Source organism: Pseudomonas sp. KK18, assembly GCF_037094675.1.
Classification (GTDB): domain Bacteria; phylum Pseudomonadota; class Gammaproteobacteria; order Pseudomonadales; family Pseudomonadaceae; genus Aquipseudomonas.
Genome location: NZ_CP146605.1, coordinates 4389989 through 4502905 on the forward strand (window position 1 = coordinate 4389989; position 112917 = coordinate 4502905).

111 protein-coding genes and 1 tRNA gene (2 of these 112 only partly in view) are annotated in these 112917 nt (G+C 61.2%); 53 read left to right on the forward strand and 59 right to left on the reverse strand.

Annotated features, from left to right (window positions below; all coding sequences use genetic code 11):
• Together V6607_RS19870 and V6607_RS19875 are read left to right on the forward strand one after the other, a co-directional pair.
• Positions 1-366, forward strand: partial view of an AAA family ATPase gene (locus V6607_RS19870; RefSeq protein WP_134326896.1) — the 3' portion only. Its footprint begins 3273 nt before the window's first position; the window shows 366 of its 3639 coding nt (coding positions 3274-3639); its start codon lies off the left edge, out of view; the stop codon is at positions 364-366.
• Positions 363-956 carry a glutathione S-transferase gene (locus V6607_RS19875; protein ID WP_134326897.1) on the forward strand — a complete coding sequence of 198 codons (594 nt, stop codon included), beginning with the start codon at positions 363-365 and terminating at the stop codon, positions 954-956. Before V6607_RS19870 ends, V6607_RS19875 begins: the two co-directional genes overlap by 4 nt.
• Before the next feature lie 131 nt (positions 957-1087).
• Here V6607_RS19875 and V6607_RS19880 read toward each other — a convergent pair whose 3' ends face one another.
• The 5 genes from V6607_RS19880 to V6607_RS19900 all read right to left on the reverse strand — a co-directional run bounded on the left by V6607_RS19880 (position 1088) and on the right by V6607_RS19900 (position 6432).
• Positions 1088-1267 (reverse strand): hypothetical protein, encoded by a 180-nt coding sequence (locus V6607_RS19880; RefSeq protein WP_003211212.1) that lies wholly within the window; start codon positions 1265-1267, stop codon positions 1088-1090.
• 156 nt (positions 1268-1423) lie between these two features.
• On the reverse strand, positions 1424-2599 hold the full coding sequence (locus tag V6607_RS19885; RefSeq protein ID WP_134326898.1) for a lactonase family protein: 1176 nt from the start codon (positions 2597-2599) through the stop codon (positions 1424-1426).
• Positions 2586-2882, reverse strand: coding sequence for a DUF5629 family protein (locus V6607_RS19890; protein WP_003211207.1), 297 nt, complete (start codon positions 2880-2882; stop codon positions 2586-2588). The genes V6607_RS19885 and V6607_RS19890 overlap by 14 nt, the downstream gene beginning before the upstream one ends.
• 118 nt (positions 2883-3000) lie before the next feature.
• Positions 3001-5376 (reverse strand): RND family transporter, encoded by a 2376-nt coding sequence (locus V6607_RS19895; protein ID WP_003211205.1) that lies wholly within the window; start codon positions 5374-5376, stop codon positions 3001-3003.
• A 15-nt stretch (positions 5377-5391) separates the two neighbouring features.
• The gene (locus V6607_RS19900; protein ID WP_003211203.1) at positions 5392-6432 is read right to left on the reverse strand and encodes a YCF48-related protein; all 1041 of its coding nucleotides are present in this window, start codon (positions 6430-6432) and stop codon (positions 5392-5394) included.
• Positions 6433-6859: 427 nt separating this feature from the next.
• Between V6607_RS19900 and V6607_RS19905 the strand changes: the two genes are divergently transcribed.
• Entirely contained in the window at positions 6860-7975 is a 1116-nt protein-coding gene (locus tag V6607_RS19905; RefSeq protein ID WP_134326899.1) for a Gfo/Idh/MocA family oxidoreductase, read from the forward strand.
• A 102-nt stretch (positions 7976-8077) separates the two neighbouring features.
• Here the strand turns inward: V6607_RS19905 and V6607_RS19910 are convergent, their stop codons facing one another.
• The 5 genes from V6607_RS19910 to V6607_RS19930 all read right to left on the reverse strand — a co-directional run bounded on the left by V6607_RS19910 (position 8078) and on the right by V6607_RS19930 (position 15334).
• Positions 8078-11191 (reverse strand): efflux RND transporter permease subunit, encoded by a 3114-nt coding sequence (locus tag V6607_RS19910; RefSeq protein ID WP_134326900.1) that lies wholly within the window; start codon positions 11189-11191, stop codon positions 8078-8080.
• Positions 11188-12459, reverse strand: coding sequence for an efflux RND transporter periplasmic adaptor subunit (locus tag V6607_RS19915; protein WP_134326901.1), 1272 nt, complete (start codon positions 12457-12459; stop codon positions 11188-11190). The genes V6607_RS19910 and V6607_RS19915 overlap by 4 nt, the downstream gene beginning before the upstream one ends.
• Positions 12452-13690: a TolC family protein gene (locus V6607_RS19920; protein WP_134326902.1), complete on the reverse strand. Its 1239-nt coding sequence runs from the start codon at positions 13688-13690 to the stop codon at positions 12452-12454. Before V6607_RS19920 ends, V6607_RS19915 begins: the two co-directional genes overlap by 8 nt.
• Before the next feature lie 96 nt (positions 13691-13786).
• Positions 13787-14131, reverse strand: coding sequence for a hypothetical protein (locus V6607_RS19925; protein ID WP_134326903.1), 345 nt, complete (start codon positions 14129-14131; stop codon positions 13787-13789).
• A gap of 297 nt (positions 14132-14428) precedes the next feature.
• Entirely contained in the window at positions 14429-15334 is a 906-nt protein-coding gene (locus V6607_RS19930) for a hypothetical protein (protein ID WP_003219728.1), read from the reverse strand.
• 368 nt (positions 15335-15702) lie between these two features.
• Between V6607_RS19930 and V6607_RS19935 the strand changes: the two genes are divergently transcribed.
• Both V6607_RS19935 and V6607_RS19940 read left to right on the forward strand, forming a co-directional pair.
• Positions 15703-16386: a response regulator transcription factor gene (locus V6607_RS19935; RefSeq protein ID WP_003219726.1), complete on the forward strand. Its 684-nt coding sequence runs from the start codon at positions 15703-15705 to the stop codon at positions 16384-16386.
• A complete protein-coding gene (locus V6607_RS19940; protein WP_008435962.1) occupies positions 16364-17761 on the forward strand; it encodes a HAMP domain-containing sensor histidine kinase in 1398 nt (465 codons plus the stop codon). Before V6607_RS19935 ends, V6607_RS19940 begins: the two co-directional genes overlap by 23 nt.
• A gap of 126 nt (positions 17762-17887) precedes the next feature.
• Here V6607_RS19940 and V6607_RS19945 read toward each other — a convergent pair whose 3' ends face one another.
• The 3 genes from V6607_RS19945 to V6607_RS19955 are packed head-to-tail and all read right to left on the reverse strand — an operon-like array spanning position 17888 to position 20152.
• The gene (locus tag V6607_RS19945; protein ID WP_008435964.1) at positions 17888-18304 is read right to left on the reverse strand and encodes an SRPBCC family protein; all 417 of its coding nucleotides are present in this window, start codon (positions 18302-18304) and stop codon (positions 17888-17890) included.
• Positions 18305-18333: 29 nt separating this feature from the next.
• The gene (locus V6607_RS19950; protein ID WP_134326904.1) at positions 18334-19131 is read right to left on the reverse strand and encodes an SDR family oxidoreductase; all 798 of its coding nucleotides are present in this window, start codon (positions 19129-19131) and stop codon (positions 18334-18336) included.
• A 16-nt stretch (positions 19132-19147) separates the two neighbouring features.
• Positions 19148-20152 carry an aldo/keto reductase gene (locus V6607_RS19955; RefSeq protein WP_003219721.1) on the reverse strand — a complete coding sequence of 335 codons (1005 nt, stop codon included), beginning with the start codon at positions 20150-20152 and terminating at the stop codon, positions 19148-19150.
• Positions 20153-20270: 118 nt separating this feature from the next.
• Here V6607_RS19955 and V6607_RS19960 point away from each other — a divergent pair, with 118 nt between their 5' ends.
• Positions 20271-21212, forward strand: coding sequence for a LysR substrate-binding domain-containing protein (locus V6607_RS19960; RefSeq protein WP_134326905.1), 942 nt, complete (start codon positions 20271-20273; stop codon positions 21210-21212).
• 72 nt (positions 21213-21284) lie between these two features.
• On the opposite strand, the gene V6607_RS19965 is transcribed toward V6607_RS19960, so the two are convergent.
• From V6607_RS19965 to V6607_RS19985, 5 genes are all read right to left on the reverse strand, one after another.
• Complete coding sequence (locus V6607_RS19965; RefSeq protein ID WP_080673247.1) at positions 21285-21494, reverse strand: YXWGXW repeat-containing protein; 210 nt, start codon at positions 21492-21494, stop codon at positions 21285-21287.
• A gap of 237 nt (positions 21495-21731) precedes the next feature.
• Positions 21732-22208 carry a periplasmic heavy metal sensor gene (locus tag V6607_RS19970; RefSeq protein WP_134326906.1) on the reverse strand — a complete coding sequence of 159 codons (477 nt, stop codon included), beginning with the start codon at positions 22206-22208 and terminating at the stop codon, positions 21732-21734.
• Positions 22205-22636: a hypothetical protein gene (locus V6607_RS19975; protein WP_003219715.1), complete on the reverse strand. Its 432-nt coding sequence runs from the start codon at positions 22634-22636 to the stop codon at positions 22205-22207. Before V6607_RS19975 ends, V6607_RS19970 begins: the two co-directional genes overlap by 4 nt.
• A complete protein-coding gene (locus tag V6607_RS19980; RefSeq protein ID WP_134326907.1) occupies positions 22633-23214 on the reverse strand; it encodes an RNA polymerase sigma factor in 582 nt (193 codons plus the stop codon). Before V6607_RS19980 ends, V6607_RS19975 begins: the two co-directional genes overlap by 4 nt.
• Positions 23215-23261: 47 nt before the next feature.
• Positions 23262-23582 carry a YXWGXW repeat-containing protein gene (locus tag V6607_RS19985; protein WP_003219711.1) on the reverse strand — a complete coding sequence of 107 codons (321 nt, stop codon included), beginning with the start codon at positions 23580-23582 and terminating at the stop codon, positions 23262-23264.
• A 270-nt stretch (positions 23583-23852) separates the two neighbouring features.
• Here V6607_RS19985 and V6607_RS19990 point away from each other — a divergent pair, with 270 nt between their 5' ends.
• Entirely contained in the window at positions 23853-23996 is a 144-nt protein-coding gene (locus tag V6607_RS19990; protein WP_166742173.1) for a hypothetical protein, read from the forward strand.
• 4 nt (positions 23997-24000) lie between these two features.
• On the opposite strand, the gene V6607_RS19995 is transcribed toward V6607_RS19990, so the two are convergent.
• Positions 24001-24249 (reverse strand): DUF1652 domain-containing protein, encoded by a 249-nt coding sequence (locus tag V6607_RS19995; RefSeq protein ID WP_008435982.1) that lies wholly within the window; start codon positions 24247-24249, stop codon positions 24001-24003.
• A gap of 244 nt (positions 24250-24493) precedes the next feature.
• Between V6607_RS19995 and V6607_RS20000 the strand changes: the two genes are divergently transcribed.
• Positions 24494-25438, forward strand: a complete 945-nt coding sequence (locus V6607_RS20000) for a sensor domain-containing diguanylate cyclase (RefSeq protein ID WP_134326908.1) — start codon at positions 24494-24496, stop codon at positions 25436-25438.
• Between the two features lie 287 nt (positions 25439-25725).
• Here the strand turns inward: V6607_RS20000 and V6607_RS20005 are convergent, their stop codons facing one another.
• The 4 genes from V6607_RS20005 to V6607_RS20020 form a co-directional block, all read right to left on the reverse strand.
• A complete protein-coding gene (locus V6607_RS20005; protein WP_134326909.1) occupies positions 25726-25986 on the reverse strand; it encodes a hypothetical protein in 261 nt (86 codons plus the stop codon).
• A 4-nt stretch (positions 25987-25990) separates the two neighbouring features.
• Complete coding sequence (locus V6607_RS20010; RefSeq protein ID WP_003219700.1) at positions 25991-26437, reverse strand: GNAT family N-acetyltransferase; 447 nt, start codon at positions 26435-26437, stop codon at positions 25991-25993.
• A 91-nt stretch (positions 26438-26528) separates the two neighbouring features.
• Positions 26529-27428, reverse strand: coding sequence for an AraC family transcriptional regulator (locus V6607_RS20015; RefSeq protein WP_134326910.1), 900 nt, complete (start codon positions 27426-27428; stop codon positions 26529-26531).
• A 36-nt stretch (positions 27429-27464) separates the two neighbouring features.
• On the reverse strand, positions 27465-28160 hold the full coding sequence (locus V6607_RS20020; RefSeq protein WP_102369405.1) for a fumarylacetoacetate hydrolase family protein: 696 nt from the start codon (positions 28158-28160) through the stop codon (positions 27465-27467).
• 172 nt (positions 28161-28332) lie between these two features.
• Here V6607_RS20020 and V6607_RS20025 point away from each other — a divergent pair, with 172 nt between their 5' ends.
• Positions 28333-28884, forward strand: a complete 552-nt coding sequence (locus V6607_RS20025) for a DUF4262 domain-containing protein (RefSeq protein ID WP_003219697.1) — start codon at positions 28333-28335, stop codon at positions 28882-28884.
• 3 nt (positions 28885-28887) lie between these two features.
• Here the strand turns inward: V6607_RS20025 and V6607_RS20030 are convergent, their stop codons facing one another.
• Complete coding sequence (locus tag V6607_RS20030; RefSeq protein ID WP_023658946.1) at positions 28888-29217, reverse strand: hypothetical protein; 330 nt, start codon at positions 29215-29217, stop codon at positions 28888-28890.
• A gap of 213 nt (positions 29218-29430) precedes the next feature.
• Here V6607_RS20030 and V6607_RS20035 point away from each other — a divergent pair, with 213 nt between their 5' ends.
• Complete coding sequence (locus V6607_RS20035) at positions 29431-29976, forward strand: hypothetical protein (protein ID WP_003219695.1); 546 nt, start codon at positions 29431-29433, stop codon at positions 29974-29976.
• Between the two features lie 62 nt (positions 29977-30038).
• On the opposite strand, the gene V6607_RS20040 is transcribed toward V6607_RS20035, so the two are convergent.
• The 4 genes from V6607_RS20040 to V6607_RS20055 all read right to left on the reverse strand — a co-directional run bounded on the left by V6607_RS20040 (position 30039) and on the right by V6607_RS20055 (position 34967).
• Positions 30039-30677: a hypothetical protein gene (locus tag V6607_RS20040; protein ID WP_134326911.1), complete on the reverse strand. Its 639-nt coding sequence runs from the start codon at positions 30675-30677 to the stop codon at positions 30039-30041.
• A 224-nt stretch (positions 30678-30901) separates the two neighbouring features.
• The gene (locus tag V6607_RS20045; RefSeq protein ID WP_134326912.1) at positions 30902-33391 is read right to left on the reverse strand and encodes a TonB-dependent siderophore receptor; all 2490 of its coding nucleotides are present in this window, start codon (positions 33389-33391) and stop codon (positions 30902-30904) included.
• Between the two features lie 89 nt (positions 33392-33480).
• The gene (locus V6607_RS20050; RefSeq protein WP_134326913.1) at positions 33481-34425 is read right to left on the reverse strand and encodes a FecR family protein; all 945 of its coding nucleotides are present in this window, start codon (positions 34423-34425) and stop codon (positions 33481-33483) included.
• Positions 34422-34967, reverse strand: coding sequence for a sigma-70 family RNA polymerase sigma factor (locus V6607_RS20055; RefSeq protein WP_003219688.1), 546 nt, complete (start codon positions 34965-34967; stop codon positions 34422-34424). The genes V6607_RS20050 and V6607_RS20055 overlap by 4 nt, the downstream gene beginning before the upstream one ends.
• 174 nt (positions 34968-35141) lie before the next feature.
• Between V6607_RS20055 and V6607_RS20060 the strand changes: the two genes are divergently transcribed.
• Positions 35142-35453: a hypothetical protein gene (locus V6607_RS20060; protein ID WP_102605590.1), complete on the forward strand. Its 312-nt coding sequence runs from the start codon at positions 35142-35144 to the stop codon at positions 35451-35453.
• Positions 35454-35504: 51 nt separating this feature from the next.
• Here V6607_RS20060 and V6607_RS20065 read toward each other — a convergent pair whose 3' ends face one another.
• Positions 35505-37652, reverse strand: coding sequence for a TonB-dependent receptor (locus V6607_RS20065; RefSeq protein WP_134326914.1), 2148 nt, complete (start codon positions 37650-37652; stop codon positions 35505-35507).
• A 216-nt stretch (positions 37653-37868) separates the two neighbouring features.
• Between V6607_RS20065 and V6607_RS20070 the strand changes: the two genes are divergently transcribed.
• Genes V6607_RS20070 through V6607_RS20080 form a run of 3 tightly spaced genes read left to right on the forward strand, consistent with a single transcriptional unit; the run spans position 37869 to position 39252 of the window.
• Positions 37869-38027: a hypothetical protein gene (locus V6607_RS20070; RefSeq protein ID WP_003219684.1), complete on the forward strand. Its 159-nt coding sequence runs from the start codon at positions 37869-37871 to the stop codon at positions 38025-38027.
• Positions 38028-38031: 4 nt separating this feature from the next.
• Positions 38032-38670 (forward strand): XRE family transcriptional regulator, encoded by a 639-nt coding sequence (locus V6607_RS20075; protein WP_008436005.1) that lies wholly within the window; start codon positions 38032-38034, stop codon positions 38668-38670.
• 60 nt (positions 38671-38730) lie between these two features.
• On the forward strand, positions 38731-39252 hold the full coding sequence (locus V6607_RS20080; RefSeq protein ID WP_043225000.1) for a hypothetical protein: 522 nt from the start codon (positions 38731-38733) through the stop codon (positions 39250-39252).
• 262 nt (positions 39253-39514) lie between these two features.
• On the opposite strand, the gene V6607_RS20085 is transcribed toward V6607_RS20080, so the two are convergent.
• Together V6607_RS20085 and V6607_RS20090 are read right to left on the reverse strand one after the other, a co-directional pair.
• Positions 39515-40843, reverse strand: a complete 1329-nt coding sequence (locus V6607_RS20085) for an LLM class flavin-dependent oxidoreductase (RefSeq protein WP_134326915.1) — start codon at positions 40841-40843, stop codon at positions 39515-39517.
• Between the two features lie 74 nt (positions 40844-40917).
• Entirely contained in the window at positions 40918-41442 is a 525-nt protein-coding gene (locus V6607_RS20090; protein ID WP_003219677.1) for a MarR family winged helix-turn-helix transcriptional regulator, read from the reverse strand.
• Positions 41443-41562: 120 nt separating this feature from the next.
• On the opposite strand from V6607_RS20090, the gene V6607_RS20095 reads away from it, so the two are divergent.
• Positions 41563-42363, forward strand: coding sequence for an SDR family oxidoreductase (locus V6607_RS20095; RefSeq protein ID WP_102369415.1), 801 nt, complete (start codon positions 41563-41565; stop codon positions 42361-42363).
• A gap of 14 nt (positions 42364-42377) precedes the next feature.
• Here the strand turns inward: V6607_RS20095 and V6607_RS20100 are convergent, their stop codons facing one another.
• Positions 42378-42632, reverse strand: a complete 255-nt coding sequence (locus V6607_RS20100) for a hypothetical protein (protein WP_003219674.1) — start codon at positions 42630-42632, stop codon at positions 42378-42380.
• Positions 42633-42718: 86 nt separating this feature from the next.
• Entirely contained in the window at positions 42719-43024 is a 306-nt protein-coding gene (locus V6607_RS20105; RefSeq protein ID WP_003219672.1) for a putative quinol monooxygenase, read from the reverse strand.
• A 152-nt stretch (positions 43025-43176) separates the two neighbouring features.
• Between V6607_RS20105 and V6607_RS20110 the strand changes: the two genes are divergently transcribed.
• A complete protein-coding gene (locus V6607_RS20110) occupies positions 43177-44892 on the forward strand; it encodes an amidase (protein WP_134326916.1) in 1716 nt (571 codons plus the stop codon).
• Here the strand turns inward: V6607_RS20110 and V6607_RS20115 are convergent.
• The 3 genes from V6607_RS20115 to V6607_RS20125 all read right to left on the reverse strand — a co-directional run bounded on the left by V6607_RS20115 (position 44883) and on the right by V6607_RS20125 (position 48714).
• Positions 44883-45158 (reverse strand): hypothetical protein, encoded by a 276-nt coding sequence (locus tag V6607_RS20115; protein WP_003219667.1) that lies wholly within the window; start codon positions 45156-45158, stop codon positions 44883-44885. The genes V6607_RS20110 and V6607_RS20115 overlap by 10 nt on opposite strands.
• Before the next feature lie 139 nt (positions 45159-45297).
• Positions 45298-47448 (reverse strand): phospholipase C, phosphocholine-specific, encoded by a 2151-nt coding sequence (locus tag V6607_RS20120; protein ID WP_134326917.1) that lies wholly within the window; start codon positions 47446-47448, stop codon positions 45298-45300.
• A 54-nt stretch (positions 47449-47502) separates the two neighbouring features.
• Positions 47503-48714: a DNA-binding transcriptional regulator gene (locus V6607_RS20125; protein ID WP_134326918.1), complete on the reverse strand. Its 1212-nt coding sequence runs from the start codon at positions 48712-48714 to the stop codon at positions 47503-47505.
• A 153-nt stretch (positions 48715-48867) separates the two neighbouring features.
• Here V6607_RS20125 and xylA point away from each other — a divergent pair, with 153 nt between their 5' ends.
• The 4 genes from xylA (at position 48868) to V6607_RS20145 (ending at position 54008) form a co-directional block, all read left to right on the forward strand.
• A complete protein-coding gene (gene xylA / locus V6607_RS20130) occupies positions 48868-50184 on the forward strand; it encodes a xylose isomerase (protein WP_102369419.1) in 1317 nt (438 codons plus the stop codon).
• A gap of 57 nt (positions 50185-50241) precedes the next feature.
• Complete coding sequence (gene xylF / locus V6607_RS20135; RefSeq protein WP_003219660.1) at positions 50242-51243, forward strand: D-xylose ABC transporter substrate-binding protein; 1002 nt, start codon at positions 50242-50244, stop codon at positions 51241-51243.
• Positions 51244-51311: 68 nt separating this feature from the next.
• Entirely contained in the window at positions 51312-52871 is a 1560-nt protein-coding gene (gene xylG / locus V6607_RS20140) for a D-xylose ABC transporter ATP-binding protein (protein ID WP_134326919.1), read from the forward strand.
• The gene (locus V6607_RS20145) at positions 52872-54008 is read left to right on the forward strand and encodes a sugar ABC transporter permease (RefSeq protein WP_003219656.1); all 1137 of its coding nucleotides are present in this window, start codon (positions 52872-52874) and stop codon (positions 54006-54008) included. It begins immediately after the preceding gene.
• Positions 54009-54320: 312 nt separating this feature from the next.
• Here V6607_RS20145 and V6607_RS20150 read toward each other — a convergent pair whose 3' ends face one another.
• The 5 genes from V6607_RS20150 to V6607_RS20170 form a co-directional block, all read right to left on the reverse strand.
• Entirely contained in the window at positions 54321-55907 is a 1587-nt protein-coding gene (locus tag V6607_RS20150) for a GMC family oxidoreductase N-terminal domain-containing protein (RefSeq protein WP_134326920.1), read from the reverse strand.
• Between the two features lie 49 nt (positions 55908-55956).
• Complete coding sequence (locus V6607_RS20155) at positions 55957-56838, reverse strand: sugar phosphate isomerase/epimerase family protein (protein ID WP_134326921.1); 882 nt, start codon at positions 56836-56838, stop codon at positions 55957-55959.
• Positions 56822-57862: a glycoside hydrolase family 3 N-terminal domain-containing protein gene (locus V6607_RS20160; protein WP_134326922.1), complete on the reverse strand. Its 1041-nt coding sequence runs from the start codon at positions 57860-57862 to the stop codon at positions 56822-56824. The genes V6607_RS20155 and V6607_RS20160 overlap by 17 nt, the downstream gene beginning before the upstream one ends.
• Positions 57849-58880: a glycoside hydrolase family 3 N-terminal domain-containing protein gene (locus V6607_RS20165; RefSeq protein WP_177009789.1), complete on the reverse strand. Its 1032-nt coding sequence runs from the start codon at positions 58878-58880 to the stop codon at positions 57849-57851. Before V6607_RS20165 ends, V6607_RS20160 begins: the two co-directional genes overlap by 14 nt.
• Before the next feature lie 64 nt (positions 58881-58944).
• Entirely contained in the window at positions 58945-60111 is a 1167-nt protein-coding gene (locus V6607_RS20170; protein WP_134326924.1) for a Gfo/Idh/MocA family oxidoreductase, read from the reverse strand.
• Positions 60112-60550: 439 nt separating this feature from the next.
• On the opposite strand from V6607_RS20170, the gene V6607_RS20175 reads away from it, so the two are divergent.
• Positions 60551-61417 carry a helix-turn-helix transcriptional regulator gene (locus V6607_RS20175; RefSeq protein ID WP_032899479.1) on the forward strand — a complete coding sequence of 289 codons (867 nt, stop codon included), beginning with the start codon at positions 60551-60553 and terminating at the stop codon, positions 61415-61417.
• On the opposite strand, the gene V6607_RS20180 is transcribed toward V6607_RS20175, so the two are convergent.
• Positions 61408-62499: a thiamine pyrophosphate-dependent enzyme gene (locus V6607_RS20180; RefSeq protein ID WP_134326925.1), complete on the reverse strand. Its 1092-nt coding sequence runs from the start codon at positions 62497-62499 to the stop codon at positions 61408-61410. The two genes, V6607_RS20175 and V6607_RS20180, sit on opposite strands and share 10 nt — an antisense overlap.
• Before the next feature lie 759 nt (positions 62500-63258).
• Here V6607_RS20180 and V6607_RS20185 point away from each other — a divergent pair.
• The 4 genes from V6607_RS20185 (at position 63259) to V6607_RS20200 (ending at position 67357) form a co-directional block, all read left to right on the forward strand.
• Positions 63259-64419: an extracellular solute-binding protein gene (locus V6607_RS20185; protein ID WP_008430158.1), complete on the forward strand. Its 1161-nt coding sequence runs from the start codon at positions 63259-63261 to the stop codon at positions 64417-64419.
• 109 nt (positions 64420-64528) lie between these two features.
• Positions 64529-65464, forward strand: a complete 936-nt coding sequence (locus V6607_RS20190) for an ABC transporter permease (RefSeq protein ID WP_008430156.1) — start codon at positions 64529-64531, stop codon at positions 65462-65464.
• Positions 65465-65492: 28 nt separating this feature from the next.
• On the forward strand, positions 65493-66284 hold the full coding sequence (locus V6607_RS20195) for an ABC transporter permease (RefSeq protein WP_008430153.1): 792 nt from the start codon (positions 65493-65495) through the stop codon (positions 66282-66284).
• Positions 66285-66289: 5 nt separating this feature from the next.
• Entirely contained in the window at positions 66290-67357 is a 1068-nt protein-coding gene (locus V6607_RS20200; protein WP_008430152.1) for an ABC transporter ATP-binding protein, read from the forward strand.
• 922 nt (positions 67358-68279) lie between these two features.
• Here V6607_RS20200 and hisD read toward each other — a convergent pair.
• A complete protein-coding gene (gene hisD, locus V6607_RS20205; protein WP_008431521.1) occupies positions 68280-69563 on the reverse strand; it encodes a histidinol dehydrogenase in 1284 nt (427 codons plus the stop codon).
• A gap of 288 nt (positions 69564-69851) precedes the next feature.
• Between hisD and V6607_RS20210 the strand changes: the two genes are divergently transcribed.
• The 3 genes from V6607_RS20210 to V6607_RS20220 are packed head-to-tail and all read left to right on the forward strand — an operon-like array spanning position 69852 to position 73983.
• On the forward strand, positions 69852-70571 hold the full coding sequence (locus V6607_RS20210) for a ThuA domain-containing protein (RefSeq protein ID WP_032898774.1): 720 nt from the start codon (positions 69852-69854) through the stop codon (positions 70569-70571).
• Positions 70568-72355: a thiamine pyrophosphate-binding protein gene (locus V6607_RS20215; RefSeq protein WP_102604522.1), complete on the forward strand. Its 1788-nt coding sequence runs from the start codon at positions 70568-70570 to the stop codon at positions 72353-72355. The genes V6607_RS20210 and V6607_RS20215 overlap by 4 nt, the downstream gene beginning before the upstream one ends.
• Before the next feature lie 17 nt (positions 72356-72372).
• Complete coding sequence (locus V6607_RS20220) at positions 72373-73983, forward strand: GMC family oxidoreductase (protein WP_134326927.1); 1611 nt, start codon at positions 72373-72375, stop codon at positions 73981-73983.
• A gap of 108 nt (positions 73984-74091) precedes the next feature.
• On the opposite strand, the gene V6607_RS20225 is transcribed toward V6607_RS20220, so the two are convergent.
• Positions 74092-75177 (reverse strand): LacI family DNA-binding transcriptional regulator, encoded by a 1086-nt coding sequence (locus tag V6607_RS20225; RefSeq protein WP_238544206.1) that lies wholly within the window; start codon positions 75175-75177, stop codon positions 74092-74094.
• Positions 75178-75244: 67 nt separating this feature from the next.
• Positions 75245-76372, reverse strand: a complete 1128-nt coding sequence (locus tag V6607_RS20230; RefSeq protein ID WP_050550296.1) for an MFS transporter — start codon at positions 76370-76372, stop codon at positions 75245-75247.
• Between the two features lie 240 nt (positions 76373-76612).
• On the opposite strand from V6607_RS20230, the gene V6607_RS20235 reads away from it, so the two are divergent.
• The gene (locus V6607_RS20235; protein WP_008431532.1) at positions 76613-77878 is read left to right on the forward strand and encodes an MFS transporter; all 1266 of its coding nucleotides are present in this window, start codon (positions 76613-76615) and stop codon (positions 77876-77878) included.
• A 15-nt stretch (positions 77879-77893) separates the two neighbouring features.
• On the opposite strand, the gene V6607_RS20240 is transcribed toward V6607_RS20235, so the two are convergent.
• Positions 77894-78643 (reverse strand): hypothetical protein, encoded by a 750-nt coding sequence (locus V6607_RS20240; RefSeq protein WP_032898777.1) that lies wholly within the window; start codon positions 78641-78643, stop codon positions 77894-77896.
• A 191-nt stretch (positions 78644-78834) separates the two neighbouring features.
• On the opposite strand from V6607_RS20240, the gene V6607_RS20245 reads away from it, so the two are divergent.
• Positions 78835-79395 (forward strand): fasciclin domain-containing protein, encoded by a 561-nt coding sequence (locus V6607_RS20245; RefSeq protein ID WP_003219652.1) that lies wholly within the window; start codon positions 78835-78837, stop codon positions 79393-79395.
• Between the two features lie 56 nt (positions 79396-79451).
• Here V6607_RS20245 and V6607_RS20250 read toward each other — a convergent pair whose 3' ends face one another.
• Together V6607_RS20250 and V6607_RS20255 are read right to left on the reverse strand one after the other, a co-directional pair.
• Positions 79452-79649 carry a hypothetical protein gene (locus V6607_RS20250; protein ID WP_023658951.1) on the reverse strand — a complete coding sequence of 66 codons (198 nt, stop codon included), beginning with the start codon at positions 79647-79649 and terminating at the stop codon, positions 79452-79454.
• 98 nt (positions 79650-79747) lie between these two features.
• On the reverse strand, positions 79748-80068 hold the full coding sequence (locus tag V6607_RS20255) for a hypothetical protein (protein ID WP_134326928.1): 321 nt from the start codon (positions 80066-80068) through the stop codon (positions 79748-79750).
• Positions 80069-80247: 179 nt separating this feature from the next.
• Between V6607_RS20255 and V6607_RS20260 the strand changes: the two genes are divergently transcribed.
• The 4 genes from V6607_RS20260 (at position 80248) to V6607_RS20275 (ending at position 83462) form a co-directional block, all read left to right on the forward strand.
• Positions 80248-80550, forward strand: a complete 303-nt coding sequence (locus V6607_RS20260; RefSeq protein WP_003219649.1) for a metalloregulator ArsR/SmtB family transcription factor — start codon at positions 80248-80250, stop codon at positions 80548-80550.
• A gap of 62 nt (positions 80551-80612) precedes the next feature.
• Positions 80613-81605, forward strand: a complete 993-nt coding sequence (locus V6607_RS20265) for a zinc-dependent alcohol dehydrogenase family protein (RefSeq protein WP_087693044.1) — start codon at positions 80613-80615, stop codon at positions 81603-81605.
• Positions 81606-81645: 40 nt separating this feature from the next.
• Positions 81646-81903 (forward strand): hypothetical protein, encoded by a 258-nt coding sequence (locus V6607_RS20270; protein ID WP_102604527.1) that lies wholly within the window; start codon positions 81646-81648, stop codon positions 81901-81903.
• 230 nt (positions 81904-82133) lie between these two features.
• The gene (locus tag V6607_RS20275) at positions 82134-83462 is read left to right on the forward strand and encodes an OprD family porin (RefSeq protein WP_003219643.1); all 1329 of its coding nucleotides are present in this window, start codon (positions 82134-82136) and stop codon (positions 83460-83462) included.
• Positions 83463-83589: 127 nt separating this feature from the next.
• On the opposite strand, the gene V6607_RS20280 is transcribed toward V6607_RS20275, so the two are convergent.
• On the reverse strand, positions 83590-84048 hold the full coding sequence (locus tag V6607_RS20280) for an Hsp20 family protein (protein ID WP_003219642.1): 459 nt from the start codon (positions 84046-84048) through the stop codon (positions 83590-83592).
• Positions 84049-84410: 362 nt separating this feature from the next.
• Between V6607_RS20280 and V6607_RS20285 the strand changes: the two genes are divergently transcribed.
• Entirely contained in the window at positions 84411-85322 is a 912-nt protein-coding gene (locus tag V6607_RS20285) for a bifunctional GNAT family N-acetyltransferase/nucleoside diphosphate kinase regulator (protein WP_008431545.1), read from the forward strand.
• A 247-nt stretch (positions 85323-85569) separates the two neighbouring features.
• Here the strand turns inward: V6607_RS20285 and V6607_RS20290 are convergent.
• Positions 85570-85660 (reverse strand) — tRNA-Ser (locus V6607_RS20290).
• A gap of 152 nt (positions 85661-85812) precedes the next feature.
• Here V6607_RS20290 and V6607_RS20295 point away from each other — a divergent pair.
• The 7 genes from V6607_RS20295 to V6607_RS20325 all read left to right on the forward strand — a co-directional run bounded on the left by V6607_RS20295 (position 85813) and on the right by V6607_RS20325 (position 90025).
• On the forward strand, positions 85813-86484 hold the full coding sequence (locus V6607_RS20295) for a Bax inhibitor-1/YccA family protein (RefSeq protein WP_003219636.1): 672 nt from the start codon (positions 85813-85815) through the stop codon (positions 86482-86484).
• An 89-nt stretch (positions 86485-86573) separates the two neighbouring features.
• The gene (gene tusD / locus V6607_RS20300) at positions 86574-86966 is read left to right on the forward strand and encodes a sulfurtransferase complex subunit TusD (RefSeq protein WP_003219632.1); all 393 of its coding nucleotides are present in this window, start codon (positions 86574-86576) and stop codon (positions 86964-86966) included.
• A 1-nt stretch (position 86967) separates the two neighbouring features.
• The gene (gene tusC / locus V6607_RS20305) at positions 86968-87318 is read left to right on the forward strand and encodes a sulfurtransferase complex subunit TusC (RefSeq protein WP_008431550.1); all 351 of its coding nucleotides are present in this window, start codon (positions 86968-86970) and stop codon (positions 87316-87318) included.
• A complete protein-coding gene (gene tusB, locus V6607_RS20310) occupies positions 87318-87611 on the forward strand; it encodes a sulfurtransferase complex subunit TusB (RefSeq protein ID WP_003219628.1) in 294 nt (97 codons plus the stop codon). The genes tusC and tusB overlap by 1 nt, the downstream gene beginning before the upstream one ends.
• Positions 87608-87943 carry a TusE/DsrC/DsvC family sulfur relay protein gene (locus V6607_RS20315; RefSeq protein ID WP_008431552.1) on the forward strand — a complete coding sequence of 112 codons (336 nt, stop codon included), beginning with the start codon at positions 87608-87610 and terminating at the stop codon, positions 87941-87943. The genes tusB and V6607_RS20315 overlap by 4 nt, the downstream gene beginning before the upstream one ends.
• Positions 87940-88941 (forward strand): glycosyl transferase family protein, encoded by a 1002-nt coding sequence (locus V6607_RS20320; protein WP_102369435.1) that lies wholly within the window; start codon positions 87940-87942, stop codon positions 88939-88941. Before V6607_RS20315 ends, V6607_RS20320 begins: the two co-directional genes overlap by 4 nt.
• A gap of 88 nt (positions 88942-89029) precedes the next feature.
• The gene (locus tag V6607_RS20325; protein ID WP_134326930.1) at positions 89030-90025 is read left to right on the forward strand and encodes a glutathione S-transferase family protein; all 996 of its coding nucleotides are present in this window, start codon (positions 89030-89032) and stop codon (positions 90023-90025) included.
• 181 nt (positions 90026-90206) lie between these two features.
• On the opposite strand, the gene cysG is transcribed toward V6607_RS20325, so the two are convergent.
• Genes cysG through ftsK form a run of 6 tightly spaced genes read right to left on the reverse strand, consistent with a single transcriptional unit; the run spans position 90207 to position 97712 of the window.
• The gene (gene cysG / locus V6607_RS20330; RefSeq protein WP_134326931.1) at positions 90207-91601 is read right to left on the reverse strand and encodes a siroheme synthase CysG; all 1395 of its coding nucleotides are present in this window, start codon (positions 91599-91601) and stop codon (positions 90207-90209) included.
• Positions 91602-92882, reverse strand: a complete 1281-nt coding sequence (serS, locus tag V6607_RS20335) for a serine--tRNA ligase (RefSeq protein WP_003219618.1) — start codon at positions 92880-92882, stop codon at positions 91602-91604.
• A 16-nt stretch (positions 92883-92898) separates the two neighbouring features.
• Positions 92899-93273 carry a fluoride efflux transporter CrcB gene (gene crcB / locus V6607_RS20340; protein ID WP_008431560.1) on the reverse strand — a complete coding sequence of 125 codons (375 nt, stop codon included), beginning with the start codon at positions 93271-93273 and terminating at the stop codon, positions 92899-92901.
• Positions 93273-94595 carry a replication-associated recombination protein A gene (locus V6607_RS20345; RefSeq protein WP_003219616.1) on the reverse strand — a complete coding sequence of 441 codons (1323 nt, stop codon included), beginning with the start codon at positions 94593-94595 and terminating at the stop codon, positions 93273-93275. Before V6607_RS20345 ends, crcB begins: the two co-directional genes overlap by 1 nt.
• A gap of 27 nt (positions 94596-94622) precedes the next feature.
• Positions 94623-95246, reverse strand: coding sequence for an outer membrane lipoprotein chaperone LolA (lolA, locus tag V6607_RS20350; RefSeq protein ID WP_003219615.1), 624 nt, complete (start codon positions 95244-95246; stop codon positions 94623-94625).
• Between the two features lie 57 nt (positions 95247-95303).
• Positions 95304-97712, reverse strand: coding sequence for a DNA translocase FtsK (gene ftsK / locus V6607_RS20355; protein WP_003219614.1), 2409 nt, complete (start codon positions 97710-97712; stop codon positions 95304-95306).
• 487 nt (positions 97713-98199) lie between these two features.
• Here ftsK and aat point away from each other — a divergent pair, with 487 nt between their 5' ends.
• The 3 genes from aat to infA all read left to right on the forward strand — a co-directional run bounded on the left by aat (position 98200) and on the right by infA (position 99962).
• On the forward strand, positions 98200-98880 hold the full coding sequence (aat, locus tag V6607_RS20360; RefSeq protein ID WP_003219611.1) for a leucyl/phenylalanyl-tRNA--protein transferase: 681 nt from the start codon (positions 98200-98202) through the stop codon (positions 98878-98880).
• Between the two features lie 55 nt (positions 98881-98935).
• Positions 98936-99643 carry an arginyltransferase gene (locus V6607_RS20365; protein WP_003219609.1) on the forward strand — a complete coding sequence of 236 codons (708 nt, stop codon included), beginning with the start codon at positions 98936-98938 and terminating at the stop codon, positions 99641-99643.
• A gap of 100 nt (positions 99644-99743) precedes the next feature.
• Positions 99744-99962, forward strand: a complete 219-nt coding sequence (infA, locus tag V6607_RS20370; protein WP_002553999.1) for a translation initiation factor IF-1 — start codon at positions 99744-99746, stop codon at positions 99960-99962.
• A gap of 236 nt (positions 99963-100198) precedes the next feature.
• Here the strand turns inward: infA and clpA are convergent, their stop codons facing one another.
• On the reverse strand, positions 100199-102469 hold the full coding sequence (gene clpA / locus V6607_RS20375) for an ATP-dependent Clp protease ATP-binding subunit ClpA (protein WP_003219606.1): 2271 nt from the start codon (positions 102467-102469) through the stop codon (positions 100199-100201).
• Positions 102470-102498: 29 nt separating this feature from the next.
• Positions 102499-102867: an ATP-dependent Clp protease adapter ClpS gene (gene clpS, locus V6607_RS20380; protein ID WP_003219604.1), complete on the reverse strand. Its 369-nt coding sequence runs from the start codon at positions 102865-102867 to the stop codon at positions 102499-102501.
• Positions 102868-103091: 224 nt separating this feature from the next.
• Between clpS and cspD the strand changes: the two genes are divergently transcribed.
• Positions 103092-103352 (forward strand): cold shock domain-containing protein CspD, encoded by a 261-nt coding sequence (cspD, locus tag V6607_RS20385; RefSeq protein WP_166742174.1) that lies wholly within the window; start codon positions 103092-103094, stop codon positions 103350-103352.
• Positions 103353-103421: 69 nt separating this feature from the next.
• Here cspD and icd read toward each other — a convergent pair whose 3' ends face one another.
• Positions 103422-104678, reverse strand: coding sequence for an NADP-dependent isocitrate dehydrogenase (icd, locus tag V6607_RS20390; RefSeq protein ID WP_003219599.1), 1257 nt, complete (start codon positions 104676-104678; stop codon positions 103422-103424).
• A gap of 494 nt (positions 104679-105172) precedes the next feature.
• Here icd and V6607_RS20395 point away from each other — a divergent pair, with 494 nt between their 5' ends.
• From V6607_RS20395 to V6607_RS20425, 7 genes are all read left to right on the forward strand, one after another.
• Complete coding sequence (locus V6607_RS20395) at positions 105173-107398, forward strand: NADP-dependent isocitrate dehydrogenase (RefSeq protein ID WP_134326932.1); 2226 nt, start codon at positions 105173-105175, stop codon at positions 107396-107398.
• A 228-nt stretch (positions 107399-107626) separates the two neighbouring features.
• A complete protein-coding gene (locus tag V6607_RS20400) occupies positions 107627-108073 on the forward strand; it encodes an NUDIX hydrolase (RefSeq protein WP_008431568.1) in 447 nt (148 codons plus the stop codon).
• A gap of 59 nt (positions 108074-108132) precedes the next feature.
• A complete protein-coding gene (mnmA, locus tag V6607_RS20405; RefSeq protein ID WP_003219588.1) occupies positions 108133-109257 on the forward strand; it encodes a tRNA 2-thiouridine(34) synthase MnmA in 1125 nt (374 codons plus the stop codon).
• Positions 109254-109877 (forward strand): high frequency lysogenization protein HflD, encoded by a 624-nt coding sequence (hflD, locus tag V6607_RS20410; RefSeq protein ID WP_003219586.1) that lies wholly within the window; start codon positions 109254-109256, stop codon positions 109875-109877. Before mnmA ends, hflD begins: the two co-directional genes overlap by 4 nt.
• A 124-nt stretch (positions 109878-110001) precedes the next feature.
• Positions 110002-111372 (forward strand): adenylosuccinate lyase, encoded by a 1371-nt coding sequence (purB, locus tag V6607_RS20415; RefSeq protein WP_003219584.1) that lies wholly within the window; start codon positions 110002-110004, stop codon positions 111370-111372.
• Positions 111373-111456: 84 nt separating this feature from the next.
• Positions 111457-112623 (forward strand): cupin domain-containing protein, encoded by a 1167-nt coding sequence (locus V6607_RS20420; RefSeq protein WP_003219582.1) that lies wholly within the window; start codon positions 111457-111459, stop codon positions 112621-112623.
• Positions 112616-112917, forward strand: partial view of a GNAT family N-acetyltransferase gene (locus V6607_RS20425; RefSeq protein WP_003219580.1) — the 5' portion only. The gene runs 121 nt beyond the window's last position; only the first 302 of its 423 coding nucleotides appear in the window; its start codon is at positions 112616-112618; the stop codon falls past the right edge of the window. The genes V6607_RS20420 and V6607_RS20425 overlap by 8 nt, the downstream gene beginning before the upstream one ends.

Sequence of the window (112917 nt, forward strand, 5' to 3'; positions counted from 1 at the left end):
TACCGCCTCAAGCGCGGCGGCAGCATGCTCGGCCTGCTGGTACTCGACACGGAGATGGGCGACGAACTGCGTTCGGTGCACTCGTTGTCCGGCGGCGAGACGTTCCTGGTGTCGCTGGCCCTGGCCTTGGGCCTGGCGTCGATGGCGTCGAGCACGTTGAAGATCGAGTCGCTGTTTATCGACGAAGGCTTCGGCAGTCTCGACCCCGAGTCGCTGCAACTGGCGATGGACGCCCTCGACGGCTTGCAGGCCCAGGGCCGCAAGGTCGCGGTGATTTCCCATGTGCAGGAAATGCACGAGCGGATTCCGGTGCAGATTCAGGTCAAGCGCCAGGGCAATGGCTTGAGCACCCTGGAGGTCAAGTGAGCGAGGCCGTGTTGTATTCGTTCCGCCGTTGCCCCTATGCAATGCGGGCGCGGATGGCCCTGCGGTATTCAGGGGTGGCGGTGCAGATCATCGAGGTCAGCCTCAAGGCCAAGCCGGCGGAGATGCTGGCGTTGTCACCCAAAGGCACGGTGCCGGTGCTGAGCGTGGATGGCCGGGTGATCGATGAAAGCCTGGCGATCATGCGCTGGGCACTGGCACAGAACGATCCTGAGGGTTGGTTGCTTGGGGATGATCGGGCGACGCAGGCGCTGATTGAAGAGAATGATCAGGGCTTCAAACATCAATTGAATCGATACAAGTATGCCGAGCGCTATCCGGAGTATCCGATGGAGCATTATCGGGCCGAGGGTGAGGTATTTTTGATGAAGCTGGAGGGGTTGCTGGCGGAGCGGGAGTATTTGCTGGCCGGGCATTTGAGCCTGGCGGATGTGGCACTTGCACCGTTTGTGCGGCAGTTTGCCCATGTGGATCGGGAGTGGTTTGGCCAGGCGCCCTATCCGCGATTGCAGGGCTGGTTGCAACGCTTCCTGGAATCGCCGTTGTTCATCGCCGTGATGGCAAAAACCTGAGACTGTCGCAGGACAAAATGTGGGAGCGGGCTTGCTCGCGAAGGCGGTGTATCAGTCAGCCCATGTATAGACTGACCCGGCGCTTTCGCGAGCAAGCCCGCTCCCACATTTGATCTTCATCAGCTTCAAGATCAGTTCTGGATTTTGTGGTCCAGCGCTGCATAGAAGTTGGCGCTTTGTTGCAGGTATTTCTGGGTGTAGGCGCTGGTGCTGGTTTTTTTGCTGCTGATTTCAACACTGGCGCTGGCTGGCAACGCTACGGTGGCGGAAACAGCGGAAGCGGCGATGATCGAGAAAAGATTGAAGTTCATGTCGGTAACCCTTGTGTTCGGTTGGCTTGGTGGCCTGTGTTGGCCTTGGAACCAAACTTACGCCCGAGGGGTTAGCCTTAGAAATTCATTGAAACACTAGCCGCTATTAATAGTATTAATACAACAAGTCAGGCCCCGCACTGCGGGGCCTGTGGCTTATTGCCGCACCAGGAACTTGAGGTCGCTGGGGGCATCAATCGCCAGTTTCTGCACGGTTTTGCCCAAAAGACCGGTCTTGGGATCGCGCTCGACGACCACAATCTCGTTGCTCTTCTGGTTGGCGATCAGCAGGAACTTGCCGCTGGGGTCCAGGGCGAACTCCCGGGGATGGTCACCTTCCACCGATCGGCGCTGGATCTCTTTGAGCTGCGCAGTGGCCGAATCGATGGCAAACACCAGCATCTGGTTGGCGGTGCCACGGTTGCTCACGTAGAGGAACTTGCCGTCGCTTGAGGTGTGCAGTGCAGCACCGGCCTTGTCGGACACCGGCTGGCCATCCGCGAAGTTGACCAGTTGCTTCTGGGTCAGCTTGCCATCGTTGTAGTCGAACACCGCCACTTGCGCGCTCATCTCGGTGGTCAGCCACGCGTGCTTGCCGTCTGCGGTGAACAGCAGGTGCCGCGGGCCGCTGCCCGGTGGCAATTGCACAAACGCAGGGTCGGCCGGGGTCAGCGGCAGTTCATGGTTGGCCTTGGGGTCGTAGTGGTAGGCAAAGATCTTGTCCGCCCCCAGGTCCTGGACAAACACGTATTTGCCGTCCGGCGAAGACACCACCGAATGCACGTGGTTGGACGCCTGACGCTCCGGGTTGACCCGGCTGGCCGGGTGCCCGCTCAACTGCACCGGCGGCGACAGCTTGCCCTGGGCATCTACCGGCAACACCGCGAGGCTTCCTCCCGGATCTTCCAGCACCGAATAGTTGGCCACGAACAGATAGCGCCCATCACTGGCCAGGCTGGAATGGGTCGGCTCGTTGCCCAGGCTCTGCACCTGGTTGATCAGGGTCAGTTGATGGTTCTTCGGGTCGATGCTGTAGCTGCTGACGCGCCCCACCGGGTCTTTTTGGCCCGGGCCGTTTTCGTTGACCACAAACAGGTGCTTCTGGTCCTTGGACAGGGTCAGCCACGACGGGTTGGCCGCCTTGGCGGCGAGCACCGGCTGGCCGTTGAACTGCCCGGTACGGCTGTCGAACTGCAAGCGGTAGATACCTTCACTGGTGCCGGCGGTGTAGCTGCCCACCAGCAACTCATAGGTGTCCACCGGCGCAGCCTGGACCGACATTGCGCCTACGCTGCCGGCCATCAGCAGGGGCCAGAATTTACGCATCATCATCCGCTTCATCCTCGTCATTATTGTTGCCGGTGACGCCGCTCATGCAGACCAGGCGGTGTTCGCCCTTGTCATCGGTAAGTGTCCAGCTTTGCAGGGTTTGATCAAAGGTCGCCGCCTTGACTTGCTCCAGGGTGAAACTCCAGCGCTTCTCGACGCGACCGTCCATGCAGATGATCGATAACGTCTGGTCATCCAGGCTGAAATCGAAGCTGTGCAGGCCATCGATTTCGACCATCTGGCAGTCTTCAAAAGCGTCGGGCAAGGTAGCGGTGTCGGCAGTCATAACCATCAATCATCAAGAGGAAAGACCTCATGATAGGTCAAATCGTTGCATCGGCCTAAGCCCGCGCAATGCAAAACGCCGTGGCACAGGCCACGGCGTTTTGGCAAACAGCGTTGGATCAGTGGGCGAACAGCGAATTGCCCTTCTGCCCCGCCAGCTTCTCGGGCTTGATCAGGAAGCGTGCCAGCGCCGGCAGCAGCCACAGCGCGCCGAACATGTTCCACAGCAGCATGAAGGTCAGCATCAGCCCCATGTCGGCCTGGAACTTGATGGCCGAGAAGATCCAGGTGCATACGCCGATTGCCAGGCACAGGCCGGTGAACAGCACGGCTTTACCGGTGGACTTGAGCGTCTGGTAATAGGCTTCCTGCAACGGCAGGCCGGCCCGCAGGAAACTCTCCAGGCGGCTGTAGATGTAGATGCCGTAGTCCACGCCAATCCCCACCCCCAGCGCCACCACCGGCAAGGTCGCGACCTTGACACCGATGCCCATGAACGCCATCAGCGCGTTGCCCAGCACCGAGGTCAGCACCAGCGGCAGCACGATGCACAGGGTCGCCGCCCACGAGCGGAAGGTGATCATGCACATGGTGGCCACGCACAGGTACACCAGGATCAGGATGGTCAGCTCGGACTCCTTGATCACCTCGTTGGTGGCCGCCTCGATCCCGGCGTTACCGGCGGCGAGGATGAATTCCAGGCCGTCCTTGTTGTTCTCTTTCGCGAAGTCCTGCACTGCATGCACCGCGCGGTCGAGGGTTTCGGCCTTGTGGTCGTTGAGAAACACCAGCACCGGCGCCAGCGAACAGTTGTTGTTATACAGGCCATCGGCACGGGCAATGGAGTTGTTCAGCACGTCCGGGTTGCGCGACAGGGTTTCCCATTTCAGGTTGCCCTCGTTCATGCCCTTGATCATCTGCTTGGACACGGTCACCAGCGAGATGGCCGACTGCACGCCTTCGGTGTTCTGCATCTTCCACATCAACTGGTCGATGGGCGCCATGGCTTCATACCGCGAGCAGCCTTCGGGCGGAGTCTTGACCATCACCACCAGCACGTCGGAGCTGGTGGAGTAGTTGTTGATGATGAAATTGTTGTCCTTGTTGTATCGCGAGTCCGGGCGCAGTTCCGGTGCACCCTGGTCGAGGTCACCGATCTTCAGGTTCTGGCTGTACCAGAGGCCGCCACCAAAGGCGATCAGCGCCAGGGCAATCGACACCGGCGCGACCTTGGGGCTGGCGAACTTCGACAGCAGGCGCCAGAACGGGTGTTCGCGGTGCGCATCCTTCTTGCTCTTGGCGATGGCGCGTTTGCTGATGCCGACATAGGAGATCGCCACCGGCAGCAGGATCAGGTTGGTGAACACGATGACCGCCACACCCACCGAAGCACCGATTGCCAGCTCGCGGATCACGCCGATATCGATGATCAACAGGGTGATAAAACCGACCGCATCGGCGAGGATCGCGATCATGCCCGGCAGGAACAGCTGGCGGAAGGTACGCCGGGCCGCGGTCAGGGCGTTGTCGGCATCACTGGATTGCAGGGCGATGCCGTTGATCTTCTGTACGCCGTGGGAAATACCGATGGCGAAGATCAGGAACGGCACGAGCATCGAGTAGGGATCCAGCCCGAAACCCAGGGCATGCATCAGCCCGAGCTGCCAGATCACCGCCACCAGCGTGGTGCTCAACACCGCGACGGTACTGCGCAGGCAGTTGGTAAACCACAGCAGCAGCACCAGGGTGATGACGAAGGCGATACCGAAGAACATCACCACCATCACCAGGCCGTCGATCAGGTCGCCGACCTTCTTGGCAAAACCGACAATGTGGATCTTGACGTTGGGGTTCTGCGCTTCGAACTTGTCGCGGATCTTGTCTTCGAGCTCATGGGAGAACTTACGGTAGTCCAGGGCCAGCAGCTTGCCCTGGTCCTGTGGGTCCGGATAGGACTCCAGCAGCGGAATGTCGACGATGCTCGACTTGAAGTCGTTGGCCACCAACCGTCCGACCTGCCCGGACTTCAGCACGTTGTTGCGCAACTGGTCGAGGCTTTCCGGCGAGCCGTTGTAGCTCTGCGGGATCACTTCACCGCCGGCAAAGCCTTCTTCGGTAACTTCGGTCCAGCGCACGCTGGGGCTCCACAGGGACTTGAGGCCGGAGCGGTCGACGCCGGAGATGTAGAACACCTCGTCGTTGATCTGGCGCAGGGTCTCCATGTACTCCTTCGTGAAGATGTCACCGTCCTTGGCCTCCACCGAAATGCGCACCGTGTTGCCCAGGTTCGCCAGGTCGTTGCGGTGCTCCATCATCCTCTCGATGAAGGGGTGCTGGAGGGGGATCATTTTTTCAAAGCTGGTGGACGGGCGAATCAACGTCGCCTGCCAGAACAGGAAAATACTCACCAGCAGGCAGATCGTGATGACTGCCGGGCGGTTATTGAAAATCAGGCGCTCGAGAAACGTGGCCTTGTCGTTGTGATGACTGCTCATTGTGTCCCCGCCTTCTTATTGTTTTGTCGGCTCGGCGCCGGTTGGACTGGCCACGCGAACGCCGCCCTGCCCCGCCAGAATCAAGTTGCCGTTGCCCGCCGCGGTGACCGCCGACAGCGAAATGCGGTCCGGGCGATTGAATACGCTGAAGGTCAGGCCGTCGTCGTGGCTGACCACCACGCTGCCACCGTTGCCCACCACCACGATGGAACCGTCGTCCAGCAGGGTCGCCCCCGACAAACCGAATTCCAGCGCGCCACGAGTGGCGTTCAGCTCCACCGGCTCCCAGGTGCTGCCAAAATCCGTGGAGCGGAACAGGTTGCCACGCAGGCCGTAGGCCAACAGCGTCTGCGCCTGGGCGGTGCCGATCACGCCGAACAGCGAGCCCTCGTAGGGGCCTTCGAGTTTTTCCCAGGTTTGCCCCTCGTCATGGGAGCGGAACATGCTGCCCTGCTCACCGACGATAAACAGCCCGGCATCTTTCACCTGGGCGATGGCGTTGAGGTGGTATTGGTCTTCGTTGTCGAGGCGGTCGCTGACGTCGTCCCAGGTCTTGCCCCCGTCGGTGGTTTCGATCAGCGCACCGTAGGCACCCACGGCAAAGCCGTTGCTGGCGTCCTTGAACCAGACGTCGAGCAGCGGTGCTTCGCGCTTGAGGTCCTGGAATTGTTGGGTCCAGGTAACGCCGCCGTCGGTGGTGGCGAGGATCTGTGCGTCATGGCCCACCGCCCAGCCGTGTTGGTCGTCGGCGAAAAATACGGCGGTCAGCAGTTGCCGGGTGGGGACTTTGGCTTGAGTCCAGGTGGCGCCCTGGTCGTCGGAATAGAGGATGTGCCCGCGATCACCGACCGCGACCAGGCGCTTGCCTGCGTGGACCACGTCGATCATCAGGCTTTTGGCGGCCTTGGGGGAGTCAATGGCGAACACCGCGGCGGCGGTGGTTTCTGTGGCGGCATGGGCCGGTGTCGACAACGCGACAACCCCCAGCAACGAGAGCGCTGTGGCCAGCAATGCGACCCTGCGCGTGGCCTTCGGGCGGAAAAACACCACACCCATGACAGGCTCACTCATAGACCTTTCTCCCATTTATTATTGTTAGGTCGTCTTGCCGCGGGGAGCCCTGAAACCTGCAATCTAGAGCGCCTTGGGCAAGCTGGGCCATCCTAGCGGGCTTTGGAATCGTCTGACAATCGGCGCTACGTTATGTTTTGTTAACTGGAGGGGTTTGGGTCGGTGCTGAATGTAGTGCTATCAGCGGCGGTGATCCGTGGAGGGGGGCTGTTGGGGTGAGGGGGCTTGCTTCCGCTGGAGTGCGCAGCGCTCCTACGCTTTTTGGGGCCGCTGCGCAGCCCAGCGGGAGCAAGCTCCCTCGCCACGGGTGAGGTGTGGGCCTTGGAATGAATTTTTATTCTATGTGTTGAGTTTTGGGAATATTTATTCCATAAATAGGCTTCTCAATACAATAATTCGAAGGAACCCGGCTATGCGCGAACTCGGAATCGGCCTGATTGGTACAGGCTTTATGGGGCGTGCCCACGCCTTGGCGTTCAATAATGCGCGGGCGGTGTTCGAGCTGCCGGTGAAGCTCACGCTGGCCGCCCTGGCCGATGCCGATACCGAGCGCGCAATACGCTGCGCCAATGACTGGGGGTTTGCCCAGGCCCATGGCGACTGGCAGCAGTTGATTGACGATCCCAAGGTGGATGTTGTCGCCATCACTACTCCCAACCATTTGCACTACCCCATGGCCATGGCTGCACTGGCGGCAGGCAAGGCGGTGTATTGCGAGAAGCCGCTGGCGGTGAGCCTGGAGCAGGCGGCCGCGATGCGTGATGCGGCGAGCAAGGCCGGGGTGGTGACGCGGGTGGGTTACAACTATCAGCACAACCCGATGATTGGTTTGGCCCGGCAGTTGATCGCCCGCGGTGAGTTGGGGGAAATCATCAGTTTTCAGGGGGAATTCAGCGAGGATTTCATGGCGGATTCGGCGTCGCCGTGGTCGTGGCGCTGTGAGGTGGGACATGCCGGCGGTGCGTTGGCGGATCTGGGCAGCCATTTACTGTCCATGGCGCGCTATTTGGTGGGGGATGTGGTGAGTGTGTGTGCCGATACGCAAACGGTGCACGGGCAGCGGCCTGCCACCGCCGGGAGTGAGACGCTGCGGGAGATTGCGGTGGATGACCAGGTGCATGCGTTGTTGCGGTTTGCCAATGGGGCACGGGGGACGGTGAGCAGTAGCTGGCTGAAGCATGGGTATAAGAATCACCTGAGCTTTGAGATCAGTGGCACGCGGGGCACGTTGTCGTTTGATCAGGAACGGTTGAATGAATTGCAGCTGTTTCGGGTTGGGCAGGAGGGGTTTCAGCGGGTGTTGGCGGGGCCTTCGTTGCCAGGGTATGCGGCGTTCAGTCCGGCGCCGGGGCATCAGTTGGGGTACAACGAGTTGAAGACGCTGGAGGTGCATGAGTTGGTGATGGCGTTGGCCGGCAAGGGCAGTGACGGGACGGATTTTGCGGCGGCTTGGGAGATTGAGCGGTTGGCCACGGCGATTCGGGTGGCGGCCAAGGAGGAGCGGTGGGTCAGGCTGAATGAGGTCTAAATGTGGGAGCGGGCTTGCTCGCGAACGCGGTGGGTCAGCCACGGCATCTGGCGACTGACACACCGCTTTCGCGAGCAAGCCCGCTCCCACATTTGATTGTCGTTAGCTTTTGGATTTGCGCATTAGCCTATATGCCGCCGGGATGACGAAGAGGGAGAGCAAGGGCGCTGTGAGCATGCCGCCAATCATGGGCGCGGCAATCCGGCTCATGACTTCGCTGCCGGTGCCGCCGCCTAAAAGGATCGGCAGCAAGCCGGCGATGATTACGGCCACGGTCATCGCCTTGGGCCGCACGCGTAATACGGCACCTTCGGTGATGGCTTCCAGCAGGGCCTGGTCCCCTCCTCCCTGGCGTTCGGCCCAGGCGTTTTTCAAATACAGCAGCATGATCACGCCAAACTCCGCCGACACCCCCGCCAACGCGATAAATCCAACACCCGTCGCCACCGACAGGTTGAAGCCCAGCCAGTACAGCAACCACACCCCACCCGTCAGCGCGAACGGCAACGTGGCGAGGATCAGCAGCGCCTCATCCACCCGCCGGAACGTCAGGTACAGCAGCACGAAGATGATCAGCAAAGTCGCCGGCACCACCAGTTTCAGGCGTTCATTGGCCCGCTCCAGGAACTCGAACTGCCCCGAGTAGCTGAGGCTCATGCCCGGTTGCAGTTGCACGTTCTGGTTGATCGCTTCACGCAAGTCCTTCACCACCGACGCCAGGTCGCGGTCGCGCACGTCGATGTACACCCAGCCGGAAGGCCGGGCGTTTTCGCTCTTGAGCATCGGCGGGCCTTCGCTGACCTTGATCCTGGCCACGGTGCCCAGGGTGATCTGGCTGCCCGACGGCGTATAGATCGGCAGGTTGCTCAACGCGCTCACCGAGTCGCGCCATTCTTTCGGGTAGCGCAGGTTGATGGGAAACCGCGCCAAGCCTTCGACGGTCTCGCCGATGTTTTCCCCGCCAATCGCCCCGGAGACAATGGACTGCACATCGGTGATGTTCAGGCCATAACGCGCGGCGGCCGGGCGGTCGATATCCACGTCGATGTAGCGCCCGCCCGTCAGGCGTTCCGCCAGCGCCGAGCTGACGCCGGGCACCGTCTTGGCAACCTTTTCCACGGCCTGGGTCACGGCGTCGATGTCCATCAGGCTGGAACCCGCGACCTTGACGCCGATCGGGCTTTTGACCCCGGTGGCGAGCATGTCGATGCGGTTGCGGATCGGCGGAATCCAGATGTTGGTCAGCCCCGGCACCTGCACCACCCGGTCGAGTTCCTTCACCAGTTTTTCCGGGGTCATGCCCGGCCGCCATTGGTCTCGCGGCTTGAACTCGATGGTGGTTTCGAACATTTCCAGCGGCGCCGGGTCGGTGGCGGTTTCCGCGCGGCCGGCCTTGCCAAACACGTGGGCGACTTCCGGCACGCTCTTGATCAAGCGGTCTGTACGTTGCAGCAATGCGCCGGCAGTTTGCGTCGACAAACCAGGCAACGCCGACGGCATATACAACAGGTCACCCTCATCCAGCGGCGGCAGGAATTCACCGCCCAGGTGCGACACCGGCCATAGCGCACTGGCGACCATCAGCAGCGCGACCAGCATGGTCATGCGCGGCCAGCGCAACACCGCGCCGAGGGCCGGTTGGTAGAGTTTGATCAGGCCGCGATTCAGCGGGTTGCGTTGCTCATCGGGAATACGCCCGCGAATCCAGTAGCCCATCAGCACCGGGATCAGGGTCACCGACAACCCCGCCGCAGCGGCCATGGCATAGGTCTTGGTGTAGGCCAGCGGCCCGAACAAGCGGCCTTCCTGGGCTTGCAGGGTGAACACCGGGATAAACGACAAGGTGATGATCAGCAGGCAGAAAAACAACGCCGGCCCCACCTCCACTGCTGCATCGGTGATGACCTTCCAATGCGCCTCCCCCTTCAATTCCTGGTTCGGATGCGCGTGGTGCCAGGCTTCGATTTTCTTGTGGGCATTCTCGATCATCACCACCGCGCCATCGACCATCGCGCCGATGGCAATCGCAATCCCGCCCAGGGACATGATGTTCGCGTTGATGCCCTGGAAGCGCATGACGATAAAGGCAATCAACACCCCCACCGGCAACGAAATGATCGCCACCAGCGAGGAGCGCAGGTGCCACAGGAAGATCCCGCACACCAGCGCCACCACCAGGAACTCTTCGAGCAGCTTGTGGCTGAGGTTGTCCACGGCGCGATCGATGAGTTTGCTGCGATCGTAGGTGGTGACGATTTCCACCCCGGGCGGCAGGCTGGTTTGCAGTTGCTCCAGCTTGGTCTTGACCGCCGCGATGGCCTCGCGGGCGTTCTTGCCGCTGCGCAGGATCACCACGCCGCCCACCGCCTCGCCTTCGCCATCCAGTTCACTGATGCCCCGGCGCATGTCCGGGCCCAGCTGGATCGTCGCCACATCCCCAAGGGTCACCGGCACGTTGTGGGTGTCGAGCCGCAGGGGAATGCCGCGAAAGTCCTCCAGGGTTTTCAGGTAGCCGGACGCACGCACCATGTATTCCGACTCACCCATGTTCAGCACCGAACCGCCGGTTTCCTGGTTGGCCTTGCCGATGGCTTCCACCACCTGGGCCTGGGTGATGCCGCGACTGGCCAGGGCCAGCGGGTCGATCTGCACCTGGTACTGCTTGACCTGGCCGCCGATGGTCGCCACTTCGGCGACATTGGGCAGGGTCTTGAGCTCGAACTTGAGGAACCAGTCCTGCAACGAGCGCAGTTGCGCCAAGTCGTGTTTTCCGGTGCGGTCCACCAGCGCGTACTGGTAGATCCAGCCGACACCGGTGGCATCCGGGCCCAGCGCCGGCTTGGCCGATGCCGGCAAACGCGCCTGCAACTGGCTCAGGTATTCCAGCACCCGCGAGCGCGCCCAATACAGGTCGGTGCCTTCGTCGAACAGCACGTAAACATAGCTGTCGCCGAAGAACGAAAAGCCACGCACGGTCTTCGCCCCCGGCACCGAGAGCATGGTGGTGGTCATCGGGTAAGTGACCTGGTTCTCGACAATCTGCGGGGCCTGGCCCGGGTACGGCGTGCGGATGATCACCTGCACATCCGACAGGTCCGGCAAGGCGTCCACCGGGGTGTTCTGGATCGACCACAAACCCCAGGCCGTCACGAATAAAGTCGCCAACAACACCAAAAAGCGGTTGGCCACCGACCAGCGAATCAACAGGGCGATCATGGCCGGGCTCCCGGTTGCATGCTCATGCCGTCCATGGCCCCCTCATCTGAAAAACCGCCGGACGATTGAGTGGTAATTCCCTTCAAACTTGCTTCGGAGTCCAGCAGAAATTGACCGGAGGCCACCACCTGCTGGCCTTCCTGCAGGCCGGCGAGGATGACGGTGTTGTCCTGATTTTCTGCACCTACCTGGACTTCTGCCGGGCGATATCGCCCGCCCTCCTCGGCCACCATCACCAGCACGCGTTTGCCGGTGCGAATCAACGCCTCGCTCGGCAGCAACAGCACCGATTGGCCGCTGGATTGGGCCAGGCGCACCTGGGCGGTCATACCGGGGCGCAACATACCGTCAGGGTTGGGCAGTTCGACCCGAACCTGCACGGTGCGGCTGTCCATGGCAGTTGCCGGCAGAATCGCGGCGACGGTGCCTTTGACGACTTGTCCCGGCAACCCGACAAAACGGCTCTCGACCGTTTGCCCAACGGCCAGCGCGGCGCCCTGGGCTTCAGGCACGGCGACCTGCAGCCACACGGTGCCCAGGCCATTGACCCGCGCCAGGGTTTGACCCGCCGCGACGGTCATGCCTTCGCGTACGTCGAGGGTTTGCAACGCGCCGCCCAGCGGGGTGGTGATGGTCATCACCGATTGCACCCGGCCGCTGCGCTCCATCTGCGTGATCAACCCGGCAGGCATTCCGCTCAAGCGCAGACGCTGGCGGGCGGCAGCCAACAAACCTGGATCGCTGTGTCGCAGAGCAAGGAACTCTTCCTGCGCGGCGGCCCATTCGGGCACCAGAATGTCCGCCAGGGGCGCCTGGGCCTTGAGCACATCCCCCGGCGCACGAGCGTAAACCCGCTCGACAAATCCCGCAGCGCGCGCCTGCACCACCGCCACATCGCGGTCGTTGAAGGCGAGGATTCCCGACAGCTCAAGACTCGACGCCAGCACCCCACGGCTGACGCTCGCCAGGCGCACGCCGATGTTCTGGGTCAGGCTGGGGTCGATCTGAATCGCCGCACTCTCCTCGGCGCCACCGGCGTAGCGCGGCACCAGTTGCATGTCCATGAAGGGCGACTTGCCCGGCTTGTCGAATTTTTGCTGCGGGTACATCGGGTCGTACCAGTACAGCGCCTTTTTCTCGTCCGGCGCCTGCATCGTCCCGGCCGTGACCGGCTGTGCCTCGCGCATCTGCGCCAGCCAATAGCCGCCACCCAGACCCAGCAGCAGGACGCCGCCCAACAGGGCCATATTCACGATTCGGTTATTCATTGGCGGGTTCCCCGTAAGCAAAATACAGCTGGGCGCCGGTCAGGGCACGCTGCTCAATGGCGTCAATCTGTTTGAAGCGCGCCTCGACCCACTCGCGGCGGGCGCTGACCGCGCTCATCAGGTCGCCCTTGCCCGCGCGATACCCCGCCAGGCTCAGCGACAATTTCTCCTCGGCCAGCGGCACCAGGCTGTCCTGGCTGCGCTGCACGGCGCGGTCCAGGCGCTGGTAGTTGGCCAGGTCGTCTTCGAGTTCCTGGGTATGTTCACGCGTCTTGGCTTCGCGTTCGGCGTCCAGTTGGTCGAGTTCGGCCTGCTTGGCGGCGATACCGGGGTTTTGTCGGCGACCGGGGAAGATCGGCAAATCGAAGGTGAATTGCAGGCTGACCATGTCGCCGTACTCACGGCCTCGGTGCTGGTAGTCCACTTCCCAACTCCAGTCCGAGGTCTTTTGCGCCTTGGCCTCGTTCAGCCGGGCTTCGGCCTCGCGGGTGCGCGGTGCAAAGGCTTGCAGAACCGGGTGCTGGTGCAGGTTGTGGGTGAAGCCGGTGGTGTCGATTTTCCAGTTCGGCAATTGCCCGCTGGGAGCTTCACTGGCGGCCGGGCCGATCCAGCGCTTGAGGGCCGCCCGGGCCTGGGCGCGTTGCTGGATCAGCTCATCCTCGCGCTCGGCCAGGTCAGCCGCTTCCTGCTTCGGGATCACGACGTCGGAAGGCTGCCCGCGACCGCCGGCCAGTTGCGCACGCACGGTGTCTTGCAGCAGGCGATTTTGCTGATAGAAGTCCTTGAACAGCGCCTCTTTACGCTCCACCGCATAGGCGCGAATCCACGCCTGGGCGGTGGCCTGACGCACATTCAAGCGCTCGATCCGGCCTTCGGCGGCAGCCGTGTCCACGCTGGCCGACGCCAACTCAACCCGTGCCTTGCGCTTGTCGCGGCTGGGCACTTGTTGCTGGATGCCGATCATTTGTTCGGTCATGTCATCGCCATACAGCGTGCCGCGATTGGGCCCGCCAATGGGGAAATTCTGCAGGCCGACGACCAGTTTCGGGTCCGGCAGTTCGCCGGCCGGAATCGCCGCCTGGGTCGCGGCCTGCAATTTGGAGGATTCAGCCGTCAGCGACGGCGCGTTGTTTTGCGCCAGGCGCAAGGCCTCATCCAGGGTCAGCGCAGACGCCAGCGTCGGCCACGCCAGCACGCCCATCACCAGGGCACGCACGCATAGGAAATTCATCTTGAAGTGTCCTGTTCTGTTGCGCTGCGCACCGCTTTACGCGGCCCACAGCAAGGCCGTCCCGGTTCAGGGACGAGTCTTCAGGTGCAACAGGATTCAGCTACGGGGCGGGCGCCAGACGCCGGACGGCGTACGGTCGGGAATGAAGTCGGAAGAGACGCTGACGACCAGCGCATTGGAGGCAGTTACCGGGGCCTTGAGCACCGGCATCGACAATTGCAGCATGCCGCCGGTCTTGCACTCCTGGCCGGGCTTGCAGCTTTTGCTGTGATCGGCGGCTGCGCCGTCCCGGCAACAGTCAGGGGCCATGTCGCTCATCATCTGCATGTCGGACATCTGCATCGGGCACGGCTCGGTGCTCGACGGCACACCCGCCATCCCGGTCAGGGGAAGCGCAAGACTCAACATCAGCACCAGGAAAAAACGCAGATAGCGGCTCATGGGACGGGAGCTTAGCCAAAAGGCGGTTAAGCAACAATTAACAAAATCCGGAGATTTCGCCTTCGCCCGGAATGCAGCAACGACACAAAACAAAATGTGGGAGCGGGCTTGCTCGCGAAAGCGGTGTATCAGCCAATCCATATGTGACTGATACACCGCTTTCGCGAGCAAGCCCGCTCCCACATGGGGACCGAGCAAGCCTGAGGATCAGTGCATGAAGATCGCGATCAGGATAATGACCGGGATAGGCACACCGAGGAAAAACAGCAGTAATGAGCGCATGACGTTCTCCTTGAATTAACGAACGGAAGTGGTGTGGGGAGTGGTTTCCAGATACACCACGGCATCCCGGCGACGACCACCAAAGGTTGCAGCGAGGCTGGCAAAAAACGCACCGATCAACAGCGCCACGAAGGTCCACAGCGACGTGTAGGCAGCCACTTTTGCAGCCGTGTCGGCAGCCTGCTTGGCTTTCAACTTGGCGTCATCCAGAGCTTTTTGAGCCTGGCCATAGACCTGGTCAACACGCGCCTCGGCATCGGCCTGGCTGAGGTTGGTCCGCTGGCTGATCAACTGTGCAAGGTACGCACGGTCTTCAGGTGCCAGCTGACCATTGTTGCTCACGGTACGAGCGAAGATGCGAGCGACCACACCATGCACCGCGTCATCACTGACGGCGGCCGGGCGATCATCACGGAACAGGCTGTCGACGTAGTAGCCAAAGTCTTCGCCCTTGGAGGCAGCGCCAGCCACCTGGCTCATGCCACTGACGGCACCCGAGGCCACACTGGCACCGGCCTTCACACCACCGCTGACCACACTGCTGACCGAACCGACGATCAGCACCGCCGTCACCAATGTCGCCACGGCCCAGGCCAGGAAGCCATGGGCGGTGTCGCGAAAGTACACCTCATCGCCGTGCATATTGGCCCATTTCACCCGCAGGCGACCGGCGATGTAACCGCCCATCCCCGACGCGATGATTTGCGTAACCGCCAGCCAGACAATGGTAGAAATGCCAAGCCCTTTGGCGCTGATGCCACTGTCGGCCCACGGCGACACCGCCGAAAAGCCCAGGCCGAAGCCCAGCAGTACCAGAATCAAGGACAGCGCAGCCGCGGCAGCGGCCCCGGCAAAGATCGCGCCCCAGGAAACCCCGGAGAGCGTGCTCGACTCTTGCAGCGTGGATGAGGATGTAATCATTGTTGTTTTGCTCCAGGCATGAAAAATAGTGTTACAAGTCTCAAAAGGGACAGTGCAGGCGACGTGCCAGAAGCTCGAAAATTAAAACTTCATATATTTCAACAGCTTAATTAAGTTGAACTAATTTGAACCATGCAACTTGCAAGAAATGGCCCGGAGCGGCGGGCGTATTGCATTCCTCGTAGGAAATAACCCGTACGCCCCCCATGGCATGCAAAAAATCCTACACACACAGCGTTCGTTCAGATTCAGCGGGTTATGGTGAATTGTGTCGTTTGTGCCTACATAAATTTTTATTTAGGAAGCGGGCTATCATTTCTTGGCAAAATGCCCGCACTTCAGTGTGAATCGCTCACCAGGTAATCCTTATGACCCGCATTTTGACCATCGAGGACGACGCCGTAACGGCCCGCGAGATCGTTGCCGAGCTGAGTAGCCATGGACTGGACGTAGACTGGGTAGACAATGGCCGCGAAGGCCTGGTCCGTGCCGTCAGCGGTGATTACGACCTGATCACCCTCGACCGCATGCTCCCGGAACTGGATGGCCTGGCCATCGTCACCACCCTGCGCACCATCGGCGTATCCACGCCGATCCTGATGATCAGCGCCCTCTCCGATGTGGATGAACGGGTACGTGGCCTGCGGGCCGGTGGTGATGACTACCTGACCAAACCGTTCGCCTCCGACGAAATGGCCGCCCGCGTCGAAGTGCTGCTGCGGCGCAAAAGCACGGTCAAGGAGTTCGAAACTGCCTTGCGCGTGGCGGATCTGGAACTGAACCTGATCAGCCGTGAAGCCAGCCGTGCCGAACAGCCCCTGAGCCTGTTGCCGACCGAATACAAACTGCTGGAATTCCTGATGCGCAACACCGGGCAAATCCTCTCGCGGATGATGATCTTCGAGGAAGTCTGGGGTTATCACTTCGACCCGGGCACCAACCTGATCGACGTGCACATCGGTCGCCTGCGCAAAAAAATCGACCCGCCGGGCCTCACGCCGCTGATCCGCACGGTACGAGGTTCCGGGTATGTCATTGCTGAACCCCTCTAAAGGCTGGCGCTCTTCCAGCAGCCGGCTGCTGGCGCTCTACAGTTCGTTGTTCGTGGCCTGGAGCTGCATCCTCATGGGCGTGCTGTACTACGAGGTGTCCGGTTACCTGGGCGACCTCTCGCGCCACTCCCTGATGCAGCGCCAGCACCTGTTCCAGCGGTTTGACGGCGAAGAGCTGGTGGAAGCCCTGACCACCAGCATGACCTTCGACATGAAGGGCGTTGACGCCTACGGCCTGTTCGACAATCAGTTCAACCCCATCAGCGGCCCGATCCGCGTGATACCGCCCGACCTGCCAATGGACGGGCACATCCACGCCCTGGCCAACTGCATCGACTCCGACGACCCGAAACTGCCGCGCGACAGCTGCGACGCCGTGGCCACCCACACCGAAGACGGCCGCTGGCTGATCCTGGTGCGGGCCAACGGCTCGCTGTTCGGCGTGACGCGGATCATCCTGCACGCCTTGCTGTGGGGGATCACCCTGACGATCATTCCCGGCGCGGCCGGCTGGCACCTGCTCAGGCGGCGCCCGTTGCGGCGGATTCGCGGGATCCAGGCGAGTGCCGAAGCCATCGTGGCCGGCGACCTGACCCACCGTTTGCCATTGTCCGACCGACGCGACGAACTGGACATGCTGGCAGCCATCGTCAACGCGATGCTCGACCGTATCGAGAAGCTGATGAACGAGGTCAAGGGCGTGTGCGACAACATCGCCCACGACCTGCGCACCCCGCTCACACGCCTGCGGGCGCAGCTGTACCGAATCCAGCAACAGGCTGATGAAGACGCGCCCCACGCCCTGCAACTGGACGCGGCCATCGCCGAGACCGACACCTTGATGGCGCGTTTTCGCGGCCTGCTGCGGATTTCCGAACTGGAAGACCATCAGCGCCGCTCGGGCTTCCTGGTGCTTGATCCCCTGCCCTTGCTGCAGGAACTCCACGACTTCTACCTGCCCCTGGCAGAAGAAGGCGAGATGGAATTGCTGCTGCAAGTGCCGGACTCATTGCCCTGGATCACTGGTGACCGCGCGCTGCTGTTCGAAGCCCTGGCCAACCTGCTGAGCAACTCGATCAAGTTCACCCCGCCGGGCGGCGAAGTGATTTTGCGCGGCGTGAACGATGCCGGCAGCACCCGCATTGAAGTCCTCGACTCCGGCCCCGGGATTCCCGCAGCTGAACGTGCGGCAGTGTTCCAGCGGTTTTACCGGGTGGACGAAGGCAATCAACAGCAAGGCGGGTTTGGCTTGGGGCTGTCGATTGTGGCCGCGATCATCAACCTGCACGGTTTCAAACTGGAAGTCGGCAGCAGCGAACGAGGCGGCGCGAAGCTGATCCTCGAATGCCGCCAACAACTGATGCCCGAAGCCTGAAGCCTGAAGAACACCACAAAACCAATGTGGGAGCGGGCTTGCTCGCGAATGCGGAGTGTCAGTCAACCCATCTGGCACTGATCCACCGCATTCGCGAGCAAGCCCGCTCCCACATTTGATCTTCATTCAGCCCGGAAAATTACCGCGCAACGCATCCAGCCCGCCGCTGTAGACACCGGTAAACAACTCCTCCACCGCCGCATCCGTCACACCGGCCACCGGGGTAAACACACCCGACCAGGTGACCTTGGCGGTGCTGTCCGTCAACGCCTCAACCTTCAACGTCGCCAAATACTCACTCACCGGAAACGGCGACTCGCTGATGGAGTAGCTGTAAGTACGCGCCGCGTTATCAAAGCGTTGCAGCCGCTCCACCACCACACCACCATCCGCCGTTTGCAGATGACGCACGCGCCCGCCTTCACTCGGCTCGCTCTTGACGATAAAGGGCAGCCAGTCCGGCAGCGAATTGAAGCCGCCGACCAATTGCCAAACCTGTTCGGCCGAAACCGGGATTTCAATAACAGCAGATGCTTTTGCCACGATTAACACTCCAAACCATTCAAGAAAAATCAGATCGCCATGCTGTCGACAACACCGCCGTCGACCCGCAACGCGGCACCGGTGGTGGCAGAGGACAACGGTGAAGCAATGTACGCCACCAGATTCGCCACTTCATCCACATTCGCTGCGCGCTGGATGATCGACGTCGGCCGCGCATTGCGCACAAACACATCCGCCTCGTCCCGCGCACTGCGCCCGGACTTGGCCACGGCGTCCTTGAGCATGTGCTCCAGGCCATCGGTAAAGGTCGGCCCCGGCAGGATCGCATTGACCGTCACCCCGGTGCCCGCCAGGCGTTTGGCCAAGCCATGGGACACCGCCAGGTTGGCGCTTTTGGTCACGCCGTAATTGATCATGTCAGCCGGCGTTGCCACCCCGGATTCCGACGACACAAAGATCACCCGGCCCCAGCCCTGCTCGACCATGCCCGGCGTGTAATGCCGCGACAAACGCACACCGGAGATCACGTTGACCTCGTAGAAACGCGTCCACTCGCTGTCGGGGGCGTCGAAGAAATCGACGTCGTTGAAGATCCCGAGGTTGTTCACCAGGATGTCGGCGCGCGGCTCGGCGGCGAACAGCTTTTCAGCGCCCTCGGCCGTACCGAGGTCCGCCACCAGCCCACGCAGATCCGCGCCGGGCACGGCCTGGCGAATGGTCGCCAGCGCCTCGTCGACCTTGCCCGATTCACGCCCGATCAACACCACCGTAGCGCCGGATTGCGCCAGCGCCTGGCTGATGCCCAGGCCTATGCCGGCGGTGCTGCCACTGACGATTGCGACTTTGCCACTGATATCAATTTTCATGTTCGCGTTCCTGTGGTTAGAGCGGCAACGGTGCACGGGCCGAAATCAATCGGGCCTCGCGCAGGGCCTGCCAAAAGGCTGCGGGAATCTTCTCTGACAACGCCGCGACGTCTTCAGCAATGCGCCCCGGACGACTGGCACCCGGAATCACTGCGGCCACTGCCGGGTGAGCCAGGGAGAATTGCAGTGCAGCGGCTTTCACACTCACGCCATGGGCCGCGGCAATCGCCTTGATCTGCTCGACCTTGCTGATGATCGCCGGGCTGGCTTTCTGGTACTCAAAATGTGCGCCGCCCGCCAGGATCCCGGAGCTGTAAGGGCCACCGACCACGATCTCGACGTTCTGCGCCTGGGCTGCATCCATCAAGCGCTGCAAGGCGCGTTCATGGTCGAGCAAGGTGTAGCGACCGGCAAGCAGGAAACCGTCGGGCTGGGCTTCGGCCAGGTCCAGGGTCAACTCGCAAGGCTCGACCCGATTGACGCCCAGGCCCCAGGCCTTGATCACGCCTTCTTCACGCAGGCGGGTCAGCACCTTGAAAGCACCGGTGCGCGCCTGATTGAAGTAGTCCAGCCATTGATCGCCGTAGAAATCCTGGGCGATGTCGTGAATCCACACGATGTCGAGGCGGTCGGTTTGCAGGCGGTTGAGGCTGTCTTCGATGGAGCGCAGGGTGGCATCGGCGCTGTAGTCGTTGACCATCTTGTTCGGCCGGCCATGTTCAAACACGCCGCTTTTCTCGCCAAGGTCGCGGGCGCTTTCTTCCACTTCATCCAGGATCACCCGGCCGACCTTGGTGCTGAGCACGTAGTCGTCACGGTTGTACTTGGACAGGGCCTGGCCCAGGCGGATTTCCGAGAGGCCCGAGCCGTAGAACGGGGCGGTGTCGAAGTAACGCACGCCCTGGTTCCAGGCTGCTTCGACGGTGGCTTGCGCCTCCTCTTCAGGAATCGCACGGAACATGTTGCCCAAGGGGGCGGTGCCAAAACCCAGCACGCCGGGCAGTTTGTCTTTCAAGCTCATGGGGTAAATCCTCAAGATTGTTCAAGGTCGCTGTGTTGACCGTTGAGCAGATCGTAGATTGCAGAGATCGGACCGTCCAAGACATACTGCGACCAACTTGAGTCCCTTAAGGTCTGACATGATCGACTTCCGCCAATTGCGCTACTTCGTTGTAGTCGCTGAAGAAGAACACGTGGGGCGTGCTGCCGAACGGTTGCACATCTCCCAATCGCCCCTGAGCCGGCAGATTGCCCAATTGGAAGAACGCTTGGGCCTGACCCTGTTCGAGCGCAGCCAACAGCGCATCCGCCTGACCCGCGACGGCCAGACGTTCCTCGCCGAAACCAAGGCGCTGCTGACCCACGCCAACCGCCTGGAGTCATTGGGCCGGCGATTGGGTAAAGGCGAAGAAGGCGGACTGTGCATCGGCTACATCGAAAACGCCATGCACGCGGGGGTGCTGCCCAACGGCCTGAAGGTACTGCGTGACGCGCGGCCCAACGTGCATATCGCCCTGTACAACCTGCCCTCCATCGAGCAACTGGAAGGCCTGCGCCAACGCAGCCTGGATATCGCTCTGGTGGGTGAACCACCGGCGGTGGATGACCCGGACCTGATTGCATTGCAAGTGCTGGACGATCCGATGCTGCTGGCGCTGCCCGAGCAGCATCCGCTGGCCAGCGTCAGCGAGTTGCTGCCTGAGCATCTGGCCGAGCAACAATGGATTGGCGTGCAGCGCAAAGCGGGTGCAAACCCGGCGGATGACTTTGTCGCGGCGTGCATTCGGGCAGGGTTTACCCCGCAGATTCCGATGGAAGCCAGCGAGCCGTTTACCGCGTTGGGATTGGTGGCGTCGGGGTTGGGTGTGGCGATGGTGCAGAAGGGTCTGAACCGCAATGCACCGCCAGGCGTTGTGCTGCGAGAACTGCCGTGGCTGACCTACACCACGCCGCTGTGGGCGGCGTGGCATCGGATCAACTTGCGGCCGCTGGTGGAGACGTTCAGGAAAGTCCTGACGGAGCCCCTATCACCTGTGGGAGCCGGGCTTGCCCGCGATGCAGGCACCTCGGTCTGTCAGTAAGACCGCGGTGATGCCATCGCAGGCAAGCCAGCTCCCACAGGGTTTCGGTGTCGCAGTTGAACGTGTGGTGGATCAGTACCGCCAATGCCCCGGCACCCATAACCACTGCCCGTTCCCCCAGCGATAGTGCCCCCGCACCCACTGATACCCTGGCGCCGGCGCCACCGGCACCACCTCGACCAAAGGCGGCGGACGCCGCGGATGAACAGGCTCGACAATACAACCGGACAACGCAGCCGCCATCAACGTGGCGGCCAGCGTAGCTTTGAATAGGCGGGACATGGCACGGTTCCCCAATGAGATTGGCCTTCGCCTGAGTGGCGGGCCTACCCGGGTTAAACGCCGCCACCCGGGAAAATCCGTCGCCCGTCTCGGTTATTAATGCTCGTTCCCACGCTCTGCGTGGGAACGCATCCCGTGACGCTCCGCGTCACCACTGCGCAAGACTTGAACCTTGCATCGCCAACTGGACGCAGAGCGTCCGGGGCGGCATTCCCACGCAGAGCGTGGGAACGATCATCAGTGGCTCTTGGCGACCTTGCCCTTCGCCTGGCCCTTCATATACAACGCCTCCACCAACCGCTGGCGCTCATCCCGGGGCAAGGTGCTGGCGAACTGCGCCAGGGTGTTGTCCACCAGCGCCCTGAGCGCCATGTCCGCCTCCCGGGCCTTGCCCAAATCCGTCACCAACGCCGCACGGTCCAGCGTCGGCGCCTCCAGTTGCTTGATCACGTCCAGCCGCGCCTCGCGCCCGGCAAGTACCAGCGGCTGGCTGTCGGCGCGGTTCTGGCGCAACAACTGGCGCAGTTCCTTGCGCCGTTCCGGCGGCAGCTTGACCATCGCCTGGCGCAGGCCATGCTGGTTAACCACGGCCTCGGCGGGCTTGGTGTTCGCCAACCAATGGTACAAGCCACCGCCGACACCGCCGATCAAAAACACGTTGAACAACACCGACACAACCAGCAGCGGCTTCAGGTACTTGGGTGACGGGGTCATTGCTCGCTTTCCTCGGCGTTGACGGTGAAGACGACTTCGGCGTCGCCCTGGTCGAAGACACTCGGCAGTACTTCAGGGCCAAGCATGGGCAACGGCACGCTCAACGACGCCACCAGGATTCCGGCGGCGACCCCGGCGATGCCCACGCCAACAAAACCGGCCGGCGACAGCCAGCCGGCGTAGCGCGCCCAGAAGGACTGGCGCTGGGGAAACGATTGGCGAATCTGCCGCGCCAGCGCCGGGTCGACGGGTGCCAGTTGATAGCCGTCCAGCTGGCCGTCGAGCCATCGCGCCTGATGCAGCACCTCAAGGAGGCTGGCATCGCCTGCGTCCAGCAGGGCCTGGGCCTCGGCCTGTTCGGCGCGCGGCCAACGGTGCAAGTGGCCGCCGTAAGCCTCGGCCAATTGGGCAAATCGTTCAGGCGTCATGGTTTTCCCCTTCCTGGGCGGGCGGGCCCGGGTGTGTCGTCAAGGTAACTGCGCAGGTTGCGCCGGGCCCGTGACAGCAAGCTCTCCAGTGCCTCGACGCTGATGTTCATCAGCGCCGCGGCGTCGATATTCGACAGCTCTTGGTAATACTGCAACACAATCGCTTCACGCTGGCGATCAGGCAGCGACGCCAACGCCGCCGCCATGCGCTCACTGCGGGCGGCCGCTTCCAGCTGTTCATCGGGCGCAGGCGCTGTGTCGACCACCTCGCTCATCGCCTCCTCATCGTGCAGCGGGCGCTCCTTGCGCCGACGCAAATGGTCGTGGCACAGGTTGAGTGCCACGCGGTGCAGCCAGGTGTCGAAACGCGCTTCGCCACTGCGCCAGCTTGCAGCCTGGCGCCAGATACGCAGGAAGCTTTCCTGGGCCACGTCCCTGGCCTCGTCGGCATCCCCGAGGATCCGACTGGCGAGCGCGAGCAAACGCGGCAGTTTGCGCGTCACCATTTCGTTGATGGCCGCCGGTTCGTTGTTACCGATGCGGGCCAACAGCTCAACGTCCGGATCAGTGTCTTTCAATAGGGCAAGTCTCGGTCCGGTGGCTAAGGGTCAGGTTGACGGAATGCTCAGCGGATCCAGTGCCCTTCTCTCCAGTACCAGTTGGGGCCGCGCGATTCCCAGTGGCCAGGTTCCCAACGGGCGTTGCGCATCACCGGCTGCCAGTGGCCCGGTACCCAGGCATAACCGCGCCCTTCGTAGCGCCAGTGCCCGCGATCCCACACATAGCCAGGGCGTTCGACGGGAACGGCCTCGACGCGCATCGGCGGTGGCGCTTCGCGGATGATCACTTCGGTCTGGGCAAACGTCGGCGTGCTGACCAGGGCGGCCAGTGCCAGCGGGATCAACAGGGCATAACGTAATTTGGCCAGCGGTCGTGCAAGTCTCATGACAACTCCTTCATCGGCGATCGCCAGTGATCGCAGTTGTAGGGTTGAACGGCAGGTGTCCGAAAATCCGTCGCAACAAAAAGAACTTTTTATCGCGACCGCTCAGGACGGCAGGCAGGGCCAGTATTGCCCAGGGTTTGCGGGGAGTTGATGAAATTGTTGAAAGGCCGCGACGGATTTATCCGTATGGCCGCGTTCAAGGGTTAACCGTTGGTAATCGACAGGCGCGTTCTGTTGGTTGGCGACGTCCATCACCTTGAGGAAATCACCATGTCTCGTCGAATTTCACTGCTGGTTGCCGCCGTCCTGCTCATGAACCTTGGCGGCTGCGTGTTCCTGCCGGGGCACCGCGAGCATTGCTGCTGGCGCGGTTACGGGGTAGTGACTACCCCGACGGCACAAGCGATCTCCTGATCCGCTAACTGACCGCTGCAAAACCCCTGCGCCCGGCCTTGATCTCGGTGCGCAGTTCGCCAATCAGGTTTGAGATGGAACGGATGCTGTCCAGACCCTGGGGCGACACACGGGGCAGCAGCAGGTCGACGCGCCCGGAGGCCGGGTCGAAGATGTTGATGCGCAGCGAACCGTCGCTGTTCAATGAGCAGTCACAGGCGAGGGGCAGGAAGCCCGACTCCATGATGTGGCGAAACTCGGCGATCGAAATCATGCGGGCACCCTTCCCTGTACGGGGCTCGGAGGACGTGATCCGTCTAGGGTAGATGAGCTTTTTCAAACTGCCCGGGAATTAATGCAAAAGTGATACTTGGTGCGCATTTCGGCTAAAACCGCTGGCCGGCTGACGCCAAAAAAACCACACCGACACCCTCTTATCCGATGCCGCGCGAAGGGCTTGCTTCCTGGCGATGATGGCAAGATGCTCTGGTTTTTTTCCGACACCGAGAGCACTCCGCATGAGCATCGAACCTTTGATCGAACCCGACAGTGCTGTGTACAAGACGTTGCTGGAATCGACCAAGGCCATCCCCTGGCGTATCGACTGGGCAACCATGACTTTCAGCTACATCGGCCCGCAGATCGAGGCGCTGCTGGGCTGGACGCCGCAGAGCTGGGCCACCGTCGATGACTGGGTGGAACGCATGCACCCGGACGACCGCGAGTATGTGGTCAACTTCTGCGTCTCCCAGTCCCGGGCCGGGGTCGATCATGAAGCCGATTACCGGGCGCTGACCGCCAGCGGTGAGTACGTGTGGATTCGCGACGTGGTGCACGTGGAGCGCAAGGACGGCGAGGTGCAGGCGCTGATCGGCTTCATGTTCGACATCAGCGAGCGCAAGAAGACCGAAGAACACCTGATTCGCCTGCAAAAACAGCTGGAGGAGTATTCGTTTCAGGACGGCCTCACCGGCATCGCCAACCGGCGCATGTTCGATACCGTGCTGGCGCGGGAGTGGACCAGCGCCCAGCGCAGCCAATTGCCGCTGTCGCTGATCCTGTTGGATATCGACTATTTCAAGCAGTACAACGACCTCTACGGGCATATCAAGGGCGACGAATGCCTGCGCCAGGTGGCACGCACGCTGTCGCAGGCGGCCAACCGGCCACGGGACTTCATTGCGCGCATCGGCGGTGAGGAATTTGTGTGGTTGCTGCCGGAAACCGATGCCGAGTCGGCACGGCGCGTGGCCGAACGCTGCCTGCACTTGATCCGCCAGCAGCAGATCGCGCATGAGCACTCGGCGGTGTCAGACCTGCTGACACTGAGCCTGGGCGTAGGCACTTGCACGGTAACGCCGGGCAGCGCGGCGCTGGCCTTTGTCGAGGCCGTCGACAAGTTGCTGTACCAGGCCAAGCGCAATGGCCGGATGCGTGCAGAGTTTGCCAACGTGGCGGATTGACACAAAAGCCAAATCGCGGACAAAAAAAATCCCAAGTAGCTGATGGAAACTTGGGATTTAAAAATGCATAAACCGTGGGAGGTGAACGCCCGGCTATATTACCCAGCGGGAAAACTTGTAACAAGATAATTTTCAACCTTTCGTCGGATTAAAACAGCGCTAAGTCATTCAATAACCACACTTTTTTAATGGATCCGATTATTGGAAATGCCACTTTTTGGTGCAATAACAGCGCATCGTTAAACAAACTTCGCTGTTTAATTCCTCGATAAAAATAAGGCTATTGATTAGAAGTGCGTGGGCTTCTTCAAGTCGTGCTGATACAGGTGTTTGCACGGATCCACCAATACAAGTTCGTCCTGGGGCGTGGCGCGCGAAACACTCGCCGCCTGGCGGCATAACGCCAGGCGCTCCGCCGCCTCTTCCCGCTGCCGGTCGACCTGGGCATTGAGCCGAACGAAATAGGTCCCCAACAACACCGCGACACATAGAACGCCGACGCCAAAATAGCGCAAGGCGTTGGATTGAGGGGGTTCCAGCTCACTCATACACTCATTGCACCTTGTGTTTCTGATAGCGAACATCGTCGCCCTCGGCCGTGTCGACCACTGCCCAGCCAAGCCGCTGGTAAAAACCGTTGGCACGGATCTGATCCCGCCCATCCGTGATCAGGAAGAGCGTGTCGTGGTGCTCGAACAGCGCGGCCTCGGCCACTGCCATCAATTGGCGGCCCAACCCAAGGTTCTCGTGAGACGGCAATACAAACAGGGCGAACACCTCGCCTTCGGCAAGATCAACCATTGCAAACGCGACAGGCCTGCCGTCCAGTTCGGCAAGCCATACGCAAGGCGCCTCGCGCATGCTGTCGGCGACGACTTGCGGGGTAATGCCCAGCTCAGCCATCTGCTCGCGGCTTAAGTGGTTCTGCACCACGGCGGTGCGAATGTCGAAAATGGCATTGATATCGCCCGGAGTTGCCAACCGTATAACCGAACCCATGTGCACCGCCTCCCGATGAGACGCTCAATTGTATGTAAATTGAAACACATCGGTTGTGGTGGATTTGTAAAACAGTCAGCCGGATTGCGCGTTAATCCTGCTCACGCCGCCTGAACTGCCCCGGCGCCAGCCCGTGGGCCTTGCGGAAACACCGGGAAAAATACGCCTCGTCGGTAAACCCGCAACGGTGCGCAATCGCGCCGATCATCTGCGGGCTGTTGAGCAGCAGCGTGCGCGCCAGTTGCATGCGCCGGTCGAGCACCAACTGGGAGAAGGGTTTGCCGGTTTCCTTGCGCAACAGGTGGGTCAGGTAGTTGGGCGACAGGAACGCCGCCGCCGCGGCATCCGTCAGGTTCAGCGACGGCTCGTGCAAATGCTCGCGGATGTAGCCTTGCACCCGGGCCAGGGCATCCTTGCGCCCACGCCGGGTGGCGTTGTTGGCGGCGAAGGCCTGGAGCGGTTCGGCGTACTGTTCGCACACCAGCCCGATCAACTGGAACAGGTAACCCTTGAGCCGCTCCCGGGCGCCGAAGCTGCGGTGGGCGTCCAGGGTGCGCATGTGTTCCAGCCAGGTTTTGACTTCTTCGAAGGCCGCGTCGTCGAGGATGAAGTCCAACTGCTCCTGGAAGCGGAACGGCGACAGCTCCGGCGCCTGGCCGATGGGGATGTCTTCCAGGTCCAGCGGGTCGCAGGTCAGTTGCGGCAGGAAAAAACCCTGGCTGAAATTGATCAGCATGAAGTCGCCGTCGTCGGGATGGGGAATCACGTGCAGGCGATGGGGCAGGATAAAGGCCAGGGCCTTTTTCGGGAACGGGCGCACCGCACCGCCGATGTGCTGCACGGTGTCGCCACCCAGGTTGATCTGGATCTGGAAATATTCGTGGCGATGGGGACTGGTCAGCGCCGCCCTGCCCCGCTTGTCGCGGATGTAGAAGTCGGAGCGGTCGCTGCGTTGTTCCATGCCATAGGTGGTGATGCGGGTGCCGGGCATACGTACTTCTCGGAGGGCCTGGGCACCACTGTAGCGTCAACCCTGGCCGAGGGTGAAGCTCAGCTCCGCCAGGCCGTCGATCCCGGCGGTCACCACATCGCCCGGTTGCAAGGCGCCGACGCCCGCCGGGGTGCCGGTAAAGATCAAGTCGCCGGCTTTCAGCGCCACGGATTTGGACGCGTGGCTGATCACCTCACTGACCGACCAGATCTGGTCTGCCAGATCGCCCACTTGACGTTGCTCGCCATTCACCTTGAGCCAGATTCGCCCAGTGCCCGGGTGGCCGACGGCACTCACCGGCCGCAGCGGAGTGCAAGGTGCCGACTCATCAAAGGCCTTGGCCCATTCCCACGGCCGCGACAGCTTTTTCGCCTGGGCCTGGAGGTCGCGGCGGGTCAGGTCGATGCCCAAGCCGTAACCCCAGATATGCGCAAACGCATCTTCCGGGGCGATGTCCACGCCGCCCTTGCCGATGGCCACCACCAACTCGACTTCATGGTGCAGATCGGCGGTCAGCGGCGGATAGGCGATCACGCCCTCGGCGGGCACCACGGCATCAGCTGGCTTCATGAAAAAGAACGGCGGCTCGCGGTCGGGGTCGTGGCCCATTTCGCGGGCATGTTCGCTGTAGTTGCGCCCGACACAGAACACCCGGCGCAGCGGGAAGCGGGCGTCGTCGCCGTGGATGGCGAGGGACGGGGTTTCGTTGGGAGTGATGACGTAGCGGGTCATGGCATGTGCCTCTTCGGTTACCTGGGGCCAGTATGCGGACGGGCTCCGGGGCGAAGTTGGACAGGCTTACGCAGATTTTGTACTGGGCGGTGCATCGGTCACTTTGCCGAGCGAACCCAACACTGCTAGCCTCATCGCGCTTTCAACCCCTGATCCCGCAGAAAGGACTCTGATGAACATCATTCGCGCCGTCGCCCTCTTCGCCGCCTCATTGTTCTCGATGAACACTTCAGCCAAGGCCCCGCTTCCGGGATTCCAGTTGCCCAAGGCAGATTCGGAATATGACGAGAAGGTGTTGGCGGATATCAAGAAGATCGGCTGGCACCATGTGCATGTGCGGGCTGAAGACGGTGAGCCTTCGTTCGCCTACTCCCTGGGGTTCTACGCCAACTTCGGCCAACCGGAAATCATCGTATTCGGGCTGCCCCCGCAGATTGCCCAGCAGTTGCTGAACATCGCCGCGATCCGCTTTGCCGGTGCAAAAGCCGCCTATGAAACCTACAAGCCCTATGACGATATTGCCGAAGGCATGCGCATCGCCTTCATTCCTGTAGACCGCAGGCACTACCGCGAGTACCTCGGTTATGCCGGCTGGTTCTACGCCTCGATCAAAGCTGATTTCCCTGCGTTGCAAATGGTCTGGCCGGACAAACAAGGGCGCTTTCCGTGGGAGCCCAACTACGACCAGTCGTTCTCAAGGCTCCAATTGCTGCTGGATAAATAAGGGTTATTTACGCGCCAGCTTGTAGCGCAAACAGTCCTGATAAAAACTCTGGCGAATCACCTCGGGCTTGACCCGCGAACGGCTGTCGTAGGTCTGTTCGGTGATGCCCATGGCCATCATGTGCATCCAGGGTTTCTTGAACTGGTAGGTCTTCAGCTTCTGCCGCGCGGCGTACAGCGAGACGCCCGACAGCTTCAATTCCTGGGCCCGGGCGGCGGTGCCAGCCCCCCAACTGCACATGTACTTGTCGTTGTCCCGCAGCTCCCGTGCCTCAACCGAAACCGCCCCACCCGCCAGGGAACAGGCGATCAGCATGATTCCAACATTGCGCATTTGCATCCCGCCTAACCACCTGAAAATAAAAGTGATTTTGGCGAGGATTTTGTTACAAAGGGGCCAGCAAATTGCCTTATCGGTGAATTTTCCGACCTGAAACCGAACCGAGTAACAGCGTTGCCATTCAGGCATTTTGCCACTATTGGTTGCCGATGGCCCATTGCCTGACGATAATCGCGGCGCTCTCCCACACTCACGCAAGGAAACGCCGTGAAAAAGCTTCTACTGTTGACCCCATTGCTCGCGCTGCTGTTGCAAGGCTGCGGCGTCACCATGACGCAATACGAGCCGAACTTCGATAACGTCCAGGTCCTCAAGCAGGCAGCGCCGCTGCAACCCGTCAGCAATGCCCAGGTGACGGCCGCGTCGGGCGAAGGCTCGTTGTCTGTACGTGCCAACCCGATCCGCTCGCCCAGTGGCAGCATCCCGGCGCATATCCAGGCTGCAATCACCCAGGAACTGCAACTGGCAGGCCTGCTGAACCCGCAAGCAGAACGTCATCTGCAAGTGCTGGTGGTGAAGAATTCGCTGTCGGCAGGCATGGGCTCCGGCAACGGCACCCTGGCCGCGCGGTTTACCCTGCTCAAGGGCAATGACGTGGTGTACGACGCGACCAAGGAAGTGAATCACACCTGGCCCAGTTCGTTCTTCGGGTTCATTGCGATCCCGAATGCCGCCAACGCCTACAACCCGATGGTGCGGGATTTGCTCAAGTCGCTGTACAGCGACCCGTTGTTCATCAAGGCGCTTAAGTAAGGCCTGGGCTGCGAGGATCGGCCACCCTGCCCTCGCAGCTGTTTCAAACGTTCAGTTACGTGTCACGCCCGTGGCACGCCGGCATCCAGCGCCGAATACTTCAGGTTATTACCGTCGACCATTTGCTTGAGCAGGGCATTGACCTGGCGGGTGAAGGTATCGGTCACCGCGTCTTTCGGCGTATTGGCCATCAACGGGATGAACCAGATGCCCATCCAGGTATTGATCGAGTCGTGGTTGGTGCCGGTGCTCAGCGCCTGGCCTTGTGCGTCCACCGATTCCAGCTTCATGGTGTACTGATCAGTCCCCAGCGCCGGAATGATGGTGAAGGTAAAGCCGCTGATAAAGGCCAATACCAGTTGGCCGCCACCCGGTGGATGGTTGTAGACCTTCAGGCGCAGGCTGTAATCGCCTGGCTGCTTCTGGAATTCATCCAGGGTCACGCGACCAAACAGGCCGGAGTCAGTCAGGACTTTCTGCAGCTGTGGCTTGAGCATGTCACGCGCTTGTGGGACTTCGGCCGCGGCGGCATTTGTCGGCTCGCCCTGGTAGAACTTGAAGTCTACGTAGACGTTCGGTTTGTTGGCGTAGCTGGCCTTCGATGGCAGCGTGACGGGTGCCACTTCGTCTTTCGTGAAGCTGGCGCAGCCGCCCATCGACAACGTGATCAGGGCCAACCCCAGCATTTTTCCAATGTGCATTACGACTTCCTTAGTGAATGGAGCGTCTCCATGGCCGGAGTTGCTGGGGGCGGATGATAAAGAGTGGGTGGGAATGTTAAAAGGCCATCTTCCATAAAATACTGACGATCACTGTAGGAGCGAGCTTGCTCGCGAAAATCGTTAACGATAACGCAGCGTGCCTGGCTTAGCGCGCTGCTCTCAGGTTCTTCGCGAGCAAGCTCGCTCCTACAGTAGGTGGGTGTTTACCACTGGTAGGTCGCACTGGCCTGCACGGTACGCTGTGAGCCATACCAGCACCACGAGTAGGAATAGCAGGACGCGACGTACTCTTTATTCGCCAGGTTGGTGGCGTTTACCGCCAGGCGCAGGTTGTCACCCTGACGATTGATGTGCGGGATGTCGTAGTGCACCGCTGCATCGAACAAGGTGTAGCCCGGCACCTTCAGGGTGTTGGCGGTATCGCCCCAGGAAGAACCGACATAGCGCGCACCGGCGCCTACGCCGAAGCCCTTCAGCGTGCCGTCGTGCAGGGTGTAATCCGCCCAGGCCGACGCGGTATGACGCGGCACCGCGTAGGTGGTGGTGCCTTCGGCCGCAATGGCCGGGCCGACACCGATGTCGCTGATGGGCGCATAACGCACGGTGTTGTTGGATTTGCTGATGCGGTTATCCAGGTAGGCATAGGCCGCAGTGATATCCAGGTTGTCGTTCAGGCTGGCCTTGCCTTCCAGTTCAAACCCGCGGGATTGCACTTCACCGTCCTGAATCTGGCAGCGGGAGCCGTTGCACAGGTGGGAAGCGTCCGGGTCCAGCGTCGGTACGTTGGTCTGGCGGAGGTCGAAAATGGCAGCCGTGATGAAGCTGTTGCTGCCCGGCGGCTGGTACTTGATGCCGATTTCCGTCTGCTTGCCCTCGGTCGGCTGGAACGTCGAACCGCCGTAGCCCGTGCCGGATTGCGGCTGGAAGGATTCCGAGTAGCTGACATACGGCGCCAGGCCGTTATCGAACAGGTAGACCAGGCCCAGGCGGCCGGTGAAGGCCTTGCTGTCCTGGGACGACTTGGTCTTTTTCTGGGTGGTCATCGCCAGGGTACTGTTGTCGGTGCTGGCCCAGTCATAACGCCCGCCCATCAACAGCACCCATTTGTCCCACTTCATCTGCTCTTGCAGGTACACCCCCGTTTGCTCGCTGCGCGAGGTGGCGTCGCTGGTGTACGCCGGCACCGGCACTGCCGCACCGTAGACCGGGTCGAAAATATCCAGCGTAGGCCCTGCCGTGTACACGCCGCTGCCCGACTTGGTGTCGGTGCTGGTGTTCTGGTAATCGGCGCCCATCAGCACGGTGTGCTGCAACGGCCCGGTGTCGAATTTGGCCTGCAACTGGTTGTCGAGGGCATAGGCGTCGATATTCACGTCGCTGGCGATGGTCGAGCGGCGGATGGTGCGGTAATCGCTCTCCAGGTAGTTGCTGTAGAGGCTGCGGTATTGCCCTTCGCTGCGCAGGTAGCGCGCATTCTGGCGCACGGTCCAGACATCGTTGAAGTGATGCTCGAAGGCGTAGCCGATGGAGTAATACTCGCGGTCACTCTTCTCGAAGCTTTTTTCGCCGTCGTAGAAATCCACGTCGATCTTGCGCCCCGTCGGGCTGTGCAGCACCGAGCCCCAGGCTGGCATCGAGCCGTAGGACGCGCCCTTGGGGTCTTTCTGGAAATGCCCGAGCAAGGTCAGCGAAGTGTTGTCGTCCGGGCGCCAGGTGAAGGCGGTGGACAGGGATTGACGCCGGGTTTCGGTGTGGTCGATCTGCCCGTCGGCATCGTCGAACAGGCCGGCAACGCGGTAGGAATAAACGCCTTGGTCGTCCAGCGGGCCACTCAAGTCAAAGGTCGTGCGCTTCTTGTTGAAGGTCCCGTACTCGACGCCGACTTCATGGAACGGCGTGTCCAGCGGGCGTTTGCTGACCATGTTGATCACGCCGCTGGGGGTGCCCTGCCCGTACAGCACCGACGCGGGCCCGCGCAGCACTTCGACGCGCTCCAGGTCGAAGGCGTCTTTTTGCGGCAAGGCATCCCGGCTCGACGGCATGCGCAGGCCGTCGAGGTAGGTCGCCGGGGTGAAGCCACGGATGGTCAACTGGTCGAGACGCGAGGCGGTGGAGCCACGGGTTTCCGGGATCACGGCAGCGCTGTAGCGCAGGATCTGGTTGAGGCTCTCGGCGTTCTGCGCGCGCATCTGGTCCTTGGTGACCACGGAGATCGACTGCGGGGTTTCGATCAGTGCGGTGTCGGTCTTGGTGCCCGACAGGCTGCGGGTGGCCACGTAGCCAGACACCGGGCCGGTGGGGCTTTCCGACTGGTACGCGCCGCTGATGGTGGTGGCCTGCAACTCCATGGCGCCATCGGTGTGCGGGATGGCTTCGAGACGGTAGCGGTCGTCGGCGATCTTCAGGGCTTGCAGGCCGCTGCCGGCCAACACTTGGGCCAGGGCGGCGTCGGTATTGTATTGCCCGTTCAGGCCATTGCTGCGTTTGCCGCGGGTCAGGCTCGAATCAAAGGCCAATACCAGGCCCGCCTGTTCGGCGAGGCTGTTGAGGGCCTGGCTCAGGTCACCGGCGGGAATGGAGAACGCAGCGCTTTCAGCCGCGTAGGACGCTTGAACGGTCAGCAGGGGTACGGCGGCAAACGCCATCGCCACTGAAAGGGTCAATGGCTGTAAAGGACGAGCAAGGCGCGACATGAGAAGTCCTGGGAAATGGGGGTTCTATTAGTCATGACGGCCATGTCGGAAAATCGGGTATGAATGAGAGCAGTTTTTATTCAGACTTTTTACCGAGGCTTGATCACCACCACCAAATCGGTGAAGTACTCGACCTTGATCGGCAGGTTATCCGCCAGCGACGCCAGGGCCGCGCCGGTGTCGTCGAGCTTGAATACCCCGGACACGCGCATCCCTTGCAGCGCCTGCGGATCAAAGCGCACCAGCCCATGGCGGTAACCGGCGAGGGTTTGCAGGACCTCGCTCAGGGGTTGGTCGTCGACCTTGAGCAAACCACGGGTCCAGGCGTCCGGGTCGGCGTTGCCGATGGGTTGTGGGGTGCCGGCACGGCCGTCCTGGAGCGTGGACTTCTGCCCCGCCGGCACTTTCACGTCGCCCGCAACGGTGCCTTTGACGGCCACGGTGGACTCGATCACGGTGACCACGGTCGCGCCATCCTCGGCCTTGCGCACCAGGAACCGCGTGCCCAACGCCGTGGCCGTGCCCTGGTCGGTGTGCACCACGAACGGCCGTTGCGCGTCCTTGGCCACCTCGACCCACATCTCGCCCTGCAACAGTTCGATCACCCGTTGGTGGCCGTCAAACTTCACGTCCAGTGCCGAGTTGCTGTTGAGCTGTACCTGGCTGCCATCGGTCAGTGCCACCTGGCGCCGTTCGCCCACGCTGGTGCGTTGGTCGGCCATCCACACCGGCAGGCGCTCAATCCCGGCCCAGCCGCACAGCAACACACCCAACAGCGCGACGGCCTGGGTGCTACGGGCGGCAAACCTTGTTTTCTGTGGGGCAAATGCACGGTTCAGGGCCATGCGCGCCGGGGCGGCGGGCAACTCGTCGAGGCTGCCCCACAGGCTGCGCATGCGCTCGATGGCGACGGCATGCCGTGGATCGGCCTGGCACCATTTCTCGAAGGCCGCGCGGTCGGCCTCGGTCACGTGGTCGTCGTGCAACAACGTCAGCCAGCGGGCGGCTTCACTGATGATCTGCTCGGAACTCACGACAGCGGGTCCGCCCCGTGCAGGGTGTGATAGCAATGCACCAACGCACTGGAGATGTAGTTCTTCACGGTGCTGGAAGACACCTGCAGTTGTTCGGCGATTTCGCTGTAGGTCAGCCCGTCGAGGCGACTGAGCAGGAATGCCTCGCGGGCCTTGGCGGGCAGGCCGATGAGCATTTCGGCAATGCGTTCCAGGGCCTGCAGTGCCACATGAATCGCCGCCGGGTCCGGCATCCCGGCATCTTCGCTCTGGATCGCCAGGGCTTCCATGTAGGCCTTTTCGATGCGCCGCCGACGCGCACCATCGATCATCAAGCGCCCCGCCGTGGTGGCCAGGAAGGCGCGGGGTTCCTTGATGGTATGGGGGTCGGCCAGCAGCAGGATGCGGATAAACGCGTCGTGGGCCAGGTCGGCGGCATGTTGCGAGCAGCCGAGTTTCTTGCGCAGCCAACCGTGCAACCAGGAATGATGGTCGCTGTAGAGGGTGGTGATGGTCTGCTGGCGACGGGCTATATCACCATCAGCTACAGGAAAGTCATGCATGCGCAAAAATTTCTCAAACAAGAAAGATTACCAATTGCGCGAACGATGACAGTAAAACGAAGGGGGAGCAAGGATGGAGTGATGGGTTGCAACGAATCTGCGACTTGCTGTGCCCACCTTGAAAGCGACCAGTGCGCACGCGACACTTCTGCGACTCATACAAGGACATCACGCATGACAACCTTCGCCAACACGGTCTCCACCCGCGAGGCCTATCAACTGCTCAAGGACGTGGCATTAGAGGTTCGAACGCTGAAACCCGTCAGCTCCAGCGACGAGCAAATGGTTGTCGACATCGACGGCTGGCAGGTCACGCTGTCAACCTGCGGGACGGCTCTGGAGTGCTGCCTGCGCTGTATTGCACCGGATAACAGGCAAGGTTCACTGGACACCTGGCAACGTTACGGCACCAATCCGCTCGATCTGATGAGCCTGTGGGAGCGAACGCAGCTGCAGCGCCTGGTGCATGCAGCCTTCGTTCGCTGAACGTGCGCTTTGCCCGCAATCACCCACTGCCAACATCAAACACTTTACGGATTAACGCCAGCTCCAGGAAACCCCGGTGTATACCCCCATGCCATCCCCCGGCGTCGACCGCGCCACGTCCAGCCCCTTGTCGTCATAACCCGGCGTGACCGTGTTCGCGTAACGCCGGTTGGTCAGGTTGCGCAGGTCGACCCAGGCTTGCCAGTCGTGCTTCGGCGCGTCGTACCCGAGCGTCGCGCCGAGCAGTGTGTAGGCCGCCGCGTAGTAGGAGTTGGCGTAGTCCACCGCGACCCGCGATGAATGTTCGCCATTGAGGCTGGTGTAGAAACCGCTCGGGTGGCTGTAGCGCAATTGCGCCTGGTAGTAGTGCCTGGGGATGCCGGGCAAGGTGTTGTCGCCGAAGCGGTCGTCGTTGCGGTAGTGGAAGTCGCTGTAGGTGTAGGCCTGGCGCAGGGCGAGCTGGCCCGTGCGGCCACCGTCCCACAGCGGGCTGATCAGGCTCAGCTCCAGGCCTTGGTGCACGGTTGGGCTGGCGTTGGATTCGGCGATTATTGCGGACGTGGTGGACGTCGCGGCCTGGGTTTCGACGCTGAGCAGTTCGTGGCGCACCTCGGAGCGGTACAGCGCCAGGTCCCACTGACCGAACCACGCTTCACCGCGACCGCCGACTTCCAGGGTGGTGGCGGTCTGGTTTTTCAGCTTCACCCCTTCACGTTGCAAACCACTGGCCGGGCCGCTGCCCACGGGGAAGTACTTGTTGGAACCCCAGATCATCGACCACGCATGGGGCGGTTCCACCGAGCGACTCAGGTTGCCGTACACCTGCAATTGGGGGCTGAAGTCGTAGCGCAGGCCAACCCTGGGCGCGTAATCCCAATCGTGCTGGCTGACGGGTGTGTGGGTCTGCGGGTAGCTGACTTCGGTTTCACGACGGGTGTAGATCGCCGCCAGCCCGGTGGTCAGCCACAGGTCCGGCAGCAGTTCCAGGTCGTTGCCGATATGCAGCACGGTGTCCGAACCCAGGTAGCTGTAGTCGCGGGTCTTGGTGCCGGGTGTGTAGCCCGCCGTATTGCCGGTGGGGATCCGCACGAATTCCGAGCCGCCGTTGTTCGGCATCGCCTGGGTGGTGCGCAGGCCGAGGGTGGTCTTGCTGTCACGCCCGAACAATGTGTCCTGGCGGATGTAATTCAGGGTGCCGCTGACGTCGGTGTAGGCAACCTTGAGACGGTTGGTGCCCTCGCGCAGGTCCATCGGATAATCGTGATACGCCAGCCCGACCTCGACCCGGGCGTTGTCGTCCAGGTGCAGAGTGGTTTTGTTGGCGATCCAGGTCGAGCCCGGTTGCGTGCGTTTCGAGTCTCGCGCCACGTTGAGGCTGGCGGCGGCGCGCGGGTCGTGGCTGATCTGGTCGCGGGTCAGTTTGCCGGGGGAATCGTTGTCGGTTTCGCGGTAGCGAAAGTAGAAGCGGGTTTCCAGGTCGGGGTTGAAGCGGTAGCCGAAGTTGGCCGCGATGCCCTTGCCGCTGCCGGCGCTGTGGTTCTGGAAACCGTCGTATTGCGAGTCGGTGAGGCTGATGTAGTAGTCGGCATCCCCCAGCACCTGGCCCGAGCTGATCTCTCGCTGGCCGTAGCCATGGCTGCCGGCTTCGTAGCGTACTTGCAGCCTGGGCGCGTCGTAGCCGGTGTGGGTCACGTAATTGACTGCCCCACCCAGGGCCAATGCGCCCTGGTCAAAACCGTTGGCGCCACGCAGCACTTCAACGCGGCTGAGCCACAACGGGTCCTTGAGTTCGTAGGGCGTGCCACCCGGGCCGGTCAGTGGCAGGCCGTCGAAGGTTTCATACAGGCCGGAGGCGTGGGCGCCCGGGCCCCGGTTGATACCCGAGCCACGGATCGAAAGCTTGACCCCTTCGTTGTTTGCCGCCTTGGCATAAACACCGGCCTGGTACTTGAACACGTCCTCGTTGGTGCTCACCCGTCCCTGATCGACGCTGCCCATGTCGATGTAGTTGGTGGCGCCGGGCACGCTCTTGAGCTGGGCCTGGGCCAGTTCGTCGGCGCTGAGTTCGGCGCTGCTGACTTCGACGGGTGCCAGTTGCAATGTGTCGTCGGCCTGGGAAACCGGGCTGAAGCTCAGGGCGGCGCCAAAGCCCAGCAAGGGCCAGGCTTTTCGGGAGGTGAACGGAAACGCGGGGGGCATGGGGGTAAATCCTTGGAATTCGTTTTTGCGACGGGCTCGGTCCGGCACAAGGTCTGTGGTGGGAAGCCCGTGAAGCGCGGCGGGTCACCATTGATGAACGCGCAGGCACCCATCGACGTTAAGTCCAAAATAGAATTACCAAATGCAAACTCAGTATTTATGGAAATAAGCGGCACCGATTACTGTAGAGCCATTGAGTCCCCAGAGATTTACGTCATGCAAACATCCGCCACCGTCATCGATTTCACCCTCCACCGCAAACGCCGCCAGGCTCGCGCAGCGGCTGAACTGATGTGGGCGATGTATGCGGCACGGGCCGGGGTCGCGCTGTTTACCGCACACGTCACCACGTCCAGCGATACCCGCCGGGCGTGAGGCGATGAATTTCCTGCACGCGATACCCGAAGTGCCCGACCTCCCCACCAAACCCAAGGACTGCAACAGCGGCGACGATGACGCCATCGGTCAGTGCGTGGCGCAGAACCTGCAGCGCCTGCGCAGCAAACGCTACCTGTCGCTGGATGCCCTGGCGCGCAACTGCGGCGTAAGCCGGGCGATGCTTGCGCAGATCGAGTCCGGGCGCAGCGTGCCGTCGATCAAGGTGTTGTGCAAGATCGCCAAAGGCTTGAAAGTGTCGGTGGCGGCGTTCCTGGAGAACCGTGCGTTCGAAGGGGTTGAACTGCTGCCGGCGCAACAAAGCAAACGCCTGGTGAGCGCCGATGGCAGCTTCATCAGCCGGGCGCTGTTTCCCTACGATATGGCGCGCCAGTCGGAGTTCTACGAGATACGCCTGAAGGCCCTCGGCGAGGAGATTTCAGAAGGTCACGGGCCCGGCATCCAGGAAAACCTGGTGGTGGCCCAGGGCGTGCTGGAAGTCAGCGTCAACGAGGAACGCTACCTGCTATCCACCGGTGATTCGATCCTGTTCTACGCCGACCAGCCCCACCGCTACCGCAACCCCGCAGACAGTGAGGCGGTGGCGTTCCTGGTGATCACCTACCCGGAACGCCTGGACTGAAACGCAAAAAGCCCCGGCACTCGCCGGGGCTTTTTGATTTCACGCCAAACCAATCAGCAGGTGCAGCACATCATCGGCATGCCGTTGCAGCTCATCATCATCGGCATGGCGCAGTCGTTCATCATCTTCATCATCAGCATGCAGCAGTTGTTCATCATGTCCATGCTCATGCCAGGCATCGGCATCATCTTGCAGGTCATGCAGTCGGCTTCCATCTTGCATTCCATGACGCACTTCATCATCGGCATAGGCATGCCCATCGGCATCATCATCGGCATGTTCATGGTCGACATGCTGTTCATCATCGCCATGCCGTCTTCAGACATGCACATCATCGACATGTTGGCGCACTGCATCATCATCGGCATGCCGCAGTTCATCATCATCGCCATCATTTCGGCGTTGTTCTTGAACATCGCCATGTCCATGCCCGCGGCCGGCTTCATGGTGCACATCATGGCCTCGTCGGTCATCTTGCAGGTCATGGTTGCCATCATCATCGGCATGCCCATCATCGGCATCATCGGCATCGCGTTGTTCATTGGCATCTGCATGGCGTTCATCATCTTCGAAACTCCGTAATCGACAGGAAATGAGTAAGTTCTGGGGCCGATTCTAGAGAGGCCGCACAACGGCGCAAGACGCTGGCCCAGCAGCAGGAATAGACGCTGCATGGGGATTTCCCGGGGCGCGGCAGCGGATAATTCCGCGATGACAGATGCTTTGGTGTGATCACGCCGGCCGGCTCCGCTATCAGGGCCAAACCGGCGCGATGGATATGCGATTGGGGAATGGCCCCCAATCAGAAGGAAATAAACGATCTAACCACGGTAGAAATACCCGCTCATTCGGCGAAGAAGCGGTTCGCCGGACGCGGCAGTCCGAGGTTTTCCCGCAGGGTAGAGCCTTCGTACTCGCGCCGGAAGATCCCGCGCCCCTGCAACTCGGGCACCACCCTGGCCACAAAGTCATCGAGCCCGCCCGGCAGCCACGGGAACATGATGTTGAAGCCATCGCTGCCCTCTTCTTCCAGCCACTGCTGCATCTCATCGGCAATACTGTGGGCGGTGCCGACAAACGAGAGACCTGCATAACCGCCAAGACGCTGGGCCAATTGGCGCACCGTCAACTGTTCGCGATCAGCCAGCGCCAGTACCCGTTCGCGGGAGCTCTGGCTGGCGTTGGTTTGGGGAATCGCCGGGAGGTATTGGTCGGGATCAAACTTCGTCGCGTCGGTACCCAGCGCGATCGACAGCGAGGCAATCGCACTTTCGTAATGCACCAGGCTGTCGAGATGCGCACGAATCCGCCGCGCATCTTCCAGCGTATCGCCGACCACCACAAACGCCCCGGGCAAGATCTTCAGATGGTCGGGATGCCGCCCCACCGCCAGCATCCGGCGCTTGATATCGGCATAGAATTTACGCCCTTCCTCGAGCGTGCCGGGCGCCACGAAGATCACCTCGGCGGTTTCTGCCGCCAATTGCCGGCCGGGCTCCGAGGCGCCGGCCTGCACGATCACCGGCCAGCCCTGCACCGGGCGGGCAATGTGCAGCGGGCCGCGCACATTGAGGTAGCGGCCCTGGTGATTGAGGGTGTGCAGTTTGTCGGGGTCGAAGTACACACCGCTGTCGGCATCGCGGATGAAGGCATCATCGGCCCAACTGTCCCAGAGCCCGGTGACCACATCGTAGAACTCCCGCGCACGGGCGTAGCGCTCGTCGTGGGCATAGGCCTGCTCCAGGCCGAAATTCTGCGCCGCATCCGGGTTGGCAGTGGTGACGATATTCCAGCCGGCGCGGCCGTGGCTCAGGTGATCCAGGGACGCGAAGCGCCGGGCAATGTGGAACGGTTCGTCGTAGGTGGTCGAGGCCGTGGCTACCAGGCCGATGTGCTCGGTGGCCTGGCTCAGGGCCGACAATAAGGTGAACGGTTCGAAGGAGGTGGCGGTGTGGCTGCGCTTCAACGCGTCGATGGGCATGTTGAGCAGGGCCAGGTGGTCGGCCATGAAGAACGCATCGAAACGCGCTTTCTCCAGGGTCTGGGCAAACTGCTTGAGGTGCGTGAAGTTGAAGTTGGCGTCACGGTAAGCGCCGGGATAGCGCCAGGCGCCGGTGTGGATGCTGACCGGACGCATGAACGCGCCCAGCTTCAGTTGGCGTTGAGTGGTCATGGAAAGCCCCTGATCGAGAGGGGCCCAGCATCGGATGGGCGAACGGCGTCTGTCTAATAACCAAAGGATCTGGCTTATGCCTGCGCGGATCGGCTGTTGTAGTCCGCCAGAAATTCTTCGGAGGCGACATGGTCTGCCATGCCGCGCAGCTGCGCGGCCGAATCATGCCCCAGCACCTCCTCTACCCGGTTATTGGCGGCCGCCCAGTACACCAGCGCCTCACTGAACAGCGCTTCGCCCTTGGGCGTGAGCACGCAGCGTTTGGTGCGCTTGTCCAGGGCATCCGGGCGCAGCTCGACAATCCCGTCGCGCACCAGCGGCTTCATCGCATGGGTCAGCGCCGACATCAGGATCGCCAGGCGTCCGGCCAGCTCCTGCAACGTCGGCCCTGCCTGCTCATCCACCGCCGCCCACCGGGCGATTTCACCCAGCAAGCCGACCTGCGTAGCCTTCAGGCCAATCGGCGCCAGCGCTTCGTCATACAGTTGGCCCAGCCGCCGGGCGGCACGGCGCAGTGCGTTGTTGGTGCACGCCACGTCCCCCAGCAGGCTCAAAAGGTCGGCACGGGCATCAGGCTTGTCAGTCTTGTGTGTTGGCATTTTCAGATCCTCCATGCCGGTAGAATGATTGAGTACTAAACCATTGACAAGGACAAACGCCAAGCCTATAACTTGAGCCCTCAACAATATTGGTTGAGTACTCATCTATTGGAGCCGTTCATGTCGATCCCTGCTTCCACAAAAATTGCCCTGATCACGGGTGCTTCTTCAGGTATTGGCGCTGTGTATGCCGACCGATTGGCAGCCCGTGGCTACGACTTGATCCTGGTCGCCCGTCGTGAAGACCGCCTCGAAGCCCTGGCGGCGAAGATCACTCAAGCCTACGGGCGCCAGGTCCAGACCATCGGCGCGGACCTGGTAAACCCCGCGGACCTGGCCCGTGTTGAAAGCCTGCTCGCCGGCAACCCGGCGATCCAGGTGCTGGTGAATAACGCCGGCCTGGCCCGCCTGCATCCGCTGGCTCAATCCTCGGTCGAGGATTCCACGACCCAGATCGCCCTGAACATCACCGCCCTCACCCGCCTGACCCACGCGGCGCTGCCGGGCATGCTGGTGCGCAATGAAGGTTTGATCATCAACGTGGCATCGGTGTTGGGCGTGCACTCGCTGCCGGTCAGCTCGGTGTACAGCGGCACCAAGAGCTATGTCCTGGCATTCAGCCGTGGCTTGCAATCGGAACTGGCGGAAACCGGGGTGAAGGTGCAGATCGTGTTGCCGGCAGCCACCGCTACCGAGATCTGGGACGCGTCGGGCATTCCGCTTTCCGCCCTGGAACAGGAGTCGGTCATGACCACCGAAAACCTGGTGGACGCGGCACTGGCCGGGCTGGATCAGGGTGAGACGATCACCTGGCCGTCGGTGGCCGATGGTTCGTTGTGGGAGACCTATGATGCGGCGCGTGGTGCGTTGTTTGCGGCCACGCAAACAGGCAAGCCGGCGCCCCGGTATGGGATCGTCTGAGGCGCCAGCCGGCTTTATTGAATACCGATGGAAATACGCCGCACAGTCTGCTCCTCACGGGGCAGGCTGATGTCGCCTTCGTAGGTGCACTCGCGGCCGGTGCAGCTGTTTTCCACGGTCACCGGCGCAAGGCTTTTGACCGGAAAGCGCGGTTTGGGCTCAGCCTGCGGCGTGAGCGGTACAGCGCTGAGGACAGGTGCCTCGTAGGTCAGGTCCAGGCTGGACGCATGGGCCTGGGTGGCCAGAACGGCGAGCAGTGCGCTCGCCATGACAGTCCTTGTAAACAACATCGAAATCTTTCCGGGCAGCAAAAAATGAAGGGGCAATGATAACCCCTTGAGCTGCCGGGTTGAAGTCAACGTGCCTGGACGGCAGGTTCCAGCACCAATACGTTGGAGGGGCCCGCACGGAATGTCGGGTTGTGCTTCGCGGCTTCCAGCATGTGCGGCGCTGCGTGGTGATCCTTGAGCGCCGCCTTTGAAGCCCACGTCTCGATCAACACAAAACTGTCGCTGTTGCCCTCGACCGGATGCAGGTCGTACTGGATGCAACCGGCTTCGGCCCGGACCAGCGGAGCGAGCCCGGCAAAGGCCGCCAACTGGTCCGCACCCCGGCCAGGCTGGGTATTGATGATGACGACAAGCCGCACTTCATCGGACATAAACAGCACCGTTATCGATAAGGAAATTGAGGCGCCACAGTAAGGGATGCCATTCTCTGGCGCTATGAAAAATCTATCAGTAAGCTACTTTCACTGATTGGATTGAGTCAGCACTCAAGCCCTCCCCCTTTTCTGCACCCGGCGATAACCACGTGATCGAAGTAACCGAAGTTTCCATTGCCCAGCTGCGCACCGCGCTCGAATCCGGCCAGACCACGGCGGTTGAACTGGTCGAGGCTTACCTCGCCAGGATCGACGCCTACGACGCCCCCACGACTGCCACCGCGCTCAACGCGGTGGTGGTGCGCAACCCGCAAGCGCTGGAGGAAGCCCGGGCATCCGACGCACGCCGGGCCAGCGGCACAACCCTGGGCCCGCTCGACGGCATTCCCTACACGGCCAAAGACAGCTACCTGGTCAAGGGCCTCACCGCCGCTTCCGGCAGCCCGGCTTTCGCGAACCTGGTTGCCTACCGCGATGCGTTCACCATCGAGCGACTGCGGGCAACAGGCGCCATTTGCCTGGGCAAGACCAACATGCCGCCGATGGCCAACGGCGGCATGCAGCGCGGCGTATATGGCCGGGCCGAGAGCCCGTACAACGCCGACTACCTCACCGCACCGTTCGCCTCGGGCTCCTCCAACGGCGCCGGCACGGCCACTGCGGCGAGCTTCGCGGCGTTTGGCCTGGCGGAAGAGACCTGGTCCAGCGGGCGCGGCCCGGCGTCCAACAATGGCCTGTGTGCCTACACCCCGTCCCGTGGCGTGATCTCGGTGCGCGGCAACTGGCCGCTGACCCCGACCATGGACGTGGTCGTGCCTTACGCCCGGACCATGGCCGACCTGCTTGAAGTGCTCGACGTCGTGGTCGCAGAAGACCCCGACACACGCGGCGACCTGTGGCGGATGCAACCCTGGGTGCCAATCCCCGGCGTCGCCTCGGTACGCCCGCAGTCCTACGCAGACCTGGCCGCGACCGGCGATGCACTCGCCGGCAAACGCTTCGGCGTGCCGCGCATGTACATCAACGCCGACCCCGAGGCAGGCACCAGCGACGCCCCGGGAATCGGCGGCCCTACTGGCCAGCCAATCAAAACCCGGGCCTCGGTGATCGAGCTCTGGGAAGCTGCGCGCAAGGCACTTGAAGCCGCCGGCGCAGAAGTGGTCGAGGTGGATTTCCCGCTGGTCTCCAATTGCGAAGGCGACCGCCCGGGCGCACCGAAAGTGTTTACCCGAGGCCTGGTCTCCAAGGAATTCCTCCACGATGAATTGTGGGAACTGTCGGCCTGGGCGTTCGATGATTTCCTGCGGGCCAACGGCGACCCTGCGCTGAACCGCCTGGCGGATGTCGACGGCCCGAAGATCTTCCCCCACGACCCCGGCACCCTGCCCAACCGCGAAGACGACCTGGCCGCCGGCATGGACGAATACGTGCGCATGGCCGAGCGCGGCATCACGCCGTGGGACAGGATCAGCACCGTGCCCGACGGCCTGCGCGGCCTGGAACAGACACGACGCATCGACCTTGAAGACTGGATGGATAACCTGGGGCTGGATGCGGTGATTTTTCCGACAGTCGCCGACGTAGGTCCGGCGGATGCGGATGTGAATCCCGCGTCGGCGGATATCGCCTGGAGCAACGGAGTGTGGGTCGCCAACGGCAACCTCGCCATCCGCCATTTGGGCGTGCCGACAGTGACGGTGCCCATGGGCGTCATGGCCGACATCGGCATGCCGGTGGGGCTGACATTTGCTGGCCGGGCGTATGACGATTCGGCGCTGCTGCGATTGGCATCGGCCTATGAGTCGACGGGCAGCAAGCGCCTGGTGCCGCCGTGCACGCCGGCGCTGGTGGCTCGTCAGGACTGATTGATTTCGCTGCTGATCTTGCGCATCAACCGATCGGCTTCCGACCCGGGTTCAAATCGAAAGCCACGCATCTCGTCGAGGAGCAGGCAATCGCTGATGGCCTCCCAAAGTTGCTCCTGGGTCGGCTTGTTGCGCAACAGTATGTATGAAAGCAGCAGGCGTTCGAGGGGAACGCCCCGAATACAGGCCGTTTCAATGATTGCCAGCAGGATAAAGCGCAGTCGAACTTCCCGCTCCGTGGGCCAAACCGTTTTTCGCTTACCCAATGCCGGGCCTCAGTGTCAGGAAAAGCGTGAGGCTATGGCCCAGACGGGTGGCGTTTCAAGCGCTGCAAGGGGAGAAAGCCCTGCTCCTACACAAAACAGGGAAAAAGCCCACGAAATCACCCCGCAGATCAACAGCCTTTCACACACGCTTGCCCATCAACGGATCACTGATGCTATGCGCCCCCGTCTCGATTCGCCCCGCCACCCGCCGCACCCAACCATGCTCGTCGCGTAGCTTGAAGTCATACCAGCCTCCATTGGGCTGGCAGGAGAACGTGCGCTGCACACGACCGCCGCCCGCAATCTCGAGCGGCCACGGCCCCTGCTTGGTGTAAGGGCAACGCTCGATGGTGATTGAGGCCGCACGCTTGCCGGGGTTGACCAGGGTCAGCAGTAAGGTGTCGCCGTGATACGCCAGGGATAACTCCGGCTCGCGACGCTGCAGGTGCCCCTTGAACGAACGGTGGAACCCATTCGGCCCCAACAGCCAGAGCTTGTAGGCGCCCGCGACTTGCCAGGTGTCACTGAGGTGTTTGCCGGCTTCCACCGTGTAGCGGCGCGGTACCTCGTCCAGGTGCAGGCGGTCGTAGACGTGGAAGACCACGCCCTGTTCGCCATTGTTGAAGAAGTCCAGGCTCACCGAACTGGCGCGACGGTCAACCGAGCCTTCAACGTTCAACTGGTACGGCAGCGCCCGGGATGGCCGCGCCATTCGCGCCTGGAACGGCGCCTGTTGCTGGCCCACCGTCGGCAGGGCAACCTGGGGCAGTTGCTCCTGGCGTTGACGCAGGGAGTCGGCGGCCTGGCGGCTGATGGTGTGCAGCGGCGGCAGGGTCTCGGTGTTGGGGTTGACGAAGTTGAAGGCCGAGGTGAGGTCGCCGCACACCGCCCGGCGCCAGGCGCTGATATTGGGTTCGCGCACGTGGAAACGCTTCTCCAGAAATTGCAGCACGGAGGTGTGATCAAACGCCTGGGAATTGACCCAGCCACCACGGCTCCACGGCGACAGCACCAGCATTGGCACTCGCGGCCCGGGCCCGTACACCCCGCCGTCCGGCGCGGGTTGCTGGCTAGAGCCGGGCGGTGCCGGGTGGGTGAAGATCTCGCTGTCGAACTTCACCGTGGACTTTCCGGCAAAGCTGCCATCCAGGCGCTTGGACGGGGCTGACGGCGACGGCACGTGGTCGAAGAAACCGTCGTTTTCATCGTAGTTGACCAGCAGCACCGTCTTGCTCCACACGTCCGGGTTGGCGGTCAGTGCCTTGAGGATTTCCTGGGTGAACCAGCCACCCTGCACCGGGCTCGAAGGCCCGGGGTGTTCGGAGTAATCGGCCGGCGCCACCAGCCAGCTCACCTGTGGCAGGCGCCCGTCGTTCACGTCCTTGCGAAAGCCCTGGATGATCGCTTCCAGGTCGCTGCCGCTGACCGCCGGCAGGGTGTTGCCATTGCCTTTGTACAACGGCACGCGGGCGTTCAATTGATCGCTGTAGGGCACAAAATCCTTGAAGTCTTTCGGTGGCACGGCGGGGTTGCCGGCCGCGACGCTGGCCGCACGAAACTGGCGAAACCCGGCCAAGGGGTTGTCGCCAAAGTTATCCGGCAGGTACTGGTAAACCTTCCAGCTCACACCCGCTTCTTCCAGGCGCTCGGGATAGGTTTTCCAGGTGTAGCCCACGCCCACCGCTCCGGGGCCGTCCCATTCGTTGACCACCGCCGCCACATTTGCACCGGTCGGGCCGTTGGTGCCGGTCCAGTGGAACAGCCGATTGGGATTGGTACCTGCGTGTACCGAACAGTGGTAGGCGTCGCACAGGGTAAAGGTGTTGGCCAGGGCGAACTGGAACGGCACTTCCTGCTCACGGTAGTAACCCATCGAGGTGGGTGTCTTGAACGTTGGCCAGGCGTTCATCCGGCCGCTGCTCCAGGCGGCGTGCTCGTCGACCCAGGAATGCGGCGTGCCGCTGACCCGCTGCGCGTTGCCACGGGAGCTGTCCAGGTGATAGGGCAGGATCCGCCGCCCAACGCCCTGCTGCTCCCACACCCGGTGCCCGCCCGGCAGTGGAATGGTGAAGCGGTCACTGAACCCGCGCACACCCGGCAAGGTGCCGAAGTAGTGATCGAAGGAGCGGTTTTCCTGCATCAGGATCACCACATGTTCGACGTCCATCAGGGTGCCGGTGCGGTTGTTGGCGGGGATCGCCAGGGCCTGGCGAATGGAATCGGGCAACAGGGTGTAGGCGGATCCGATGGCAGCTGCTTGCAACAACGTTCTGCGTGTAAGAGTCGGCATAAGACGATTCAATCCCTTGAAGTTCTGGAGCGAGGCTCAGGACAAAATAGGGACTCAAGGCGACAAAGAAATGACATCGCTCGAATCGCGCTCGACCTGCCCCACCTGGTACTCCCTCGGCGTACACCCGAACTCGCGCTTGAACACCGTGTGCAGGTACTGCGCGGATTTGAACCCGCAGTCATAGGCAATATCCGCAATCGCGGCCCTGGTATTTTCCAGGCTGGAAACCGCAGCCGCGAGTTTGAAGCGCAGGATTTCATCGTGGACGCTGCGGTTCAGTTCGCTGCGAAAATGCGCTTCCAGGGACGACCGCGACACGCCGACGTAGTTGGCGACCTGGGCGGTCTTGATGCCCTGGCAGGCGTACTGGCGAATGAAATGCAGCGCTTGCATCACGTAGGGATGGCCGAGGGGTTGGTGCAGGCTTGAGGTCTGCACGTTGACCGCTTCCGGCGGCACCAGGATCTGGCTGCCTGCCGAAGGCATACCGTGCAGCATCTGGTGCAGCAGGCGCGCAGCGGTGCGGCCCATTTTTTCAGTGCCCTGGATCACCGAGCTCAGCGGCACGCGGGTCAGGGTGCGGGTCAAGGGGTCGTTGTCGATGCCGATCAGTGCCACTTGCTCCGGCACCGGGATGCCGGCAGTGAGGCAGGCCTGCAGCAACTGGCGGGCACGGGCGTCGCTGACCGCGATGATGCCGATGGGTTTGGGCAGGCTGTGCAACCAGGCAATTTGTTGCTCCACCGCCGAGTCCCACAGCGGCGCGCTGGTGCCGAGCCCGCGATACACCTCCACCGGCAAGCCATCGCGCTCCAGCAGGCGGCGGAAGGCTTTTTCGCGCTCCTGGGCCCAACGGTTGATATCGGCTTCAGGCAGGCTGAAACAGGCAAAGCGCGTCAGCCCGGCTTCGATCAGGTGTTCATAGGCCAGCTTGATCAGGGCGAAATTGTCGGTGGCCACGTACGGAGTATTCCGTGGGTAAGCCCGCTCATCCTCATAAGACCCGCCCACCGCCACCACCGGCACATGCACACCCGCCAACGCGGGGCCCATCGCCGGGTCGTCGAAGTCGGCAATGATCCCGTCGCCATGCCAGCGCTCGATACCCTTGAGCCGGCAGACGAAGTCCTCTTCCAGGAACAGATCCCACGACACCCGCGTACTGCTCAGGTAGTTGCCGATCCCGGTGATGATGCCGCGATCGTAGATCTTGTTGCCATTGAACAGCAGGGCAATCCGGTGCACAGGCGGGACAGTTTTCACAGGGGCGGCTCCATGCGATATGTCGAGCCACTATGCGCGTAAAACCACTCAAAATCGAACCCCGCTCTGGTGATTTTCATAATCGGTTGGCCGGGGGCCGTTGCTAGTATCGAGGCAAGGTTAACGTGCACTCATAACAACAAGGATCTGGCGATGCCCTACTTTCCTGCGGTCGAAAAAATCCTCTATGAAGGCCCCGATAGCGACTCTCCCCTGGCCTTCCGGCACTACGATGCAAACAAGCTGATCCTCGGCAAACCGATGCGCGAGCACCTGCGGATGGCCGCGTGTTACTGGCACAACTTCGTCTGGCCCGGCAGTGACATGTTCGGCTCCGGCACCTTCCAGCGGCCCTGGCAGCAACCAGGGGAAGCCCTGCAAGTGGCACGCGGCAAGGCCGAAGCGGCGTTCGAGTTTTTCTCCAAGCTGGGCATCGACTACTACAGCTTCCACGACACCGACGTGGCTCCCGAAGGCGCAAGCCTGGCGGAGTACCGCGACAACTTTGCGCGGATGGTCGACCAGCTCGAAGGCCATCAGGAACAGACCGGTATCCGGCTGCTGTGGGGCACTGCCAACTGCTTCAGCAACCCGCGCTTTGCCGCCGGCGCCGCCAGTAACCCGAACCCGGAAGTGTTTGCCTATGCGGCGGCCCAGGTGTTCAGCGCGATGAATGCCACCCACCGTCTCAAGGGCTCCAGCTATGTGTTGTGGGGCGGCCGCGAAGGCTACGAGACCCTACTCAATACCGACCTCAAGCGCGAGCGCGAGCAACTCGGGCGGTTCATGCGCATGGTGGTCGAACACAAATACAAGATCGGCTTCACCGGCGAGCTGTTTATCGAGCCCAAGCCACAGGAGCCCACCAAGCACCAATACGACTACGACAGCGCCACCGTGTTTGGCTTCCTGCATCAGTTCGGCCTGGAGAAAGAGATCAAGGTCAACATCGAGGCCAACCACGCCACCCTCGCCGGCCACAGTTTTCACCATGAGATCGCCACCGCCGCATCCCTGGGGATTTTCGGCAGCATCGACGCCAACCGCGGCGACCCGCAGAACGGCTGGGACACCGACCAGTTCCCCAACAGCGTCGAGGAGCTGACCCTGGTCACCTACGAGGTACTCAAGGCCGGTGGCTTCAAGGGAGGTGGCTACAACTTCGACTCCAAGGTACGCCGCCAAAGCCTCGACGAAGTGGACCTGTTCCATGGCCACGTGGCCGCAATGGACGTGCTGGCGCTGTCCCTGGAACGCGCCGCCGCCATGGTGCAGAACGACGCCCTCGAACAGTTCAAGGCCCAGCGGTATGCCGGCTGGGACCAATCCTTCGGGCGTGCCGTGCTTGGCGGCGACTTCAGCCTGGCGTCGCTGGCCGAGCATGCCTTCAGCCACCATCTGAACCCACAAGCCGTGAGTGGCCGCCAGGAGATGCTCGAAGGCGTAGTGAATCGCTTTATCTACCCATGACCGCTACGCTCCAGGTCCAGCAGTGCGTCTAAACAACAATAAAAGGGACTCACCATCATGAAACACCTGAAAACTGTCTTGCTCACCAGCGTTCTGGCACTGCTTTCCAACTCGGTCATGGCTGACGCGGCCCACCCGAAAATCGGTTTTTCCATCGACGACCTGCGCCTTGAACGCTGGGCCCGCGACCGCGATTATTTCACCGCCGCCGCCGAGCAGTTGGGGGCCAAGGTCTATGTGCAATCGGCGGACGCCAACGAACAGCGGCAGATCTCGCAGATCGAAAACCTGATCTCCCGGGGCGTCGACGTGATTGTGATCGTGCCGTTCAATGCCACGGTGCTGAACAACGTGGTGGCCGAGGCCAAGAAAGCCGGAGTGAAGGTGCTGTCCTACGACCGGCTGATTTTGAATGCCGATATCGACGCCTACATCTCCTTCGATAACGAAAAGGTCGGCGAGATGCAGGCCCAGGGCGTGTTGAACGCGCAGCCTAAAGGCAATTACTTCCTGCTGGGCGGCGCACCTACCGACAACAACGCGAAGATCCTGCGCCAGGGCCAGATGAAGGTGCTGCAGCCTTCGATCGACAAGGGCGACATCAAGATTGTCGGCCAGCAATGGGTCAAGGAGTGGAACCCCACCGAAGCCCTGAGCATTGTCGAAAACGCCCTGACCGCCAACAGCAACAAGATCGACGGCATCGTCGCCTCCAACGACGCCACCGCCGGCGGCGCGATCCAGGCCCTGGCGGCACAAAAACTCGCGGGCAAGGTGCCGGTCTCGGGCCAGGATGCCGACCTGGCCGCGATCAAGCGCGTGATCGCCGGCACCCAGACCATGACCGTCTACAAGCCCCTGAAGCTGCTGGCGTCCGAGGCGGCCAAGCTCTCGGTGCAACTGGTGCGTGACGAGAAACCGGCCTACAACTCGCAGTACGACAACGGCAGCAAGCAGGTGTCGAGCATCCTGCTCAAGCCGACCGCGTTGACCAAGGACAACGTCAACGTGCTGGAAGAAGACGGGTTCTACACCAAAGCGCAAATCGCCGGGCAGTAAGCGTACGGCTCACTGCAGGGGCGGTTTGAGGCCGCTCCTGCCTTTTCGCTGTGGAATGAGTGCCCGCCATGTCCGACTACCTGCTGGAAATGAACAACATCGTCAAGACCTTCGGCGGCGTCAAAGCCCTGAATGGCATCGACATCAAGGTAAAACCCGGGGAATGCGTAGGGTTGTGCGGCGAGAACGGCGCCGGCAAATCGACCCTGATGAAAGTGCTGTCGGCGGTGTATCCCCATGGCACCTGGGACGGTGAAATCCTTTGGGACGGCCAGCCGTTGCGCGCCCACTCCATCGCCGAAACCGAAGCCTGCGGCATCGTGATCATCCACCAGGAACTGACCCTGGTACCCGACCTCTCGGTGGCCGAAAACATCTTCATGGGCCACGAGCTGACACTGCCCGGCGGGCGCATGAACTACCCCGCCATGATGCACCGTGCCGAAGCCCTGATGCGCGAGCTGAAAGTGCCGGACATGAACGTCGCCCTGCCCGTTTCGCAATACGGCGGCGGCTACCAGCAACTGGTGGAAATCGCCAAGGCCCTGAACAAGCAGGCGCGCCTGCTGATCCTCGACGAACCCTCCTCGGCGCTGACCCGCTCGGAAATCGAGGTGCTGCTGGACATCATCCGTGGGCTCAAGGCCAAGGGCGTCGCCTGCGTGTACATCTCCCACAAGCTCGATGAGGTCTCGGCCATCTGCGACACCATCGCGGTGATCCGCGACGGCAAACACATCGCGACCACGGCCATGGCCGAGATGGACGTGTCGCGCATCATCACGCAGATGGTCGGCCGTGAGATGAGCAACCTCTACCCCACCGAACCCCATGCGGTCGGCGAGGTGCTGTTCGAGGCGCGCAACGTCACCTGCTACGACGTCGACAACCCGGGCCGCAAGCGGGTGGACAATGTTTCGTTCAGCCTGCGCCGTGGCGAAATCCTCGGCATCGCCGGGCTGGTGGGCGCCGGCCGCACGGAACTGGTGTCGGCGCTGTTCGGCAGCTACCCCGGGCGCTACCAAGGCGAGGTGTGGCTGGATGGCAAGCCCATTGATACACGCACGCCGCTGAAGTCGATTCGCGCCGGGCTGTGCATGGTCCCGGAAGACCGCAAGCGCCAGGGCATCGTCCCGGACCTGGGCGTTGGGCAAAACATCACCCTGGCGGTGCTGGACCGTTTCTCGCACCTGACGCGCATCGATGCCGAGGCGGAACTGGGCAGCGTCGAGCAGGAAATCAAGCGCATGCACCTGAAGACGGCGAACCCGTTCCTGCCGATCACCAGCCTGTCCGGCGGCAACCAGCAGAAGGCCGTACTGGCCAAGATGCTCCTGACCAAACCCCGGGTGCTGATCCTCGACGAACCGACCCGTGGCGTGGACGTGGGCGCCAAATATGAGATCTACAAATTGATGGGTGCGCTGGCGGCCGAAGGCGTGTCGATCATCATGGTGTCCTCGGAGCTGGCCGAGGTGCTGGGGGTCTCCGACCGGGTGCTGGTGATCGGCGAGGGCCAGTTGCGCGGCGACTTTATCAACCAGGGCCTGACCCAGGAACAGGTGCTCGCCGCCGCCCTCAGCCAACCGAACGGGCATGACAATAATAATGATCGGAAGTCCGCGTAAATGAACCAGGTCAAACAGCTCTTCACCCGCTACAAAATGCTCGCCCTGTTGATCGCCGTGGTGCTGATCTGGGTGTTTTTCAGCTGGCAGACCGAAGGCGGTTTCCTGACCCCGCGCAACCTGTCGAACCTGCTGCGGCAGATGTCCATTACCGGCATCCTGGCCTGCGGCATGGTGCTGGTGATCATCAGCGGCGAGATCGACCTGTCGGTGGGCTCGATGCTCGGTTTGCTCGGCGGCGTCGCGGCGATCCTGGATGTGGTTTATCACATTCCCCTGCCGCTGAACCTGGCCATCGTCGCCCTCTGTGGCTTGCTGATTGGCCTGGGCAACGGCTACATGACCGCGTACCTGCGCATCCCCTCCTTCATCGTCGGCCTGGGCGGCATGCTCGCGTTTCGCGGGGTGCTGCTGGGCATTACCGGCGGCACTACGATTGCACCGGTTTCGCCACAACTGGTGTACATCGGCCAGGGTTACCTGCCGACGGTGGTCGGGGTGATTCTCGGCGTGCTGCTGTTCGGGCTGGCGATATTCCTGACCTGGCGCCAACGCCACAACCGCGCCCTGCACGGCTTGGCGCTGCCGTCGATGCTGCGCGACAGCGTGCGCGTGGTGTTGATCGGTTTCGTGCTGGCCGGCTTCGTCTACACCCTCAACAGCTACGACGGCATTCCCGTGCCGGTGCTGCTTCTGCTGGTGCTGCTGGGGGTGTTCAGTTACGTCACCAGCCAGACCGTCTTTGGCCGGCGCATCTACTCGGTGGGCAGCAACATGGAAGCCACGCGCCTGTCGGGGATCAACGTGCAGGCGGTCAAACTGTGGATCTTCGGGATCATGGGCGTGATGTGCGCCCTCGCCGGGCTGGTCAACACCGCGCGCCTGGCGGCGGGTTCACCTTCGGCGGGCAACATGGGCGAACTGGATGCTATCGCGGCGTGCTTTATCGGCGGTACTTCAATGCGCGGCGGTTCGGGCACGGTGTACGGCGCCCTGCTCGGCGCACTGGTGATCAGCAGCCTGGACAACGGCATGTCGATGCTCGACGTGGACAGCTACTGGCAGATGATCGTCAAGGGCAGCATCCTGGTGCTGGCGGTGTGGGTGGATGTGAGTACACGGACGGGGCGTCGCTGAGGTTGGGGCAATGGCATGGAGCTTGCTCTTGACCAGCAGGCGGCCGATATCGGCCTCGACTTGAGCAGAAACGACCCACGAGGCACATGCCATGCACAGTTTGTTCTTTGCAACCGCTCAGATGATCAACGGCCGCGTACAGTCCGTTGATTCCATGGACAAACATCCGGACCCTAGGGCAATGCCCCTTGAACTGCAGGCAAAGCTTGGCATCGCCCTTGGGCTGCTGGCCCTCGGCAGCTGTTTCGCGCTGTGGTTGATCGGCGCCTGAGCCTGCCCCAAAAAGAGGCTGGTGTTACCGCTCGGGCAACTCTATCGGGCGGTCCGGATCATGTCGGCAGCTTTTTCGCCGATCATGATGCACACCGAGTTGGGGTTGCCTGAAATCAGGGTCGGCATGATCGACGCATCGGCCACCCGCAGCCCTTCGATGCCATGCACCTTGAGGTCCGGCCCCACCACCGCCCGCTCATCCACACCCATGCGACAGGTGCCGGATGGATGCAGTGCGGCGTGGGCTTCCTCGTGACAGAACTGCTTCATCGCTTCGCGCGAGCGCACGGTGGGTTCCGGCACATGCCGACGAGCCACGTAGGGTTTGAAGGCCGCCTGGGCCATGATCTGTTCGCCCACCAGGCAACCGTCCACCAGGCTTTCAATGTCGTACGGATCGGAAAAGTAGTTGGGCACGATGCGCGGCGGGGACATCGGGTCGGCGGAGTAAAGCTCCACATAGCCCCTGGACCTTGGCCGTATCTGCCCCAGGTTCAACGTGCAGCCATTGCCGCCGGGCACCGAATCCACACCCTCTTCGATGCCCGCGCCCACCACCATGAAATACTGGATATCCGGGTGCACCGCCGTCTTGTCGCCCCACCAGAACGCCCCGCCTTCAATCAGGTTGGACGCCGCCGGGCCTTGCCGGAACAACGCGTACTGCAACCCCGCCATAAGCTTCCACCACGGTTTTTTGTACTTGTCGTAGCTGTGGGGGCCGGTCAGCTCATACACCAGTGAAATTTCGATATGGTCCTGCAGGTTCTGCCCCACACCGGGCAAATCCTGAACCACTTTGATCCCGTGTTTTTCCAGTTGCTCAGCGGGCCCGATCCCCGACAACATCAGCAACCGGGGTGAGTTGATGGCGCCGCAGGACAGAATGATTTCCTTGTCGGCGTGCATCACCTGGCGCACGCCCTTCTCCAGGTATTCGATGCCGACGGCCTTGTTGCCCTGCATCAGGATACGCAGCACCCGGCAGCCGGTCTTCACCGTAAGGTTCTTGCGCGACTTGGCCGGCGCCAGGTAGGCCACGGCGGCACTGCTGCGAAAGCCGTTTTTGGCGGTGATCTGGTACAGCCCGCAGCCCTCGGGCTGGCCTGAGTTGAAGTCTTCGTTATAGGGCAATCCAAACTGCTGGCAGGCCCGCAGCCAGACTTTGGTCAAGGGGTGGATATTGATCGGGTCCGACACCCCCAACGGCCCGCCGACACCGTGCACCTCGTTGCAGAACCGCTCGTTGTCCTCGGCCTTTTTGAAGTACGGCAACACGTCTTTATACGACCACCCGGCGGCGCCCTGTTCGGCCCAACCGTCGTAGTCGGCGGGTACGCCACGGATATAAATCATCGCATTCACCGAGCTGCCGCCCCCGAGCACGCTGGCCTGGACCATGGTCGGCGTTTCGCTGCGGTGCTGGTCCTCGGTCGGCTCCCACGCATAACGCTTGAGCAGAGGGCCCTGGGCGGTCTTGTAGTAGGCGCCGGGAATATGGATGTAAGGGCTGCGATCCCGCGGGCCTTCCTCGAACAGCACCACCGACGCTCCCGCATCCTCACTCAGGCGCGATGCGACTGTGCAGCCCGTGGAGCCGCCCCCGATTACGATGAAATCCACCATGACAACCTCAGATCTTTTTAGTATTCAGCCAGTGTCGAAACGCGCGTTATCAACCGACCAGGCCGGTTAACAGCGTCTTCAATTGTTGGGCGACGGCGTAGCTGTTTTGCTGCTGCTGTTTTTTGCAGAACAACTCACAACTCCACCACCCGGCGTAACCGGTGGCCTTTACCGCGGCGGTCCACTCGACCAGGTCGAGCACGCCGCTGCCGGTGGGCACATCACGCAGCACTTCCTCATTCGGGATACCGCCTTCGAAGGCCAGTGAGTCGCAGACATGCACGCCGTAGATCACGTCCTTGTCGAGCCGGGCGACGTCCGCAGGGGTCACGCCGCTGGTAAAGCAATGCCAATAGTCGATCACCATCTTCACGTTGCTGCGCCCGGTGCGCTCAATCAGCTGCAGTTGGTGATCCAGGGTGTTGAGCGGCGTCCAGGACAAGGCTTCGAGGTAGAGCAGCAGACCGTATTGCCGGGCCACATCGGCCAACTCCGCCAGGTTGCTTGCCGTGCGGGCGTACTGTTCGGCCTGATCCAGGCCCAGCAAGCCTGAGTAATGCAGGCTCTTGCCGGTCGCCTGAAAATCAATCACCGCCTGTACATTGATCGGACCGGTGAGGACTTGCACGCCTTTGGCGCCCACCAGATTGGCCAGCTCAAATAGCCGCCGGGCTTCCTTGAACAGGTCCTCGCGCTCGGCGCCCTGGCGTTCGATATCCCGCAGGTAGCCGATGCCGGTGACGGGCACATGCTTGAGCAGTGTTTGAAGCTCCGACTCGGTATAGCCGGCCTGCAGATACGCTTCCAGCTTGCCGCTGTTGATCTCCAGCGCGTCAAAACCCAGCGTCCGGGCGATGTCGATATCCATCGCCAGGGTCGAGTGTTTCGCAACGGTGGAATGCAGGGCGAGGACGTTATTTTGGGTTGCCATATGGCGCTCCTACGGTTGAACAGCGATCAGCCAAGGCACCAACGGCCAACGCCGCGGCGTCCAGCCGTGCCTGGGGCAAGAGGCCCTCGGCGACGGCGGCGACAATCGCCCGAACGATCTGCGGCACGTGGGGCATAGCCTTTGCGGAAATCAGTAATAAGTCGGCCCCGGCATTCAGCGCGGCCACTGCGACCTCGCCGAGGGACATCTGGCCGATGATTGAGCGGTGATCGAGGTCGATGGTCATGACCAGCCCCTTGAAGCCCAACTCCTGGCGCAACACGCCGATCAATTCAGGCGACACCGAGGCTGCCGTGGGCGGTGTGCACGCAGCGAATATCGCCGGGCCCATCATCACCGCATCGGCGCCAGCGTCGATCCCGGCCTGAAACCCGGGCCAGAAGGCCCGCAGTTGCTGCATGGACTCGCTGACCACCGCCGTTTCAGTCGACGGCTGCTGAAACAGCACCGGGTGCCCGGGGAAGTGCTTCAGGGTGCTGGCCATCCCGGCCCGCCGCACGCCGCGCACATACGCACCGACCATCGCCGCCGTCTGGTGGACATCGCCCGACAGCGTGCGCCCCGCCAGCCACACATTACGGCCGCCGACCACATCCGCCGTCGGCGACAGCAGCAGGTTGACCCCGGTCGCCCGCGCGGCGGTGGCGACCTTGAAGCACGCCTGTTCCAGCGCCGCACAATCCATCGCCCGGGCCACATCGGGCTCCGGCAGCGCCGGGGTCACCCCTTGCAAGCGGTGCACGGCGGAGATGTCGGCATCGGCTGCCAGCAGCAGCGGCCCACCCAGTTCGGTGGCCGTGCCGGTAAAACGCTGCCAGATGTCCAGGGTTTCGGTTTGCAGGCGGCTGGCGCTCATTTTTCCGCTGACGTATTCCTCTCCGGTCTCGCCAAACAACAGGCTGCGCCCGCCATTGCCGAGGAACCGACGCACGTCATCCGTCATCTGCACGTCCAGCAATACCGGGAACAGCACGCCGTAGGCCTTGCGGTCATTCGCGCTCATGGCTGGTTTCCTGGGTGGCGATTGCCAGTTGACGAACCTTGGCAGCGGCGTCCAACAGAACCTGGCGGTCCAGGGTGCCTTCGTGGACGGCGGCGACAATCGCCTCGGCGATGCTGTCCAGGCCTGACTCGCTGGACACCAGCAACAGGTGCGCACCGGCCACCAGGGAGGCTACGGCGGTATCGGGGATGGTGTTGCCGCGCAGGATCGACACGGCGTCCAGGTCATCGGAAATGATCAGGCCTTCGAAGCCGAGGGTGTCACGCAGTACGCCGATGACCTTCGACGAGGTGGACGCCGACTGCTGCGCATCAATCGCAGGAAACACCGCCGGGCCAGGCATGACGGCTTTTACGCCGGTGGCGATGACCTGCTTGAACACTTCAAGATTGTCATGCAGCAATTCCAGCGGCCCCGGCACGGTGGCTTCGGCAATCGCCGGATCGTGCTCGGTGACGTAGTGCCCGGGGAAGTGCTTGGCAGTGGCGATCACTCCCGCGCGCTGCACCCCGCGGATAAACGCGCAGGACACTCGGCTGACTTCCACTGGATCCGCGCCCAGGTGCCGGTTGTGCAGCCATGGATTGACGCCGGTGACCACGTCCACGATGGGCGCCAGGAACAGATTCACACCCAGCCCGCGGGCCGCGGCGGCCATCTCGAAGCAACGTTGCTCGAGGTCCTCGGCGCCGAGGTCCTGGAGCTGCGCCCGGGTAGCGACCGCCGGGACCAGTTGGTGCAGGCGTTCGATTCCGCCGAGTTCCTGGTCTACCGCGATCAGCACCGCAGAGCCCGCCAGCGCCGTGGCTTCCTTGACGATACTGATGAAATCGGCTTTGGACTCGGCCGCCTTGCGCGCCGGGCTCATGCCTCGGCCCACGTATTCATCCCGGGTTTCCCCAAGCAACAGGGATACACCACCACGGCTCAGGTAACGGCGCACATTGTCGTCCAGGTGCAAATCCCCGAATGCGGGAAGCAGTACCGAATACGCGGCGCGATGCAGTTCGCTTGACATTGTTTTTCCTCAACAGCGTTTGGGTGAGTCGTTGGATGCGCAGCGGTGCCACGCATGAAATCAATTACCGCGGGAAAGGCACCCAGGCCCGCTGCTGGTGGGATTCGAGGCTGGCCTGGGACAACAACACCCCGCGCACGCCTTCGTGAATATCCGGCAACGGGACGCTGGTCGCTGTGCGCCATTGCGCCCCGGCGTCCAGGGCCTCGGCGAAGTCGGCGTACAGCACGGCCAGCGCTTCCAGATAACCTTCGGTATTGCCCGCCGGCAAGCTGGTGAACGTCAGCGTCTGCGGCCTGTTGTCGGACTGGCCTCGCCGATAGATGCGGTCTGCACCGTCAGTGGGCGTGAACAACAGGGTTTCCGGTGACTCCTGGCACCACTCGAGCGAAGCCAGGCTGCCGACGACCTTGAAGCGCAAGCCGTTGCGATGCCCGGGCGCGGCGAAACTGGCCCACAACAATCCATCCACGCCGCCGTCGAATTCCAGTTGCACCACGCAGGTATCGTCCAGGCCCCAACCCGGCACCACGCTGGTCAACTTGGCGTTGAGCTGGGTGCAGCGCTGCCCGGACAGAAACTCCAACAGGTTGAAGGCGTGGGTGCCGACGTCTCCCAGCGCGCCGGTGGGGCCGGCCTTTTGCGGGTCACCGCGCCACGCCAGGCTATTGCTCAAGCCGGACACGCCGGGGGCCAGCCACTCCAGCAGGTATTCGACGTACAGGAAGCGCAGCTCACCCAGCTCGCCGGCCTGGATTCGACTGCGGGCGTCCCTGACCATCGGGTAGCCCTGGTAGGTGTAGGTCAGCGCAAAAAATGTCCCGTGGCGCTCGGCAAGGTTCGCCAGCTCCCGGGCTTCGTCAGGGTGGTTGACCAGGGGCTTGTCGCAGATCACCGGGATGCCCGCCTCCAGGAACAACCGGCACGGTTCGAAGTGCAAGTGGTTGGGCGTCACGATAATCACCGCCTCGATCGGGTCGGGGCGGCGAGACTCGGCGGCCGCCATGTCCTCGAACGACAAGTAGATACGTTCGGGTTCAATAGTGAGCGCTGCGCCCGCCTCGCGGCATTTATCCGCGTCGGCAGAGAAAGCGCCGGCAACGATATCGAAGCGATTACACAGGCGCATCGCGGCGCGGTGGTAACTGGCGAAGTAAGCGCCCTGCCCGCCGCCGACCATGCCGACCTTGAGTCGCCTCTTTCCGGGAATGTCGCCGGTCAACCTTGCCATCGTCCAATCCTCCGCAAAAAGCATTGGCCCGAGTATCAAGGGTGACCGGTGTTTCCACCATTTCGCACCCTTGGCGATACCTGACGCGGACTGAAGCACTCCTGCGCAGCACGGGGTGTTACCCGTCGCTATCGAATGTGTTACTGGGCGGACCGCCACCGTCACGATTGACCCGTGAAAACCACAACGCACTGGCGCCGAACCTTCAGCAAAAGCGCTTACAATCTGACGCATTCAGTTATGCTCAAACTTCATGTTTTAACTTAAACAAACGGCATGAAAGATGCTTTGGTAATGATCGGAAGTTTCAAACGCTTAAACGGTTATTACGGTTATGCCCAAGGTTATTCGATAACTGCGCTATAACTTTAATAACTGGCGCCTTAACCCAGCCAAGTACATCGAGATAATAATGCCCAGCCGCCCGGACTCATCGCCCCTGTCATTAGCCGCCGCCACCTCCCACCCCGAGCGACAGCAGGCGCGCAGCGACTTGCAGGCCAATGTGCAAAAGAACCTGAGCACGCTCGTGGAGTCCTGCCGGTCGGTGGCCGACATGTGCCGCAAAGTTGATGTGAACCGCCAGCAGTTCAACAAGTACCTGGTGGGCCAGCACGTGCCGTCGCAGAAGATTCTGCAAAAGATCGGCCGCTATTTCATGATGGAAGCCGAAGACCTCTTCCGCCCACCCGCCGAGTTCAAGAAGTTCTATGAAGGCTATGAAAACGAACTGCCCACCGGCTTGCGGGCTTCGGAGCAGTTCAATCATTTCCTGCCGCTGGCCAAGCAGTCGGCTGACGTGCTCGAAGACTATCTGGGGGTGTATTACCGCTACCACAATTCATCTATCTACAAGGGCCGGATCCTGCGTTCGGTCACCTGCCTGTACCGCGCCGACTCGATGGTGCAGTACGTCACCGTCGAGCGCTTTCCACTGCGCGATGGCAGCGGCAAGATCGGTTATTCATTCACCTACCACGGGTTCTGCCTGCTGCTGGGCGATCGCCTGTTCATGGTGGATTTCGAAGGCAAGCAACGTAACGAAATGACGTTCTCGATCCTGACGCCGCAGCATCGTCGGCCGATCCGTTTTCTCTATGGGTTGGTGACGGGTGTGGCGTCGTCCTCGTTCCGCCAGCCTTTCTCCACGCGCATGGCGCTGGGACTGGTGGACAAGGGCAAGATCCGCAAGCACCACTTGCGCAATGCAACGGTGCTGTTGCCCAGCGACCAGTCGATCCCGCTGGACGTACGTGAATACATGACCGGCGACAACGCCACCATTGTCTGGGGCGGTCAGGACTGAAGGACCTGCAGGGGCTGGCGTGCCGTCATCATTTCAACCAGCGACGGGCCCTTGCTGTTGAGGGCTTTGACGAGGGTCGCGTTGAGTTGTGACGCGTGTTCCACGCGCCAGGCTTCAAGGCCGAAGTTTCGGGCGATGCCAGCGAAGTCCGGGGCATAGGGTTTACCATCCGGCAGGTTGAATTCACCGGCCCGGTGTTGCTCGATGGGCGGCGTCTGTACGTCGCCCAGGGCTTCGTCACCGCTGCTGTTGAAGACCAGGAACACCACCGGAATGCTGTGCATCACGCACACGGCCATCTCTTGCATCGACTGCAGGAAATCCCGGCTGCCCACGGCACAGACCACCTGGCGGGCGGGCATGGCGAGCTTGGCGCCGATCGCTGCCGGGACGGCCCAGCCGAGGGTGGCGGGGTTGCCGGCGCACAAGTGCCTGCCGGGGTAATGCACCGGGAACATTTTGCGGGCCATGGGCTGGGTGGGGCCGCTACCGATGACGAGAATGGCGTCGTTTTCCAGCACGGAGGATGAAGCGCGGCCTTCGCGCAGTACGCTGATTTTACGCGGGGTGGGTTGGGGTTCTGCACGCAGGGTGGCGGGTGGCAGGCTGGCGTTGGTGCAGGCGCCTTGGAGGGCGTCGTCAATGGACAGGCTGACAGGGCCGGGATGGGCGCTCAGCATGGTGTCGAAGGCTTGGCGCAGGGCTTGGGGTAGCTGTTGTAGTGTCGAAACCGTCGCGTGATCTTTCATGACGTTGGCGGCTATCGTTTCGGGCTGGGCGTTACTGATGACCAGCAGCGCGCAGGCGTCCTGGTGCGCGGTGGCGAGGGCTCCCAGGGCTGAGGGGATGCCCAGGGGGCCCGTGAGTACGACGGCCATGGGGCGACCGCACGCACGGTAGTAGCCGTCGGCGAGGTGCACGGCGCTGTGGGCCTGGATGACGTGGATAAAGGGGATGTCGGTGCCCGGGGTCAGCAGCGCTTCCACCAGGGCCCGGGCGCCGTCGCCCGGGGGCCCGGCTACGTAGTCGACACTGTTGGCCTTGAGTGCCTTGGCGATGATTTGGCCACCTGTGAATTTCACTCGATACTCCAGCGAATGCGCGGCGTCTGGGCCGGGATCAGGCTTGGAGTATTCGCCTGGTGCGGGGTGGGCTCAATTTCGCACCTTGGGTAAAAGAGACGCAGATTGACGCAGATATTGGGGCTCACTACAGCACAGCGGCCTGCAGGCCGGCTTGAGTGTTAGAAGCCAAATCAAAAGCTAAAGCGGGCACGGTCAAATGTGGGAGCTGACTTGCCAGCGATGGCATCGCCCAGGTGTGTCTGATGTACCGAGTTGTCTGCATCGCAGGCAAGCCAGCGCCTACAGAAAAGCCGCTCTGCTTCTGCTCTGGTTTCTAACCCGCAGGTCGGCTTTCAGGCCGCCGTGCTCTTGCTACGGATCCCCCCAGAAACCCCTGGCCCCCCACGTGCGCCGCTTAGGTCACTCCAATGCGTCAGAGTGCGTCGCTTTTAACCCCCCTGCGAAATTGAGCCCCCCGCCTCCCCGCTCAATACTCAACCCATGAAAACAACAAGCCGAGCCTATCAAGCGCTGGGCGCACCGCTTCAGGCCCGCAACACCCTGCAGCCCGGAATAAGCGTGCGTCGCCCCGCCAAGGAAGAGTCAATCGGAACAGTGGAGGCCTTACCACCCTCCCCAGCAGCATGGAATCAATGCTGGCCATAACACTGCCGATCCAACTGACTGCATACAAAAGGACGCACCTGGCATCGACACCAGGCCCATGCCTTGCAGGTCGCTCAACATTTGCACCCACCACCCAGGCAGGAACTCGAAATGAAAAAAGAAATAGAGACGGGTTATGGTTTGACCGGCATTGACTTCAATTCCCTCAGTTTGAAACGACGCTCGTTCCTGCTGGGCGCTGCCGCCTCTGCCGCAGGCTTGTACCTCGGCTCGTTCGTGCCCAGCGCATTTGCCGCCACCACCGGGCACCTGGAAATCCTCGGCTGGGAAGGCGAAACCGGCGACGCCGAACTCGCCGACTGGCGCAAGCAACGCAACGTTACCGTGCGCTCCAGTTATGCCAGCAACCAGGACGACATCACCGCCCGGCTGGCAGGCTCCGATCCAGTGCAGCTCGACCTGACCATGTACGCCCTGGGCTACGAAAAGATCTATCAGGAAATGGGCCTGCTCAAGGCCATCGACACCACGAAGATCCCCAACTATTCCGCCGACAATACCCTCGCGCTGTTCTACAAGGGCAGCCGTTGGTACTGGGACGGCAAGCAATGGGGCATCCCGTTGCTGTGGGGGATGAACACCATCATCTACAACCCCAAGAACGTCAAAAAGCCCACCCAATACACCGACCTGCTGGACCCCAAGCTCAAGGGCAAGTTGACCTTTGTCGATGACGGCACCTCGAACTGGTCGCTGATCGCGACCATCGCCGGCTACGGCGACAAGTACCCCAACCTGACCCGCGCCGAATTCAACGACGCCTTTGAAAAACTCAAGCCGTACCGTGATCAATGCCGCGTGTTCGCGGCCTCGTCGGGTGACGCGGTATCGCTGCTGGTATCGGGTGAAGTGGACGCGGTGTTCTCGGCCTCCGCCAACACCCCGAGCGAAACCATCAAGCGTGGCGTGACCACTGCCCTGTCGGTGCCCAGCGAAGGCGCAGCGCTGTGGTGCGATGCGTTGTTCATCCCGAAAACCGCCAAGGATATTCCCCTGGCCCTGGAGTTCATCAACAAGACCCTGGAGCCCGATACCCAGGCCAAGATGGCAACCACGATGTTCTCCGGCGTGGTCAACCCCAAGGCCGTGCCGCTGCTGCCCGAGGACCTGAGAAACACCTTTGACTACGCGAACCTCGACAGCTTCTTCGAGAAATCCAAACTCTATGGCCAACCGCCCCTGAGCTCCGAAAAGTATGTGACCTATGCGGAATGGATCGATCAGTGGGCGAACTTCAAAGGCTCGTTCTAGAGCGCTTGGCACGCCGGCGCTGGCAACCTTGGGGTGGGTGTTCATCAACACGCGCCCCACGGGTCAACGCGCCCTGACTCTCGAATAAAAACGCAAAGGCAACCTCATCATGACCGTAGTCAACAACACCGAGTCCATGCCCCTGGACGACGGCGATTCAAGGGTCGGTAAACACGTGAAGATGGATAAGAGAACCCTCAGCGGGTATTGGCTGGCGTCGCCGCCGTTGCTGTTTCTGGTGGTGTTCTTTCTGGTTCCGTCGGCACTGTTGCTGATTGCCAGTTTCTGGACCGCCAAGACCTTCAGCATGGAGCCCGCCGCCACCCTGGCCAACTATGCCAAGGCCCTGAGCGCCAGCGGGTTTTATGACTCGCTGTGGATCGCCCTGCAAAACGGCTTCTGGACCGCCCTGCTCTCCACCGTGATCAGTGCGCCGGTGGCCTATTACATCGTGTACCGCACACGCTCCAACGCCGTGTTGTACCTGGCGTTGGTGTCGTGGTTTTCCAGTTACCTGGTACGGGTCTACGCATGGCGCTCGATCCTGGGCACCAACGGCGTGATCAACTCCACCCTGCTGCACTTCGGCCTGATCGACCAGCCGCTGGAGTGGCTGGTGTTCAGCAAGTTCGCCGTGGTGCTGACCCTGGTGCACATCATGCTGCCTTTCACTCTGTTGCTGCTGGTGTCGGGCCTGCGGGACATCAAGAAGGACTACCTGGAGGCCGCTGCCGACCTGGGCGCCGGCGGTGTCACCATTCTGTGGCGGGTGATCATGCCGATGGCCCACAAGAGCATCGTCAGCTCCTTCATGTTCACCTTCGTGCTGGCCGCCAGCGACTACGTCACCCCGCAACTGCTGGGCGGCCGGGATGCGATGACCACCGGGCTGGTGATCGCCAACCAGTTCCGCTCGGTAGGTAACTGGCCACTCGGTGCGGCGATGGCTTATCTGCTGTTGATCGTGTTCATGCTGGTGTACGCGTTGCTGCTGGGGGTGTTGCGCGCAGCCAACCTGGCACCCGGCAAGCGTTACCACGACTGACTGCCGCTCATAAAAAAGGTAACTCGCCATGATCCGGTTATTCACTTACGTCTACATGTTGTTCCTCTACGCGCCCATCGCGATTATCGCGCTGTTCAGCTTTCACTCGTCCGCCTCGCTGTCGTTCCCGTTCGAGGGTTTTTCCACGCGCTGGTACGAGGCGCTGTTCAGCAGTTCGGACTTCATGACAGCCCTGACCAACAGTGCGATCGTCGCCGCCGGTTCGGCGATTCTCACCACGCTGCTGGGCACGTTCTCGGCCCTGGCGCTGATGCGCATGAAAGGCCGGGTAAAAGCGGTGTTCGCGTTCATGAACTTCGCCCCCATCGCCTTGCCCGGTTTGTTTTTGGGGATTGCACTGGTGATTTTCTTCTCACTGGTCGGCCTGCCCCGCTCGCTGCTGACGGTGATCATCGGCCACACCCTGTTCACCTTTCCGTTCTTCGTGGAGTCGGTGCGCTCACGGCTGGAGTATTTCGACCTGTCGTTCGAGGAGGCCGCGCGTGACCTCGGCGCCTCGCCCCTCAAAGCGTTCTGGCTGGTGACGCTGCCGATCATCGGGCCAACCATTGCCGGCGCCGCGATCCTCGCGGTGGCGCTGTCGATGGATGAATTCCTGATCACCGTGTTCGTCACCGGCAGCGACACCACGCTGCCCCTCATGATTCTTTCGATGATGCGCCGCGCCGTCAGCCCCACCATCAATGCCGCCTCGGTATTCATGCTGGTGGTGACCATCGCCATCATCGCCATTGCCGGCCTGGTCATGACCTTGCGTCGTCGCCGCCTCGAACTTGAACGTGCTGAAACTGCAGAGTAATCACCATGACCAACAGTATTGAACTGACCGGGATTTCCAAGAGCTACGGCAACCTCACTGCCCTGGGCAAAGTCGACCTCACGGTAAAACGCAACGAGATCCTGACCCTGCTCGGCCCCAGTGGCTGCGGCAAGACCACCCTGATGCGGATCATTGCTGGCTTCGAAGAGCCCACCACCGGCAAAGTGGTGATCGACGGCAAGGACTCCACCGCCCTGGCGCCTGAACACCGCCCGGTGAATATGGTGTTCCAGAAGTACGCGCTGTTCCCGCACCTGGACGTGTTCGACAACGTGGCCTTCGGGTTGCGTTTGAAGAAGAAGCCCAAGGATGAGATCAAGCGTGAAGTGAACAAGGCGCTGGAACTGGTGCAACTGGAAAGCTTCAAGAGCCGCTGGATCTCCGAGCTCAGTGGCGGGCAGGCGCAACGTGTGGCCCTGGCCCGCGCACTGGTGAATCGCCCGGCGGTGTTGCTGCTGGACGAGCCGCTGGCGGCCCTGGACCTGAAGATTCGCCATCACATGCTTAACGAGATCAAGCGCATCCACGAAGAGACTTCCACCACGTTTGTGTATGTGACTCACGACCAGGACGAAGCGATGATCTTGTCGGACCGTGTGGTACTGCTGAACAAGGGTGGCATCGAGCAGATCGGCGGGCCGCAGGAAATGTATTGGTCGCCGCGCACGTTGTTTGCCGCCAGGTTTTTCGGCGATACCAATATCGTCAACGGCACGTATGGGCTCGGTGGCGTGGTCGAGTTGCCGTTTGGGCGTTATGCCCACACCGCTAAAAGCGGCGTGGGTGCAGGGCCGGTGAATGTGTCGATCCGGCCTGAAACCATCGGCCTTGAGCCGGCTCTGGGCGCCGCACTGGCCGACGGTGCGTTTGCCGGGAAGGTCAAGGACACTTCGTTTATCGGTAATCGGGTGATCTACCGCGTGGAGGTGGCCGGTGGCACGCTTGATCTCAAATGCCAGCAACTACCGACTCCCGGCAGCCACGCACTGCCGCCGGGTACGAACGTGGCGTTGACCTGCAAACCGGAAAGCTTTGTGGTGATTCCGGTCTGAAGGGGTTGAACATGGGGCCTGGCTGAAGCAGCCGAGGTTCATTTTTACGCTGGATCATGCGCTCTTTCACGGGAGGCTGGTCTGGCGTTTTTTTTGCCCGGGGGGAAGAGAGTAATGGTCGGTTTTATTGAGCGGGAAGTGGGCCCTCCGGTAAGTCTAGATTTACCGGGGGCCCGTGCCGGGCTGACCATCTCATTAGGGCTCTGCCCCGCCTGTCGGCGCCTCGCCTAGGCTCGGCGTTCCCTCACTCCGGCACCGCGAAGCGGGCCGCCGCGAAGCGGGCCGCCGCGAAGCGGGCCATCCATGGCCCGTCGCGGGTAAACCGGCGTCCTGCCGGTTTACCCGCTGCGCAATACCTGCGTTCGGCCTCGGGCTTATTGGGGCAGTCAGATCAAGATGAAGATCAAAAGCACGGCGGCCTGAGAGCCGACCTGAGTGTTAAAAGCAAAGGCAAGATCCAGAGCGAAAGCAGAGCTGCTTTTCTGTAGGAGCTGGCTTGCCGGCGATGCAGACACCTCGGTGCATCAGACACACCCAGTTGATGCTATCGCCGGCAAGCCAGCTCCTACAGTGGACCGTGCCCGCTTTAGCTTTTGATTTTGCTTCTAAACACTCAAGCCGGCCGGTAGGCCGCTGTGCTGTTGATCTGCTTTTGATCTTGGGCGCCCCGTTAAACCACGCTGGCCGAACGCAGGCTTTGGAGCGTGGGTAACCCGGCAGGACGCCGGGTTAGCCGTCCTGGGCCAAGGATGGCCCATGACGGCGGCCCACGGTCCAAAGCCGGAGTGAGGGCACTCCGAGCCTAGGCGAGGAGCCGAGTGGTGGGGCAAGAGCGTTTTGCTTACTTTTGCGCTCTTCAAAAGTGAGCCGCTGTAAGAGCGGAACCAATAGAGGCCGTTACCCAAACAACGGATATGTACCCTCAACCGTGCTTCTTGTAACGACGAATCCGAATATCCGCCTGCTCCTTGTGCCCCGCAAACCCTTCCATCCCGCAAAGCCGCGAGCAGTATTCCCCTACCAACACCGAAGCCTCATCCGTCAGCACCCGCTGATACGTGCACGTCTTGATAAACTTGCCGACCCACAGCCCGCCGGTGTACCGCGCAGTCCCGGTGGTAGGCAATGTGTGGTTGGTCCCAATCACTTTGTCGCCATAGGAAACGTTGGTGCGCTCACCGAGGAACAACGCGCCGTAATTGGTCATGTGCTCCAGGAAATACAACGGATCGCGGGTCATCACCTGCACGTGCTCGGAGGCGATGCGATCGGCTTCCTGCACCAGCTCGTCGACGCTGTCGCACAGGATGATTTCGCCATAGTCGCGCCAGGCGACAGAAGCAACCGGTGCGGTGGACAGGATCGCCAACTGCCGCTCGATCTCCGCCGGCAGGGTTTGCGCCAACTCCGCACTGTTCGTCAAAAACACCGCAGGCGAATTAACCCCATGCTCCGCCTGCCCCAACAAATCGGCAGCGATGATTTCAACATCGCTGCTGTCATCAGCAATCACCAGTGTCTCTGTAGGCCCGGCAATCAAGTCGATACCAATCTTGCCGAACAACTGACGCTTGGCCTCGGCCACATACGCATTACCCGGCCCAACGATCATATCCACCGGCTTGAACGTATCGGTGCCCAACGCAAACGCAGCAATCGCCTGCACCCCGCCCACGCAATAGATCTCATCGGCACCCGCCAAATACATCGCCGTCACAATGGCCGGATGAGGCTTGCCATCAAACGGCGGCGCGGCCGCAACAACGCGCTTCACCCCGGCCACCTTGGCCGTCAGCACGCTCATATGCGCCGACGCCAGCAACGGGTACTTGCCGCCCGGAATGTAGCAAGCCACCGAGTTCACCGGAATATTGCGATGCCCAAGGATCACGCCAGGCAAGGTCTCGACTTCCACATCGTGCATCGAGGCTTTTTGCACCTCGGCGAAGCGCCGGACCTGGGCCTGGGCAAAGGTGATATCGCCGATTTCCTGCTCGGACAGGCTCGCCACGCAGGCGGCAATTTCTTCGTCGCTCAGCCGGAAAGATACAGGCGACCACTGATCAAACTGCTTCGAGTATTCACGTACGGCCGCATCGCCGTTACGGGCGACGTTGGCGATGATGCGCTCAACGGTATCGCGGACTTGGGCGGCAATCTCGGCTTGGGCTTCGACCGGTTTAGGCGTTTTCAGGTAACGAATCATCAGTGGCTCCAGGTGGTTCTTGAGGGCACGCGACATGCCCCCGGCATTGGCAACCATCTTTTCCTACCCCCCTGCCCCGGGCAATTTCGCAGCCTCCCTATTGGTGACGCAACCTGACGCAACACAGACGCAGTGTTGAAGCACTGCGGCGGGCTGCTGACGTTATTCGTATAACCCCCGATGAAAAACATGTAAGCCCCATTGACTTAGGGATTCGGAGTGATAGGTTAAATAAGCGGTTATACGTATAACCTAACAATCACACCCAACGTAAAGAGGTGATCAACCGTGAGTCGAGTCTTGTATCTATTCGGTGGCTGGCCCGGCCATTTCCCCTACGAAATTGCGGCATGGGCGCGCACCGTTTTCCAGGAACTGGATTTCGAGGTCGAAGAGTCCACCGACATCTTCACACTGGACAGGGACTTGACCGGTTATGACCTGATCGTGATCGGCTGGAACAACGCCGTCACTACCGAGACGCTCACCGCGTCCCAGGAAAACCGCCTGCTGGAAGCGATCGAAAGCGGCACCGGCCTGGTGGGTTGGCACGGCGCAGGCGCGGCGTTTCGCGCCAGCCTCAAATATCACTGGGTGCTCGGCGGCTCATTCCTCGAACACCCGATGGGCGAAGGCTTTCCCCACCCGTACCAGGTCAACGTCATCGACCACAGCCACGAGGTGACCCAGGGCGTCGAGGATTTCGAGGTACGGTCCGAGCAGTACTACATGCAGGTCGACCCGAACATTCATGTGCTGGCTGAAACCACCTTCGACGGCAACCCCTTCCCCTGGCTCAACGGCCATCGCAGCCCGGTGGCCTGGGTGCGCCAGTGGGGCCAGGGCCGGGTGTTCTATCACTCCATCGGGCACGACACCAGCAACCTCGCCGACCCGAATATCCGCCGCCTGACCAAGCAAGGCCTGAACTGGGCGACACGCGGGCGTGCAGCCAGTACCGCCGAGGCAACCCCCTCCGTTTCATCAACCCAAGGAGTCCTGTCATGACTAAATTGACCGGCAGCCAGATCGTGGCTCAAACCCTGAAAAACTATGGCGTCGAATACGTCGCCGGTATTCCCGGCCACGGTATCTGGACCCTGACCGACGCCTTCCTCGAAGAAGACTCCAAGCTCAAGTTCATCCAGGTGTTCCATGAGCAGAGCGCGGTGCACCTCGCCGATGGTTACTACCGGGTGAGCGGCAAGCCGATGGCGGCAGTGACGTCCATCGGTGCCGGCGCCGCCAACACGGTAATCGGCATGGCCACCGCGTTTACCGACTCCACCAGCCTGATGCTGATCACCGGCGGGCCACCCACCCACATGCGTGGCCATGGCTTGCTGCAGGAGCTGGAGCGCTACACCGACAACGACTTCCCGAAAATCGCCGAGGCCGTGACCAAGCGTCATTGGGTGGCGACCCGTGTTGAAGAGTTGCCGTTCATGATGCACCGCGCCTGGAGCGCAATGGTCACCGGACGCCCCGGGCCGGTGCACCTGGAAATCCCGATGGATGTGCAGGCCGAGGCCGCTGAAGTGACCCTGCATGCCCTCGAAGAGCGCACCCCGATCGGCAAATGCTTCCCGGACCCGGCAGCCACCGCACGCGCAGTGGAAGAGCTGAAACTGAGCAAGCGCCCGGTGCTGGTGATCGGCGGCGGCGTGATTACCGGCGAAGCCAGCGCGGAATTGTTCGCCCTGGCCGAAGCCTGGAAGATCCCGGTGGTCACCACCTGGAACGGCAAGAGCGGCTTCCCGGAAGATCACCCGTTGTTCGCCGGCAGTGTCGGCCAGACCGGCACCCTGTGCGGCAATAAAGTCGCGTCCACCGCAGACGTGATCATCGCCGTGGGCTGCCGTTTCACCGACTGGTCGTCGTCCAGCTACGCCAAGGGCGTGACCTTCGCGATCCCGCCTTCGAAGCTGATCCACATCGACATCGACCCGCATGAAATCGGCAAGAACTACCCGGTGACCGTGGGCATTTGTGCCGACGCCAAATACGCCCTCGCCGCCATTGTCGAAAGCCTGAAAGGCGAGACGGTTGAACGCGAAGAGTACCTGAGCGACCTGCGCGGTTATCAGGAAGAATGGGAAACCAAACTGGCGGGCCGTCGTGACTCCGATCGCTTTCCGTTCACCTCGCAACGCCCCCTCGGCGCGCTGCGCAAAGTGTTCCCGCGGGACACCATCGTGGTGGTTGGCTCGGGCAACACCCAGGGCGCGGTAAAGCAGACCTTCCCGGTCTATACGCCACGTACCCACCTGACCTCCGGCGGCTTCTCGTCCATGGGCTGGGCCGTACCTGCGGCCATCGGTGCGAAGCTGGCGGCGCCTGACCAGCCGGTGGTGTGCATCCTCGGGGATGGCGATTTCCTGATGACCTCCCAGGAAATTGCGATCTGCGTGACCAACAATATCCCTGTGGTGTTCCTGATCCAGAACAACGCCGGCTACATGTCGATTCGCGGTGGCCAGCGCAAGCAGACCAGCCGCCATATCGGCACTGAATTCAACCACCCGGACGGCACGCCCTACAGCCCGGACTTCAAGGCGGTGGGCGAAGCCTTCGGCCTCAAATCCTACCGTGTGGAGCGCCCGGAAGACCTTGAGCCTATCCTGCAGGAAGCGCTGGATTTGAATGTGCCGGTGCTGATCGAAGTACCCACCGACCGCGATGCGGCTGGCCCTTGGGTGCCCGGCTGGTGGGACTTCCCGATTCCGGAATACATCACCGACGAACGCCAGGATGAGTACTGGCAAATCCGTAATTCCGAACAACACCTGTAACTGCCGGAGCGGCTCACATGAGTGATGCATTGATTTCGCATCATGCAGAGCTGAATCCACAACCGGGGGCGCCGCGCGAACCGCGCGCCCTCGACGTGGTGACACCTGATGCAGATGGCACGATCAACTGTGACGTGGTGATTATCGGCTCGGGCATGGGCGGTTCGACCTTCGCCCATGCCCTGCGTGACAGCGCGCTGGATATTGTGATCGTCGAACGAGGGGATTTCCTGCCCCGGGAAATCCAGAACTGGAGCGCTGAAGCGGTGTTCGGCCAAGGACGCTATCGCAATGCCGAACCGTGGCTGGACCAGGCCAACCAAGCATTTTCGCCGGGGGTGTTTTATTACGTCGGCGGCAACACCAAATTCTACGGCGCCATGCTGCCACGGTTTCGCGAGGCGGACTTTGGCGAGATCCAGCATGCCGAGGGCGTGTCGCCTGCGTGGCCCGTCAGCTACGCCGAGTTTGAACCCTGGTACGCCGAAGCGGAAAAGCTCTACCGCGTGCATGGCCAGGCCGGCATTGACCCAAGCGAACCCTGGCGTTCAGGACCCTTCCCGCAACCGGCACTCAAGCACGACCCGGCCCTGGTTGCGCTGGAGCAAAGCATGCAGCGTGCCGGACTCAAGCCGTTCGTGATGCCGGCGGCGGTGGACTATGGCGATGGCGGCGATTGCGTATTGTGCTCAACCTGCGATGGCTATCCGTGCCTGGTGGAGGCCAAGGCCGACGCTGAAGTTTCTGCGCTCAGGCCCGCCCTGCGCAGTGGCAGCATTCGGCTGATGACTCGCACCACGATCCGGCAGCTGAACACCGATAACGATGGCAAAACCGTGACTCAAGCGCGGGGTCTGTTCGATGGACGCGAGGTGACACTGCGTGCCAAACGCTTCGTGCTGGCGTGCGGCGCAGTCAACAGCGCGGCATTGCTGTTCAAGTCTGCGAACGCTCAACATCCTCATGGCCTGGGCAATAGCTCTGGGCAGTTGGGGCGTAACTACATGGTGCACAACAGCACCTTCATGCTGGCGGTGGACCCGCGACGCAAGAACAACGTGACCTTCCAGAAAACCCTGGCCATCAACGACTGGTACAGCGCCAGCCCGCACAACGCATTCCCCTTGGGTAACGTGCAGATGCTGGGGAAAATCCGCGAGCCGATGATCAGTGCCATGCGGCCCTGGCTGCCGAAATTCGCTTCACGCTATATCACTGACCACAGCGTAGACCTGTACCTGACCTCGGAAGATCTGCCGACCCAGGACAACCGCGTCACCTACGACACACAGCGCGGTGCGATCAAGGTTCACTGGACGCCGAACAACCTCAAGGCCCATGAAGGACTGGTGAGCAAGGCCACCCAAACCATGCGTGATGCAGGGTATCCGCTGATCCTCAAGGCGCGCATGGGCATCGCGACGAACTCCCACCAGTGCGGCACTGCCGTGATGGGCAAGGACCCAACCACCAGCGTGCTGGACCTGAACTGCAAGCTGCATGACCTGGAGAATGTATGGGTGGTGGACAGCTCGTTCTTCCCGTCGTCGGCGGCGGTTAATCCGGCACTGACCATCGCGGCGAATGCCCTCAGAGTAGCGGCACACTTCAAGGGGCAGCCCGGGTAAAGGTGGGAGCTGGCTTGCCTGCGATGCAGTCGACTCGGTCTGTCAGTGGTATTGAGTCGATGCCATCGCAGGCAAGCCAGCTCCTACAGCGATCCCTTACCAACGGGATCAGGCGTCTGCCTGCTGGATACTGCGGGTCGAGGTACGCACCACCAGCTTGGTGGCGAAAATCTTCTGCTCGGGCGCCAGCGGCGCATCAGCCGGGGCATTCAATTGCTCGGTCAGCATGCGTGCGGCGTACACGCCCTTCTCCACCATGGGTTGGGCAATGGTGGTCAAACCGAGTTGCACCGCCTCGGGAATATCGTCGAAGCCGATCACCGAAAGCGTCTGCGGCACTTGGCGACTGAGGGCGTGGGCGGTTTTCATGCAGGCAATCGCCATCACATCCGAGCACGCCACCACTGCCGTGACGTCGTTGGAGGTCAGCAATGTGAACGCTGCAGCCTGGCCGGACGTGGAATCCAGCCCACCGGCCTCGATCACGCTCAGGTCTTCAAACGCCAGGCCCGCGGCGGTGGCCGCCTCCACGTAACCGGTGAGGCGTTCGCGGACAATCCGCTCACTGGCACTTTTGAAGCGTTGCAGGTCAATCGGGCCGCGGTAACCATCCGGGTTGAGGCGGTCAATGATGACGCCGATCTTGCGGTGGCCCAGGTCCAGCAGATGCTGCATTTGCGTGCGAGCCGCACCGCGATCGTCGATGCCGACAAAAAACGAATTCTCGACCAGCGGCGAGTCGATCACCACGAACGGAATACTGTGCTTCACCACCGCCAGCACCGCCGGGTGATCATCGGGCAGGGTCGAGATAATCAGGCCATCCACCAGCCCGCGCAGGGCCAGGCTGCCGTGGCTCGCCGCCGGGCCCCGGCCCACCAGGCGGTTGTTGTTGAGCGGAAACAGTGTCAGTGCGACATTTTCCAACTCGCCCACTTCACTGATGCCGCGCAGCATGGCGATGGTGCACGGGTCGGCAAAGGCCAGGGACAACTTGTCCATCATCATCAACCCGATGGCGCCGATCTTGCCCGAGCGCAGGCTGCGGCCCAGCACATTGGGGCCCGGGTAGCCCAATGAAGCGGCCACCTCGAGGATATGCTCGCGCTGGGCCGGGGACAGTTTGGAAGGTCGGTTGTAGGCGTAAGACACCGCAGGCTGGGACACCCCTGCCGCCAGTGCTACGTCTTTCATTGAAACGGCCATCGCTTGCTTCCCAATCCTTTTGAAACCTCATGCGAGGTCATGAAAAAACAGGCGCTCAGTGTACCCGCTGAGGGGAAACCTTCGGAACCAGTCGTGTGGCACTGAACATGATTGCGACCATCAGCGAGGCAACCGCCAGCAGCGCCCAGGATAGATTCGTCGCGTGGGCGAACAAGCCGATCACCGCCGGGCCCATCAGGATACCCAGATAACCGAGGCTGGTGGCAGCGGCAATCGCCAGTTCCCCCGGCATGGTCTTTTGCGCGCCCGCCAGCGACAGGTACACCGGCGCGATATTGGCCAAACCGATGCCGATGACCGCAAACCCCACCAGGTTCACCTGCCAGTTCGTCGCGAGCACCACAGTGAGAAAGCCCAGGATTACAATCAGGCCACCGCCCACCAGTACCAGCCGGGCGCCGAGCCTGAGCAGAATCCGGTCGCCACTCAAGCGCCCCAACGCCATCATCACGGCGAAGCAGGCGTAGCCCAGGCCTGCAATGGAAGGCTCGACATCACGCACCTGGGTCAGGAACACCGCGCTCCAGTCGAGAATCGCACCTTCGGCCAGGAACGCGAACAGGCACAGCACCCCCAGCACCAGGACTTTACGCGTGGGCCGCACAAAGATCGGGCTGCCCTCTTCGCCGCTGCGCCCGAGCATCTGGCGCCCGTAACTCAGGACAAACGCAGCCAGTGCCGCCATCACCGCGCTGCTGGCCAGCAACGGCGTGGCGCCCAGCCAGAGCAGCGCGGTGATCCCCGCCGCACTGACAATCGTGCCCAGGCTGAACAAGCCATGAAAACCCGACATCAAGGACCGCCCGGTCGCACGCTCAACCATCACGCCCTGTACGTTCATCGTCACATCCACTGCGCCGCACCCTGCACCGAACACGGTCAGGGCAAACATCAAGCCCAAGAATGAATGTGTGGTCGCCAGCAGAGGCAGCGTCAGAAACACCAGGGCGATGCCGATGTGCATGGTAAAGCGGCAACCTTTGCGGGCGTTCAGGATGCCCGCCAGCGGCATCATCACCAGTGAGCCCAGGCCCAGGCACAGCAACAGGATGCCCAATGCGCCGTCGTCCACCCCGGCCCGGCTGCGCGCATAGGGAACCAGCGGCGCCCAGGCGCCCATGCACAGGCCGGACAGCAGAAACGTCAAGCGGTAGGCCGACATATGCGGCGTGGAGCACGGCAATAACAACTCTTGAGACGACACGGAAACCCCAATACCTGGACAGTTGGAGTTATACGTATAACTTAAAACTCAAGCGCCAGCCACTGCCTTGTTACTGTTACATATTCTGGATTGATAAAGCATTGACAGCCCACAGGGTGCAGGTTTTACTTCCGCAAGGTTATTCGTATAACCCAAAATTGCATAACCACCCCACAAAAACAAAAGGGACCATGCAGCGTGATAAGCACTTTCCAGAAAACCCCGATCCCCCCGCGTATTCGCAAGGCACGTATCGCCACCTTTCTCGGCTTCATGATGATCGGCGCCATGATGTACATCTGGTCCACCGGTGTAAGCGTGTTCAGGACCCAGCTTGGCCTGACGGGAGAACTCGGGGACTCGAGTTTCGGCCTGATTGCCCTCGGGGTCGGTGTCGGTTCCGCAGCCGGTGCGCTGCTGGTCGGGCGGCTGCTGGACACCTTCGGCGCCAAGCCGGTAATTACCCTTGGCGCCCTCGCCTATCCCCTTTCGATTATCCCGCTGGGCTTCGTCAACGGTTTCTGGTTTGCGCTGTGTTTCGGCTCTGTGCTGGGGCTGTTGCGCGGCGCCCTGGATACCGCCTTGAATGCCCACGGCGTGCAGGTTGAACGGTTTTATCGACGCTCGATCATGTCCGGCTTCCATGCCTTCTATTCCCTGGGCGGCTTCCTGCTGGGCATGGCATGCAGTTGGCTGACCCGGTTCTACACCGACAGCGTGCTGGTGCCTTACACCGTACTGGGCCTGGCGATGTTCATTCTGGGCTGTGTGTTCAGCCGATGGTTGCTGGGCAAGCATGATGTGCCCGACGCCCAGCTCGACGACTGGCAAGCCGGCACCCAGTCCCGGGACGAAACCGGCAAGGGCCCTTCGGCCAAGACGCTGCTGGTGATGATCGCTCTCGGCACCTTGCTGCTGGGCAGCATGATGGGCGAAAACGCAATTGCCGACTGGGGCCAGGAATACATTCGCCGGGAGTTCGCGACCACCACCTCGACCGCAGGCATGGCGGTCTCACTGTTCGTCGGTGCGTCATTCGTGGGGCGTCTTTTTGGCGACCGCCTGGCCGCTGCGTTCGGTAATGCGCAGGTGGTGTTTGGATGCGGTACGTTGTGCGTCCTCGGCATGATCACCACGATATTGGGCGGTACGGCCGTGACCGGCGTTGTCGGCTTCGCGTTGTTTGGCCTCGGCCTTTCGTGCATCGCACCGTTGATGATCTCAGCCGCCGGGCGCCGGGACCCGGCACATGCCGGGCGCAATATCGGCATCGTCAACTGCATCGGATTTTCCGGGATGCTGGTGGGCCCCGCCGTCATCACCGTCATCGTCAGCCACTTCGGCCTGAGCAAGCTGATGTTCTTCCCGCTGGTGATGCTCGGTTTGCTCGCGACGTTCGGCCCACTACTGATGCGCGCGCCGAAGAAAACCGTTGCCCGCGGCAAAGCGCAAACCGAGGTGTGAGGGAGGCACGCATCGTCACTGCACCGGCAGGAAATTCATCAGCAGCAAGCTTTGCGCGTAGTTGAGGCCGATGCGCCGGTAGCGTTCGTCGAGCATCTGGGTCAACAGGTCGAGGCGCGCGACGATCTTGCCGAACTCCACGGCAAAGCTGAGGTTGCTGCCCGCCTCCGAGATCTCGTTGGAGAACAGCAACAGCGAGCCATTGGCATCCTGGCGCTGACTGAGCAGCCAGGTGGCCTTCTCGATATTGCGCGCGGCATTGCTGACGAACTGCGGGTTGATCGAGTCCGTTATATAAAACTCGGTGCGCCCGCCGTGTGCCGTCACCAGCATGCTGCCGATCGCGTAGATGAAGGCGCCTACCCGGTCGCCGCGAAACTCCGGGCTCAGGGAATAGCTCAGCGCCGCCAGGTCGCGACGATCCCCCAGGGCAGGCAGCGGTTGGCGAAGTTCGATGGCCTGGCGGATTTGCCGGGCGGCGGTCACCGCGTCGGTGTAACCCGATTGACGCCACTGGTTGGGGTTGCGCAGGTAGAGCTTGCTCATCAGCAGATACAGGCTTTGCAGGTTGTCGCGCATGCTCAGGGTGGCCATGCGATCAACGCTGGTCTGGAAGAACTCGTCGGGCTTGCCGTTGCTGAACTGCGTGGCAATATCGCGCCCCTGCTGCTGGCTGCAACCATTGGCGCAAAGCATCAAAACCGCAGCCAGCCACAGCGGCTGACGCATCCATCGGGTGATAAAAACAGGTAACGTGCGATCCATCGGCACCAGGTCTGGGTCTGCTGTCCACGCCGGAAATTAGTGTGGTCGGGACAGAGATAGATCGGAAGAACGGGAAAAAGTGCAGTGAGGGCGGCAAACCAATAATTTTTCCAGAGGTGCATCCACTTTGATCCTTGGTACGTAGATTCAATACCCTCACCCGGAGGGCACAAGCACCAAGGAGATACATCATGCACGCCATCTACAAAAAAATTGCTGCCGTTGCCTGCTTTACGATCCTCTCCGTCACCACATCCCTAAGTTTTGCCGCCGACACCGTAATGGTGGGCGGCGCGGCGATGTATCCGACGAAAACCATCGTCGAAAACGCAGTCAACTCAAAGGACCACACCACTCTGGTGGCGGCGGTCAAGGCAGCCGGACTGGTGGATACCCTTAACAGCAAAGGCCCGTTCACCGTATTCGCACCGACCAACGAAGCTTTCGCCAAGCTCCCCGCAGGCACCGTGGATACGCTTGTGAAACCTGAGCACAAAGCCGATCTCACAAAAATCCTGACCTATCACGTGGTGGCTGGCACTCATACCTCTGCACAACTGATGGCCGACGCCAAGAAGAACGGCGGTACCGTGATGTTGAAAACCGTGCAGGGTGAGTCGCTGACGATCAAGCTGCATGACGGCAAATTGTGGGTGGTGGATGCCAAGGGGGGCAAGGCCAGCATCAGCATTGCGGATGTGATGCAGTCCAATGGCGTGATTCATGTGGTTGATTCGGTGCTGATGCCGTAATCGTCGCTTGACACCGAAAAGCCCGACGCAGTGTGCGTCGGGCTGATTCGGATGCTTCAGTTGTCGGGGTGTTCACTCGCGACAGAATCAGCCGCATCCACATCCGACATATCCTCTTCCAGAGGGGCATCATCGTCCGGTGGTAGAGGCGCTTCAGGTTGATCGCGCCGAGGATCATGCCCGGTTTCATTGTCTGTACCGCGCGTTACGCCTTGCTGGGATACATTCCCTGGGGCCTTCTCGTTAATTTCCATGCTGGCTCTCCGTTCTAGCGCGGGATGTCCGTGCTTGAACATGAGAAACGGTGCGGTGTCGCGAGTGCCGGACGATGGACGAACGGTGGGGATCAATTTCATAACGGCCCTAACGCTCCGAGAGACTCTATCCACCGCAGGATCGCGGGTTTCTCTGCTGGTTTTTCGCCAATGCAACACACCTCGGGGTCGGTGAGAGAACACCAGACAGACACCGGGTCTCCCACTCGCAAACCATTCGAGGCTTTACGAAGCGCCGTCGTTGACCAAGCGTCAACCGTCTCGTTGAGAGACTTGTGAAAGTGCTGCCCATTGACGCTATAGCTGAAGCTCATGAACTGGCGTCCGGCCCACGATGCCTCACGCCCGACGAAGGTTACGTAGCCAGGCACCACTTGCCCCGCGTCCATGGCACTCATGAGTTCTCTCCTGAAAACAGCCCGGAAACACGTTTGTTTTTTGTGCTTTTACACTGTTATAGCTCAGAGGCCCGCAGCGCGACAGGTCCTTGGTCGCCGCCTCCGGTGAGGCCTGAAACTGACTACCCATTATGTCTGACATACATTGACATATCGATAATTCTCGATATGATCGCGCCATGGACTTACTCGAAATATTCAAAGCCCTCTCAAACCAGACACGCCTCGAAATCCTGAAAGGTTTGAAGGACCCCGAGAAGAACTTCCCTGCACAAGATGAAGGGGACGTTCACACGGTGGGCGTGTGCGTCAGCAGTATTCAGGAAGGCATCGGGCTCTCGCAGTCGACGGTGTCCGGTTACCTGGCAACGCTGCAACGGGTGGGCCTGGTCGAAGTCAGGCGCATCGGCCAGTGGACTTACTACAAGCGCAATGAAGCCACCATCCGCAGGCTTGCCGAGATAATAGGGAAAGATTTGTAGTTTTTTTACCACAGAATATCGAGATTTCGCGATATCCCTTTTTGTCGAAACGAGGAAATGCAATGAAGGCGTTGATACTCAAGTCATTTGGCGGCCCGGAATCATTCGAACTTCGCGACGTTCCCAAGCCCGTTCCGCACACGGGGCAAGTCCTGGTCCGCGTACACGCAACCTCCATCAACCCGCTGGATTACCAGGTCCGACGTGGCGACTACGCTGACCTGGTGCCGCTACCGGCGATTACCGGGCATGACGTATCGGGGGTCGTTGAGGAAGTCGGGCCGGGGGTTACGTCCTTCGCGCCAGGCGACGAAGTCTGGTACACCCCGCAAATATTTGACGGACCCGGCAGCTATGCCGAATACCACGTGGCGGCCGAAGGCATTATCGGGAAGAAGCCCCCTGCCCTGAGTCACCTTGAAGCGGCAAGCCTGAGCCTGGTCGGCGGCACCGCCTGGGAAGCGCTGGTGGTGCGTGCAGCCCTCAGGGTGGGAGAAAGCATCCTGGTGCACGGCGGCGCGGGCGGCGTCGGCCATGTGGCGATCCAACTGGCGAAAGCCATTGGCGCCCAGGTGTTCACCACCGTACGCGACGTCAATGTCGAGTTCGCGCGAAGCCTGGGCGCGGACGTAATCATCGACTACGAAAAGGAAGATTACGTCGACGCCATCCTGCGGGAAACGGGTGGCCGTGGCGTTGATGTGGTGTTCGATACCATCGGCGGCACCACATTGTCCCGTAGCCCGGACGCGCTTGCGCAACTGGGTCGCGTGGTCACGATTGTGGACACGGCGCACCCCCAGAACCTCGTCCAGGCCTGGGGCAGGAACGCGAGTTATCACTTCGTTTTCACACGACAGAACCGCGGCAAGCTGGATGAAATGAGCGCACTGATCGCCAACGGTCAACTGCGGCCACACGTTGGCGCGGTCTATTCCCTTGCCGACATCCCGCTCGCCCATTCCCGCCTGGAAAGCCCCAACAACGGCATTCAAGGGAAAATCGCGATTGCCGTGTTTGCCGGCTTACAGGAGGATTGGCGCAACGGTGCCTGAGCTGATCGCACTGAACCACTTTTTTGGAGAGCACGGGTAAATGGCAGAACTGATGGAAAGGCTCGACGGCCCAAGGACCGCACAGCAGGAACTGTTCTACGACCTCGAAGATGCGACGGCCGTTATCGCCTGGTCGGTCAATCAATTGGCCACTATCGCCGGGGTCGCCAAATCACCCGACGAAGCAGTCGCCCTGATGAAGATGGGTGCACTGCTCGCGGCTCAGCAGGAAAAGCTCAGCGGGTACGCGGATGAGGTGAAGGCCGGAAGGATTGTGCGAGGAGAGGATCACTCGTGATAAATACGCTACGCACCCAACAGCCTTTCACATCCCTTTCACACTCGAGCGCTTATCGTCACTCCAGCTCCTAAGTGAACACCTTTAAGCCCGCACTCCCCATCGCGGGCTTTTCTTTGCCTGGAATTTGGTAAAAGGGATATCAAAACCTTCATCCAGTTTCATTTGTTGATGGCCTGGGCTGTCGCCTTAATGCTCCCACACGAACTCGTGCACAGGAGCAAAATATAATGAAAAAACGTCAACCGTTACTTCAGCTCAATACCTTGGCCGTGGCGCTGGCATTTGCCTTGCCGGCCATGAGCTATGCCAGCGATCAGTCCGACTCCAAGGGCTTTGTCGCCGACAGCAGCTTGAATATCCTCAACCGCAACCTGTTCTGGAACCAGAACGGCAACGGCGCCCACACCCGTGACTGGAGCCAGGCGCTGATGGCGACCTACAGCTCGGGCTTCACTCAAGGCACCATTGGCATCGGCATTGATGCGTTTGCCGACCTGGCGTTGCGCATCGACGGGGACACCGACCGCGCCGGTGGCCCGAACATACCGTCCGACGCCAATGGCAATCCGGATCATGGCTTCGCGAAGGCCGGTGGTGACGTCAAGTTCCGTATTTCCAATACCACGCTCAAGGTCGGCGACCTGCAGCCTACGTCACCGGTGTTCGCCACCGCCGATAACTACCTGATGCCACAGACCGCAACAGGCTTCCAGATCGACAGCCATGAAATCACCGGCCTGAACCTGGAGGCCGGCCATTACACCTCCGGTACCGGTACCACCACCACCTCGCGCAGCGGCGACATTCTCGCCAGCTATGCGGGCGTGGAAGCGTCGTCGGCCAGCTTCGCGGGGGGCAAATACCAGTTCAGCAAGGAATTCACCGCGTCGCTGTACGGAGCACACCTGGAAGACGTGTGGAATCAGTACTACGTCAACCTGAACCTTGTTCATCCACTGACCGATGACCAATCCGTCGCGCTGGACTTCAACCTCTATCGCACACTGGACGACGGCAGCGCCAAGGCCGGGACCATCGACACCACCGCAGCCTCGCTGGCGGCTGCCTACACCCTGGGTGCACAGACCTTCACCCTGGCCGGGCAGAAAGTGCATGGTGACGAGCCGTTCGACTACGTCGGCTTTGGGGAGACCAATGCCGGCGTCGGTGCCGGGCGCTACGGCAACTCGATCAACCTGGCTGACTCGGTGCAATACTCCGACTTCAACGGCCCGGGCGAGCGGTCCTGGCAGATGCGCTATGACCTGGACATGGGAGCCTTTGGCGCCCCCGGCCTGAGCTTCATGGCCCGCCATATTCGCGGTGCTGGCATCGACGGTACGCATACCCCCGGCAATTCGGCCTACACCGGGTTCTATGGCGCCAACGACCAGGAACACGAAACCGACGCCGAAGTGAAATACGTCGTGCAGAGTGGCCCGGCCAAGAAGCTGTCCTTCCGCCTGAGGGAAGCCTGGCACGATGGTGATGCATCCACCGGGGGGCATCTGGTGCAGACACGCCTGATTACCGAGTACCCGTTGAATATCTTCTAAACAGGCGGGAGTGCCCGGTTGATGGATCTACCGGGTACTCTGCGTAGCCAATTATTGATCGGTAGGCGTTTTGATTCCACACACAAAAAAAGGCGCTACCAAGAGCGCCTTTTTTGTTACCGCTGACTTATTGCAAACTAACCTGACGCAGTTCGGGCTCTTTCCCGCTACCAATCGTGATGCGCTTGGGCTTGGCCTCTTCAGGAACCACGCGCAGCAAGTCGATGCTTAACAGCCCGTTGTTCATCGAAGCACCGCGCACCTCGATATGATCTGCCAGCCGGAACGACAGCCGAAATGCTCGTTGCGCGATGCCCTGGTGCAGATAAGTGACTGCTTTCTCGGTTTCGCGCTTGTCGCCAACGACTGTCAAAACGCCCTTCTCGACCTGTATATCCAGATCCGCTTCAGTAAGCCCAGCGACAGCAATGACAATGCGATATTCGTCATCACCGTGCTTTTCCACATTGTGAGGCGGATAAGTGTTCGGAGCCTCGCTGCGAAGCGCCGACTCAAACAGGTCATTGAAGCGATCGAAGCCCACGGATTGACGGAACAAAGGGGCCAACGAAAGGGTAGTAGCCATCTCAAAATCTCCTGATTAAATCCAAGTGATTAAGTGCGCGACCCGCATTCGGCGTCGCGTGATAAAAATTTATGTTCGCCGGAAAAATTTTCAAGAGGGCAGATAAAAATTTTTACATTTGAGTACCAGCCGGGAACGGCTTGCTCGGTTGGATAGACAGGCCGCCCTCAGGCTGCGATACGTAGTCAGCCCACCTTTCTCTTGAGTGCTTGCCTGGGTCGGGTTCAGCAAGCGGTGGCTTCTTGGAACTCTCTGGCATGTTCGCCATTACTCGCGGCATGTCTTAAAATATCCGGTTGCCGAAGAACCGCCATGACATATCCATGAAGGGCTTCAATCCTTTACAAATAAGTGTGGTCAAGATGAACAAGCCTTTCATTTCGCTGTGCCCTGAAATTACGCGGGCGCACGCGCTGACGTTGGTGGATTGGTTAGAGGATGAACGCATCACCTGCTATCTGAGCGATTCGCGTCATGTCTCCCGCTCCATTGAGCAAGTCATTGATCGGACTCAGTTGCCGATCCTGACTCATCTATTCAACCAGGGCGGCAGATTCTTTATGGCCTATGACCGGCATGACGCCCCGGTGGGCTTTGTCCGTCTCATCAAGACCGGCTCAAATTGCGAGATTGTCCTGGTCATCGGAGACAGCGACAAATGGGGCCGGAACCTGGGCGCCAGCACGATCCGCGAAGGCATGAAACTGGCCTTCCTCGACATGCGGGCCGAGAAGCTCATCGCCAAGATTCACCCGGACAACTCGCGCTCGCTGAAAGCCTTTCTGCGCAGCGGCTTTATGCTGGAGAGCGAAACGCCGACATTGACGTCATTTTCCATGACGGCGGCGAGCTATTTCCAGTTCTTGCGCGAAGGCGCCGGTGGCGACTCCACCAGGATCTACATCACTGAAATCGACAAGGCCAGGCTCGAGGATCTGATCGCGTTCGAGCAAGGCCCGGCGGTTGTTGAACTCGAACATGAGCTTGAGCGGGCCATTGTCGTCAAGCCGCAGCAGGTGGCGTGCAATGTCATCACGATGAACTCCAGGGCCTTGCTGCAACTGGACGATGAAGAGTTCGAAGTGGCCTTGGTCTACCCTGAAGACGCGGACAGCAACGCAGCAAAGCATTCCGTGTATTCCGACATAGGCACCGCCATCCTTGGCTATCAGGAGGGAGACGCCATCGACTGGCGAATTGCTGACCGGACCCGCCGGATTGAGATCAAGAAAGTGCTTTACCAGCCGGAGGCAGCGGGCGACTTCCACCTGTAATTGCGCCTTTTCTCAGTCACGAATCACGCCAGTCAGCGCGCCCGGCTTGGGTGCCTGACTTCTCCGGCGTGAACTGATAACCGAGACGGTTATCGGCGCGTGGGTGAAATAGTGAACCCTACCCGTTGACGCCCACTTTTTGCAGAGTTGCGAAAACTGCCTGAAATGATGCGGAAACGATTGGAGGTGTATTCCTGAACCCAAGAAACGCAAAAGCCCCGCAATAGCGGGGCTCTTGAGTAAATCTTGGCGGGAAACCAGGGATTCGAACCCTGGAGACGCTATTAACGTCCGCCGGTTTTCAAGACCGGTGCATTCAACCACTCTGCCAATTTCCCTTGTGCAACACAGGATTAGCGTAGCTCATCCTGCCTCAGCGGGCGCCATAATACCCGAATGAAACACACTGTCAAACTCTCGCCATAGCTTGTTACAGAGCGTCTGTTATGATCCTTGCGACTGAATGTTTCAAAACTGAAGGAGTGTCGCCATGCGCGAACAAAATTACGCAGTGAATGGAAACGCGCAGGCTGAGCAGCTAGAAGTTAGCCGCGTCCTGCGCAATACGTACGGCTTGCTCGCTCTCACCCTCGCGTTCAGCGGCGTGATGGCCTTCGTAGCCCAGCAAATGCGCGTCGGCTACCCGAATATCTTCGTCGTGCTGATCGGCTTCTACGGTCTGTTCTTCCTGACCAACAAGCTGCGCGACTCGGCCTGGGGCCTGGTGTCGGCGTTTGCCCTGACCGGTTTCATGGGCTTTATCCTCGGCCCGATCCTTAACCGTTACCTCGGCATGGCCGGCGGCGCGGAAGTGGTCAGCTCGGCATTTGCCATGACTGCCCTGGTATTTGGCGGCCTGTCGGCTTACGTGCTGATCTCCCGCAAGGACATGAGCTTCCTGGGTGGTTTCATCACCGCCGGTTTCTTCGTGTTGCTGGCTGCGGTACTGGCAGGCATGTTCTTCCAGATCAGCGGCCTGCAACTGGCGATCAGCGCAGGTTTCGTGCTGTTCTCCTCGGCCTGCATCCTGTTCCAGACCAGCGCAATCATCCAGGGTGGCGAGCGTAACTACATCATGGCCACCATCAGCCTGTATGTATCGATCTACAACCTGTTTATCAGCCTGTTGCAGATCTTCGGCATCATGGGCCGCGACGACTGATCGCAGCCGCACGCAAAAAGCCCGCTTCGGCGGGCTTTTTGTTGCCTGCGGCTTTATCATTGCCACAGGTTTTGCCTTCAGAGTGTTCCATGAAGTTCGCGATTGCGCTTTTTTCCGCCGCCCATGCGCCCTCCTCGCGCCGTGCCTTGCTGTTCGCCCAGGCGGCGCTGGCGGGTGGGCATGAGATTGTGCGGCTGTTTTTTTATCAGGATGGCGTCTACAGCGCGTCCACTAACATTGTTGCGCCGCAGGATGAGCAGGATATCGCCCGTCAGTGGCGCGAGTTTGTCAGCGAGCATCAGCTCGATGGCGTGGTGTGCATCGCCGCGGCCCTGCGCCGTGGCGTGCTGAATGCCGAAGAGGCCACCCGTTATCAGCGCAGCGCGGTGAACCTGGACGCGCCTTGGGCATTGTCCGGGCTTGGGCAGTTGCATGACGCCGCCCAGTCCGCTGACCGCTTGATCTGCTTCGGAGGGCCGTGACATGTCGAAATCCTTGCTGGTGATCAGCCGACAGGCGCCGTGGTCCGGCCCCAGCGCCCGTGAAGCGCTGGATATCGTATTGGCTGGCGGCGCGTTTGATTTGCCGATTGGCCTGTTGTTTCTGGATGACGGCGTGTTTCAACTGGCCGCGAGCCAGGACGCCAGGGCCGTGCAACAGAAAGACCTGAGCGCCAACCTCCAGGCCCTGGAATTATTTGGCGTCGAAGAGGTGTTTGCCTGCAGCCATAGCCTCGGCGTGCGCGGGCTGGCCACCTCCGGCAACGCACAGCCGCTGAGCAGTGAACAAATTTCACAGATGATTGACCGTTACGACCAGGTGATTACCCTCTGATGTCGACCTTGCATGTGGTATCCCACTCGCCTTTTACCGACAGCCGGCTGGACAGCTGCCTGCGCCTCTGTGGCACCCAGGATGCGATCCTGCTGTGCGGCGACGGCGCCTACGCCCTGCAACCCGCCAGCGCGCCTTGCCAGGCCCTGCAGGCCAGGGGCGTGAAAGTGTTTGTACTGGCCGAAGACAGCCAGGCGCGTAACCTCGCCGTGCCTGAATGGGCCGGCAGTGTCGATTACCCGGCGTTCGTCCAGCTGTCGATCGACTATGACAAGGTCAACACCTGGCTATGAACACTTTGACCGTAGGTGAACGCACCCTCGAACTGGACAAGGACGGCTACCTCGTCGACCTGACCGAGTGGTCCAGCGACGTGGCCAACGCCCTCGCCACTACCGAAGCGCTGGAGCTGACCCCGGAACACTGGGAAATCCTCGAACTGCTGCGCGGCTTTTATACCGAATTCCAGCTGTCGCCCGCCACCCGCCCGCTGATCAAGTACACCGCCTTGAAGCTGGGCCCGGAAAAGGGCAACAGCCTGCACCTCAACCGACTGTTCAAAGGCACTCCCGCCAAACTCGCCGCCAAGCTGGCGGGCCTGCCCAGGCCGACGAATTGCTTATGACTGATTTTGCCCCGTTGATCACTGAAACCCCTGCTGAGCACCCGTTCGCGCCGTTCGTGCGCATCCTCGGCAAAGGCAAGCGCGGCGCCCGCAACCTCACCCGTGAGGAAGCCCGGGAAGCCATGGGCATGTTGCTGGACGAGAAGGTCGAAGACACCCAGCTCGGCGCCTTCCTCATGCTGCTGCGGCACAAGGAAGAAAGCCCGGAAGAACTCGCAGGCTTCACCGAAGCCGTGCGCGAGCGCCTGAATGCACCGTCGCTCAATGTGGATGTCGACTGGCCGACCTACGCCGGTAAAAAACGCCACCTGCCGTGGTACCTGCTGGCAGCCAAGTGCCTGGCACAGAACGGCGTGCGTATCCTGATGCACGGCGGCGGCGCGCATACGGCAGGCCGGCTCTACACCGAGCAGTTGCTGGATGGCTTGCAGATTCCGTTGTGCCGCAATTGGCAACAGGTGGAAGCGGCCCTTGAACAGGGCAACCTGGCGTTTATTCCCCTGGGGGACTGGGCGCCGCAACTGCAGCGCATGATCGACCTGCGCAACACCCTGGGCCTGCGCTCGCCGATCCATTCACTGGCGCGCATCCTCAACCCGTTGAGCGCCCGCTGCGGCCTGCAAAGCATCTTCCACCCGGGCTACCAGGGCGTACACCGCGATGCCAGCGGCCTGCTTGGCGACAACAGCATCGTGATCAAGGGCGACGGCGGCGAGATCGAGATCAACCCGGACACCATCAGCCACCTGTACGGCACTACCGGCGGCGAAAGCTGGGATGAAGAGTGGCCCGCCCTCTCCGCCCAGCGCCACGTCAAGCCTGCGGCCCTGGAGCCCGAGCATTTGAAGGCGCTATGGCGCGGTGAGGTGCAGGACAGCTACCCGCAACTGGCACTGATCGCCACCATGGCCCTGGCCTTGCGCGGCCTCGGCCACCCGCGGGAACAGGCGTTCGAACTGGCCCAACAGTACTGGGATGCCCGGGACAAATCGATTTAGTCGATCATTAACCCCCAGCCTTTGCGCTTTTTGTTCGAACTCAGACCTTTAGACTGCACTCCAACGCTTATTAGCCAAGGAGTCAGTCATGGGTTTGCTGATCGAAGGACGCTGGCATGACCAGTGGTACGAAAGTAGCGCAGACGGAGCCTTCCAACGGGAGCAGGCGCAACGCCGCAACTGGGTGACCGCCGATGGTGAACCCGGCCCGACCGGCGAAGGCGGTTTCGCGGCTGAAGCCGGTCGTTACCATTTATACGTATCCCTCGCCTGCCCCTGGGCGCACCGCACATTGATCCTGCGCAAGCTCAAAGGCTTGGAAAGCCTGATCGACGTGTCGGTGGTCAGCTGGCTGATGCTGGAAAACGGCTGGACCTTCGACAAGGCCCATGGCTCCAGCGGCGACAAGCTTGACGACTTCACCTTCATGCACCAACGCTACACCGCCGACACCGCCAGCTACACCGGGCGGGTCACAGTGCCGGTGTTGTGGGACAACAAGCTCAAGCGGATTGTCAGCAATGAGTCGGCGGAGATTATTCGCATGTTCAACAGTGCGTTTAATGAACTGACCGGCAATCAACTGGATTTCTATCCCGAAGCCCAGCGCTCGACCATTGATGCACTGAACGATCGAATTTATCCCGCCGTGAACAACGGTGTGTACCGCGCAGGCTTTGCCACGTCACAAAAGGCTTATGAGGCCGCATTTGATGATGTGTTTGCCGAACTGGATCACCTTGAGCAGCACTTGGGTGAGCATCGTTACCTGGCGGGAGAATACCTGACTGAAGCCGATGTAAGGCTTTTCACCACGGCGATCCGGTTTGATGCGGTGTACTACAGCCACTTCAAATGCAACCTGCGGCGAATTGCGGATTATCCGAACCTGTCGAACTGGCTAAGGGAGTTGTATCAGTGGCCGGGGATTGCCGAGACGGTGGATTTTGCTCACATCAAGGGGCATTACTACGCCAGTCACCGCACGATTAATCCGACGGGGATTGTGCCGAAGGGGCCGTTGCAGACGTTTGAGGCGGAGCATGACCGCGCGAGACTGAGCGGAAAAGGCATCTTGAGCTGACAAACCCTGTGGCGAGGGAGCTTGCTCCCGCTGGGCTGCGCAGCGGCCCCAAAATCCTGGGAGCGCTTCGCACTCCAGCGGGAGCAAGCTCCCTCGCCACAGCAAGCTCCCTCCCCACAGCAAGCTCCCTCCCCACAGCAAGCTCCCTCGCCACAGAGACGGTCTCGCCACAGGAGACGTGTCAGACTTGCGACTGAGCGCCTTCAAACCACTTCAGCTTCTCACGCAACTGCACCACTTCTCCCACAATCACCAGTGTCGGCGCATGAACCTCATGCTCCGCCACCATGCGTGGCAGGTCAGCCAGGGTGCCGGTAAACACCCGCTGGTTGGACGTGGTGCCCTGCTGGATCAACGCCGCCGGCGTATCCGCCGAACGACCATGCTTGATCAGCTGTTCGCAGATGATCGGCAACCCGATCAAGCCCATGTAGAACACCAGGGTCTGCGAAGGGCCCACCAGCTCACTCCACGGCAGGTCCGAAGTCCCGTCCTTCAAGTGCCCGGTAATGAAGCGAACCGATTGCGCATAGTCGCGGTGGGTCAGCGGAATACCGGCATACGCCGCGCAACCACTGGCCGCGGTAATACCCGGCACCACCTGGAACGGGATGCCATGGGCCGCCAGCTCTTCGATCTCTTCACCGCCACGCCCAAAGATGAACGGATCGCCACCCTTGAGCCGCAGCACGCGCTTGCCTTGCCTGGCCAGGTCCACCAGTTGCTGGTTGATCTGGTCCTGCGGCACCGCATGGTCTGCGCGCCGCTTGCCGACATACACCCGCTCGGCATCGCGACGGCACAATTCAAGAATCGCCGGCGCCACCAGGCGGTCGTACAGCACCACGTCGGCCTGTTGCATCAAGCGCAAGGCGCGGAACGTCAGCAGGTCCGGATCACCCGGGCCTGCGCCCACCAGGTAGACTTCGCCCGGTGCGTGCGGCGGCGCGCCGTTGATTTTCTCCACCAGCAGACGCTCGGCTTCATCGCCCTGCCCGGCCAGTTGCCGATCAGCAATCGGGCCCTGGAAGACATCTTCCCAGAACGCGCGACGTTGCTGCACATCCGGGAACAAGCCTTTGACCTGGCTGCGAAACCGCGCCGCCAGCCCGGCCAACTGGCCGTAAGTCGACGGAATCCAGGTTTCCAGCTTGGCGCGGATCAGCCGTGCCAGCACCGGCGCATCGCCGCCGCTGGACACTGCGATCACCAACGGCGAACGGTCGACAATCGCCGGGAAGATCACGCTGCACAAGGCCGGCGCATCCACCACATTGACCGGTACGCAACGACGCCGGGCATCGCTGGACACTTGCGCGTTCAGCGGCTCGTCGTCGGTCGCCGCGATGATCAGGGTGCAACCGTCGAGGTCGGCCTCCTGATAACCACGCAAAATCAGTTCACCGCCACTGCCCTGCACCAGTTCACGCAACTGGTCTTCAATCTGGGGAGCAACCACCCGCAACAACGCGCCGGCGTCGGCCAGCAGCCGGGATTTGCGCAAGGCAATCTCCCCGCCACCGACGACCAACACACGACTGCCGCGCAGGTTATGAAACAGCGGCAGAAATTCCATTTAGCCGATGACCTCAACGCCCGCCATGTACGGCTTGAGCACTTCAGGTACGCGGATCGAACCGTCAGCCTGCTGGTAGTTTTCCAGCACGGCCACCAGGGTACGGCCTACTGCCAGGCCCGAACCGTTGAGGGTGTGGACCAGCTCGGGCTTGCCGGTTTCCGGGTTACGGAAACGCGCCTGCATGCGACGGGCCTGGAAATCACCGCAGTTGGAGCACGACGAAATCTCGCGGTATTTGTCCTGGCTCGGCACCCACACTTCCAGGTCGTAAGTCTTCACGGCGCTGAAACCCATGTCGCCGGTGCACAGGGCCAGAACGCGGTACGGCAGCTCCAGCAATTGCAGGACGCGTTCGGCGTTGGCGGTCAGGCCTTCCAGCGCTTCCATGGAAGTCGACGGCTCGACAACCTGCACCATCTCGACCTTGTCGAACTGGTGCTGGCGAATCATGCCGCGGGTGTCGCGGCCCGATGCACCGGCTTCGCTGCGAAAGCATGGCGAGTGGGCGACAAACTTGATCGGCAGTTGCTTGGCGTCGAGGATTTCCCCGGCCACGATATTGGTCAGCGACACTTCGGCGGTCGGGATCAGGTACAAGTCGGCTTCGCCATCGCGGCTGATCTTGAACAGGTCTTCCTCGAATTTCGGCAGCTGGCTGGTGCCCATCAGCGCCGGAGCCTGGACCAGGTACGGGGTGTAAGCCTCTTCGTAGCCGTGCTCGCCGGTGTGCAGGTTGATCATGAACTGCGCCAGGGCGCGGTGCATGCGTGCAATCGGGCCACGCAGCAAGGCAAAGCGCGCACCGGACATTTTGGCCGCTGTCTCGAAGTCCAGGCCACCGGTCAATTCGCCCAGGGCGACGTGGTCCTTGATCTCGAAATCGAAGGCTTTTGGCGTGCCCCAGCGACGGACTTCGACGTTGCCGTCTTCGTCTTCGCCGATTGGCACGGATTCGTGCGGCAGGTTCGGGATGCCCAGCAGGATCGAGTCCAGTTCGGTCTGGATAACGTCCAGCTCGACTTTGCCGGAAGCCAACTCGCCAGCCATACGCTCGACGTCCGCCATCAACGGCGCGATGTCTTCGCCGCGCTGCTTGGCCTGACCGATGGATTTGGAACGCGCATTACGCTCAGCCTGCAGTGCTTCGGTGCGGGTCTGGACGGTCTTGCGCTGTTCTTCCAGCGCTTCGATGCGCGCAACATCCAAGGCAAAGCCACGGGATGCCAGGCGGTCCGCTACGTCCTGAAGGTTGCTACGTAACAGTTTGGAATCGAGCATGTCGGTCTCTCGTTTATCAAAGTTTGGTCAAGGACAGGCCAGCCCAAGTGGCGAGCAGCCCGCCGAACACGCTGATGGCCAGGTACCCGAAGGCGACCGGTGCCTGCCCGCTTTCCAGCAGGCGTAGCGTGTCCAGTGAAAAGGATGAAAAGGTCGTCAGACCGCCTACAAAACCGACAATCAAGCCGGCACGAATCTCAATCGGCACTTCCGGGCGAAGCAGAAACCATCCGTACAACAAGCCGATGATCAAACAGCCCACCAGGTTGACCGCCAGGGTCGCCGCATAAAAATGCTTCGGCCAATTGGCGCTGACCCAGGTGCTGGTGGCGAAACGCAATAATGTACCAGCGATGCCGGCTACGGACACGGCAAGAATCGTTCTGAGCACTACTTTCTCCGCTGTTTCGGACTGAGCCGGTCAAGTTGGGCAAGGTGATTGAGCTTTTCGCCGATCTTCAGCTCCAGGCCGCGGGGCACCGGCTGGTAAAACGGCTGCGGCTCAAGGTCATCCGGGAAGTAATCTTCGCCAGCCGCATAGGCGTCCGGTTCATCGTGGGCGTAGCGGTACTCATCGCCGTAGCCGAGTTGCTTCATCAGCTTGGTCGGCGCATTGCGCAGGTGCAGCGGCACTTCCAGGGAACCATGCTCGGCGGCAGCACGCAGGGCGGACTTGAAGCCCATGTACACCGCGTTGCTCTTCGGTGCGCAGGCCAGATAGGTGATGGCCTGGGCCACCGCCAACTCGCCTTCCGGGCTGCCCAGACGTTCCTGCACTTCCCAGGCGGCCAGGCACAGGCTCAGCGCACGCGGGTCGGCATTGCCGATGTCTTCGCTGGCCATGCGCACCACGCGCCGGGCCAGGTACAACGGGTCGCAACCGCCGTCGATCATCCGCGCAAACCAGTACAGCGCGCCGTCGGGGTTGGAGCCGCGCACAGATTTGTGCAGCGCGGAAATCTGGTCGTAGAACGCTTCGCCGCCCTTGTCGAAACGCCGGCGGGTGTCGCCCAACAGGCTCTGCAGCAAGTCGACGCCGATTTCGCTGCCATCCTCGGCCAGGTCGGAAGCGTTTTCCAGCAGATTGAGAAAACGTCGACCGTCGCCATCCGCAGCAGTCAGCAGGATCTTGAAGCCTTCCTCACTGACACTCAACTGGCGCTTGCCCAGGCCCTTGTCTTCGTTCAGCGCACGCTGCAAGAGCTTCTGCATCGCGGCTTCATCGAGGCTCTTGAGCACATAGACACGCGCCCGGGACAGCAAGGCATTGTTCAGTTCAAAAGACGGGTTTTCGGTGGTGGCACCAATAAAGATCAGCGTGCCGTCTTCGACATACGGCAAGAACGCATCCTGCTGCGACTTGTTGAAGCGATGCACTTCGTCGACGAACAGGATGGTGCGCTTGCCGTACTGCCCGGCCTGCTGCTTGGCGACTTCCACCGCCTGGCGGATCTCCTTGACCCCGGCCAGCACCGCCGAGACCGTCTCGAAGTGTGCATCCGAGACTTTTGCCAGGAGCCGCGCCAGGGTGGTTTTACCCACGCCCGGCGGCCCCCAGAAAATCATCGAGTGCAGCGCACCCTGCTCAAGGGCCTCGCGCAAAGGCTTGCCGCGGGCGAGCAGGTGTTCCTGCCCGACGTACTCGTCCAGGTTGGTCGAGCGCAGGCGCGCCGCCAGAGGCTGAGCAATCGGGTCACTTCGAAACAGGTCCATGGGCAGCGTTTGAAACCTCTGGGCAGTTTATTCCTGGATCACGTCGGCACCCTTCGGGATGTCGAACTTGAACTTGGATGCCGGTACCGGCTGGTTGGCCTTGACCCCGGAGAACAGGATATCGGTGCGCTGGCCGACGCTGTCAATCAGACGCATGTTGTTGATCACGCCGTTGCCAAACGACAGGGACAGCGTGTCAAAGAGCGTGTCCTTGGATTTCGGCTTAAGGGTGAATTCAATCACGTTGCTGGTCTGCTTGGAGGTAATGTCGAAGCTGTCGTTGATCTTCGACACATCGCCCGACAGCAACAGCGCTGGCGTCTGGTTCAGGCGCGGGTCGAGCTTCTTGATGGTCGCCTGCTCCAGGTCCGGGTCCCACAGGGTGACTTTTTGGCCGTCAGAGACGATGGTCTGCTCGGCCTTGCCTTCTGTGTGCCAGTAGAACAGCCCTGGACGCTGTACAGCCATCTCGCCGGCGGTTTCCTGCAACTGGGTGCCACCGGCATCCAGCGTGAGCTGGGAGAAGCGCGCGGTCAGGGTCTGGGATTTGTCCAACAGGTTTTTCAGGCTCGCGACGGAAGCCGGGTCAGCATGAGCCGAAACAGCAGTCAGGGCCAATGCAGGCAACAACAGCATGCGGATAAGACGCATGGGAGTCCTCTTAGATTCGGTTGCAAGGCGTGCCGCGTGTTGCCACGCGGCACGTAATCAGTCACGCATCTGCGCTGGCGCAATCACTTCGCGCGAGCCGTTGGTGTTCATCGAGGTGACCACGCCGGCCATTTCCATGGCTTCGATCATGCGGGCAGCGCGGTTGTAGCCAATCTTCAGCTTGCGCTGTACGGCGGAGATCGAGGCGCGGCGGCTTTCAAGCACGAACTGCACCGCTTCGTCGTAGAGCGCATCGGTCTCGGCATCATCGTCGCCACCGCCGCTGCCACCGTCGAAGCCGCTGCCGGCCTCTTCGACACCGGCGAGGATGTCGTCGTTGTATTCCGGGGCGCCACGCAGTTTCCAGGCTTCCACCACACGGTGCACCTCATCGTCGGAGACGAACGCGCCGTGGACACGGATCGGCAAACTGGTGCCCGGCGGCATGTAGAGCATGTCACCGTGGCCCAGCAGTTGCTCGGCGCCGCCCTGGTCGATGATGGTCCGGGAATCGATCTTGCTCGACACCTGGAACGCCATGCGGGTCGGGATGTTGGCCTTGATCAGGCCGGTGATCACGTCCACCGACGGACGCTGGGTCGCGAGGATCAAGTGGATCCCGGCGGCCCGCGCCTTCTGGGCGATACGGGCGATCAGCTCTTCGACCTTCTTGCCGACGATCATCATCATGTCGGCAAATTCGTCGACCACCACCACGATGGTCGGCAATTTGGTTAGCAGCGGCGCTTCGTCGTGGATGCTTTCGCGCTTGTACAACGGGTCGGTCAGCGGCGTGCCGGCGTCCTGGGCTTCCTTGACCTTGGCGTTGAAGCCCGACAGGTTACGCACGCCCATCTTCGCCATCAGCTTGTAGCGCCGTTCCATCTCGGCAACGCTCCAGCGCAGGGCGTTGGCCGCATCCTTCATGTCGGTCACCACCGGGCACAACAGGTGTGGAATGCCTTCGTAGATCGACAGCTCAAGCATTTTCGGGTCGATCATGATCAGCTTGGCGTCATCCGGGCCCGACTTGAACAGGATCGACAGGATCATCGCGTTCACACCCACCGACTTACCGGAACCGGTGGTACCGGCGACCAGCAAGTGGGGCATTTTCGCCAGGTCGGTGATCACCGGCTTGCCGCCGATGTCGTGGCCCAGGGCCAGAGTGACCGGCGACTTGAAGTTGTCGTACTCCGGGGTCGACAGCACTTCGGAGAAGCGCACGATCTGCCGGTCTTCGTTGGGAATCTCGATACCGACGGTGGTCTTGCCCGGAATCACTTCCACCACCCGCACGCTGGTCACGGCCAGCGAACGCGCCAGATCCTTGGCCAGGTTGGAAATGCGGCTGACCTTGACGCCGGCAGCCGGCTGGATTTCGTAGCGGGTAATCACCGGGCCCGGGTGGATCGAATCCACCGAGACTTCGACGCCGAATTCCTTGAGCTTGATTTCCAGCAGGTGGCCGACGGCCGCCAGGGATTCAGGGGAGTAATTGAGCTGTTTCTTTTCCGCAGGATCAAGAATCGAGATCGGCGGCAAGGTGCCTTCCACGGCGCTGTCGACAAACAACGGCGCCTGTTTCTCTTTCTGCACGCGGTGGCTTGGCTCGGGGGCCTTCGGCGGCGCAGGGGCAATCACCGGCGGCACTTGCTTCTCGCGGTCCGACATGTGCTTGGTCAGGGCCTGCTCGCGTTCGATCAGGCGTTCCTTGACCTTGGCCTGCTCACGCCGGTCCGGCGTGCTCGGGGCCACCACCTCGTTGACGCGGGTATCCACCTCGCGCAGTTGCGCAACCATGCGTTTGCGGTCCACCCGGGCCGACCACCAGCGATTGGCGGCGCCCTGAAACAGTTCGAGCAGGTCGAGGGTGATCTTGCCGGTCACGTCCATGACCTTGAACCAGGACAGGTCGGTAAACACGGTGAGGCCGAACAGGAACAGCGCGATGAACATCAGGGTGCTGCCCTGGATGTTCAGGGTCCTGCGGGCCAGGTCGCCGAGGCTTTCGCCCAGAGCGCCGCCGGCACCGGCCGGCAGACCGGTAGGTGCATGGAAATGGATATGGGCCAGGGCCGCGCCGGACAACACCAGGAACACCAGGCCGATCAGGCGCCAGGAGAACAGCCAGCCGCTCCATTGCCACGGCTCGTGACGCTGGCGAAAAATCTGCCAGGTCTTGATGGCCAGCAGCAACGGGAAGATGTAAGCGAAGTAACCCAGCACCATGAACAGGATGTCGGCGCTGTAGGAACCGGCCGGACCACCGAAGTTCTGCACGTCTTCGATCTTGCTGTTGTGGCTCCAGCCTGGATCGTCCTTGCCATAGGTGAGCAAGGCCATCATCAGGAACAGGCACAGCGCGCCGATGGCGATCAGTGCACCTTCCTTGAGTCGGTAGTGCAGGTGCTGGCGCCAGGCGGGCACGACTGCGGCTTTAGGTGTTGCGGCGGATTTCTTCAAAACGGGTCTTTTCCTGCGCCTTTAGCGCGTCCATCTGTTGAATGACTGCAAAACACTGCCCAATCCGGGCAGGTAAAAAATGAACGAGTGCCAGTGGAGCTACTTTTAACACCCTGCTACTGATTCATGAAACGGCGATAACGCCCCAATGGCCGCATTGTACGGGTTTGTGTGCGCGATGCCACGCACTTGGCCCTACGTTACACAGCATAGCCAATGTTCAATTTCATAACGTTCAATTTGAGCATGCATTGTCTTTACTGACAAAGGCTTATGAGCTGTTTTTGCCAATCCAGGCTAGCTTGCCGACCGACGTACGCGATTACGACCACGCCCCCGGCATAGAGTTGCAGAAACACCCGTTCATGCTTATCTGCACCGATCCCATGTTCGGGGTAGCCCCAGAGCGTTTCGTCGACAATAATCACAGCTCTTGCAACGGACAACATCGCCGTTACCGCCCTCCCCTTCCGTAAGCCTGGATGCCATGCTGACCTGGTTACAACGCAACACCCTGACCTTCCCACCGCTGGCCAAGGCCATGCGCGAACCCAATGGCCTGCTCGCTGCCGGTGGCGACCTGTCGGCCGACCGCCTGATCCAGGCCTACCGCCACGGCTGCTTTCCCTGGTTCTCGGAAGGCCAGCCCATCCTCTGGTGGTCGCCCGACCCACGCACCGTACTGTTCCCCGATGAGCTGCACGTTTCCCGCAGCCTCGGCAAATTGTTGCGCCAGCAGCGTTACACAGTGACCTTCGACCAGGACTTCGCTGCGGTCATCCAGGCGTGCGCGGCGCCGCGCAGTTATGCCGATGGCACCTGGATCACCGAAGCCATGCAGAACGCCTACCTGCAACTGCACCAGCGCGGTTATGCGCATTCGGTGGAGGTGTGGGACGCGGGCGAACTGGTGGGCGGCCTGTACGGCCTGGCGATGGGCCAGTTGTTTTTCGGCGAGTCCATGTTCAGTCGCGCCGACAACGCCTCGAAATACGGCTTTGCCACCCTGGTTCGGCAACTACAGGCCTGGGGCTTTGTGCTGATCGACTGCCAGATGCCCACCGATCACCTGCACAGCCTCGGCGCCCGCGCCATTCCCCGCAGCGACTTCGCCAACTACCTGCGCGACCATTTGGACCAAACCAGCTCTGCTCCGTGGGTTTCCTAGGCGACTTCCCCGCACCTGGCTTACACTTATTTCAAAGCTTATCCGAGGGTTGATCATGACCGAGCTGGCGCGTTTGAAGTTTTATGCCACTCAACCCCACTCATGCAGCTATCTGCCCGATGAGCAGGCCACCACGCTGTTCCTCGACCCCAGCCAGCCGATGGACGTGCATGTGTATGCCGATTTGTCGGAAATGGGCTTCCGGCGCAGCGGCGACCACCTTTACCGGCCGCACTGCCAGAACTGCAACGCCTGCGTACCGGCGCGCATCCCGGTGGCGCAGTTCCTGCCGGACCGCAACCAGAAACGCATCCTGAAGCGCAACGCCGACCTGACCGTTACCGCCACCAAACCCGGCTTCAGCGAAGAATATTTCGACCTTTACCAACGCTACATCGAACAGCGCCACGCCGACGGCGACATGTTCCCGCCCAGCCGCGACCAGTTTTCCACCTTCCTGGTGCGCGACCTGCCCTTCTCGCGCTTCTATGAGTTTCGGCTCGAGGGACGACTGGTGGCGGTCGCCGTGACCGACCTGCTGCCCAATGGCCTGTCGGCGGTCTACACCTTTTATGAGCCCGCCGAGGAACGGCGCAGCCTGGGACGCTTTGCGATCCTGTGGCAGATCGGTGAAGCCTTGCGCCTGGAATTGGAGGCGGTGTACCTCGGATACTGGATAAAAAACTGCAAAAAGATGAACTACAAGACCCAATATCGGCCCATTGAGCTGCTAATTAACCAAAGATGGGTCACGTTGAACTAGAACCTCTTGGCTTAAACACCCTTTTTCGGGCACAATGCACGCCGCTTTTGCCTGGCGCAGTTGCACCGGGCCATTCACTGGATACCGAGGGCTTTACTGCATGTCGAAAGAAGACAGCTTCGAAATGGAAGGCACTGTCGTCGACACCCTGCCCAACACCATGTTTCGTGTGGAGTTGGAAAATGGGCACGTCGTAACCGCGCATATCTCCGGCAAGATGCGCAAGAACTACATTCGTATTCTTACCGGTGACAAAGTGCGCGTCGAACTGACGCCCTATGACCTGAGCAAAGGGCGCATCACTTACCGCGCCCGTTAATCAAGTCAATACAAAACGCCCGGTTATGCCGGGCGTTTTTGTGTGCGCGCGATTTACCTGAAACCAGAAATCCCTTGTGGGAGCGGGCTTGCTCGCGAATGCAGCGTGTCAGCCACTGATTGTGTCGACTGGCACACCGCATTCGCGAGCAAGCCCGCTCCCACATTTGATCTCCATCGGGTTCAAGGCAGCAAAAAGGCGCCTCTCGGCGCCTTTTTGTTTTGTTGCGTCAGCTATCAGGCCATTTCAGCCGTGGTTTCGAAGTCGAAGGTCAGCTCGCCGTCCTTCAGATCGATATGCACCACGCCACCATGGTCTGCCAGTTCGCCAAACAGGATCTCTTCCGCCAGTGGGCGCTTGATCTTGTCCTGGATCAGGCGAGCCATTGGCCGAGCGCCCATTGCCGCGTCGTAGCCACCTTCCGCCAGCCAGTTGCGCGCCGCGTCCGAGACTTCCAGCTGCACGCGCTTGTCTTCCAACTGCGCCTGGAGCTCGGTGAGGAACTTGTCCACCACGCTTTTGATGACCTCATGGCTGAGGCGACCAAACTGGATGATGGTGTCCAGGCGGTTGCGGAATTCCGGCGTGAAACTCTTCTTGATCACTTCCATGGCGTCGGAAGAGTGATCCTGATGAGTAAAGCCAATGGAAGCCCGCGCGGCCGTTTCGGCACCGGCGTTGGTGGTCATGATCACGATCACGTTGCGGAAGTCCGCCTTGCGCCCGTTGTTGTCGGTCAGGGTGCCGTGGTCCATGACCTGCAACAGCAGGTTGAAGACTTCCGGGTGCGCCTTCTCGATTTCATCGAGCAGCAGTACGCAATGTGGCTGCTTGGTGATCGCCTCGGTCAACAGGCCGCCCTGGTCGAAGCCGACATAGCCCGGAGGCGCACCGATCAGGCGCGAGACGGTGTGACGCTCCATGTACTCGGACATGTCGAAACGCACCAGCTCGATCCCCATGGCCTTGGCCAATTGCCGCGCCGCTTCGGTCTTGCCGACGCCGGTAGGCCCGGCGAACAGGAACGAACCGACCGGCTTGTCCGGCGACTTGAGGCCAGCGCGGGACAGCTTGATCGCGGTGGACAGCGAGTCGATCGCCGCATCCTGACCAAACACGGTCAGCTTGAGGTCGCGCTCCAGGTTACGCAGCAGCTCCCGATCGGAGGTGTTGACGTGTTTTGGCGGAATCCGCGCGATCTTCGCCACGATATCCTCGACCTGAGGCACGTCGATGCGTTTCACACGCTTCTCTACCGGCTGCAGGCGCTGGTAGGCACCCGCCTCGTCGATCACGTCGATGGCCTTGTCCGGCATGTGCCGGTCATTGATGTAGCGCGATGCCAGCTCGGCGGCTGCACGCAGCGCCTCATCGGTGTACTCGATGCCATGGTGCGCTTCAAAGCGCCCCTTGAGCCCGCGCAGGATGCCAATGGTGTCTTCTACCGAAGGCTCGGACACATCCACTTTCTGGAAGCGGCGCGCCAGGGCGCGGTCTTTTTCGAAGATCCCGCGGAATTCCTGGAACGTGGTCGAACCGATGCAACGGATATCGCCCGAAGACAGCAGCGGCTTGAGCAGGTTCGACGCATCCATCACGCCACCGGAAGCCGCACCGGCACCGATGATGGTGTGGATTTCGTCAATGAACAGGATCGCCTGCGGGCGTTTTTTCAGCTCGCCGAGCAACGCCTTGAAGCGCTTCTCGAAATCGCCACGGTACTTGGTCCCGGCGAGCAATGCGCCCAGGTCAAGGGAGTAGACGACGCTGTTGGCAAGCAGGTCGGGCACCTGGTTATCAACAATGCGTTTGGCCAGGCCTTCGGCAATCGCGGTTTTACCCACGCCTGCCTCACCGACCAACAACGGGTTGTTCTTGCGGCGACGCGCCAGGATCTGCGCCACGCGCTCAACTTCCAGCTCACGCCCCACCAGCGGATCGATCCGCCCCTGGCGCGCCAGTTCGTTGAGGTTGCTGGCATAAGCGTCCAGCGGGTTGCTCGAAGAAGAAGACTCACCGCCCTCGTCATCCTGCATATCCTGCTCACCTTCCGAGTGATCGCCATGCCCCGGCACCTTGGAAATGCCATGGGCGATGTAGTTGACGACGTCAATACGGGCAACGCTTTGCTGCTTGAGCAGGAACACAGCCTGGCTTTCCTGCTCGCTGAAGATCGCCACGAGCACATTGGCCCCTGTGACTTCGCGCTTGCCGGAGCTCTGTACGTGGAAAACGGCACGCTGCAGTACCCGCTGGAAGCCCAGGGTTGGCTGGGTCTCGCGGTCCTCGTCATGAACGGGGATCAACGGCGTGGTGGAGTCGATAAACTCCTGCAGGTCATGCTTGAGTTTGTCGAGATTGGCACCACACGCACGCAGTACGGTGGCGGCAGCTTCGTTATCCAAAAGTGCCAGCAGCAGGTGTTCGACGGTCATGAATTCATGACGCTTCGAACGGGCCTCCTTGAAGGCAAGATTGAGGGTGACTTCGAGCTCGCGGTTTAACATAGCTTCACCTCATACCCAAGTGGTCGGAGTTAACCGTCCTTCTCGATTTCACAGAGTAGCGGATGCTGGCTTTCCCTGGCGTACTGGTTGACCTGCATGGCCTTTGTCTCGGCGATGTCGCGGGTAAACACTCCACATACTGCCCGTCCTTCTGTGTGAACGGCCAGCATTACCTTGGTCGCCAACTCGCGGTTCAGGTTAAAAAACACCTCGAGTACTTCGACGACGAAATCCATCGGTGTGTAGTCATCATTGAACAAAACCACCTTGTACATCGGCGGCGCCTGTAAAGCAGGCTTGGCCTCCTGGACAGCAATGCCTGCAGAACCGTCGTCGTCTTCTTGATGATCCGGGCGATCCTGATTGAATGTTAGTCGAATCTGGCTGATTGCATGCATGGAAAGAAAGGTTCGTCAGTGGTTCAAATACAGTGGTGGGGGCGACCTGTCAGAATTTCAACTCTGACCGACTGGTCGCCTTGACTATCGGCAAATCAGTGTTACAACCAATAGAACCCACAGTGGGTAAAAAAGGTCCGCGCAGTCAACCTTATTTATTCGGGTTAGGACGGATAAACTGGATGATACTCCAGTGATGGAGTCTGGTGCAGAGGGATATGGGCATGGCGAGCGGTAAGGTCAAGTGGTTCAACAATGCCAAGGGTTACGGCTTCATCAACGAAGACGACAAGACTGAAGACCTATTTGCGCATTACTCGGCTATCCAAATGGATGGCTACAAGACACTAAAGGCAGGGCAACCGGTTTCCTTCGACATCATTCAGGGACCCAAGGGCTTGCACGCAGTGAATATCAGCGCTCCAGTCAGCGCCACTACCCCCAAAGAGGGCGTCGCTCAAAAATCAAAAAGACAACTGGCCTGATCAGCCACTGAGCAAACGCTCTAAAAAAAACCGGCCCATAAGGCCGGTTTTTTACGCCTCTGTATCAGCTTACATATGCGAAATCAGCGCATCCCCGAACGCCGACGACGACAGCAACTTGGCGCCGTCCATCAAGCGGTGGAAGTCATAGGTCACGGTCTTGGCCGAAATTGCGCCGTTGGTGCCCTTGATGATCAGGTCGGCCGCTTCGGTCCAGCCCATGTGGCGCAACATCATTTCCGCCGACAGGATCAGCGAACCCGGGTTGACCTGGTCCTTGCCGGCATACTTCGGCGCAGTACCGTGGGTGGCTTCGAACATCGCCACGGTGTCGGACAGGTTGGCGCCCGGCGCAATACCGATACCGCCCACTTCCGCCGCCAGGGCGTCGGACAGATAGTCACCGTTAAGATTAAGGGTGGCGATCACGTCGTATTCGGCCGGGCGCAGCAGGATCTGCTGGAGCATGGCGTCGGCAATGGCGTCCTTGACCACCACATTCTTGCCGGTGCGCGGGTTCTTGAATTGCATCCACGGGCCGCCATCCAACAGGGTCGCACCGAACTCTTCGGCCGCCACTTCGTAGGCCCATTCCTTGAAGGCACCTTCGGTGAACTTCATGATGTTGCCTTTGTGCACAATGGTCAGCGAGTCGCGGTCGTTATCCACGACATACTGCAAGGCCTTGCGCGCCAGGCGCTTGGTGCCTTCCAGGGACACCGGCTTGATGCCGATCCCGCAGTTCTGGTCGAAACGGATCTTGGTGACGCCCATCTCTTCCTTCAGGAACTTGATGACCTTGATCGCTTCCGGGGAGCCGGCTTTCCACTCGATGCCGGCGTAAATATCCTCGGAGTTCTCGCGGAAGATGGTCATGTCCACATCGCCTGGCTTCTTGACCGGGCTTGGCACGCCTTCGAACCAGCGCACCGGGCGCAGGCACACATAAAGGTCGAGCTGTTGGCGCAGGGCAACGTTCAGCGAACGGATACCGCCACCGACTGGGGTGGTCAGCGGGCCCTTGATGGAAACCACGTAGTCCTTGACCGCATCCAGGGTTTCCTGGGGCAGCCAGGTGTCCTGGTCGTAAACCTGGGTGGCCTTTTCGCCGGCATACACCTCCATCCAGGAGATTTTGCGCTTGCCGCCATAAGCCTTGTTAACAGCTGCATCGACCACCTTGATCATCACCGGGCTGATGTCGACGCCAATACCGTCACCCTCGATGAAGGGGATGATCGGGTTGTCAGGAACATTGAGAGAATGGTCTGCATTGACGGTGATTTTGTCGCCGACTGCCGGAACCTGAATCTTCTTGTATCCCATGCTGAACTCCATCTATGGATTGAACATCTGGCTGCGTTCGAGCCTACTCCAGATAAATGAGGACTGAAACCTCAGGCCCTGCACATTTGCGTCGAAAACAGCACATTTAGCGGCCTACAAGCTTGAAAGCAAAGGGAAAAGCGCCAATCTTGAGCACATCATGCGACTTTAGGCGCAACCCGCTGCCTGCGACCTTTAGACCAATGGACGACACACCTTTTGTATGAAGGCTCGGCGTAAGCATAGCGACCTATGTATAATGCCGCCGCTGACCAAAGAGTCACGACGGCCGACCGCTCTAGACAGACGCCCTCCGCCAGAAAAGCCGAGCTACTACAGTAGCTCACCCGCTTGACGCTCGACTGATGCAACCCAACATCACCGCGAAGAAACTTCGACATTTCGCTCATGGATGACTTTGAACGAACGCGCTTTACCCGGCGCATCTCGAGTTTCTGCGCATGCTTTCAGCAAAGAAGAGAGTTAATCCGAATATGCCCACCCGCTCGAAGATCATCTACACCTTCACCGACGAAGCCCCAGCCCTCGCCACCTATTCACTGCTGCCTATCGTAGAGGCCTTCACCGCTTCCGCTGATATTGCCGTGGAAACCCGCGACATTTCCCTGGCCGCGCGCATCCTCGCAAGCTTCCCCGAGCAACTGGGCGCCAAGGCCGTGCCGGACCACCTCGCCGAACTGGGCGACCTGGCCGTTACCCCTGAAGCCAACATCATCAAGCTGCCGAACATCAGTGCCTCGACCCCTCAGCTGCAAGCTGCGATCAAGGAACTGCAGGCCCAGGGCTACGCCCTGCCGGACTACCCGGAAACCGTAACCACCGACGCGGAAAAAGAAACCCGTGCACGTTACGACAAGGTCAAGGGCAGCGCCGTGAACCCGGTACTGCGCGAAGGCAACTCCGACCGCCGCGCCCCGCTGTCGGTCAAGAACTACGCTCGCAAGCACCCGCACAAAATGGGCGCCTGGGCTGCCGACTCCAAGTCCCACGTTGCCCACATGAGCACCGGCGACTTCTACGGCGGCGAGAAAGCCGTTCAGATCGAAGGCGCTGATGCCGTCAAGATCGAACTGATCGCCAAGGACGGTACTGCTACCGTCCTGAAGGAAAAAACCAGCGTACAAGCTGGCGAGATCATCGACACCGCCGTGCTGAGCAAGAAAGCCCTGCGCAGCTTCATCGCCGCTGAAATCGAAGACGCCAAGAAACAAGGCGTGCTGCTGTCGGTTCACCTGAAAGCCACCATGATGAAGGTTTCCGACCCGATCATGTTCGGCCAGATCGTTGCCGAGTTCTATAAAGACGCGCTGGCCAAGCACGCTGTGGTGCTGGAGCAGATCGGCTTCAACCTGAACAACGGCATCGGCGACCTGTACGCTCGCATCAAGGCCCTGCCGGCCGATCAGCAAGCGCAGATCGAAGCCGACATCCAGGCGGTATACGCTGCTCGCCCTTCCCTGGCGATGGTCAACTCCGACAAAGGCATCACCAACCTGCACGTGCCGAGCGACGTCATCGTCGACGCATCGATGCCTGCCATGATCCGTGACTCCGGCAAGATGTGGGGCACCGACGGCCAACTGCACGACACCAAGGCGGTGATCCCGGATCGCTGCTACGCCACTATCTACCAGGCAGTGATCGAAGACTGCAAGGCCAATGGCGCCTTCGACCCAACCACCATGGGCAGCGTGCCAAACGTTGGCCTGATGGCGAAAAAAGCCGAAGAGTACGGCTCCCACGACAAGACCTTCCAGATCAAGGCTGACGGCGTAGTCCGCGTCACCGACAGCAAGGGCAACCTGCTGATGGAACAGGCTGTTGAAGCCGGCGACATCTTCCGCATGTGCCAGACCAAAGACGCGCCGATCCAGGACTGGGTCAAACTGGCCGTCAACCGCGCCCGCGCCAGCAACACCCCGGCCATCTTCTGGCTGGACCCACAGCGCGCGCACGACGGCGTCGTGGTCGAGAAAGTTCAGGCTTACCTGAAAGACCACAACACCGAAGGCCTGGACATCCGCATCATGTCGCCAGTCGACGCGATGAAGTTCACCCTGGAGCGCACCCGCAAGGGCCTGGACACCATCTCGGTGACCGGCAACGTTCTGCGCGACTACCTGACCGACCTGTTCCCGATCATGGAACTGGGCACCAGCGCCAAGATGCTGTCGATCGTGCCGCTGATGAACGGTGGCGGCCTGTTCGAAACCGGCGCTGGCGGCTCGGCTCCGAAGCACGTGCAGCAACTGGTTGAAGAGAACTTCCTGCGCTGGGATTCCCTGGGCGAGTTCCTCGCCCTGGCCGCATCCCTCGAGCATTTGGGTGTGACGTACAACAACCCGAAAGCCCTGGTACTGTCCAAGACCCTGGACCAGGCCACCGGCCAGTTCCTCGACAACAACAAGTCGCCATCGCGCAAAGTCGGCAACATCGACAACCGCGGCAGCCACTTCTACCTGGCGCTGTACTGGGCTCAAGCCCTGGCGGCCCAGACCGAAGACACTGCACTGCAAGCGCAGTTTGGCGAACTGGCCAAGACCCTGACCGCGAATGAGGCAACCATCGTTGCCGAGCTCAACGCTGTCCAGGGCAAGCCAGTGGACATCGGTGGCTACTACGCACCGAACGCCGAGCTGACCAGCAAGGCCATGCGCCCAAGCGCCACCCTCAACGCGGCAATCGCTGCGCTGGTGTAAGGTTGTAAGGATGCAAAGAAGCCCCGGCCCTGTGCCGGGGTTTCTGTTTCTGGACATGGCGCTTTTATTGAAGAAACCCAATCAAAATGTGGGAGCGGGCTTGCTCGCGAATGCGGTGGATCAGTCAATACCTCTTTAACTGACACGCCGTATTCGCGAGCAAGCCCGCTCCCACACTGAATGCAATCGCGCCTGAAGACAGCGTTACACCTTGAATCGAGGCACTTTATGACCTGGCTCCCCCACATCACCGTCGCCACCATCGTCGAAGACAACGGCCGCTTCCTGATGGTCGAAGAACTCAAGGGCGGCCGCGCCGTGCTCAACCAGCCCGCCGGCCACCTCGACCCGAACGAAACCCTGACCGAGGCCGCCGTGCGCGAAACCCTCGAAGAGACCGGCTGGGACGTCGAAGCCACCGGGATTGTCGGGATTTACCTGTACACCGCTCCCAGCAATGGCGTGACCTATCAGCGCGTATGCTTCATCGCCAAGGCCCTGCAACACCACCCGGACTACCCACTGGACGACGGTATTCTGCGCGCCCGCTGGCTGACCCGTGACGAATTGATGGCCCTGCGCGAAGACTGGCGCAGCGAGCTGATTATCCGCTGCATCGACGATTATCTGGCCGGCCAGCGCCACAGCCTCGAATTGATCCGCCCTTCTCTTTAGCCTTGCAGACGCGAGCCTGCTAGAATCGCGTCCTTTTTAAAGACTCCCGTTGAAATCCTATGCGTGATCCAGCCCCTTCTGACACACAAAAGAAGCGCGTCATCGTCGGTATGTCCGGCGGCGTGGATTCTTCCGTTTCCGCCGTTCTGCTCATGGAGCAGGGTTATGAGGTGGAAGGCCTGTTCATGAAGAACTGGGAAGAAGACGATGGAACGGAATATTGCACCGCCATGGACGACCTGGCGGATGCCCAGGCCGTCTGCGACAAAATCGGCATCAAGCTGCACACCGCCAACTTCGCCGCCGAGTACTGGGACAACGTGTTCGAGCACTTCCTGGCCGAATACAAGGCCGGCCGCACACCGAACCCGGACATCCTGTGTAACCGCGAGATCAAGTTCAAGGCGTTCCTCGACTACGCGATGATCCTCGGTGCCGACCTGATTGCTACTGGCCACTACGTGCGCCGTCGCGACATCGATGGCCGCACCGAACTGCTCAAGGGCCTGGACGCCAACAAGGACCAGAGCTACTTCCTGCACGCCGTCGGCGGAGAACAGATCGCCAAGACCCTGTTCCCGGTGGGCGAGCTGGAAAAACCCGAAGTGCGCGCCATTGCCGAGAAACACGGCCTGGCCACCGCCAAGAAGAAGGATTCCACCGGGATCTGCTTTATCGGCGAGCGCCGTTTCAGCGACTTCCTCAAGCAGTACCTGCCGGCGCAACCGGGCGAGATCAAGACCACCGAAGGCGAGATCATCGGCCGTCACCACGGCTTGATGTACCACACCATCGGCCAGCGCCAGGGCCTGGGCATCGGCGGCTTGAAAGACGCCGGCGAAGAGCCGTGGTACGTGCTGGTCAAGGACCTGGAGCACAACGAGCTGATCGTGGGCCAGGGCAATGACCACCCATGGCTGTTCTCCCGCGCCCTGCTGGCCTCGGACATCTACTGGGTCAACCCGGTGGACCTCAGCAGCCCGCGCCGCCTCACGGCCAAAGTGCGCTATCGCCAAAGCGACCAGCCCTGCACCCTGGAAAAAACCGCCACCGGCTATCGCGCCACCTTCGACGACCCGCAGCGCGCCGTAACACCGGGCCAATCGGTAGTGTTCTACGACGGAGAGATTTGCCTGGGGGGCGGTGTGATCGAAGTTGCCGAACCCTGGAGCAGCCAGGCATGAGCCCGACCCAGGAGCAACTGACGGCACTGGGCGGCGTGTTTCTCGCCGCGGTGCTGGTGGACAAGATCGCCAAGACCGGCCAGGTCACCGAGGCAGGCCTGACCTGCATGCTCGGCAGCCTGCTGATCCGCGACCCGAAGGACACCCTGGAAGTGTACGGCGGCGATGACCTGGCCCTGCGCGAAGGTTATCGCGCACTGGTCGGCGCCCTCGAGCGCGATCCAAGCACCTTGCAGCGCGAGCCGCTGCGCTACGCCCTGTCGATGCTCGGCCTGGAGCGTCAATTGGCCAAGCGCGACGACCTGCTGGACACCATCGGCAAGCGCCTGCCGCAGATCCAGTCCCAGGTCGAGCATTTTGGCCCGGCCCACGAAAACGTGATCGCAGCCTGTGGCGCCCTGTACCAGGACACCCTGAGCACCTTGCGCCAGCGGATCCAGGTGCACGGCGATATGCGCAACCTGCAACAACCGAACAACGCCTCGAAAATCCGCGCCCTGCTGTTGGCCGGTATTCGTTCGGCGCGGTTATGGCGCCAATTGGGCGGTCATCGCTGGCAGTTGGTGGTCAGCCGACGCAAATTGCTGAAAGAGCTTTACCCGTTGATGCGCAACGAATAAGTCGCAGCAACCGATTTTTTTATAGCCCCACGCGTAATACGCCGGTCAGTTGGCAACGGACCGGCGGATTTTTTCATGTATGATACGCGCCCCATTTCGTTGCCCGACTGTCCGAGAACACCCCATGCAGCTTTCTTCGCTCACTGCGGTTTCCCCTGTTGACGGCCGCTACGCCGGCAAAACCCAGGCCCTGCGCCCTATTTTCAGCGAATACGGCTTGATCCGTGCTCGTGTTCTGGTTGAAGTGCGCTGGCTCCAGCGCCTGGCCGCTCACCCTGGCATCAGCGAAGTGCCGGCGTTCTCTGCCGAAGCCAACGCTGTGCTGAACGCCCTGGCGGAAAACTTCGCTCTGGAGCACGCCGAGCGTGTCAAAGAGATCGAGCGCACCACCAACCACGACGTTAAAGCCATCGAATACCTGCTCAAAGAGCAAGCGGCCAAGCTGCCGGAACTGGCCAAGGTCAGCGAGTTCATCCACTTTGCCTGCACCAGCGAGGACATCAACAACCTGTCCCACGCCCTGATGCTGCGCGAAGGCCGTGATGACGTGATGCTGCCACTGATGCGCCAGACTGCCGACGCCATCCGCGAACTGGCGATCCGTTTCGCCGACGTTCCGATGCTGTCGCGCACCCACGGCCAGCCGGCTTCGCCGACCACCCTGGGTAAAGAACTGGCCAACGTGGTGTACCGCCTGGAGCGCCAGATCGCTCAAGTCGCGGCCGTACCGCTGCTGGGCAAGATCAACGGCGCCGTAGGCAACTACAACGCCCACCTGTCGGCCTATCCTGAGATCGACTGGGAAGAAAACGCCCGCGCCTTCATCGAAGACGAACTGGGCCTGGGTTTCAACCCGTACACCACGCAAATCGAACCCCACGACTACATCGCCGAGCTGTTCGACGCGATTGCGCGCTTCAACACCATCCTGATCGACTTCGATCGCGATATCTGGGGCTACATCTCCCTGGGCTACTTCAAGCAGCGCACCATTGCCGGCGAAATCGGTTCGTCGACCATGCCGCACAAGGTCAACCCGATCGACTTCGAAAACTCCGAAGGCAACCTCGGGATCGCCAACGCCCTGTTCCAGCACCTGGCCAGCAAGTTGCCAATCTCCCGCTGGCAGCGCGACCTGACCGACTCCACCGTACTGCGCAACCTCGGCGTGGGCTTCGCCCACAGCGTGATCGCGTACGAAGCCAGCCTCAAAGGCATCAGCAAACTGGAGCTCAACGAGCAGAAGATCGCCGCTGACCTGGACGCTTGCTGGGAAGTGCTGGCCGAGCCGATCCAGACCGTGATGCGCCGCTACAACATCGAAAACCCGTACGAGAAGCTCAAAGAGCTGACCCGCGGCAAGGGCATCACCTCCGAAGCGCTGCAAACTTTCATTGACGGCCTGGATATGCCAGCCGCCGCCAAAGCCGAGCTGAAACTGCTCACCCCGGCCAACTACATCGGCAACGCTGTGGCTCAAGCCAAACGCATCTGATAGAAGCTTGACCCTTTGAGACGCCCGGCAGCGCCGGGCGTTTTTATTCCCGTCTGAAAAGTGCTTTTTTTCAATAGGTTACACATGAATCCTGACATTCCTCTTCAACTTCTGGGCGGCATCACGGCACGGGAATTCCTGCGCGACTACTGGCAGAAAAAACCCCTGCTGATCCGCCAGGCCATCCCTGACTTCGAAAGCCCGATCGACGCCGACGAACTGGCCGGCCTGGCGCTGGAAGAAGAAGTCGAGTCGCGCCTGATCATCGAACACGGCGAACGCCCGTGGGAGTTGCGCCGCGGCCCGTTCGCCGAAGATGCCTTCAGCACCCTGCCCGAGCGCGAGTGGACCCTGCTGGTGCAGGCGGTCGACCAGTTCGTGCCGGAAGTGGCCGAACTGCTGGAAAACTTCCGCTTCCTGCCAAGCTGGCGCATTGACGATGTGATGATCAGCTACGCCGCCCCGGGTGGCAGCGTGGGCCCGCACTTCGACAACTACGACGTGTTCCTGCTGCAAGGTTCCGGCAAGCGCAACTGGAAGATCGGCCAGATGTGCAACTCCGAAAGCCCGCTGCTGCAACACGCGGACCTGCGCATCCTCGCTGAATTCGAAGAGACCGCCGAATGGGTGCTGGAACCGGGCGACATGCTCTACCTGCCGCCCCGCCTGGCCCACTGCGGTGTGGCCGTGGATGATTGCATGACTTACTCCGTAGGCTTCCGCGCTCCGAGCGCCGCTGAAGTGCTGACCCACTTCACCGACTTCCTCAGCCAGTACCTGACTGACGAAGAGCGCTACACCGACGCCGATGCCCAGCCGGTCAGCGACCCGCACCAGATCCAGGGCGACGCCCTCGACCGCCTGAAAAGCCTGTTGGCCGAGCACATGAGCGACGAGCGCATGCTGCTGACCTGGTTCGGCCAGTTCATGACCGAGCCGCGCTACCCGGAACTGGTCGCCGGCCCGGAAGTGGAAGAAGAAGACCTGCTGGGCAGCCTGGAAAACGGCGCCGTGCTGATCCGCAACCCGAGCGCCCGCCTGGCCTGGTCCGAAGTCGACGACGACCTGCTGCTGTTCGCCAGCGGCCAGAGCCGCCTGTTGCCGGGCAAGCTGCGGGAACTGCTGAAGCTGGTGTGCGCCGCCGACGCCCTGCACATCGACAACCTCGGCCCATGGCTGGCGGATGAAGATGGCTGCGCCCTGCTGTGGGAACTGGTCAAGCAAGGAAGCCTGGGGTTTGCCGATGAATAAGATTCACGTAAGTGTCGCGGACTGGCAAAAGGATATCGCCGAGATACGGCGCATTCGTGAAGCGGTATTTATCGCTGAACAATCGGTTCCACCGGAGCTGGAATGGGATGCAGACGACGCGAGTGCCGTGCATTTCCTGGCGTTCGAAGGCGACTTTCCCATCGGTACTGCACGCCTGCTGCCTACCGGCGAGATCGGCCGCGTGTCGGTTCTCAAAGACTGGCGCGGCCTGAAGGTCGGCGACAAGCTGATGGAAGCGGTGATCGGCGTGGCCGAGAAACGCGGCCAGACCCG

What these genes read in the sequence shown, in the direction of transcription:
- aat (WP_003219611.1), top strand. Translation starts at nt 98,200, where the DNA reads ATGCTGACCTGGTTACAACGCAACACCCTGACCTTCCCACCGCTGGCC.
- V6607_RS20120 (WP_134326917.1), bottom strand. Translation starts at nt 47,448, where the DNA reads ATGCCGACTCTTACACGCAGAACGTTGTTGCAAGCAGCTGCCATCGGA.
- V6607_RS20200 (WP_008430152.1), top strand. Translation starts at nt 66,290, where the DNA reads ATGACCAACAGTATTGAACTGACCGGGATTTCCAAGAGCTACGGCAAC.
- V6607_RS19885 (WP_134326898.1), bottom strand. Translation starts at nt 2,599, where the DNA reads ATGATGATGCGTAAATTCTGGCCCCTGCTGATGGCCGGCAGCGTAGGC.
- V6607_RS19955 (WP_003219721.1), bottom strand. Translation starts at nt 20,152, where the DNA reads ATGAGCTTGAAAGACAAACTGCCCGGCGTGCTGGGTTTTGGCACCGCC.
- V6607_RS20085 (WP_134326915.1), bottom strand. Translation starts at nt 40,843, where the DNA reads ATGACCACTCAACGCCAACTGAAGCTGGGCGCGTTCATGCGTCCGGTC.
- V6607_RS20185 (WP_008430158.1), top strand. Translation starts at nt 63,259, where the DNA reads ATGAAAAAAGAAATAGAGACGGGTTATGGTTTGACCGGCATTGACTTC.
- infA (WP_002553999.1), top strand. Translation starts at nt 99,744, where the DNA reads ATGTCGAAAGAAGACAGCTTCGAAATGGAAGGCACTGTCGTCGACACC.
- V6607_RS20150 (WP_134326920.1), bottom strand. Translation starts at nt 55,907, where the DNA reads ATGGTGGATTTCATCGTAATCGGGGGCGGCTCCACGGGCTGCACAGTC.
- V6607_RS19995 (WP_008435982.1), bottom strand. Translation starts at nt 24,249, where the DNA reads ATGATTTCGATCGCCGAGTTTCGCCACATCATGGAGTCGGGCTTCCTG.
- V6607_RS20285 (WP_008431545.1), top strand. Translation starts at nt 84,411, where the DNA reads ATGAACAAGCCTTTCATTTCGCTGTGCCCTGAAATTACGCGGGCGCAC.
- V6607_RS19900 (WP_003211203.1), bottom strand. Translation starts at nt 6,432, where the DNA reads ATGGGTGTGGTGTTTTTCCGCCCGAAGGCCACGCGCAGGGTCGCATTG.
- V6607_RS20265 (WP_087693044.1), top strand. Translation starts at nt 80,613, where the DNA reads ATGAAGGCGTTGATACTCAAGTCATTTGGCGGCCCGGAATCATTCGAA.
- V6607_RS20045 (WP_134326912.1), bottom strand. Translation starts at nt 33,391, where the DNA reads ATGTCGCGCCTTGCTCGTCCTTTACAGCCATTGACCCTTTCAGTGGCG.
- V6607_RS20315 (WP_008431552.1), top strand. Translation starts at nt 87,608, where the DNA reads ATGAACACTTTGACCGTAGGTGAACGCACCCTCGAACTGGACAAGGAC.
- V6607_RS20245 (WP_003219652.1), top strand. Translation starts at nt 78,835, where the DNA reads ATGCACGCCATCTACAAAAAAATTGCTGCCGTTGCCTGCTTTACGATC.
- V6607_RS19895 (WP_003211205.1), bottom strand. Translation starts at nt 5,376, where the DNA reads ATGAGCAGTCATCACAACGACAAGGCCACGTTTCTCGAGCGCCTGATT.
- cysG (WP_134326931.1), bottom strand. Translation starts at nt 91,601, where the DNA reads ATGGAATTTCTGCCGCTGTTTCATAACCTGCGCGGCAGTCGTGTGTTG.
- V6607_RS20270 (WP_102604527.1), top strand. Translation starts at nt 81,646, where the DNA reads ATGGCAGAACTGATGGAAAGGCTCGACGGCCCAAGGACCGCACAGCAG.
- tusD (WP_003219632.1), top strand. Translation starts at nt 86,574, where the DNA reads ATGAAGTTCGCGATTGCGCTTTTTTCCGCCGCCCATGCGCCCTCCTCG.
- V6607_RS20165 (WP_177009789.1), bottom strand. Translation starts at nt 58,880, where the DNA reads ATGTCAAGCGAACTGCATCGCGCCGCGTATTCGGTACTGCTTCCCGCA.
- V6607_RS20070 (WP_003219684.1), top strand. Translation starts at nt 37,869, where the DNA reads ATGCAAACATCCGCCACCGTCATCGATTTCACCCTCCACCGCAAACGC.
- mnmA (WP_003219588.1), top strand. Translation starts at nt 108,133, where the DNA reads ATGCGTGATCCAGCCCCTTCTGACACACAAAAGAAGCGCGTCATCGTC.
- V6607_RS20095 (WP_102369415.1), top strand. Translation starts at nt 41,563, where the DNA reads ATGTCGATCCCTGCTTCCACAAAAATTGCCCTGATCACGGGTGCTTCT.
- V6607_RS20090 (WP_003219677.1), bottom strand. Translation starts at nt 41,442, where the DNA reads ATGCCAACACACAAGACTGACAAGCCTGATGCCCGTGCCGACCTTTTG.
- clpS (WP_003219604.1), bottom strand. Translation starts at nt 102,867, where the DNA reads ATGCATGCAATCAGCCAGATTCGACTAACATTCAATCAGGATCGCCCG.
- V6607_RS19905 (WP_134326899.1), top strand. Translation starts at nt 6,860, where the DNA reads ATGCGCGAACTCGGAATCGGCCTGATTGGTACAGGCTTTATGGGGCGT.
- serS (WP_003219618.1), bottom strand. Translation starts at nt 92,882, where the DNA reads ATGCTCGATTCCAAACTGTTACGTAGCAACCTTCAGGACGTAGCGGAC.
- xylF (WP_003219660.1), top strand. Translation starts at nt 50,242, where the DNA reads ATGAAACACCTGAAAACTGTCTTGCTCACCAGCGTTCTGGCACTGCTT.
- V6607_RS20060 (WP_102605590.1), top strand. Translation starts at nt 35,142, where the DNA reads ATGACAACCTTCGCCAACACGGTCTCCACCCGCGAGGCCTATCAACTG.
- lolA (WP_003219615.1), bottom strand. Translation starts at nt 95,246, where the DNA reads ATGCGTCTTATCCGCATGCTGTTGTTGCCTGCATTGGCCCTGACTGCT.
- V6607_RS20195 (WP_008430153.1), top strand. Translation starts at nt 65,493, where the DNA reads ATGATCCGGTTATTCACTTACGTCTACATGTTGTTCCTCTACGCGCCC.
- V6607_RS20145 (WP_003219656.1), top strand. Translation starts at nt 52,872, where the DNA reads ATGAACCAGGTCAAACAGCTCTTCACCCGCTACAAAATGCTCGCCCTG.
- V6607_RS19975 (WP_003219715.1), bottom strand. Translation starts at nt 22,636, where the DNA reads ATGACGCCTGAACGATTTGCCCAATTGGCCGAGGCTTACGGCGGCCAC.
- tusC (WP_008431550.1), top strand. Translation starts at nt 86,968, where the DNA reads ATGTCGAAATCCTTGCTGGTGATCAGCCGACAGGCGCCGTGGTCCGGC.
- V6607_RS20065 (WP_134326914.1), bottom strand. Translation starts at nt 37,652, where the DNA reads ATGCCCCCCGCGTTTCCGTTCACCTCCCGAAAAGCCTGGCCCTTGCTG.
- V6607_RS20280 (WP_003219642.1), bottom strand. Translation starts at nt 84,048, where the DNA reads ATGGCTACTACCCTTTCGTTGGCCCCTTTGTTCCGTCAATCCGTGGGC.
- V6607_RS19930 (WP_003219728.1), bottom strand. Translation starts at nt 15,334, where the DNA reads ATGATTACATCCTCATCCACGCTGCAAGAGTCGAGCACGCTCTCCGGG.
- V6607_RS20365 (WP_003219609.1), top strand. Translation starts at nt 98,936, where the DNA reads ATGACCGAGCTGGCGCGTTTGAAGTTTTATGCCACTCAACCCCACTCA.
- V6607_RS20105 (WP_003219672.1), bottom strand. Translation starts at nt 43,024, where the DNA reads ATGTCCGATGAAGTGCGGCTTGTCGTCATCATCAATACCCAGCCTGGC.
- V6607_RS19960 (WP_134326905.1), top strand. Translation starts at nt 20,271, where the DNA reads ATGATCGACTTCCGCCAATTGCGCTACTTCGTTGTAGTCGCTGAAGAA.
- V6607_RS19915 (WP_134326901.1), bottom strand. Translation starts at nt 12,459, where the DNA reads ATGAATAACCGAATCGTGAATATGGCCCTGTTGGGCGGCGTCCTGCTG.
- V6607_RS20160 (WP_134326922.1), bottom strand. Translation starts at nt 57,862, where the DNA reads ATGAGCGCGAATGACCGCAAGGCCTACGGCGTGCTGTTCCCGGTATTG.
- V6607_RS20420 (WP_003219582.1), top strand. Translation starts at nt 111,457, where the DNA reads ATGAATCCTGACATTCCTCTTCAACTTCTGGGCGGCATCACGGCACGG.
- V6607_RS19925 (WP_134326903.1), bottom strand. Translation starts at nt 14,131, where the DNA reads ATGAGCCGCTATCTGCGTTTTTTCCTGGTGCTGATGTTGAGTCTTGCG.
- V6607_RS20225 (WP_238544206.1), bottom strand. Translation starts at nt 75,177, where the DNA reads ATGAAAGACGTAGCACTGGCGGCAGGGGTGTCCCAGCCTGCGGTGTCT.
- V6607_RS19890 (WP_003211207.1), bottom strand. Translation starts at nt 2,882, where the DNA reads ATGACTGCCGACACCGCTACCTTGCCCGACGCTTTTGAAGACTGCCAG.
- V6607_RS20010 (WP_003219700.1), bottom strand. Translation starts at nt 26,437, where the DNA reads ATGGGTTCGGTTATACGGTTGGCAACTCCGGGCGATATCAATGCCATT.
- V6607_RS20100 (WP_003219674.1), bottom strand. Translation starts at nt 42,632, where the DNA reads ATGGCGAGCGCACTGCTCGCCGTTCTGGCCACCCAGGCCCATGCGTCC.
- V6607_RS20230 (WP_050550296.1), bottom strand. Translation starts at nt 76,372, where the DNA reads ATGTCGGCCTACCGCTTGACGTTTCTGCTGTCCGGCCTGTGCATGGGC.
- V6607_RS20040 (WP_134326911.1), bottom strand. Translation starts at nt 30,677, where the DNA reads ATGCACATTGGAAAAATGCTGGGGTTGGCCCTGATCACGTTGTCGATG.
- V6607_RS19985 (WP_003219711.1), bottom strand. Translation starts at nt 23,582, where the DNA reads ATGAGACTTGCACGACCGCTGGCCAAATTACGTTATGCCCTGTTGATC.
- V6607_RS20295 (WP_003219636.1), top strand. Translation starts at nt 85,813, where the DNA reads ATGCGCGAACAAAATTACGCAGTGAATGGAAACGCGCAGGCTGAGCAG.
- V6607_RS20395 (WP_134326932.1), top strand. Translation starts at nt 105,173, where the DNA reads ATGCCCACCCGCTCGAAGATCATCTACACCTTCACCGACGAAGCCCCA.
- V6607_RS20025 (WP_003219697.1), top strand. Translation starts at nt 28,333, where the DNA reads ATGAACATCATTCGCGCCGTCGCCCTCTTCGCCGCCTCATTGTTCTCG.
- V6607_RS20255 (WP_134326928.1), bottom strand. Translation starts at nt 80,068, where the DNA reads ATGAGTGCCATGGACGCGGGGCAAGTGGTGCCTGGCTACGTAACCTTC.
- V6607_RS19935 (WP_003219726.1), top strand. Translation starts at nt 15,703, where the DNA reads ATGACCCGCATTTTGACCATCGAGGACGACGCCGTAACGGCCCGCGAG.
- V6607_RS20320 (WP_102369435.1), top strand. Translation starts at nt 87,940, where the DNA reads ATGACTGATTTTGCCCCGTTGATCACTGAAACCCCTGCTGAGCACCCG.
- V6607_RS20005 (WP_134326909.1), bottom strand. Translation starts at nt 25,986, where the DNA reads ATGAGTGAGCTGGAACCCCCTCAATCCAACGCCTTGCGCTATTTTGGC.
- V6607_RS19965 (WP_080673247.1), bottom strand. Translation starts at nt 21,494, where the DNA reads ATGTCCCGCCTATTCAAAGCTACGCTGGCCGCCACGTTGATGGCGGCT.
- V6607_RS19990 (WP_166742173.1), top strand. Translation starts at nt 23,853, where the DNA reads ATGTCTCGTCGAATTTCACTGCTGGTTGCCGCCGTCCTGCTCATGAAC.
- V6607_RS20000 (WP_134326908.1), top strand. Translation starts at nt 24,494, where the DNA reads ATGAGCATCGAACCTTTGATCGAACCCGACAGTGCTGTGTACAAGACG.
- tusB (WP_003219628.1), top strand. Translation starts at nt 87,318, where the DNA reads ATGTCGACCTTGCATGTGGTATCCCACTCGCCTTTTACCGACAGCCGG.
- V6607_RS19910 (WP_134326900.1), bottom strand. Translation starts at nt 11,191, where the DNA reads ATGATCGCCCTGTTGATTCGCTGGTCGGTGGCCAACCGCTTTTTGGTG.
- V6607_RS20055 (WP_003219688.1), bottom strand. Translation starts at nt 34,967, where the DNA reads ATGCATGACTTTCCTGTAGCTGATGGTGATATAGCCCGTCGCCAGCAG.
- V6607_RS20020 (WP_102369405.1), bottom strand. Translation starts at nt 28,160, where the DNA reads ATGACCCGCTACGTCATCACTCCCAACGAAACCCCGTCCCTCGCCATC.
- hflD (WP_003219586.1), top strand. Translation starts at nt 109,254, where the DNA reads ATGAGCCCGACCCAGGAGCAACTGACGGCACTGGGCGGCGTGTTTCTC.
- V6607_RS20030 (WP_023658946.1), bottom strand. Translation starts at nt 29,217, where the DNA reads ATGCGCAATGTTGGAATCATGCTGATCGCCTGTTCCCTGGCGGGTGGG.
- V6607_RS19940 (WP_008435962.1), top strand. Translation starts at nt 16,364, where the DNA reads ATGTCATTGCTGAACCCCTCTAAAGGCTGGCGCTCTTCCAGCAGCCGG.
- purB (WP_003219584.1), top strand. Translation starts at nt 110,002, where the DNA reads ATGCAGCTTTCTTCGCTCACTGCGGTTTCCCCTGTTGACGGCCGCTAC.
- icd (WP_003219599.1), bottom strand. Translation starts at nt 104,678, where the DNA reads ATGGGATACAAGAAGATTCAGGTTCCGGCAGTCGGCGACAAAATCACC.
- cspD (WP_166742174.1), top strand. Translation starts at nt 103,092, where the DNA reads ATGGCGAGCGGTAAGGTCAAGTGGTTCAACAATGCCAAGGGTTACGGC.
- V6607_RS19950 (WP_134326904.1), bottom strand. Translation starts at nt 19,131, where the DNA reads ATGAAAATTGATATCAGTGGCAAAGTCGCAATCGTCAGTGGCAGCACC.
- V6607_RS20170 (WP_134326924.1), bottom strand. Translation starts at nt 60,111, where the DNA reads ATGGCAAGGTTGACCGGCGACATTCCCGGAAAGAGGCGACTCAAGGTC.
- V6607_RS20400 (WP_008431568.1), top strand. Translation starts at nt 107,627, where the DNA reads ATGACCTGGCTCCCCCACATCACCGTCGCCACCATCGTCGAAGACAAC.
- V6607_RS20220 (WP_134326927.1), top strand. Translation starts at nt 72,373, where the DNA reads ATGAGTGATGCATTGATTTCGCATCATGCAGAGCTGAATCCACAACCG.
- V6607_RS20015 (WP_134326910.1), bottom strand. Translation starts at nt 27,428, where the DNA reads ATGCCCGGCACCCGCATCACCACCTATGGCATGGAACAACGCAGCGAC.
- V6607_RS20240 (WP_032898777.1), bottom strand. Translation starts at nt 78,643, where the DNA reads ATGGATCGCACGTTACCTGTTTTTATCACCCGATGGATGCGTCAGCCG.
- V6607_RS20075 (WP_008436005.1), top strand. Translation starts at nt 38,032, where the DNA reads ATGAATTTCCTGCACGCGATACCCGAAGTGCCCGACCTCCCCACCAAA.
- V6607_RS20345 (WP_003219616.1), bottom strand. Translation starts at nt 94,595, where the DNA reads ATGGACCTGTTTCGAAGTGACCCGATTGCTCAGCCTCTGGCGGCGCGC.
- V6607_RS19970 (WP_134326906.1), bottom strand. Translation starts at nt 22,208, where the DNA reads ATGACCCCGTCACCCAAGTACCTGAAGCCGCTGCTGGTTGTGTCGGTG.
- V6607_RS19920 (WP_134326902.1), bottom strand. Translation starts at nt 13,690, where the DNA reads ATGAATTTCCTATGCGTGCGTGCCCTGGTGATGGGCGTGCTGGCGTGG.
- V6607_RS20275 (WP_003219643.1), top strand. Translation starts at nt 82,134, where the DNA reads ATGAAAAAACGTCAACCGTTACTTCAGCTCAATACCTTGGCCGTGGCG.
- hisD (WP_008431521.1), bottom strand. Translation starts at nt 69,563, where the DNA reads ATGATTCGTTACCTGAAAACGCCTAAACCGGTCGAAGCCCAAGCCGAG.
- V6607_RS20250 (WP_023658951.1), bottom strand. Translation starts at nt 79,649, where the DNA reads ATGGAAATTAACGAGAAGGCCCCAGGGAATGTATCCCAGCAAGGCGTA.
- clpA (WP_003219606.1), bottom strand. Translation starts at nt 102,469, where the DNA reads ATGTTAAACCGCGAGCTCGAAGTCACCCTCAATCTTGCCTTCAAGGAG.
- V6607_RS20155 (WP_134326921.1), bottom strand. Translation starts at nt 56,838, where the DNA reads ATGGCAACCCAAAATAACGTCCTCGCCCTGCATTCCACCGTTGCGAAA.
- xylG (WP_134326919.1), top strand. Translation starts at nt 51,312, where the DNA reads ATGTCCGACTACCTGCTGGAAATGAACAACATCGTCAAGACCTTCGGC.
- V6607_RS19880 (WP_003211212.1), bottom strand. Translation starts at nt 1,267, where the DNA reads ATGAACTTCAATCTTTTCTCGATCATCGCCGCTTCCGCTGTTTCCGCC.
- V6607_RS20190 (WP_008430156.1), top strand. Translation starts at nt 64,529, where the DNA reads ATGACCGTAGTCAACAACACCGAGTCCATGCCCCTGGACGACGGCGAT.
- V6607_RS20325 (WP_134326930.1), top strand. Translation starts at nt 89,030, where the DNA reads ATGGGTTTGCTGATCGAAGGACGCTGGCATGACCAGTGGTACGAAAGT.
- V6607_RS20215 (WP_102604522.1), top strand. Translation starts at nt 70,568, where the DNA reads ATGACTAAATTGACCGGCAGCCAGATCGTGGCTCAAACCCTGAAAAAC.
- xylA (WP_102369419.1), top strand. Translation starts at nt 48,868, where the DNA reads ATGCCCTACTTTCCTGCGGTCGAAAAAATCCTCTATGAAGGCCCCGAT.
- V6607_RS20260 (WP_003219649.1), top strand. Translation starts at nt 80,248, where the DNA reads ATGGACTTACTCGAAATATTCAAAGCCCTCTCAAACCAGACACGCCTC.